The 115,343-nt window shown below is 48.3% G+C and carries 74 protein-coding genes (1 of these 74 cut by a window edge); 48 read left to right on the top strand and 26 right to left on the bottom strand.

The annotated features are described in order from the left end of the window. The 6 genes from JUB14_RS19390 to JUB14_RS19365 form a co-directional block, all read right to left on the bottom strand. Nucleotides 1–918: the 5' portion of a sodium:solute symporter family protein gene (locus JUB14_RS19390; protein ID WP_207508468.1), read on the bottom strand. The gene continues 825 nt to the left of window position 1, outside the view; only the first 918 of its 1,743 coding nucleotides appear in the window; its start codon is at nucleotides 916–918; its stop codon lies off the left edge, out of view. Between the two features lie 155 nt (nucleotides 919–1,073). Beyond that, nucleotides 1,074–3,581, bottom strand: a complete 2,508-nt coding sequence (locus tag JUB14_RS19385; RefSeq protein ID WP_207508467.1) for a glycerophosphoryl diester phosphodiesterase — start codon at nucleotides 3,579–3,581, stop codon at nucleotides 1,074–1,076. Between the two features lie 65 nt (nucleotides 3,582–3,646). Further along, complete coding sequence (locus JUB14_RS19380; protein WP_207508466.1) at nucleotides 3,647–5,578, bottom strand: FAD-dependent oxidoreductase; 1,932 nt, start codon at nucleotides 5,576–5,578, stop codon at nucleotides 3,647–3,649. A 58-nt stretch (nucleotides 5,579–5,636) separates the two neighbouring features. Continuing rightward, nucleotides 5,637–6,731 carry a hypothetical protein gene (locus JUB14_RS19375; protein WP_207508465.1) on the bottom strand — a complete coding sequence of 365 codons (1,095 nt, stop codon included), beginning with the start codon at nucleotides 6,729–6,731 and terminating at the stop codon, nucleotides 5,637–5,639. 115 nt (nucleotides 6,732–6,846) lie between these two features. After that, nucleotides 6,847–8,343 (bottom strand): RagB/SusD family nutrient uptake outer membrane protein, encoded by a 1,497-nt coding sequence (locus JUB14_RS19370; protein WP_207508464.1) that lies wholly within the window; start codon nucleotides 8,341–8,343, stop codon nucleotides 6,847–6,849. 27 nt (nucleotides 8,344–8,370) lie between these two features. Beyond that, nucleotides 8,371–11,361, bottom strand: a complete 2,991-nt coding sequence (locus JUB14_RS19365) for a SusC/RagA family TonB-linked outer membrane protein (RefSeq protein ID WP_229368029.1) — start codon at nucleotides 11,359–11,361, stop codon at nucleotides 8,371–8,373. 370 nt (nucleotides 11,362–11,731) lie between these two features. Here JUB14_RS19365 and JUB14_RS19360 point away from each other — a divergent pair, with 370 nt between their 5' ends. The 4 genes from JUB14_RS19360 to JUB14_RS19345 all read left to right on the top strand — a co-directional run bounded on the left by JUB14_RS19360 (nucleotide 11,732) and on the right by JUB14_RS19345 (nucleotide 22,391). Continuing rightward, nucleotides 11,732–12,919 carry a LacI family DNA-binding transcriptional regulator gene (locus JUB14_RS19360; RefSeq protein ID WP_207508462.1) on the top strand — a complete coding sequence of 396 codons (1,188 nt, stop codon included), beginning with the start codon at nucleotides 11,732–11,734 and terminating at the stop codon, nucleotides 12,917–12,919. A gap of 760 nt (nucleotides 12,920–13,679) precedes the next feature. Further along, nucleotides 13,680–20,456 carry a PKD domain-containing protein gene (locus JUB14_RS19355; protein ID WP_207508461.1) on the top strand — a complete coding sequence of 2,259 codons (6,777 nt, stop codon included), beginning with the start codon at nucleotides 13,680–13,682 and terminating at the stop codon, nucleotides 20,454–20,456. Between the two features lie 344 nt (nucleotides 20,457–20,800). After that, a complete protein-coding gene (locus JUB14_RS19350) occupies nucleotides 20,801–21,754 on the top strand; it encodes a site-specific integrase (RefSeq protein WP_207508460.1) in 954 nt (317 codons plus the stop codon). A gap of 208 nt (nucleotides 21,755–21,962) precedes the next feature. Beyond that, nucleotides 21,963–22,391, top strand: a complete 429-nt coding sequence (locus JUB14_RS19345) for a response regulator (protein ID WP_207508459.1) — start codon at nucleotides 21,963–21,965, stop codon at nucleotides 22,389–22,391. Nucleotides 22,392–22,536: 145 nt separating this feature from the next. On the opposite strand, the gene JUB14_RS19340 is transcribed toward JUB14_RS19345, so the two are convergent. Continuing rightward, nucleotides 22,537–25,338, bottom strand: coding sequence for a PAS domain-containing protein (locus JUB14_RS19340; RefSeq protein WP_207508458.1), 2,802 nt, complete (start codon nucleotides 25,336–25,338; stop codon nucleotides 22,537–22,539). A gap of 199 nt (nucleotides 25,339–25,537) precedes the next feature. Here JUB14_RS19340 and JUB14_RS19335 point away from each other — a divergent pair, with 199 nt between their 5' ends. After that, nucleotides 25,538–25,954, top strand: a complete 417-nt coding sequence (locus JUB14_RS19335) for a response regulator (RefSeq protein WP_310586166.1) — start codon at nucleotides 25,538–25,540, stop codon at nucleotides 25,952–25,954. A gap of 101 nt (nucleotides 25,955–26,055) precedes the next feature. On the opposite strand, the gene JUB14_RS19330 is transcribed toward JUB14_RS19335, so the two are convergent. Beyond that, nucleotides 26,056–27,672: a M81 family metallopeptidase gene (locus JUB14_RS19330; RefSeq protein WP_229368026.1), complete on the bottom strand. Its 1,617-nt coding sequence runs from the start codon at nucleotides 27,670–27,672 to the stop codon at nucleotides 26,056–26,058. Nucleotides 27,673–27,859: 187 nt separating this feature from the next. Continuing rightward, nucleotides 27,860–29,284: an ATP-binding protein gene (locus JUB14_RS19325; protein ID WP_207508457.1), complete on the bottom strand. Its 1,425-nt coding sequence runs from the start codon at nucleotides 29,282–29,284 to the stop codon at nucleotides 27,860–27,862. A 203-nt stretch (nucleotides 29,285–29,487) separates the two neighbouring features. On the opposite strand from JUB14_RS19325, the gene JUB14_RS19320 reads away from it, so the two are divergent. Continuing rightward, nucleotides 29,488–29,922 (top strand): hypothetical protein, encoded by a 435-nt coding sequence (locus JUB14_RS19320; protein WP_207508456.1) that lies wholly within the window; start codon nucleotides 29,488–29,490, stop codon nucleotides 29,920–29,922. A gap of 66 nt (nucleotides 29,923–29,988) precedes the next feature. On the opposite strand, the gene JUB14_RS19315 is transcribed toward JUB14_RS19320, so the two are convergent. Next, nucleotides 29,989–31,320, bottom strand: a complete 1,332-nt coding sequence (locus JUB14_RS19315; RefSeq protein ID WP_207508455.1) for an MFS transporter — start codon at nucleotides 31,318–31,320, stop codon at nucleotides 29,989–29,991. A 376-nt stretch (nucleotides 31,321–31,696) separates the two neighbouring features. Between JUB14_RS19315 and JUB14_RS19310 the strand changes: the two genes are divergently transcribed. The 5 genes from JUB14_RS19310 (at nucleotide 31,697) to JUB14_RS19290 (ending at nucleotide 40,085) form a co-directional block, all read left to right on the top strand. Further along, entirely contained in the window at nucleotides 31,697–32,683 is a 987-nt protein-coding gene (locus tag JUB14_RS19310; RefSeq protein WP_207508454.1) for an amidohydrolase family protein, read from the top strand. A gap of 198 nt (nucleotides 32,684–32,881) precedes the next feature. Beyond that, nucleotides 32,882–34,141, top strand: a complete 1,260-nt coding sequence (locus tag JUB14_RS19305; RefSeq protein WP_207508453.1) for a YdcF family protein — start codon at nucleotides 32,882–32,884, stop codon at nucleotides 34,139–34,141. Between the two features lie 4 nt (nucleotides 34,142–34,145). Then, a complete protein-coding gene (locus JUB14_RS19300) occupies nucleotides 34,146–35,024 on the top strand; it encodes a hypothetical protein (RefSeq protein WP_207508452.1) in 879 nt (292 codons plus the stop codon). A 168-nt stretch (nucleotides 35,025–35,192) separates the two neighbouring features. Further along, a complete protein-coding gene (locus JUB14_RS19295; protein WP_207508451.1) occupies nucleotides 35,193–38,531 on the top strand; it encodes a SusC/RagA family TonB-linked outer membrane protein in 3,339 nt (1,112 codons plus the stop codon). Between the two features lie 12 nt (nucleotides 38,532–38,543). Next, nucleotides 38,544–40,085 (top strand): RagB/SusD family nutrient uptake outer membrane protein, encoded by a 1,542-nt coding sequence (locus tag JUB14_RS19290; RefSeq protein ID WP_207508450.1) that lies wholly within the window; start codon nucleotides 38,544–38,546, stop codon nucleotides 40,083–40,085. 147 nt (nucleotides 40,086–40,232) lie between these two features. On the opposite strand, the gene JUB14_RS19285 is transcribed toward JUB14_RS19290, so the two are convergent. From JUB14_RS19285 to JUB14_RS19265, 5 genes are all read right to left on the bottom strand, one after another. Continuing rightward, nucleotides 40,233–41,048 (bottom strand): endonuclease/exonuclease/phosphatase family protein, encoded by an 816-nt coding sequence (locus tag JUB14_RS19285; protein ID WP_229368025.1) that lies wholly within the window; start codon nucleotides 41,046–41,048, stop codon nucleotides 40,233–40,235. Between the two features lie 46 nt (nucleotides 41,049–41,094). Then, on the bottom strand, nucleotides 41,095–42,330 hold the full coding sequence (locus JUB14_RS19280) for a purple acid phosphatase family protein (protein WP_207508449.1): 1,236 nt from the start codon (nucleotides 42,328–42,330) through the stop codon (nucleotides 41,095–41,097). Between the two features lie 91 nt (nucleotides 42,331–42,421). Then, on the bottom strand, nucleotides 42,422–44,152 hold the full coding sequence (locus JUB14_RS19275) for a RagB/SusD family nutrient uptake outer membrane protein (RefSeq protein WP_207508448.1): 1,731 nt from the start codon (nucleotides 44,150–44,152) through the stop codon (nucleotides 42,422–42,424). Between the two features lie 23 nt (nucleotides 44,153–44,175). Next, the gene (locus JUB14_RS19270; protein WP_229368024.1) at nucleotides 44,176–47,526 is read right to left on the bottom strand and encodes a SusC/RagA family TonB-linked outer membrane protein; all 3,351 of its coding nucleotides are present in this window, start codon (nucleotides 47,524–47,526) and stop codon (nucleotides 44,176–44,178) included. Between the two features lie 420 nt (nucleotides 47,527–47,946). Then, entirely contained in the window at nucleotides 47,947–50,448 is a 2,502-nt protein-coding gene (locus JUB14_RS19265) for a phosphocholine-specific phospholipase C (protein ID WP_207508447.1), read from the bottom strand. A 233-nt stretch (nucleotides 50,449–50,681) separates the two neighbouring features. Between JUB14_RS19265 and JUB14_RS19260 the strand changes: the two genes are divergently transcribed. The 5 genes from JUB14_RS19260 to JUB14_RS19240 all read left to right on the top strand — a co-directional run bounded on the left by JUB14_RS19260 (nucleotide 50,682) and on the right by JUB14_RS19240 (nucleotide 62,797). After that, the gene (locus tag JUB14_RS19260; protein ID WP_207508446.1) at nucleotides 50,682–53,036 is read left to right on the top strand and encodes a TonB-dependent receptor; all 2,355 of its coding nucleotides are present in this window, start codon (nucleotides 50,682–50,684) and stop codon (nucleotides 53,034–53,036) included. 718 nt (nucleotides 53,037–53,754) lie between these two features. Continuing rightward, the gene (locus JUB14_RS19255; RefSeq protein WP_229368023.1) at nucleotides 53,755–57,018 is read left to right on the top strand and encodes a SusC/RagA family TonB-linked outer membrane protein; all 3,264 of its coding nucleotides are present in this window, start codon (nucleotides 53,755–53,757) and stop codon (nucleotides 57,016–57,018) included. A gap of 79 nt (nucleotides 57,019–57,097) precedes the next feature. Next, complete coding sequence (locus tag JUB14_RS19250; protein WP_207508445.1) at nucleotides 57,098–58,876, top strand: RagB/SusD family nutrient uptake outer membrane protein; 1,779 nt, start codon at nucleotides 57,098–57,100, stop codon at nucleotides 58,874–58,876. A gap of 96 nt (nucleotides 58,877–58,972) precedes the next feature. Continuing rightward, entirely contained in the window at nucleotides 58,973–60,853 is a 1,881-nt protein-coding gene (locus JUB14_RS19245) for a heparinase II/III domain-containing protein (protein WP_207508444.1), read from the top strand. A 9-nt stretch (nucleotides 60,854–60,862) separates the two neighbouring features. Beyond that, nucleotides 60,863–62,797 (top strand): heparinase II/III domain-containing protein, encoded by a 1,935-nt coding sequence (locus tag JUB14_RS19240; RefSeq protein ID WP_207508443.1) that lies wholly within the window; start codon nucleotides 60,863–60,865, stop codon nucleotides 62,795–62,797. A 146-nt stretch (nucleotides 62,798–62,943) separates the two neighbouring features. On the opposite strand, the gene JUB14_RS19235 is transcribed toward JUB14_RS19240, so the two are convergent. After that, nucleotides 62,944–65,625: a S8 family serine peptidase gene (locus tag JUB14_RS19235; RefSeq protein ID WP_207508442.1), complete on the bottom strand. Its 2,682-nt coding sequence runs from the start codon at nucleotides 65,623–65,625 to the stop codon at nucleotides 62,944–62,946. A gap of 779 nt (nucleotides 65,626–66,404) precedes the next feature. Here JUB14_RS19235 and JUB14_RS19230 point away from each other — a divergent pair. The 6 genes from JUB14_RS19230 (at nucleotide 66,405) to JUB14_RS19205 (ending at nucleotide 73,751) form a co-directional block, all read left to right on the top strand. Further along, complete coding sequence (locus JUB14_RS19230; protein WP_207508441.1) at nucleotides 66,405–67,391, top strand: NAD(P)-dependent alcohol dehydrogenase; 987 nt, start codon at nucleotides 66,405–66,407, stop codon at nucleotides 67,389–67,391. Nucleotides 67,392–68,679: 1,288 nt separating this feature from the next. Then, nucleotides 68,680–69,228 (top strand): hypothetical protein, encoded by a 549-nt coding sequence (locus tag JUB14_RS19225; RefSeq protein ID WP_207508440.1) that lies wholly within the window; start codon nucleotides 68,680–68,682, stop codon nucleotides 69,226–69,228. 247 nt (nucleotides 69,229–69,475) lie between these two features. After that, nucleotides 69,476–70,378 (top strand): ABC transporter ATP-binding protein, encoded by a 903-nt coding sequence (locus JUB14_RS19220; RefSeq protein WP_207508439.1) that lies wholly within the window; start codon nucleotides 69,476–69,478, stop codon nucleotides 70,376–70,378. A gap of 1 nt (nucleotide 70,379) precedes the next feature. Beyond that, entirely contained in the window at nucleotides 70,380–71,165 is a 786-nt protein-coding gene (locus JUB14_RS19215) for an ABC transporter permease (protein WP_207508438.1), read from the top strand. Nucleotides 71,166–71,322: 157 nt separating this feature from the next. Then, nucleotides 71,323–73,044: a serine hydrolase gene (locus tag JUB14_RS19210; RefSeq protein WP_207508437.1), complete on the top strand. Its 1,722-nt coding sequence runs from the start codon at nucleotides 71,323–71,325 to the stop codon at nucleotides 73,042–73,044. A 65-nt stretch (nucleotides 73,045–73,109) separates the two neighbouring features. Next, nucleotides 73,110–73,751, top strand: coding sequence for a Crp/Fnr family transcriptional regulator (locus tag JUB14_RS19205; protein ID WP_207508436.1), 642 nt, complete (start codon nucleotides 73,110–73,112; stop codon nucleotides 73,749–73,751). On the opposite strand, the gene JUB14_RS19200 is transcribed toward JUB14_RS19205, so the two are convergent. Then, nucleotides 73,686–74,429: a DUF4386 domain-containing protein gene (locus JUB14_RS19200; RefSeq protein ID WP_207508435.1), complete on the bottom strand. Its 744-nt coding sequence runs from the start codon at nucleotides 74,427–74,429 to the stop codon at nucleotides 73,686–73,688. The genes JUB14_RS19205 and JUB14_RS19200 overlap by 66 nt on opposite strands. 81 nt (nucleotides 74,430–74,510) lie before the next feature. On the opposite strand from JUB14_RS19200, the gene JUB14_RS19195 reads away from it, so the two are divergent. After that, on the top strand, nucleotides 74,511–75,041 hold the full coding sequence (locus JUB14_RS19195; RefSeq protein ID WP_229368022.1) for a GNAT family N-acetyltransferase: 531 nt from the start codon (nucleotides 74,511–74,513) through the stop codon (nucleotides 75,039–75,041). Between the two features lie 28 nt (nucleotides 75,042–75,069). Here the strand turns inward: JUB14_RS19195 and JUB14_RS19190 are convergent, their stop codons facing one another. After that, nucleotides 75,070–75,498 (bottom strand): T9SS type A sorting domain-containing protein, encoded by a 429-nt coding sequence (locus JUB14_RS19190; RefSeq protein ID WP_207508434.1) that lies wholly within the window; start codon nucleotides 75,496–75,498, stop codon nucleotides 75,070–75,072. A gap of 286 nt (nucleotides 75,499–75,784) precedes the next feature. Between JUB14_RS19190 and JUB14_RS19185 the strand changes: the two genes are divergently transcribed. Continuing rightward, nucleotides 75,785–76,828 carry a sensor histidine kinase gene (locus JUB14_RS19185; RefSeq protein WP_207508433.1) on the top strand — a complete coding sequence of 348 codons (1,044 nt, stop codon included), beginning with the start codon at nucleotides 75,785–75,787 and terminating at the stop codon, nucleotides 76,826–76,828. Between the two features lie 283 nt (nucleotides 76,829–77,111). Here JUB14_RS19185 and JUB14_RS19180 read toward each other — a convergent pair whose 3' ends face one another. The 3 genes from JUB14_RS19180 to JUB14_RS19170 all read right to left on the bottom strand — a co-directional run bounded on the left by JUB14_RS19180 (nucleotide 77,112) and on the right by JUB14_RS19170 (nucleotide 79,940). Then, nucleotides 77,112–78,299 carry a serine hydrolase domain-containing protein gene (locus JUB14_RS19180; protein ID WP_207508432.1) on the bottom strand — a complete coding sequence of 396 codons (1,188 nt, stop codon included), beginning with the start codon at nucleotides 78,297–78,299 and terminating at the stop codon, nucleotides 77,112–77,114. Between the two features lie 19 nt (nucleotides 78,300–78,318). Continuing rightward, complete coding sequence (locus tag JUB14_RS19175; RefSeq protein ID WP_207508431.1) at nucleotides 78,319–78,930, bottom strand: hypothetical protein; 612 nt, start codon at nucleotides 78,928–78,930, stop codon at nucleotides 78,319–78,321. 164 nt (nucleotides 78,931–79,094) lie between these two features. Further along, nucleotides 79,095–79,940 carry a LytTR family DNA-binding domain-containing protein gene (locus JUB14_RS19170; protein ID WP_207508430.1) on the bottom strand — a complete coding sequence of 282 codons (846 nt, stop codon included), beginning with the start codon at nucleotides 79,938–79,940 and terminating at the stop codon, nucleotides 79,095–79,097. Nucleotides 79,941–80,172: 232 nt separating this feature from the next. Between JUB14_RS19170 and JUB14_RS19165 the strand changes: the two genes are divergently transcribed. Genes JUB14_RS19165 through JUB14_RS19150 form a run of 4 tightly spaced genes read left to right on the top strand, consistent with a single transcriptional unit; the run spans nucleotide 80,173 to nucleotide 84,623 of the window. Next, the gene (locus JUB14_RS19165; protein ID WP_207508429.1) at nucleotides 80,173–82,500 is read left to right on the top strand and encodes a TonB-dependent receptor; all 2,328 of its coding nucleotides are present in this window, start codon (nucleotides 80,173–80,175) and stop codon (nucleotides 82,498–82,500) included. 42 nt (nucleotides 82,501–82,542) lie between these two features. Next, on the top strand, nucleotides 82,543–83,358 hold the full coding sequence (locus JUB14_RS19160; protein WP_207508428.1) for a DUF4249 domain-containing protein: 816 nt from the start codon (nucleotides 82,543–82,545) through the stop codon (nucleotides 83,356–83,358). Nucleotides 83,359–83,373: 15 nt separating this feature from the next. Beyond that, nucleotides 83,374–83,910, top strand: coding sequence for a histidine phosphatase family protein (locus JUB14_RS19155; protein WP_207508427.1), 537 nt, complete (start codon nucleotides 83,374–83,376; stop codon nucleotides 83,908–83,910). 41 nt (nucleotides 83,911–83,951) lie between these two features. Beyond that, complete coding sequence (locus JUB14_RS19150; RefSeq protein WP_207508426.1) at nucleotides 83,952–84,623, top strand: hypothetical protein; 672 nt, start codon at nucleotides 83,952–83,954, stop codon at nucleotides 84,621–84,623. 200 nt (nucleotides 84,624–84,823) lie between these two features. Here JUB14_RS19150 and JUB14_RS19145 read toward each other — a convergent pair whose 3' ends face one another. Together JUB14_RS19145 and JUB14_RS19140 are read right to left on the bottom strand one after the other, a co-directional pair. Next, nucleotides 84,824–85,702, bottom strand: a complete 879-nt coding sequence (locus JUB14_RS19145; protein WP_207508425.1) for a universal stress protein — start codon at nucleotides 85,700–85,702, stop codon at nucleotides 84,824–84,826. Between the two features lie 80 nt (nucleotides 85,703–85,782). Beyond that, nucleotides 85,783–86,556 carry an LOG family protein gene (locus tag JUB14_RS19140; RefSeq protein WP_207508424.1) on the bottom strand — a complete coding sequence of 258 codons (774 nt, stop codon included), beginning with the start codon at nucleotides 86,554–86,556 and terminating at the stop codon, nucleotides 85,783–85,785. Here JUB14_RS19140 and JUB14_RS19135 point away from each other — a divergent pair. Further along, nucleotides 86,549–86,746 (top strand): hypothetical protein, encoded by a 198-nt coding sequence (locus JUB14_RS19135; RefSeq protein WP_207508423.1) that lies wholly within the window; start codon nucleotides 86,549–86,551, stop codon nucleotides 86,744–86,746. The genes JUB14_RS19140 and JUB14_RS19135 overlap by 8 nt on opposite strands. 161 nt (nucleotides 86,747–86,907) lie before the next feature. Here the strand turns inward: JUB14_RS19135 and JUB14_RS19130 are convergent, their stop codons facing one another. After that, nucleotides 86,908–87,651 carry a hypothetical protein gene (locus JUB14_RS19130; protein ID WP_207508422.1) on the bottom strand — a complete coding sequence of 248 codons (744 nt, stop codon included), beginning with the start codon at nucleotides 87,649–87,651 and terminating at the stop codon, nucleotides 86,908–86,910. Between the two features lie 233 nt (nucleotides 87,652–87,884). On the opposite strand from JUB14_RS19130, the gene JUB14_RS19125 reads away from it, so the two are divergent. The 19 genes from JUB14_RS19125 to JUB14_RS19035 all read left to right on the top strand — a co-directional run bounded on the left by JUB14_RS19125 (nucleotide 87,885) and on the right by JUB14_RS19035 (nucleotide 113,566). Continuing rightward, nucleotides 87,885–88,724: an AraC family transcriptional regulator gene (locus tag JUB14_RS19125; RefSeq protein ID WP_207508421.1), complete on the top strand. Its 840-nt coding sequence runs from the start codon at nucleotides 87,885–87,887 to the stop codon at nucleotides 88,722–88,724. A 927-nt stretch (nucleotides 88,725–89,651) separates the two neighbouring features. Further along, nucleotides 89,652–90,431 (top strand): polysaccharide biosynthesis/export family protein, encoded by a 780-nt coding sequence (locus JUB14_RS19120; protein ID WP_229368020.1) that lies wholly within the window; start codon nucleotides 89,652–89,654, stop codon nucleotides 90,429–90,431. Between the two features lie 73 nt (nucleotides 90,432–90,504). Then, nucleotides 90,505–92,874: a GumC family protein gene (locus tag JUB14_RS19115; RefSeq protein ID WP_207508419.1), complete on the top strand. Its 2,370-nt coding sequence runs from the start codon at nucleotides 90,505–90,507 to the stop codon at nucleotides 92,872–92,874. Nucleotides 92,875–93,347: 473 nt separating this feature from the next. Further along, nucleotides 93,348–94,493: a GDP-mannose 4,6-dehydratase gene (gene gmd, locus JUB14_RS19110; protein WP_207508418.1), complete on the top strand. Its 1,146-nt coding sequence runs from the start codon at nucleotides 93,348–93,350 to the stop codon at nucleotides 94,491–94,493. 86 nt (nucleotides 94,494–94,579) lie between these two features. Then, a complete protein-coding gene (locus tag JUB14_RS19105) occupies nucleotides 94,580–96,163 on the top strand; it encodes a lipopolysaccharide biosynthesis protein (protein WP_207508417.1) in 1,584 nt (527 codons plus the stop codon). A gap of 346 nt (nucleotides 96,164–96,509) precedes the next feature. Continuing rightward, nucleotides 96,510–97,949 carry a hypothetical protein gene (locus tag JUB14_RS19100; RefSeq protein WP_207508416.1) on the top strand — a complete coding sequence of 480 codons (1,440 nt, stop codon included), beginning with the start codon at nucleotides 96,510–96,512 and terminating at the stop codon, nucleotides 97,947–97,949. 131 nt (nucleotides 97,950–98,080) lie between these two features. Beyond that, nucleotides 98,081–99,055 carry a CgeB family protein gene (locus JUB14_RS19095; RefSeq protein ID WP_229368018.1) on the top strand — a complete coding sequence of 325 codons (975 nt, stop codon included), beginning with the start codon at nucleotides 98,081–98,083 and terminating at the stop codon, nucleotides 99,053–99,055. Between the two features lie 3 nt (nucleotides 99,056–99,058). Next, nucleotides 99,059–100,255, top strand: a complete 1,197-nt coding sequence (locus tag JUB14_RS19090; protein WP_207508414.1) for a glycosyltransferase family 4 protein — start codon at nucleotides 99,059–99,061, stop codon at nucleotides 100,253–100,255. 68 nt (nucleotides 100,256–100,323) lie between these two features. Next, nucleotides 100,324–101,337: a bifunctional heptose 7-phosphate kinase/heptose 1-phosphate adenyltransferase gene (locus JUB14_RS19085; protein WP_207508413.1), complete on the top strand. Its 1,014-nt coding sequence runs from the start codon at nucleotides 100,324–100,326 to the stop codon at nucleotides 101,335–101,337. 21 nt (nucleotides 101,338–101,358) lie between these two features. After that, on the top strand, nucleotides 101,359–102,438 hold the full coding sequence (locus JUB14_RS19080; RefSeq protein ID WP_207508412.1) for a glycosyltransferase family 9 protein: 1,080 nt from the start codon (nucleotides 101,359–101,361) through the stop codon (nucleotides 102,436–102,438). 73 nt (nucleotides 102,439–102,511) lie between these two features. Continuing rightward, nucleotides 102,512–103,759, top strand: a complete 1,248-nt coding sequence (locus JUB14_RS19075) for a glycosyltransferase (RefSeq protein ID WP_207508411.1) — start codon at nucleotides 102,512–102,514, stop codon at nucleotides 103,757–103,759. After that, nucleotides 103,704–104,771 carry a glycosyltransferase family 2 protein gene (locus tag JUB14_RS19070; RefSeq protein ID WP_510187064.1) on the top strand — a complete coding sequence of 356 codons (1,068 nt, stop codon included), beginning with the start codon at nucleotides 103,704–103,706 and terminating at the stop codon, nucleotides 104,769–104,771. Before JUB14_RS19075 ends, JUB14_RS19070 begins: the two co-directional genes overlap by 56 nt. Before the next feature lie 73 nt (nucleotides 104,772–104,844). Then, on the top strand, nucleotides 104,845–105,816 hold the full coding sequence (locus JUB14_RS19065) for a glycosyltransferase family 2 protein (protein WP_207508409.1): 972 nt from the start codon (nucleotides 104,845–104,847) through the stop codon (nucleotides 105,814–105,816). Nucleotides 105,817–106,014: 198 nt separating this feature from the next. Next, the gene (locus JUB14_RS19060; protein ID WP_207508408.1) at nucleotides 106,015–107,031 is read left to right on the top strand and encodes a glycosyltransferase family 2 protein; all 1,017 of its coding nucleotides are present in this window, start codon (nucleotides 106,015–106,017) and stop codon (nucleotides 107,029–107,031) included. 11 nt (nucleotides 107,032–107,042) lie between these two features. Further along, nucleotides 107,043–107,627: a WcaF family extracellular polysaccharide biosynthesis acetyltransferase gene (locus tag JUB14_RS19055; protein WP_207508407.1), complete on the top strand. Its 585-nt coding sequence runs from the start codon at nucleotides 107,043–107,045 to the stop codon at nucleotides 107,625–107,627. A gap of 227 nt (nucleotides 107,628–107,854) precedes the next feature. After that, nucleotides 107,855–108,703 carry a glycosyltransferase family 2 protein gene (locus tag JUB14_RS19050; protein ID WP_207508406.1) on the top strand — a complete coding sequence of 283 codons (849 nt, stop codon included), beginning with the start codon at nucleotides 107,855–107,857 and terminating at the stop codon, nucleotides 108,701–108,703. Nucleotides 108,704–109,134: 431 nt separating this feature from the next. Continuing rightward, nucleotides 109,135–110,361, top strand: a complete 1,227-nt coding sequence (locus JUB14_RS19045; protein WP_207508405.1) for a WcaI family glycosyltransferase — start codon at nucleotides 109,135–109,137, stop codon at nucleotides 110,359–110,361. A gap of 202 nt (nucleotides 110,362–110,563) precedes the next feature. After that, a complete protein-coding gene (locus JUB14_RS19040) occupies nucleotides 110,564–111,931 on the top strand; it encodes a sugar transferase (RefSeq protein WP_207508404.1) in 1,368 nt (455 codons plus the stop codon). Between the two features lie 147 nt (nucleotides 111,932–112,078). Continuing rightward, nucleotides 112,079–113,566 carry a capsule assembly Wzi family protein gene (locus JUB14_RS19035; RefSeq protein ID WP_229368016.1) on the top strand — a complete coding sequence of 496 codons (1,488 nt, stop codon included), beginning with the start codon at nucleotides 112,079–112,081 and terminating at the stop codon, nucleotides 113,564–113,566. A gap of 115 nt (nucleotides 113,567–113,681) precedes the next feature. Here JUB14_RS19035 and JUB14_RS19030 read toward each other — a convergent pair whose 3' ends face one another. Beyond that, a complete protein-coding gene (locus tag JUB14_RS19030; protein ID WP_207508403.1) occupies nucleotides 113,682–114,617 on the bottom strand; it encodes a ring-cleaving dioxygenase in 936 nt (311 codons plus the stop codon). 20 nt (nucleotides 114,618–114,637) lie between these two features. Beyond that, the gene (locus JUB14_RS19025; RefSeq protein ID WP_207508402.1) at nucleotides 114,638–115,174 is read right to left on the bottom strand and encodes a YceI family protein; all 537 of its coding nucleotides are present in this window, start codon (nucleotides 115,172–115,174) and stop codon (nucleotides 114,638–114,640) included. Nucleotides 115,175–115,343: the final 169 nt, after the last annotated feature.

Raw genomic sequence — 115,343 nt, 5'->3', positions numbered from 1 at the left:
TGGTAGTACCATTTGAGCCATCAGCATGTAGGCCCCCTCCGTTTCCAACCCTGACAAACCTGGATTCAGCGACTTATAAATCATAGGAGGGAGCATCCACAGAAATGGACTCACCGAATACAGTCCGGCAAAAAGATAGGCCACCTTGCGGGATTCACGGGGGGTACTTACGCTGGTGTACCGCTGTACAAAAGCCCAGCTTCCCCCGATGTAAATAATGTGGTACATGACGAAGGCCAGCGTAAAGCCCAGAGTGTATTCGCCATTAAAGACATTGAAAAAACTATCCGGGACTTTCTGGACAAAAGCACCAAAACCATCGGCACGATCAAGGGCCAGCGGAACGACCATCAGTACAGCCGCCAGCAGAATGACAAACTGGAGTACATCCGTAACCAGTACCGCCCAAAGCCCCCCCATAGCTGTGTACAGGATCACCATGAGCCCCAGTACGATGATACAGGTGTTGAGCGAGAAGGGTGTCGCCACGTACACCAGCTTACCCACCGGGTAGAGTACCCCGCCGATGGTGAATAAGGTGAACAGCGTGAGCAGGTAGGTAAATAACTGCTGGACCCGGGTCCCCAGCCGCCGCCCTATGTACTCGGCGGCGGTCATGGCGTGTGTCCGCTTCCAGCGATCCGCTATGAAGTAGGCCGTTACCAGACCACCAATACACATAGACAGCTGAATAGTAATGGCAACAAAGCCCAGATCATAAGCGATGGAGCCCCACACCACAAAGGTACCCGCCGAAAGAAAGCTCATAAACAGGGACAGGCCGCTTACCCACCAGGGTGCTGACTCTCCGGCGGCAAAGAATGATTTGGCGTCGGTACCCGTGCGGGAAAAGGCCAGCCCTACCAGCATCTGGAATACCGCAAACACGGCCATTACTATAAAATCAAGTTGTTGCATTACTAGCTATTAGGAGTTAGGTATTAGTTTGTTAGAGTTTGGATACTTTTTTATTATTTAATCAATGAAATTTATGGGAACCTCCTCACTCGACATTCTGCAATCGAAAATCGACAATTAATTCATCATTCGCTCTTAACGTGCAGCGGTGGCTGTTACATCTCAACGACTTCCATTCCCCAGGCGGGTAGTTGCTTTTGAACCGGACTTTTCTGTCCAACTACCAGGTTGAAATTTGTAGCCTGTGCCCGGTTGTTGAGCAGAATGACAAACCTTTTACTACCATCCACTGACTCGGCCAATACATAATCGACAACCGGCTGGTCTACCTTCACCCATTCTTCATTGATGATTAATCTGGCTTTTTCTCCGTTGATAGTACCGGGAGCAAAACCATACGTCTGGTGTGGTCCGACTTTGGGAGTAACAAAGCCGCGGGGGAAGGAAACTTTGCCCTGCGAGCGAAGCTCGGCTTCTGATAGCAGGTAGTCGGTGATCCAGCCAACCTGCCACCAGGCGTGATGCGGGTAAGGACCGGCACCCCTGTTCATGGCGTTCCAGTAGTAGGAAGCTACGCTGGTTTTAGGATCGACGAAGGCGTCGCGGCCAATGGCTGCGGCCCGGGCCATATCGGCAAAAAGTGGCTCGCCCGTAAGCTGATGCATCCGGATAAACATACCGGCGTGACTGGCTAGCTGGATGGGGCCATGGCGGGTGGCCGAGCCAAATATTCCTCCGTGCTCAAAGCTGAGTCCGGACTGAGCTATTTCCCAGTCCTTGCGCTCAATACCATTTACAGTCTTTATTTCCTGATCAGGTATAGGGTGGGTATAGATGGAACTGGTGTAGATTTTGGCCGCCTGAATGGCAGCGTCTTTATATACTTTGCTTTTAGTGACTTCGTACAGATCCAGCAGCGCCTGAGCTGACTGGCCCGTGGCGAAGTCAGGCGCGTAGCGGGCATCGCCGCATACACCCAGAAATGCCCCTGTCTCGATGGCGTTTTTAACAAACCAATCCGCTCCTTTCCGGGCGGCCTGCAGGTACTTGGGATCTTTCAGGATACGATGAGCTACCAGAAGACCATAAAAGGTAGGGCGGAGATCTTTGACATCTTTAAACAATTCTTCCTCAGTCTTGCGATCATAGGCTACCGCCCAACTGCCGTCTGGCTTCTGCCAGCGGAGTAGTTGCTCCGCACCCAGTTTGAGGCGTTCTTTCAGTTCTTTATTGTCAGGTTCAAAAAGCAGCATATTCCCTACATCCAGCATGATGTAGTAGGTTACGGCCATAGGCTCTACGACAGCCCCCCATTCCTCCACAAACTTCTTGGGTTTGGCCAGGTAGTACTGACCAATGGCCGCTCCCTTGAAAAACCCGGGCTCAGTCTGCTGTTGTGTTAGTTTGAAGTTCAGGGCGTAGGGCAGTACATTTTGGGTAAGGTCCGGGTCCTTTGTGGCATGAGCCAGCATCCACATGGCGCCGTAGTCAGAGTTTTTCATGGCATCCTTGTTGGAGCCTACCACCCCACCCAGGTACGACTGCGCTCCTATCTTCAATCCTTCAAATTCCTCTACATTCCACATGGAGGTTTTAGGATCGGTGAGGTAGTGGTGCATTTGCTCAATACGGCTTATCAGTGACTGCTTGCTTTGCCGAAGCTCTAACCCTTCTTTAAACTGGTAGATATCGTATATGGCATGCTTCAAGGTCTTGAACCAGTCACCATCCACCAGGCTGTAGCGGTAGTTATAGCTGAGTGTCTGCCCGGGTTCCCGGTTCGACTCGTACTCACCCAGAACCGGGTAGTACAGCGTGGGCGAAAGCTGTCCCTTACGATTCATATGGGATAGTCCGATGTGCCAGTCCGTCTGAGTGATCTTATCCTTTGCCCAGGGATCGCGGGCCAGGCCGGGATCGGGGATGATGGCCAGCGTTACACCACTCTTTGTACTTACCAGCGGAGCCAGGGTACTGGCGCAGCGCTCACGGTAGATGACCGGCAACTTCGGGACACCATGTCCGTAGGCGTAGGCTTTGGCAAAATTATCCTGCATGAAGTTTCCCTGGAAGTACCCCGGTACCGACGCCCAGGCCATCTTTGACTCGGGTAAGGTCGCTACCGAGGGGCTGGCCAGAGAGAAATAGCCTCCTTTTTTAGGAGTAATAGTTTGTTTAACCAATACATCTGTAGGGAATTGAGGATCAAGAGTCCACTCTGTTACGATGGTGGCTACATCGGTTTCGTGGCGGAAATGAACCTTATCCTTTCCCACCATTTTGCCGGTAGATGGGAAAAAGTGGTAGGCTTTGCCAGCGGTATTCAGCGCTACGGCCGTAGTACTTTCCTTCCACTGCTCCTGCTGGTAATGATAGCTATCTTCGGGGAATTTGCCGCCGGTACTTTTGTCAAAGGTACCGGCTGATTCTTTAGAAGGCTCCACTTCGGAGAATAGCAGCGTGTACTCCCCAGAAGGAGCAAGTTCGGTGTCCCACTTATTCCCTTTCTTAACAGCAACCTGCCGGATCATCCATCCCTCTGGACCGGCCTTCCACTCCACTCGCAGGTGATTGTTACTCAGCTGTAGAGTCTGCTGCGCCTGGGCCAGCAGACTCACTACTCCAAGACAGACAATCAGTAGTACCGTTCGTAATTTGTGCATTGTTTTCAGATTTGACAGGTGGACTTTCACCACCTGTGATTGCTTGTTTACCCTCAGTATCTATTTTACGACACCTGTATATCGTCCAGGTAGCAACGTACTTCGTATAGTTTAGCGAGTGGATCTCCATTGGTCCTGAGTACCTTGATTCGGATGGATTCAACCTCCGTAGGCGCAAAAATATGCTCTACTCGTCTGAGGTAGTTATTTTCAACCCGGGCCACTTCCTGGGTTCCTTTTTTGGTTTTTACCTCAATGGTATAATCCGCCACTGTTTCGGGTTGCGCCTTCCTCTCCTGGCTATGATATACCTTGTCGTCAGATGAAATAAGCAACCGGCGGTGCAGTCCCGTATCGAAAGTAAGCTGCACATTATTGATTTTTACCGGTTTGCTCCACGATAGTTCTATCCAGGGTTGTCCGGCTTTCATGTCGGCGCGCCACTGGTGGGTACTACCGTCCATGATATCGCGGTTGTAGCCATCCAGTACCTGAGCAGCGGCGCCTTCTTTGGTTTCCGAAGAGGCATTGACTTTTGCCAGTTTTGCCAGATCCTTCTGATCCTCATTTTTTACCCCTAACATCGCCTGATCCTGACGCAACAGCAACTGCTGGTAGCTGGTCAGGTGGGCTTTCTGTTGACTAAGTGTAACGGGCTTAATGTTATGCTTTGTACAGTAGGCCATGGCCGTACCTACGGCCTGCCCCATGGTAGCACAGGTAGCCATCACACGGGTTGAAGAAAGCGCTACGTGCGATACGCTTACATTGCGACCGGCCATGAACAGGTTCTTAATATTCTTGCTGTACAGGGACCGGAACGGAATAGAATATGGGGCCTTAAGCGGAATGGAAATATAGGGTACCATGTCTGTACTACTCATGCCTTCGGGTGGGTGGTCGTCAAGGGGCCATCCGCCGTAAGCTACCCGATCCGGGAATAGCTTGGCTGACTGCACGTCCTCCTGCTTCATGATGTAGTCACCCACCAAGCGGCGGCTTTCGCGCTTACCGGGTATCATGCCTACCCACGAAAGGGCCCAGTTTTCGGACTCGGGATGGTTGCCGGAGTTTTTGATGTAGTCCCACACGCCAAAGAGGATAGTCAGCAGATCGTGGCGGAGCTTTTGTCCGTCCTGAATAATATCTACCATACCTCCCAGTTCCAGCCACCAGTAGCCAAACTCGAAGGAATTGATCTTGCGGTGTACAAAATCCTTGGCTGTAAACTTCTTGGCCCAGGTCGGAGGCGTATAGGGCATAGGGCGATCGTGCTTACTGGACATAAACAACAGGCTGTTGCCCATAGACTTGTTATCGGCCTTGTCTATTGCCAGCGACTCTCCCCATTGCGACTTGGCTTCCCGTCCGCGCATAAATTCAGCTCCGGCTATGGCCCCGAGCGTGGCGTCTCCGGTACAGTCAGCATAGTACTTCGCCTTTATTTCGTAAATCTCTTCGGTCTGGGAGCAGATAGCTCTAATGAGTTTAATTTCGCTATTGGCGACTTCGGCATCGTACAGGACCGTGTCCAGCAGCAGCGTGATGTTCTTTTCTGAAATAACCTTATCGTACATCACAAAGTCCCACATCTCATAACAGCGCTGCTGGTTATCGACGGCTTCGGTCAGGAATAGCTCTTCCAGGATACCCGTCTCGCGCCACACCTGCCGTAGGGCCGTAGCACCCAGTACGTGCATCCGTATCTCGCTGCTGGCGTTGCCTCCCAGGCGCGAGCGGTCCTGTATCAGGATGACCTTAGATCCGTTACGGGCGGCAGCAATGGCAGCGCACACCCCGGCCATGCCTCCACCGGCTATGACTACATCCGTGGTATACTGTTTCTTCTGATATACCTCCTTATTGATATCTTTTGCCAGTTCTTCGGGACTTTTTCCAAACAGAGTCACGGGGCTATTGGTAAAAAAGCCTCCTGATCCGGCACCGAGCGTGGACACGCCCAACGCTTTCAAAAATCCTCTTCTTTTAGTTTCCATTCCTGATTAGGTTTAGACGTTGTACGTGTATCTCATTTGTGAAAAACAGAGCCTATACTCAGGAGCCCTTCTCACGTGTATTAAGTATTTTTTTTACATCCTTATACGAATCTGCTTTGGTCTGGAAGAGTTGATACGTTAGCGAAGCAACTTCCTTTACCGGGCTATCCAGTAACGGCGCTAGCCTCAGCAGCGACTCCTGGTTAAGCGAAGTGGCGTTGGCTTTGAGCAATCCAAGTACTCTTATGATCTGTTGCTCAGTCAGCTTATCTACCTGACCGGTTAGTACATCAAGTGTACCGGTATGGAGCGGGTACCCTTTCAGCTTATTTAAGAGCTCATTCTGCATTTCGAACTTGACCCGTCCTACCATACCTGCCAGTTCTTTCTGGTGGACTGACGAAGTCCATACTGCTTCGGGTAATTTTTCAATAGCAAAAAAGGGGACGTATGAGTCGCCGGTTGCTACAAGTCTGATCAGATGAGGCAGGTACTTGTTCGTAGCTCCGGCGGGTATCTTGTTTAAAGCATAAAACTGATACTGAAACTGGTCAGAACGTAACATATGCACGAGCAGTGAATCCGTGAACCTCCCTTCGGTATGCTGCAGTATTTTCTGGGCTACTGCACCGTTGGCAATGTGCCAGAGTGTGTGGGTGGTATAAAGGGCTCCCCCTACTACCTCGTCTTTGATTGTGTTGCTGGTAGCTCCAGTGGTGGCATCCACTACGCTGGAACTCCGTTTCACATTGTCATCGACCAGAGCCTTCATATCGTAGTCGCGCAGCAGGCTGGTCTTATTGGACAATATGGAGCTGAGCTTCTGGTGATCTTCCTCCGTAAAAGGGTCATGGTCAAATTTGGTAAGCGGCTTGTCGGGGGGGAGTTCGTATTTTTTGAAGTTCCCCAGCAGATCCCAGTACAGGTCAATGACCACCAGGTAGCAAAGGCTGTCTTTACACACCGGTGTCTGGACGTGGCTGGTATAGTAGTCGGGCTTTCCGGACTGACTATAGGCCAGTTCTACCTCGATCAGTACTGAATCTCCGAAATAGGTTTCAAAGGCTTTTTCCTTCCTGATGGTATCTCTACTACCGGGAAGGAAAGCCATGATGGCTACCAGAATGCCTATGACCAACAGGATTTTCTTCATCAGATTGGGGGTTACTCCTCAAGAGTACCTCACTCTTACATTAGCTTCATTTGAAAAGGTAGCTTTTCAAGCCTTCAACTTATTGCCGGAAAGTTTGAAAAGCTACCCACGTATTTTACTGCCAGGCAGGGTTCTGCTCTAACTCAGGATTAGCATTTACCTCATCCTGCGGAATGGGGAAGTACTTGTGCTTGGGCTGAACAGGGCGATTTGGATATACTGAGTTAGTTGCCTTTGGTATTACATCCAGAAACCGATCGGTACGGGTCAGGTCATACCAGCGGTCCCCTTCGGCAAAGAACTCCCACGAACGCTCCTGCAGAACCGCGTCAATAAAGGCTTCCTTACTTAGCCCAGCCTGCAGATCAGGTAGACCCGCACGAGTACGAACAGCATTAATATAACCGTAGGCCTTAGGAGTAGCTCCGTTGAGGCGCGCCTCTGCTTCAGCCGCGATGAGGTACATATCCGGCAGGCGCAGGATAGGGATATTCACGATGGTACTCGTCGTAGAAACCGGATCACGATACTTCTTGATCAGTACTCCTTCTGTTGTGATAGGAGTAATGCTTCGTTGAGGTACGACCTGACCGGCCCGGTTTACATAAGTTGTATCCAGCAGTTGACGGCGCTTATCAGTTGGATCGAAAGAATTAAAGAAAGACTGGTAGGCAAACATGGACCCGAACGATGTACGGGCATAGTCGACACCGGCACTACCGGATGGGCCGGTGAGGCCGACCAACTGGTGCCCAGTACCCGGCGAGATGGGATCGGTCTCAAAGGCCCAAATATTCTCGGCCCGGGCGGCGTCTTCGGTACGGTAGTCATATACATCCAGTACGTTAGGCAGTAGTTTATATTTACCCGAATTAATAACCGATTCGGCTTTCTCAAGGGCCGTTGCCCAGTCCTCGTTGTATAGAGCGGCTTTGGCGTAGAGAGCATTGACCGCCTCTTTGGAAGGACGACCTTTTTCTACCGCCGGGAAGGAAGGCAAACCTGCCGCCAGGGCCTGATCCAGATCACTGTATATCTGTTTATATACATCGGCTTTGGGACTTTTCCCTACATAGGCTTTCGCTTCCGAGGTACTTGGTTCTGTCTTTACGGGTACATCTCCGAAGTTTTTGGTCAGCATCCAGTGGTAAAAAGCGCGAAGAAAATAAGCTTCGCCCAGGATTTGCTTCTTGCGGGTTTCGTCCATGGTCGCGTCAGGTACCTTGGCAATGATCCAGTTGGCTTTCTCAATACCACTATAGGATGACGACCAGATCTGTTGGGGTGATTCGTTTGTCCGTCCGGCGCTCCGCTGGGTAGTATAGGTAGGCTCAACAGTAAAAAGGGTCAGGGTATTACGCCCTACTACCGCCCTTGGATACACTTGGTCAGCACTGTAAGCAGGTACCATAACGGCAGCCGGACCGCCGTACAAGCCAGTCAGGGCATCATAGACAGCTATTAATCCCTTTTCTGCATCGGTACCCGTTTTGTAAAAGTTGTCGGTAAAGATGGAAGAATATACCTGCTCTTCCAGTTCGCAGGAACTCATCCCCACGCCAAGGAGCAGCATGGGTAGTATTTTATAGATGGATTTAAAATTTCTTTTCATAACGATGTCTCTTTAGTAAGGGTCAGATTAGAATGTCACTTGAATACCACCCAGGAACGACTTGGCCTGTGGATACACCAGGTTATCAATACCAATTGCCGTGTTAGAACCGGCGTAGGTATTCACCTCCGGATCAAATCCACTGTACTTAGTCAGGGTCAGCAGGTTGTTAGCACTCACATAAATGCGCGCCCGGCTAATACCCTTAATAGCTGGTAGTGTATAGCCAAGAGTAATGTTTTTCAGACGTACGTATGAACCATCCTCCATGGGATAATCAGTGATGGGCAGACGCCCCGCTACCGAGGCACTAACGTATTGATTACTTGGATTAGTAGGCGTCCATCGGTCAACAACGCCCTTGAACAGGTTACGTTGTCCGAGCGGATTTTCAAACGATAAGCGACTCACATTATAAATATCATTGCCCTGTGAGCCCGACAGGAAGGCACTGAAATCAAAGTTTTTGTAGTTTACATTGGTAGATGCTCCAAAGATAAAGTTTGGATTGGGGTTGCCAGTGACAATCTGATCCTGCGAATTAATAGCCCCGTCGTTGTTCAGGTCTTTTACTTTATGACCGCCTACCCGGCCATCGTAACCCGGTATTATTGCTTCGCCAGTCTGGTTGATACCATCAAAAACGTATGTCTTGAATACCCCCAGTGGCTGCCCTACGCTCAGGATGGAGTAGTTGGTAATGAAGCGTTCCTGAGTAGTACCCCCGTCCAGATCCAGCAGCTTATTGCGGTTGGCCGTCAGGTTACCGGATACTGACCAGCGAACCGGACCATCCAGAATGATGGCATTGGTTGAAAATTCAAACCCTTTGTTTTCCAGTGAAGCGTAATTACCTGTAATGCTGGAATAACCCGATGAGAGTGGCAGCGTCTTTACGTACAGCAGGTCATTGGTCCTTTTGTGGTAGTAATCCATGATTACTGAAATACGGTTGTTGAACAGGCTTATATCCAAACCAATGTCTGACTGGGCTGATTTCTCCCAGCGCAAATCCGGGTTAGCAATGCCCGACGGACGAATGGCCGTCTGGTAGGTATTGTTAAGATTATAGCCCCCTCCTGAGCCCACCGTAGCCAGTGACTGGTAGGGAGAAATACCACCGGCGTTACCCGTGATGCCGTAGCTAGCCCGCAGCTTAAGGTCCGACAGCCAGTTTACATCCCGCAGGAAAGGCTCTTCGATTAGTCTCCAGGCGGCCGAGATAGCCGGGAAGAAACCATACTTGTGATTAGCCCCAAACTTACTGGATCCATCCGCACGGGCGGTCAGGTCCAGGAAGTACTTGTCACGGAAGCCGTAGTTGATACGACCCATGTAGGAGTCAAGGCGCTGCTGTGAACGGCCGCTGCTTACGTTGCGGTTCAGGCCCAATTGGAGGGCTTCATTGCGGGTAGCGTCATTCGGAAAACCAGTGACATTGATAGAATTGTCATTAAAGTTCTCCACCTGCGTAGCAAATACTCCGGTAAAGCGCAGGCTATGATCTTCGCCAATTTTGCGGTTATACGAAAGTATACTTTCGTGCAGCAGGCCCATGAAATTTGAATTGTATTTCGAAGCGGAGCCCGAGTTATCATTGATATCCGCCCGGTTAATAATAGAAATCGGAGAATAAAAGTCGTGCAGCCGGTCATCGATATCAGCGTTGAAAGAGGCCCGGTACGAAAGGCCGGTAAGTATCTGGTATTCGCCAAACAGGTTGATCAGCGTCCGTTTGATATTTCTCTGACGCAGGACTTCCGTAAAATTCAGGGGATTTACTACTTCGCGATACTGACCGTTGCCCTGTTCTCCGAAAGGAAAAATCGATCCGTCGGGACGATAGGGTTGTAGCGTCGGGGGCGCACCAATGGCGGCACCCAGTACACTACCGGTTACGACGCCGGCGTCTCCAATGGTAGTACTTCCGGCTTCTATACCATTATTGACCGTCATACTTCCCAGAATACTCGTCCCGACCTTGAAGCGGTCATTGATCTTATGATCTACATTCAGGCGGTAGGAGTAACGCTTAAAATTGGAATTGATAATGATACCATCCTGGTTAAAGTAGTTGGCTGATAGCGCCAGTTGCGTTTTTTCACTTCCCCCGTTGATCGTTAGCTGATGACTCTGTATGGGAGCCTGCTGGAAGATAAGATTCTGCCAGTTTACACCTTCACCCTGCGAAGCCGGATCAGGATAGGCGTTATTTTTGAAGGTTTCATTTTCGAGTTGAGCAAATTCAGAGGCATTCAGCACATCCAGCTTTTTGGCTGCCTGCTGTACGCCGTAGTAGCTGTCTAGGGATACCCGGGTTACACCCGCTTTACCGCGCTTGGTCGTAATAAGTATTACCCCGTTAGCCGCCCGTGCCCCGTAAATGGCCGAAGCCGAAGCATCTTTCAGTACTTCTACGGATTCAATGTCATTGGGGTTAATAGTTGAGAGTGGACTCACATCGTTAATTCCCCCTCCGTTTGAGATCTGAATCCCATCAATCACGTACAGCGGCTCTGAGTTGCCATTGATCGAGTTTGTACCCCTGATACGGACACTGATATTTCCTCCGGGCGCACCGGTATTCTGATTGATCTGCACACCGGAGACCCGCGCCTGAAGGCCCTGGGCTACGTTGGTAACGGGTAGCTGGGTCAGTTCATCAGACTTAACGGAAGCGATAGAGCCCGTTGTCTCTACCCGTCGTTGGGTACCGTAGCCTACCACAACCACCTCTTCGAGTGCTTTGGTATCGGTCTTAAGCGTTACCTCTATAGTAGAACGATTATTGACCGGCACCTCCTGGCTCATATAACCCAGAAAAGAAAACACCAGCGTTGCACCGGGCGCCGCATTGACCGAATAGCTTCCGTCTACGTTAGTGATCGTTCCCCGCTGCGTACCCTTCACCGTTACGCTTACACCAGGAATGGTTTCTCCCTTGTCGTCCGTAACTTTTCCTTTGATAGCTACGTCCTGCGCCTGAAGCTTTACCGCTACTCCTATATAGAGTAGCATCAGCAAAAAAGTTTTGAATAGATATTTATACATACATGTACTGATTAAGGATTTTATTAATAAAATACAATTAGTAGGTGGTTTAGAAATAGGCAGTCAATAGCTTCACAATACAGAAGGCAGGCTGATTTGCCTGACCTTTTATTGATATTGTAGTCGAATATAAGGATAGCTACCCACAGTGCAAGGCTAAAATAGCGCTACAAAATCTCAAATAAAGTCAAAAACTATCGGTAACGTTTGCGCAAACGTTACCGATATATAATTATAGGAGCTATAAATATGATAATTTAAAAAGTAGTACATTAGCAGGTATCTGAGGACACACCGACCATACTTCACCCCTATCTATTAAAATAATCCAATGTAGATGATACAGTGTATAAAATGTAAACAGGTAGATAAGATCATGAAAGCCGGCTACATCAGGGGCAGGCAGCGCTACCTGTGCAAAGAGTGTAATTACTACTTTACCATCCCCGTACCGAACCTATCAGCCTCCTCTTCCACCCGGCGCAGACGCCACCAGACAACTATTATTGATATAGCCCGTACTCTGGGGGTTTCAAACTCTACGGTATCGCGGGCGCTACACGGGCATCCTGATATTAGTCCCGAAACCCGCCAGCTGGTATTGGACACCGCCACGCAGCTCGACTACCAGCCCAATCAACTGGCGTACAGCCTCGTCAAAAGCCTGACCAATACCATTGGCATCATTGTACCCGAGTTTTTTACTCCTTTTTTCCCTAATGTGATCGTGGGGGTGCAGGAGGTACTTACACAGGCAGGCTATCACCTGATCATTATGCAGTCGAGTGAGTCCTACGACACGGAAGTGGGAAATACTAAAGCCATGCTGGCTAATCGGGTAGATGGTTTGATTGCCTCATTGAGCCTGCAGACCAATAACTACGAGCATTTTGAAGCACTGGACAAAAGAGGTATACCCATCGTGTTTTTTAATAGGGTTTGTCACGAACTAGATGGCCCTAAGGTAGTTGTCAATGATTTTGGTGGTGCCTTCAAAGCCGTAGAACACCTTATTCAGAATGGGTACCAGCGCATCGCTCACCTGGGAGGACCACCCAATCTGGTAATCAGTCAGGAGCGTCTCAGGGGCTATACGGCAGCCTTACAAAAGCATGGATTTGAGATCCGTCCCGAGCTGATCATACATAGCGATCTGACTCATCAGAAAGCACGAATCTACGGCCAGTACCTGCTGGATATGGCTCATCCACCGGACGCTGTTTTCGCCGTCAATGACCCTACTGCCATTGAAATCATGATTCTGGCTAAAAGCCGCGGATTACAAGTACCAGAAGACCTGGGGGTGGTAGGGTTTAGTGACGACCCCATTGCTGCGCACATCGGTAATGGCCTTACCACGGTCAGACAGCCTACCCATCAGATTGGCAGAATTACCGCCGAAATGATACTCAAACTTATTAGTGAAGAGGAAGAGCAATGGGTACCTGAGACAAGAGTACTGGAAACGGAGCTTATTATTCGAGGATCATCGGTCAGAGGCTTACGTGAATCTTTATTTAGTTAATAAATAGCAGTGCTATAAATTCATTAAACTTATATACGTGTACTTCAGCTGCAGAGAAAATCCATTCTTGTATCTAGCTGTTTACACTTTTCACTATATAGTAAACATGTATCCTGTAAGCTCATTCATTTTACTTATATAGATTGACGATGATAAATATAAACAACGAGATAGCCATACCAGCTAACAATCAACCTGTAATTACTTCAGTAGCTTCGGCACCTCCATACACCAGTATGTTGATAGCTGACCCAACATTGCCAGGCGGCAATTTGGCATTAAGCCAAGCAGGTATGTCAGCTAGTACTCCATCGCAGCATACAGAAAGTAGTTTAGTCACTTCAACTACCTATTATCAACTCAGTAGCACTTTATCTTATAAAGACAGTTAAAAAAAAAGGAGCCTATCTGGATGTCTGTATTCATGCCCAACTACTTTCTTTGACTTAACCTTTTCTAAATGTAACGTTGAGCCATGTACTTTAATTAATCGTTGAATCTTTTCACAACCGGCCTAAAGTATCTGCTTTTTACCTGGTGACTACTAGTCAAAATTACAGATACCACTAGATAATTTTTACTTTGAGTTAGATAGATGACACGGTAAGTTCGTGTCATACACGCAATTATATCTAACCTTATGTATAAACAGGTTTACTTCTTCAGAAGAACATTTATTCTAGTAAGCTATTTCCTGTTTTGCTTGTGCACTATTTCTACTTCATGGGGACAAAGTACGGGTCCCAATCGAGACCAGTACATGCACAAGCAAACGTTAAAGAAAAAAGAAGCGAAGCTCCCGAAGGAAAACTTAAAAGGTAAATTACTGGAAAACTCAAAGTTCAGCTTTAAAGCTAGCAAGCTTAATGGACTTAAAGATGAGAAAGAAAATAAAGGTGCCCGTGTAGGTATCTCCGCTTCTTTAAGTTTTCCAACTTCACTTCAATTTGGGCCCGACGGCAGGCTGTATGTATCAGAGCAGTACGGGCAGATCAAGGTCTTCACTATCGTCAGAAATTCTTCTAACAACTACACCATTACTAACGAAGAGGTAATTTCATTAATCAACGAGATTCCTAATCATAATGATGATGGTACGCTGGCCCCGCATATCAAAACCCGTCAGGTTACAGGTCTGGTTGTAACAGGCACACCCACAGTACCCGTATTGTATGTCAGTTCGAGCGATAGCCGGATAGGAGGTCCATCGGGTGATCAGAATCTGGATACAAATTCAGGTATTATTTCAAAACTGACCAAAACGGCTTCAGGCTGGGACAAAGTTGACCTGATAAGAGGCTTGCCCCGTTCGGAAGAGAACCATTCCAATAATGGTATGCAGCTGGATGGGAATACCCTGTATGTTATAGTGGGTGGGAATACCAATGCGGGGTCACCTTCTACGAATTTTGCCTATGCATCCGAGTATGCACTGACTACGGCAGTTTTGTCCATTGATCTGGCGGCTATTGAAGCACTACCTACCCAGGGTAGTGGTAACACTAAATATAAGTATGATCTACCTACGCTTGATGACCCCACCAGAGCGGGTAATCCGGATGCGGGTGATCCCTTTGGAGGAAACGATGGACTGAATCAGGCAAAGGTTATTCCGGGAGGACCCGTGAAAGTGTTTGCTACCGGATTTCGTAACGGATATGACCTGGTCATTACAAAAACACCGGGTAAATCGAGACGCATGTACGTGATCGATAACGGAGCCAATCAGGGCTGGGGCGGGCATCCGGCTAGTGAGGGCGTAGGTACTGCTACCAACAACTATGTGTCAGGTGAGCCAGGCTCTACCGGTTCGGGCCCTAACGATCCGCAGGTTAATAATCGGGACAATCTGCATTATATAGGAAATCTGGACACGTATGTACCGGGTAGTTTCTACGGAGGACACCCCAACCCTATACGAGCCAACCCTGCCGGAGCAGGCTTATACACGCATGATGGGAGTAGTGGTGTGTGGCGAACCACTAAATCGGGTAATAAACCCTTACCAGCCGACTGGCCACCAGTGCCTTTGGATATGGCCCATCCAATAGAAGGGGACTATCAGAACCCGGGTGAAACCGACAATGCTTTATTAACCTGGTTCAATTCTACCAACGGCATCGCCGAGTATACAGCCTCTAACTTCAATAGTGGACTGCAGGGACATTTGCTAGCCGCATCCTTCGATGGTACGATACAGAAAATCTCTCTTAATGAGTCAGGAACGGATGTTACCAACAGCCGGGGAGACAAAAAGCTTAACCAGGACCTGCCCTTTGCCTCCAACTTTGGTGGTCAACCCCTGGACATAACGACTCAGGGAGATAATGACATCTTTCCGGGTACAGTATGGGTCGTATGTTATCTTGAGAATTCCATTTTTGTTTTTGAACCAGAACCCGTTAGTACCGGATGCAGTGCTCAATATAACAGTGCCGATGACGATGGAGACGGCTTCACCAACGCCGACGAAATTGATAACGGCAGCAACCCCTGCTCGGCAGCTAGCAGACCACAGGACTTTGATGGAGACTTGATATCGGACCTTAACGACCCCGATGATGATAATGATGGTCTACCGGATGATAGTGATTATTTCTCTTTGGATGCTCAGAATGGTACCACCACCAACCTACCTATTGAGTATGACATGCTCAACAACCACCCGGGAACAGGTTTATTTGGGCTGGGCTTTACTGGCCTTATGTTACCCATGCAACAGAATATTAATTACCAGGATCTATTTCAGGTTGAAAACCTCATCGCCGGTGGGGCAGTCGGGGCACTCTCAATAATAAATGTAAGTACCGGCGACCCCTACCAAACTAACAATAACCAGGAAAACGGATTCCAGTTTGGGGTAAATGTCAATAGCAGTACGCCCCCTTTTACGGTACAAACCCGCCTGCTGGGACCTTTTTTCAATAATCAGACACCACAGTACTATCAGTCCCAGGGAATATTTATAGGTACTGGTGATCAGGAGAACTATTTCAAGATAGTATTAGGGGCAGATGGTGGCGCAGGAGGAATCGAGGTTCTTTATGAGAATAGCGGTATTGCCAGCAGCACCACATATCCACTACCAGGTGGCTTGCCAACAGGGACAATAGACCTGTACCTGTCGGTGAATCCAGCAACGGGAATGGTACAGGCCAGGTACGCAAAGGATGGCGGTCAGGTACTGAACCTGGGACCTGCCATTCAGGTAGGTGGCCCTTTACTGAATGCTATACAGGGAGCACCCGCTATGGCCGTAGGAATTATCTCCACTTCTTTCTGGTCCACTCCTTTCACAGCGAGCTGGGATTTTATAAATATCAAAACAGATAGCCCAACTACTACCAATACAGCACCAGTCCTGGCGGCCATTGGCAACAAGACAGCTACCGTTGGACAGCCTCTAACCTTTACTGCCAGTGCTATCGATAGCGATGTTCCCGCTCAAACCCTTACTTATAGCGTATCCGGTACAACTGGAGCTACTATCAATGCTCAGACGGGCGCATTTAGTTGGACTCCTTCGCAATCGGGCGATTTTACTTTTACTATCAAAGTAACGGACAGTGGTACACCGGCCTTATTCGACGAAGAGTCAATAACGGTAACCGTAAGTATAGCACCTACCAATAAACCACCGGTTGCCAACGCCGGACCGGATAAAATAGTCACATTTCCCGCCACCAGTGTAGTACTGGAAGGATCAGGTACAGACCAGGACGGTACGGTAGATCAATATGCCTGGGTTCAAACCAGTGGACCTACTACGGCTACATACAATAGTACCATAGCAAATCCGACAGTAAGCGGTCTGGTAGCAGGTACCTACGTATTTAGTTTAACCGTAAAAGATAATAAGGGCGCAGCCAGTAGTCCCGATCAGGTAACAGTAACGGTTACGAGTGGCGGAGGAACCACTACACTACGAGTCAATTCGGGAGGTGGAGCCTTCATGGCTTCCAACAATCGACAGTTTGCGGCTGATGGCAATTTCAGTGGGGGCAGTACGTACACGGAAAGTGGAAAAGCCATTGAAAATACCACGGATGATGCACTCTATCAGACCGAACGCTATGGAAGTTTCTCGTATAACGTACCGGTAAGCAGTGGTACTTATAATGTGGTCCTGCACTTCGCTGAAATCTATTTTGGAGTAAGCGGTACGGGTATACGTAGATTTAACGTAGATATCGAGGGAGCTAGAAAGCTGACCGAATATGATATCACAACCAAAGCCGGAGGTGCCTTAAAAGCTGTAAAAGAAACCTTTACGGTAAATGTAAGTGACGGCACCCTGAATATTGTATTCGGTATGGGTAGCGCCGATAACCCTAAGGTGTCGGCTATTGAGATAGTACCTGCATCGGCCACTACCAATCAGCCTCCTGTTGTGGCCAATGCCATCATGGATCAGAGTGCTACGGTAGGTGCGTCATTTAACTTTGCATTTGCCGAAAATACATTTACCGATCCGGATGCTGATGGACTTACCTATTCAGCTAGTCTGGCTGATGGTACGCCATTACCTGCCTGGTTAAGCTTCAACGGCTCAAACCTCACATTCAGCGGTACTCCTCCCGCGGGAAGTTCAGGCAATATAGCTATCACAGTCACGGCCAATGATGGAAAGGGAGGTACCGCCAGCGACAGCTTCCTGATTGCGTTCGTTACGCCTGCCAACATTGGGACCTGGCAAACGATTGCCCCCAGCTCGGGAGCTCCCAGTGCACGGCACGAAGGAGCCTACGTTCAGGCAGGGGATAAATTCTACCTGATGGGCGGGCGCGGAATTAAGCCGGTTCAAGTGTACGATCCCGTTACTAAAACCTGGACCAACGCGGCTTCAACCCCCATTGAACTGCACCACTTCCAGGCGGTTACACTGGATGGTCTTATCTATGTAGTAGGAGCATTTACCGGAGGGTATCCTGCCGAAACGCCCGTACCACAGGTCTACATTTATGATCCTAAAGCTAACCAATGGCTGGTTGGAGCCGACATACCAGCGGACAGACGACGCGGGGCCGCCGGAGTTATAGTCCGCAACAACAAAATATACATGGTGGGTGGGAATACGAAGGGACATAATAATGGCTATGTAGAATGGTTTGATGAGTTTGATCCTGCCACTAGTACGTGGAAAGTACTACCCAACGCGCCTCGTACCCGAGATCACTTCCATGCTGCTGCTATCGGTGATAAACTATACGCTGCCGGGGGCAGACGTTCCTCGGCTAATACAGGTCAAGTATTTTCACTTACAGTACCGGAAGTGGATGTTTACGATTTTGGATCAGGTCAATGGAGTACATTGTCCAGTCCGATTCCAACCCAACGCGGGGCCTCCACCGCGGCTGTCCTGGGAGGTGAATTAGTAGTTATTGGGGGTGAGAGTTCACAGCCACAGGCTCATAACGATACTGAGTCTTATAATCCGTCCACCAACGCCTGGCAACGCCTGGCCAACATGCAACAGGGAAGGCATGCTACGCAGGCTATTGTTAATAACGGGGCCATATATATCGTAGCTGGCTCCGGCGGGCAGGGAGGATCACCAGAGCTAAGTTCGCAGGAGGTTTTCTATAAAAATAGTCTCTCCACTCCAACCGGAACCGCTCTGATTCAAAGTCAGTTAAATTCACCTTCGGAGGTAGCATTTGGTCAGATTACTGCCTCCACAACAAGTAGTAAAACCCTCACCCTAACGAACAATAGTGGTAATCAGGCTATTTTAATATCCAGCATAGCGATTTCGGGTAGTAATGAGTTTACTTCACAGGCCCCCTTTACACTTCCGTTTGTAATTCCAGTTGGGGGAAGTGCAACCATTAACCTCCATTTTACACCACTTTCAGTAGGTAATAAATCTGCTACACTTACCATTTTTCATTCAGGGGCAGGCGGTACCAAGTCCGTATCTCTGACCGGAGGAGGAATAAGTGGCAGCAACGCTGCTCCCGTTGCCAATGCCGGGGCCGATCAGGCTATTACTTTACCTGTCAACAGCGTCACTCTGAATGGTACAGCCAGTGATACAGATGGCAGCATAGCTTCGTACCAGTGGAGCCAGCAGAGCGGCCCTAACACAGCTACTTTGACGGGAGCCAACCAGGCTACCATGTCAGCAAGTAATCTGGTAGCAGGTACCTACGTATTCCGCCTGACGGCAACGGATAATCTGGGAGCTACTGCCTTCGATGAAGCTACGGTCACGGTGAATCCGGCTCCTACAAATCAGCAGGCGGTCACCAGCTTCACCCTGATTGATGCCGATACGGATCAGCCAATCCGGGATCTGGTACCCAATGATGTACTGAATCTGACTACGCTGCCTACAAAGTACCTCAACATCCGGGCTAATACCAATCCAGCTACAGTAGGTAGTGTGAAGTTTGTACTGAGTGGCGCACAGAATCACACACAAACTGAAGGCGGAGCTCCCTATGCTTTGTTTGGTGATAATAGTGGCAACTACAACGCCTGGGTCTTAGTTTTAGGCGACCATACCCTGGTGGCTACACCCTATACAGGCACCGGTGCCAGTGGTACTGAAGGGACCCCTTTAACTATCACTTTTAAAGTAATCAATCAGACTTCGACAAATAAGGCTCCTACGGTGAATGCCGGGTCCGATCTGGCTATTACTTTGCCTGTCAACAGCGTCACCCTGAATGGTACAGCCAGTGATACAGATGGCAACATAGCTTCGTACCAGTGGAGCCAGCAGAGCGGCCCTAACACAGCTACTTTGACGGGAGCCAACCAGGCTACCATGTCAGCAAGTAATCTGGTAGCAGGTACCTACGTATTCCGCCTGACGGCAACGGATAATCTGGGGGCTACTGCCTACGACGAAGTTACTATAACGGTGAATCCGGCTCCTACAAATCAGCAGGCGGTGGCCAGCTTCACCCTAATCAATGCTGATACGGATCAGCCAATCCGGGATCTGGTACCCAATGACGTGCTGAACCTGGCTACACTATCTACGAAGAACCTCAACATCCGGGCCATCACCAGTCCTTCTACCGTAGGAAGTGTGAAGTTTGTATTGAGTGGCACCCAGAGCTGGACGCTCACAGAGAGCGTAGCACCTTACGCTATGACAGGAGATAACAGTGGGAACTATAATGCCTGGACACCAGCAGTTGGAGATTATAGTTTGACAGCTACTCCTTATACTGGAGCCAGTGCCGGTGGCACCACCGGAAATCAATTAACCATTGGTTTCACTGTTATCAATCAGGCGGTAGGTCCCCGTATGTCATTTGAAGGTACTGACGATAAGGAAGGTATTCAAGTCCAAATTTATCCTAATCCTTTCACTGATTCCTTCACACTGCATGTACTAGGAAAAGGAGAGCATAAACTACCAGCCAGCCTCAGCGATAAGTCCGGCCGCATAATCTTAACCTTAGATGATGTACAGCCCGAACAAACTATCCAATTAGGCAAGGAGATAGCACCGGGAATCTATTTCTTACAGATCGGCACTGGCAGAAAAGTAAGGCAATTTAAGCTACTAAAGATTTATTAATCTAGTATGGAAAAGGGGCCTGCTGTCGAAACAGCAGGCCCCTTTTTTTGATTCCTATTCCTCACCCCAGAAAGTATGTATCTAATGACCGTACCTGCTGGATATAGATACTCCTCCAGCTATACTCTTTACCGTCAGTACCCCTACCACCATTGATAATCTAATCCAGTTGATATACCCGGAGCTCCGCCTGCTGGAAGCTCCGGGTATGGTAAGATTAAAATACAACCCCGATTGCTGCTCCTATCGGGATACGATGTAGATAGAAGATACCAGGTACATGCTATTCAACAGTCCGAACAATTAAGTATATTGCCGTATCCATCTTTTTAGTCGGCAAGATTATGATTTCAGACCCAGGGAAAGAGCAGGCACTGGTCCGGTATAATGATAAGGTTACTGAATATGTACAGGCTGGTCTCGAAGGAGCGAAAAATACCCAGCGTGCCTACCAGTCTGATATCCGTCACTACGTAGAATGGTGCCAGGCCCAGGGAGTAAGTGCCTTTCCGGCCGAAGCGGATACCCTGTCGGCGTACCTGGCTCATCTGGCTGATGTATGCAAGTGGGCAACTATTCAGCGGCGCATGGCCGCCATCCGCAAGTGGCACGACCTCAAGGATCAGGAATTCCCATCCAAGCATAAACAGGTAGTGGCGGTACTGGAAGGAATCCGTCGTGTAAAAGGGGTTCGACAAAAGCAGGCTCCGGCCTTCGATCTGGATGAATTCAGGGGGTTGATCCAGTCACTGGAACATGATAATCCCACCGAACTCCGGGACAAGCTGGTACTACTGCTGGGCTTTACCGGCGCCTTTCGCCGATCCGAACTGGTAGCCCTTAATATAGAGGACCTCTCCTTCTCCCGGCAGGGACTCATTATTACCATGCGTCAGAGTAAGACCAATCAGTACGGTGAAATTGAGCAGAAAGCGTTTTTCTTTCACCCCGACCCGCTGCTATGCCCTATCCGCGCTCTGGAAGACTGGCTGGCCCTACGCCCTGCTCAGGGTCCCTTACTTGTCCGGTTTCGCAAAGGCAACCGACATGGCGAGGTGCGCCTGACGGAAGAGCGACTTTCCTGCAAAAGTGTAGATAATCTGGTCAAGCACTACCTGGGGACTGAGTACTCCGCCCACTCCCTGCGGGCATCCTTTGTAACGGCAGCCAAACTTAACGGTGCCGATGACATGGAAGTTATGCAGCAGACCAAGCATAAAACCTCTGCTATGATCCAGCGCTACACCCGTACGGATGATATCAGAAAGTACAATGCCGGGAAAAAGCTGGGGCTGTAAAGGAATCTTCAACAAAGATACCTATCACAATCTTAAAAAATCAATGAAACAGCTACTGGAGTAGACCTGGCAATAACGGTTGTAGAATCTTTCAATCTTTTAATTAAACATATTTCTTCAGAAGGAAGTTAAATGCTAAGTTTCTGTTAACTTCGATATATCATCCGCACATGACTCACTAAAAGTATTTACCTAAACAGATAGTGTTTTGATTAAGAACTGCTTGCTTATAGATGATGATATTGAAGATAACTTTCTCTTTGCCTCTGCACTACAGGAGGTAGCGCCTTCAATGGTACTTGATATAGAAGATAGTAGTGTAAGAGCTTTGAAAAGGTTACAACAGGATCATCAGTATTGCCCGGAACTGATATTTCTGGATCTGAATATGCCGGTTCTGGATGGCAAGGAGTGCCTTGTAGAACTGAGAAAGATAGAACGCTTCAAAAAAGTACCTATCATTATTTATTCTACCTCTTCCTATAAAAAGGATATTGTCGAAACGGAACAATTAGGCTCCAGCGGCTATATAATAAAGCCAAGTGGCTATAAAGAGATTGTAGCTAAACTCCGGGAGGCCTTATATTCTTTCTCGGGTACTGACACTAAAAATACAATGGATGCTGGTTCCATTTAAGCGTTTACTTTTCCAGTTACACTTCAACTACCACCCACTCCCTGGCGAATACTAGCTCCGTTTGGTTCATTTGTATGACCTTATGCTAGACTACTTTCTTCTACTGATTAAAGGATTCCAAAGTAGATAACGAACCTATAAGTATCTATTTCCTGATGGCAATGGTGAAGGTTGTACCTACCCCTACCTGACTTTCTACCTCGATCGTTCCACCCAGGGCTTCGATCTGCGACCTGACCAGGTACAGGCCCAGCCCCTTACTATCCGGCCGTTCGTGGAAACGCTGGTATAATCCAAACAGCCGGTCCTGGTACCGTGGCAAATCTATTCCGATGCCGTTGTCCCTGAATATCAGAAGCACCGAGTCATCAGTGAGCTTAGAAGTGATATTCACCCGCAGCCTCCTCTCGTAAGATCTGTACTTCAGGGCGTTGGTCAGTAGGTTCATGAATATACTTTCCAGATACGACTGGTCAAACAGTACCAGTGGGGCCGCACTATCATCAAATTCTACAGTGGCATTGGCTTCATACAAAGGAATCCTGATCTGACTATATATTTTATCAAAGATGTCCCTTAACCTGATCAGACTTTTCTCTTTTGAGGGATTTCCTTTTATAATCAATACATCAATCAGATCATTGACAGTGTCGTTAAGTGCGGAAGTGGATACTCTAAACCCATTGATCAGATCTTCGAGCATAGGGTCTTCTACTGGTATCTCGTCCATAAGCTTGAGTAATCCCATAAGATTGGATAGGGGCGCCCGGAAGTTATGCGACGTGATAAAGGAAAACTGACGGAGATCCTGGTTGGTCTGCGACAACTCCCATATAAGCTGTTCTCTTTCCTCTTCGATCTTTTTCTGTAGGCTTATATCCTGTATGGCACCAATCATCCTGACGGCAGTACCATCCTTGTCACGCATCAGGTAAGCTCTGTCCAGTACGGTAGCATAGGTACCATCGGCTTTGAGCATCCGATACTCTTCCTTCCATTGGGTTGCTTCTCCTGAATGGAGAGCTGTACTATGACTTTCCCACACCCGATCTACATCCTCGGGATGAATACTCGTTGCCCACGCCTCAAGCGAATCGATTGGATGGATCTCCTGCACACTTAGCATTGATTCCGAACTATTACCCCAATACACCCTATTACTCCTGATATCCCAGTCCCATATTATATCATTGGTTACTTTCGTTACCAGTTCGTATCGCTTATTACTTTCCCTCAGGGCCTCTTCGGTCCGGCTGCTCTCCAGAATAACCTGTAGGATATGGACCGTCCTCCTGATTGTATTTTCCTCCAGCTGCGATGGAGCTTTCGGTTCTCTATAGTAACAGGCAAAGGTGGCCATCACGTTTCCGGTTGAATCAAAGGCCGGCTGCGACCAGCAGGCCGCCAGACCGGCTTCTTCAGCAAGAGTTTTATAGTCAGCCCAACGGATATCACTCTGTATATCGGTTACAATCACTTTCTTTTTCTGGTAGGCCGCCGTACCGCAGGAGCCCGCCTTGTCTCCGATCTCTGCCCCTTCTATTGCCTGACGATAGTCCAGTGTCAATGAAGGGGAAGCCAGGTTATACAGCCGGTTATTCCGCAATGCAAGCACCGAACAGATCATACCCGGATGCAGTACCTCTATCTCCAGCATGTAGTGCCTGAGTATATCTGCCAGTGGTTTCTCCCCCATGGCATTCATCTGCAGTACATCCCTCTCCAGCTTTTCCAGCATCAGATAATAGTGGTTCTGAAAAATATCGCGAATGGCTCCTATCATCCGCATGGCTTTGCCTTCCACATCCCGAAGTACCTTCCCTCTATCCTTTACATAGGTATAACCACCGTTTTTTCGGAGTACCCGATAATCGAGCTCCCAATAGATTTCACTACCCGCTATGATTTGCTGGATCTTTTTTGAAGATTCTTCTATATCCTCAGGATGAATTACCGACAACCAGAAATCTTCGTTAGGTAAGATTTCAGAGTCATCCAGGCCAAGTATGTCTTTGAATCCCTCGCTGCGATATATTTCACCCGTTACAAGGTCCCAATCCCACACGGCATCGTTGGTTGCCTGAGTAGCTATATCATACCGCTCCAGAGCTGTACGAAGCTGCTCTTCTGCCTGCCGGCTCGCGGTGATATCTCTGACCAGAACCGAAAGCCCTCCCTCATATGGATAGGCGCTTACCTCCAGCCATTGGTTGTTAACCGGGTTAAATTCTTGACATTGCAGAGTGATCTGTTCGGCCAGTGCCCTTTGTAATGAAGAAAAAATAGATGAAAAATCAGTACCCGGAAGCAGATGCCAGAGCTCTTTTCCCAGCGCCTCTTCATTGGTGAATCCCAGTAAAGCTTCGGCTCCCCGATTCCAGTAGGTAACTATACACTGCTCATTTACGCTATACAAGCCATCACTGATCGCTTCCACTACCTTATACAACCGCTGATGGTCCTGGAGTTCTTGTGTTTCAGGTGAGGGTTGAGGTGTTACATGCTCCTTTCTTTTGCTTTCGGTTATATCCTGATGCGTGATTGTCAACGCCCGAATAACATCCTCCCTGATAACCGGTGTAAGCTGTGCCTTAAACCACCGCTCCTCAACAGATAGCGGACATCTAAATTCAAAGGCAAATTCTCTTAGCTCCCCTTTTAGTACCTGTATCATACCACTGGCAGCACTTTGCGCTTCTTCTTCATCAGCTAGCCTGCATACAGCCGGATAGTAGGTACCTATCCATTCCTTGTCCGTAGATCCGTTAGCTACTACGTACCGACGCCAGGTATCATTCATATACCTGATCATACCCTGATTGTCCACCATGCCGATGTGTGCAGGTAAGCTATCAATAAAAAGCCGATCGAAGCCACTGGGTCCGATGAGACCGTCTAAACTAAGGCCTTGTACCACAGGATTCGTAACAGGTATAGAGTCTTTCAATGTAGAGTGGATAGGATGGTGTAAAGCAGGTATCTTGTGCTATTTTATTGCAGAAATTTATATCATTATAAGTTTATAAATATCATTAAGCGGATAAATAATAACAAGAAGACAGGAAATTAGTATTGAATTGTAAGCTTTTGTACATTTGTAACCGATAGTATAAAAATATTCTATAAATACTAAGAACAGGCTTATTGTGAAATCTTTATGTTATCTGATTGATGATGATACTGAAGATCATTATCTTTTTGCTGCTGTACTGAAAGAGGTATGTCCCAACCTGGCTTTTGCCGGTGAGGCCGATAGTCGGCGGGCTTTGGAAATATTACAGGAGGATAGTGACTTTGTACCCTCCTACATCTTTCTGGACCTGAACATGCCCAACCTGAATGGCATGGAATGCCTGGCAGAGATCAAAAAAATTGACAGACTGAAAGAGGTACCTATTTTTATGTTTTCTACCTCTTCGTTCCAAAAAGATATTAATGAGGCCGCTGAGCTTGGTTCCGCCCGGTTCATCACCAAGCCCGGTTCTTACAATGAATTAATAGCTCTATTAAATACGGTTATTCCCACCCCTTTCTGCGAGCAACAACCTATACCTAATCATTAACTCCGTTTCGGAGGGTACTAGACAACCTTGTCTGCTTCCATAGAATTAACTAAAGATACCCTCCGGTATCGGAGGGTATCTTTAATAGCCAAAGCTAACCGCTACAATTGATCAGATGAAGGTACCAGTCTGGCTGAAAGATCAGGGGCCTTCATATCTTTATCAAAGGGATACATTGGGCGATTGATTCTTTTGTAAGGAAGTCGTTCGAGATTCTGATCCACGCCGCCGGGCGTTATGGCCAGCAACCAGTCGGCCCGCATGTTATACAGCTCCGGCTCCAGATATCCGATCTTTACTACTACTATATCAGCGGTGCGGGGGGTAAGACCCAGGCGGGTGAAATCTTTCTCTTTGTGGTAAGGCTTGCGCTTCTGCGTCACGATTACGTTCACGCTACCTACTTTTACCACCACCTCCACTTCGGCATTGATATCTCCTTTTTCAATGGCGGTAACGGTACCCACCAAACGTACCGGCGGCGCAAAACGGGCATCAACCTGAGCGCCCGCATAGGCATCGATTTTTCCACCAACCCCTACTTCCATGGCTTTCTTGACCAGCTCAGGACCGGGTATTGAAGCATAGATCAGGGAAGGTCCATCTTCCTTCCTGAACTCGGGACGGGCTAATATTTCGGTAAGCGTCCAGGTTACATCACCGGCTCCACCGGCGGTAGGGTTGTCACCCGAATCACTGATAAAGAAAGGATGCTTCTTACTGGCAATGGCTTTATCCAGGCTCTCCTGCAGAGTAGCCGTAGGGGCCACAAATACAAAGTCATGTCTGGCATCCCACAGGGTTTTGGCGAGTTGCTCGGCCGTGCGGGTTACCTTTGCTTTATCATCCCCCGTAACCATGACGACAGCGTGATTCCGCGGCTCGTCAGCCCAGGCATAGCCGATCCATATCGCCGCGTCGATGACACCCTCCTGGTTCGCTGCCGGTGCTACTTTGCTATATATGGTTTTTCCGGGTTCAATCCGGGTGCTGGTTTTCTCACCGGGGAGTAGAATAGGTACGGGTATCCAGGCTTTGTAGGCAGGCTTACCCTTACCGCTTTCTATACGGGTAAGCAGGTTTTCGACGGCTCTCTGCTTGGACTCCATGGCATCCTCATGAGGCGCCATCCGGTAGCAGGTAATCAAATCAGAGTTTTGAGCCAGCCGCCAGGATACATTGCCGTGTAAGTCCATGGAGGTGGAGATGATGGTTTTCTTTCCGATTACCTCCCGGATTCTGGAGATAAGATCTCCTTCGGGATCATCAAGTCCTACCACACTCATGGCTCCGTGAATATCAAAGAAAAGACCGTCGTACGGACCATATTTACGGAGCGAGTCGAGCGTCTTCCGGACGAGTGACTCGTAGGCTTCCCGGGTTACGGCACCACCCGGCAGCGACTTGCCTACCAGCGTTGGTACCCACTGAGCCCGTTTCCGCATGGGTGACCCATCCTTAAAAAACGGATACGAGGTATATATGTTAGTTCCGTATTTGGCATGAAAAGCTTCCTCATGGGTAAGGGCCGGAGAAAACGTACTAGACTCAATACCCAGACCGGCAATGGCTATACGTGGTAGTGCTTTGGCTGGTGGGGCCTTTTGCGTAGTTACAGGTTGGTGACTGTTGCTCTTGATTTCTCCCCCCGAACCCGAAGAAAATGCCTGCGAAGCCATCAGACAACAGGTGGCAAGCAGATAAAATGTACGTTTCATATAATATATTTAAAAATTAACTGAGTTTAGGTCCTATTGACATAGGATATTTTGCTGGTTTTAAATTTAATAAAATATTTTAAAAATAGACCTATATAAACTTTGCATAGACAGTGAATCAGTCACTACAGTATAGAGGTAGTGACTGAATAGGGTGTTTGATTAAAATTTAAAGCCGATAGCTAAGCTAGCTTACAAAAAGCGCATCCATGGCCAGATCATTCTGTACCAAGCCGGTCGAGTGAGGATTGGCTTTGAGTCCGAAGGTGGTGACCATCGTCAGAAATACCGATTTACGAGTACCGGTCTCGGCTTTAAAAGCGCCTATTTTATTACGTAGCTCAGCGCTGTACTTCTTGTCAATCGTAAACGGGCTGATGGAGAATTTCATCTCACAGAGGTTGATCACCTGGTCCCGCCGGTCGATCACCAGGTCGATCTGAGCGCCGTTTTCTGCCCCCTTACTTCTCCAGGACGAGGTGGTGGTTTGTACGCCGCTGATGCCCAGAGCTTGTTTGATCTGGGGGAGGTGCCATAAGCATACCTGCTCAAAAGCGTAGCCCGACCAGGCCCGGTACTTCGGTGTATCCAGCATGGACATCCAGTTGTACTGCTCGTTCAGTGAGGTATCCTGAATAAACCGGAGGTAGAACAGGGTATAAAAGTCCACCAGCTGGTACAGGCTGTTGCGCGACTTTTTACCGTAGGGGCTGTACTTTCTGATGAATCCGCTTTCCTCCAGCTCATCGAGTAAGCGGGTGGTACTTCCGGCACTGGTCAGCTTCGCTGCCTGAATGATCTCATCCCGCGTTAGTCCCTTGGCTTTCTGAGCCAGGGCTTTCACAATGCTGAGGTGCCGCTCGAAGTTCTTGAATAAGGACCGGTACAGGTTGGTAAACTCATTGCGGAGGAGCCCGTTTTCCGAAAAGGTAATGCGCTCTATGTTTTGCATGGCACTCTGTCCCGTATCCACCTCCTCCCAGTAATAGGGCACCCCACCCAGTACCATGTAGAGCTGAATGATCTGGTACCGATCCAGCACTGAGTGCCTAGACAGGAGCAGCTGCTCACATTCGTGCAGGGTGAAAGGAACTACCTTGATCCGCTTGGTAATTCGGTTGTGCAGGCCGCCCCTGCTGTTGATAAGCGTGTGCAGCATCCAGGAGGCCGCTGAGCCGCAGGTGACCAGCACCACATCGGTACGGGCCGAAGCCCAGCTGTTCCAGAAGTGCTCCAGGGCCTGCACGAAGCCCGAACCATGGGTATCAAACCAAGGAAGCTCATCTATGAATATTACTTTTCGGGACGTGTTCTGCCGCTCCAGGTAGGTGATCAGTTGCTGGAAGGCCTCCAGCCAGGAACCCGCCGGGGTGTAGGTAGTAGTACTGTCGGCTTTCTGAAGCGCAATACAAAAGTTAGTCAGCTGCTGGCTCAGGGTAGCATTGGCCAGTCCGGTAGCCTCAAAGGCAAACTTTCCCCTAAAGGCATGCCGGATGAGAAACGTCTTCCCAACCCGCCTTCGGCCATACACCGCCACAAATTCCGATTTGTCCGAATCAAACACGGCTTGTAAAGTAGATAACTCCTGCTGCCTACCAATCAGTTTTTTCATAAATTCGCCTTTATTTTGGCCATAAGTATAATCAAATTACCAGTTATGGCCAAAATCGTGCTTATACTTTGGCTTTTAGCTATCAGGAATTATAGTTAAAGCCAAAATCCAAGAGTAATGGATAATACCCTATTTAACAACAGCCTAATCGTAAAAACAAAGATCATTTTGTATATTAGGTGAGAGTAATAGTAAGAGCAGCTATGAAACAGATCCAACTCCTGATTTGCCTGATTGTATCGGGTAGTGTCTGGGCACAGACTTCATCCGTGATTGTTAATCCGGATGGTACGCATTCCATCGCTCACCACAATGGTAGCACATCGGTAGTAATCAACCCGAATGGTAAACACTCGACCATCAGCCACAGTGGTAATACATCCGTCATGGTCAACCCCAATGGTACCCACACGGTCATGTTTAACAATGGCAATACCTCAACGATGGTCAATCCGAACGGTACTCACTCGACGGTTTTTCATAATGGTACTACCTCCACGGTTGTCAATCCCGATGGCACCCACTCCATTGTTCACCACTCTGGTCATGATGAGACTGTCGATAGGGTCAACAGCACATGGAGCCGGTTGTACTGGCAATGGTCAAAAAAGGTAAAACAGCAACGGAGCGCTGAATAGCACGTACCCCTGACCATTCATTGAGTCAGCGATACGTGTCAACCCATTTTATATTGGATAAACTGTTCAGGCGGTTTCAAGTACTACGTCTTTCTTTTCTTCACTAGCTCTTCCCTTGTCAATATCTCCCACCAGAAATATATACGAGCAGGCTCCTACCAATCCCAGGGCTCCGATGAACAGGAGGGCTGGTTTGAAATCCCCGCCCTGTGCCAGAAAGCCAATCGCAATGGGTACGACGATGGAAGCCAGATTGCCCATGAAGTTAAAGACGCCTCCCGTAAGACCGATCAGGTGCTTGGGGGAAAGCAGGGATACAAAGATCCAGGATATCAGCGCCATACCGGCTCCAAAGAATGATAGGGCCATGAAGAAGATGATGAAAGCCGTATCATTGGTGTAGTTAGATCCCACAATACTTACCGAGATCAGCAAGCCAATGATGATGGGTACTTTGCGGGCCATACCGGCCGAGCGGCCCTTTTTGACAAGGTAGTCCGAAACAAAACCCGAAAGAAGCAGACCCGCGCAGGCCGCCAGAAAGGGTACCGAAGCCAGGTACCCTGATTTAATGAAATCGAGCCCCCGGTATTGCACCAGGTAGGTGGGAAACCACGTAAGAAAAAACCAGAGGGTGGCATTGACCGCAAACTGACCAATGTAGACGCCCCACAGGGTCCGACGGGAAAACACCTGCTTCAGATTGCTCCACTGCCACACCGAAGCCTGGCTCCCCCTACCCATTTCATTCCGGAAGTGTCCACCTCCCTCTTCAATGTAGTTTAGCTCAGCCTCGTTTACTTTTTTAGAGTCGAGAGGGTCCCGGTACAGGATGTACCAGACTACTCCCCATACCAGTCCCACAAGACCTGTAATTACAAACAACCCTTTCCATCCGAAATGGTACTGGATGGTCATCAGGATGGGAGTCAGAAAAGCCAGACCGATGAATTGCCCCGACACGTACATGGCAATGGCCGAGGCTCTTTCCTGCTGGGGAAACCAGCTGGTGACAATGCGGTTGTTGATGGGATAGGATGGTGCCTCAAAAGCACCCGTTGCCAGGCGCAGGGCAAATAGCCCGGCAAAGCTGCTGACAAATCCCTGAAACAGCGTAGCCAGTGACCAGGTAACCAAACAAAATCCGTACAGAACGCGGGGCCCGAACCGGTCAGCCACTAGTCCTCCCGGTATCTGCAGAAAGGCGTAGGTCCAGCCGAAGGCGGAGAAAATCAAGCCCAGCTGTACCGGCGACAGCTCCAGATCTGTCCCAAGCGCGGCTCCTGCCACGGATATATTACTGCGGTCGAGGTAGTTGATGACCACATTGATAAATACCAAAGCCAGCATACTGTACCGTACGCTGGTTCTTTTGTTACGGTTACTCGTTTGTTTCATAAAGGGTAAATGGGCTGAAGTGAAATGGTGATGTACTGGAGGTAAAGGCACTAATGTTGCACAGGAAGCTGCTCCTGATACCAGGGATCTTCTGTGGCGGCATTAGCCAAAAGCTCAGGTGGCCAGGTATTTACTATTCGGTTTGAAAGCTGAGGTTTAGGAGCTTTGCAAAGCCATTCCCATAGTGACTCAGCACAGGGTGTAGGCTTCTATTAGGGTAGATTAAGAAGCAGGCGCCTGCCGTGATACCCGGCTAAATAGAAGCCTTAGAATGTACCTGAAGGATAGAAATTATTTTTCTGGGAATAGTAAGAAATAATAATCGTGTACTTTTAACACAAAGACGTTTTTGTACCCAAATTCCATTACAATCTACATGAGAAACTACTACTTGCTATTGGTTTGCCTACTGACTCCATTTCTGATGCAGGCGCAAACGGCGCCAGCTAAAAAGCGGCTCCCAATCATTGATGTACACGTACACGCCATGAAGGTGAATCCGAACTTTGCCGCTGAAATGTGTCCCTGGTTCCTGAGGGATATGCCGGGGGGCGATCCCAACGGAGCTGCTCCTTCTTTCCTGAGCCAGGACTGTGTCGACCCTTTAAAGCCAGCTAAGACGGATCAGGAGATGCAGACGGCCCTGCTGAACACCATGGAGCGCCTCAACATGACCATCATAGCCTATGGTGACGCTGAGATCCTGCACAAGTGGAAAAAAGCGGCCCCCAATCGGGTGATTGCCGGTATCGGTGTCAGCTCTCCTAACGACATGACGGTGAAAGCCTTTACTGACTCGCTGTCTTCGGGCTTTTATCAGGTCATGGGTGAGGTAGCACCGCAGTACCAGGGCATGTCACCCAGTGATATGTCGCTGGATGCCTATTTTGCGGCTGCCGAAAAGCTCAATATCCCCGTAGGTATCCACATGGGAACCGGTGGGAACGGAATGGCTAACCTGACGCAGCCCAAGTACCGGGCTTCGCTGGGAAGACCCTTCCTGCTGGAGGATGTACTGGCGCGCCACCCTAAGATGAAGATCTGGGTTATGCACGCGGGCTACCCGATGGCCGATGAAATGATTGCCCTGATGGGGGCTAACGCGTATGTATACGTAGATCTGGCGGGTTTTATCTGGAGCTATCCGCAGGCGGAGATCCACGCGTACATCAAGCGCCTGGTGCAGGCGGGTTTTGGCAAGCGTATCCTGTACGGCACGGATCTGATGATCTGGCCTAAGCTCATCGAAACTTCCATTGGCATCATTGAGAATGCAGACTATCTCTCATTCGAACAGAAGCGTGATATCCTGTTCAACAACGCTGTTCGCTTCTTCCGTCTGGATGCCAGTAAATTTCAGTAACTAGTCAATACCTACCAAGCTCAACCGGAATAGCTCACATCAGCTATTCCGGTTGATTTGTTTAGGGCTAATAAGCCAGGAGCACCCGAACTCTTTCCTCCTCTGGTGACGCCTTACCACAATCTTCATCCAGCCGTAATACTGGGATAATACGCTGACTGTTCCTTTGGGGTTTTAGTTAACTATTATCCCATTCCAATGCATCTGATTGTAAGAGTACTCTTTCTCCTTTCAATTCCTTACCTCGCCTGTTCACAGGTCAAAGACCCTGATCCTAAGTACAAACTGCTCACGGGCAACTCTATCATCCAAAGTAAGAATGCGTACCTGCTCACCCTCATGGAGCAGCTACCGGAAGTCCGAAAACGGCTCGAACAGGATGAGGTACTAATAAAGCTGGCAGAAACTAAGAAGCAGCACCTGGCCCTCACCCTGAAAGAGTGCGGCAACGACACCCCCTGCTACATGGCTCCTCTAAAATTCTCAACAGAGGAGATTAGGCTAGTGAGCGAGCGCCTTACCTCGATGTATTCCTCTACCAACGAGCTGGGCAAACTTGTCGAGCAGCATCTGATCCCTTCGGGTACCTACATCCTGCACGCGAAGACGCTGCCTGCCCAAGAGTTACTGGTAAAGGCCTGGGAGCAGGAGGCCAGAGCCATTAACCATATCCTGGAAGTGTACGCGGAAGGGAAAAAGCCCAACTACCCGGCCATTGATTCCATTGCTTTCAAGGTACATTCCAGGAGCTTTAACACCCTGGTGTGGGACGTCACCGAGATGGTCAGGCAGGAGGAAAAGGGGGCGCTGTTTTTCCGACCTACTCTGTCATACGCCCTTCGCTTTCTGGAAGCCAATGACCGTAGCGAAGCAGCCGACTATGAGCCCATGGAAACAACGGTGAATGGGGCCGCTTTTACCAGGGCCAAAAAGGTCGACTGGAAAAACTACAAATACACACTCATTTTGATACCGGGAGCAGGGCCCTCCAATCCCAATGAAGCGCTGAGTGCCGGGGGTAAACTCCGGTGTCGCGTAGGCGCACTCCGGTACTTCGAGGGAGCAGCTCCGTTCATTGTTGTCTCGGGTGGACGTGTACATCCTTACAAGACCAAATACAGCGAGGCGTACGAAATGAAAAAGTACCTCATCAACGAACTGAAGGTACCTGAGCATGCCATTATCATGGATCCTCACGCCCGCCATACCACCACCAACCTGCGCAACTGTGTACGCCTGTTGTTCCGGGCGGGTATGCCCCTGGATAAGCCCTGCCTGGTATCTACCATGCGTTCCCAAAGCTACTACATTACCAGAGATACCTTTGAGCAGCGGTGCCTGAAAGAGATAGGTCATATCCCTTACCGCCTGGGCAACCGGCTGAGCGAAACCGACTTTGAATTTTATCCCGTGCTCGATGCCCTACAGATTGATAACGACGAACCTCTTGATCCTTAGCCCTATGAAACAACTATTCAAAGTAACACTGGTACCTGTCGTACTAGGCCTGCTGGCGGTTAGTTCGCAGCTTCCGTTCACAGCAACAATAAGTAAGTCTCTATCCGTAGATTCCCTGGGAGCCTGCCAGGGAGTGAGCTACTTCCAGAACCGGGTGTTCCTCTACGGAGACCGCGAAGTAGGCATGATCCGGGAGTATAACCTGGATACTGATTCGCTGAACTATACGGGGCAGGAGTACCGCCTGACTATGGAGGAGAAAGATGTGATCAATCATCCTACGGGTATTGCCTACCGGCCCGAAGGTCCCGTATTTATTGGCAACAGCGTACGCCTCAACAAGGAAGGTACCCTGTGGAAAGCCCTCATCTACCACGTGGACTGGGAGGGGCTGATGAAGAAAAAAACGCTGGATGGCAACCTGATCAGGACCATAGAGGATGACGCCTGCATACAGGGGACACGGCCGGAATACGTACAGTACGAGGGAAAATGGTACGTAGCCACCGCCGACTACGGCGACAAACGGAATGAGGTAAGGCTATACGATCCTGAAAAATTAAAGACCGCCGATAAGACCTCAGAACCCGGTGTACTGTACAAGAAATTCACCTGTGGCCCCTGGGTACAGAATCTCCACTGGATTCCGGAAAAGCGCATACTGGTACTTATCCAAAACCAGATAGAAGGTAGAAGATGGCGACTCACCTTTCTGGATATGAACCAATCCTTACGTACCGGTCAGCAGCACGTACTTGGCACGCAGGATTTTGACAAAACCGATGAACTGGAAGGTTTTACGCTGCTGGAAGGGGGACAAAAAGGAATGGCCGTGACCTCTTCCCGCAAAGAAAATGTCCACTTCCTGAACCTTCAACTCTAGCCTACTCTCTTTAAAACATCATATTCTGATAATAAACCCTACCTATTGGGGTAACATTGAGGAAATACATTTGTGGCTTGCCAGGGGCTTTTTGTTAAAGCACCAGAAGCAAGCTCAGATGTATTTTTTTATTGCTTCAGTACAATTTTTTAAAGACGTTCCGTCAGTATGAAAAAACAATTTTTACCAATTATTCCCATCGCGTTGGCAGGAGCACTCCTGGTAGGGTCAGCCGACCGGAGCTATGCTATGCCGATGAAGGGACACCCTCACATCGTAGGTAAGAGCACTCCGCAGGAGGCCGTCGTTAGAGTGACGGGCAAAGTAGTGGATGAAAGTGGAGAGCCGCTATTAGGAGTAACAGTTCTGGAAAAAGGAAGTACCAAAGGTACAGTTACGGATGTAGAGGGTACCTTTTCGCTGGAAACTCAAATCGGAGCCACGCTGGTATTCTCTTTCGTAGGTTTTACGGCTCAGGAAATACCCGTTACAGATACAAAGAATATCACCGTTACCCTGAGACAGGATGCTCTGATGCTCAATGAGGTGGTGGCCGTCGGTTACCAGACCCTCAGAAAAAGCGACCTGACCGGCGCAGTAGCCAGTGTGAAAGCCAAAGAACTCAACCTGACCGCCCCTACAGTAGGTCAGGCACTGGTCGGTAAGGTAGCCGGGGTACAGATATCGCAGGTGAGCGGGGCTCCCTACGTTTCTACCAAAATCAGGGTACGGGGTGTAGGTTCAGTCAACGCCAGTTCTGATCCCCTCTACGTAATTGATGGCTATCCGGCCGGAAATGATGTATTCATAAACCCCAATGATATTGAGTCCATTGATATTCTAAAAGACGCCGCGTCCGCGGCCATTTACGGTTCACGGGCCGCGGGAGGTGTGGTACTTATCACCACCAAGCGCGGTAAGGAAGGAAAGGGTCGCCTGGAGTATGACTACCAGTTTGGCGTAAATCAATTGAACAAAAAAGTTGACCTGCTCAATTCCACCGAGTTTACCCAACTCCTGATCGATGCCCGCAATGGTACCTACCGCGACCTGATGGTAAACTCGGGCAAATCATGGTCGGACCAGATGTACTCGCACGACAATGCCACCCGCATCCGGAACGTGGGCAATGCCGGTAGTGTCAGTATCCCCACGGATCTGTACGACCTGGCTACCCAATCCATGATTCAGCCGAAGTACAATACCGACTGGCAGGACGAACTGTACCAGAATGCTCTGGTTCAGCGGCATAATGTTTCCTTCACGGGCGGTAAGAACGGCGTTCGCTATGCCCTGAGCGGTGGGTACCTGGATCAGCCGGGTATTATTCTGAGTACGGGGCAGAAGCGGGTTAACTTCCGGTCCAACATGGATGCGGAACTTACCCGCAAGCTGAAAGTGGGAGCTAACATAGCCGTAACCTCTAACACCAACCGCGAGGTACAGGAGGGACGCTTCCACCAGGGACCTATTCTGGGTGCACTCATTTACATGCCTATATTCCGCGCTTACAACGAAGATGGTACCCTGGCCAAGAATGAAGCCGCGGCTTTGAGCTCGGGCTTTGGCTATCAGTCCATTGAAAATCCAGTGGCGCTGGCTACCGAAACCCACATCAACCGCCGGGGACTACGGGGTACCTATAATGGCTTCGCTACCTACGAGATCATCCGGGATCTGAACTTCAAGGTGAACCTGGGTATGCAGACCTACAACGAGAAGTACGAATTCTATAAGCCTACCAGCCTGAGTAGCGGTGCTAATCCTCCGGGCTCACCCCAGGCCATCGCGGCGGCCTTTGCCGAATCCCAGATGCTTACCCAGATGGACCAGCTGGCGGAATTTACCCTTAACTACCGGAAACAGTTTGGCAAACACAGCCTGGACGGTTTGGCCGGGTATACCGCACAGAAGAATATACGGGATATCGTAGCAGTACGGGGCAATGGATTCCAGAATGACCGGATCGAAGAGATTACCGCGAAGGGTGCCGACGCGACTAACTTTGCGATGCTATCGGGTACCGGCAAAACCGAGTGGTCGCTCCTGTCGTACCTGGCCCGGGCCGTGTATAACTACGACAACCGCTACTACCTGACGGCTTCCTTCCGTACCGATGGTTCCTCACGCTTCGGTCCTAACAACCGCTGGGGTAGCTTCCCATCCGTTTCGGCGGGCTGGAACATCTCCAATGAATCCTTCTACGGCGACTGGTTAGGTGCGGCTTCTACGCTGAAGCTGCGCGGTAGCTGGGGGTTGAGCGGAAATAACAACATTGGTAACTACAACTTCCTGCAGACCATGGCCACTCCGGGTGGAGTCGTGTTCGGGAATGGTACGGTTAATACCGCCATGTGGGCCGAAGGGATCAAGGACCTGAACCTGGGCTGGGAAACTACGTCACAGTTCAACATAGGGGCTGACCTGGGGCTATTCAACGACCGGCTTTCCATCATTGCTAACTACTACCACAGCCGCTCGTACAACCTGCTCTTCAACCAGCCTCTTTCGGCTATTTCCGGAACGTCTACCATTCTGACCAACCTGCGCAACTCCAAGGTGGAGAACAAAGGATTTGAGATCCAGGCTGACGCCCGGGTCGTTTCTACTCCTGACTTCAGCCTGAACCTGAGCGGGAATATTTCGGTAAACCGCAACAAGGTACTGGATATGGGTGGTGCCAGCACCATCATTACCAACGGGGCGGAGCGCTCGTACCTGACCCACATTACCCAGGAGGGACAACCCATCGGTATGTTCTACGGCTTTAAGGTAAAAGGCATGGTACGCCAGTCCGACATGGAAAACCTGGCTATCGATGATGCCAACTACAACGCCGCTACGCAGTCATTCCCCGAAGGATACGTACTGAAAGGACCGGCCCGTTCAACGGCTTCCAGTAATCCCCTGCGTCCCGGCGATCTGTACTTTGAGGATGTGAATGGAGACGGTGTAGTCAACGATGCCGACAAGGCCGTAATTGGAAACCCTCACCCCAAGTTTACTTTTGGCTTTAACCTCACAGCCAGCTACCGCAACTTTGATTTTACATCGTCATTCAACGGTACATATGGTAATAAGGTACTGGATGGTCAGGACTACTACCTGTTCAACATGGAGGCTTCCGGCAACCAGTACAGCAAGGTACTCAACCGCTACCGCTCCGAGACAGAACCCGGTGATGGTGTAGTGTACCGGGCTGCCCGCGGAGGTACCCAGAGCAACAGTACCCGTTTGTCTACCTTCTATGTGCGTGACGGGTCATTCCTCCGCTGTACCAACCTCACCTTGGGCTACAACTTCCCGGCCATATCGGCTCTTACCCACAATGCCATCAGCAACCTCCGTCTGTTTGTAAGCGCTGATAATGCCTTTACGCTTACCAACTACCTGGGTTACAACCCCGAAGTGGACTACAACAACGGATCCAACCTGACCCCTGGTGTAGACTATGGCAAGTATCCGCTGGCCAGGGCATATACAGTAGGAGCAAGAGTTACTTTTTAAGAATCAGCAATTATGAATTATACAACCCATACCCTACGTACCCTTGTAGTAGCCGTGAGCCTGGCTTTTTTGAGCTCCTGCTCTAATGACTTTATTGACGTGCAGGACCCTAACGCGGTGGCCGCCACCACCTACTACCGCACTGAAAATGATGTCCAGTTAGCGGTGAATGGCATCTACCAGTCGCTGCGGAGTGGTAACTCCATCGGCGAGTCCAGCGGAATTTTCAACGAAGAGCGGTCAGACAATACCGGCCGCAATGACAACCAGTCAAATGCCGGTGAGCCCTTCCAGTTCAATGATTTCTCCCTGCTGCCCAGCAACACCTACCTCAAAAGCCACTGGCTGGGCCTGTACCAGAGCATCTCCCGTTCCAATCAGGTACTCGAAGGCATTGAGAGGGTCACCTTTGCGAACAACGACCTTAAAGAACAGTACAAGGCAGAGGCTAAATTCGTGCGGGCGCTGATTTATTTCCATCTGGTACGCAAATGGGGCGATGTACCTCTGGTTACCAAGCAGCTAACTACCGCGGATGAGGTAAACGCCAGTACCTACCGGGAAAAAAAGGAGGTAGTGTACCAGCAGATCATTGCGGATCTGAAAGACGTAGTGGTCAGTCCGCTGCCCAATCTTCCTACTGCGGCCAATAAGGGCAGGGTTTCCAAGGCCGCAGGCAATGCCTTGCTGGGTCAGGTGTACCTGACCATGGCTACTACGCTGGATGCTGCCAATCGTACCACCAACCTGAACGAGGCCAAGAACTACTTGACGGCTGCCTACAACATGAGGACCTTCGGTGATCTGAAAGAGATTCCTTATGCGGATGTATTTGATGTGGCTAAGAAAACAACCAATCCGGAGTCTATATTCCAGATCGTTAACAAGCAGGGAGATATCAACTACTCCTCTTCCATCGCCCGTAACAACCAGGCCAGGGGCGAAAACGTTAACTCCCTGTTCACCTCCAACGGGGCAGGTGGAAACGTAAAGATGGATCTGGTGAAGGATTACGAAGAGGGAGACGCCAGAAAGGATTACTCCATCAAATATGCGAATGATCCTATTGTCAAGGACTACTTCATCACCAAGTTCCGCGACAACAGTGCCGCCGCTACCACCAATGGCTTCGGAGGTAATGACTGGATCCTGATTCGCTACGCGGATGTAATCCTGATGCTGGCCGAAGTACACATGCACCTGGGTGATGACGCTACAGCTATTGGCTTCCTGAACCAGGTTCGTGAAAGAGCTGGCTTACCTACCTACGAGGTGGCCAAGACCAATCCGGATTATGTCGCTAAGTACCCTACGCTGAAGCTGGCAATACTGCACGAGCGTCGCGTGGAGCTGGCTTTTGAAAACCACCGGTGGTACGACCTGCTCCGTTTCTTCAATACCCAGGAGCTGGTAGCCTACTTCAAATCCAAGCCCCAGGCGGATTACGGAATTGCGAAGCTCTCTAACTTCGGAACCAAGGACCGGTACTACCCCATTCCGTTCGACGAACACAAGCTCAACCCGGAGAAAATGTACCAGAACGCCGGGTACTAGGCCAACTGCCAAAGAATATCCCTTTTAGGTATATTTCTTTCCTAATGAAAAAAGTCCAACGCCTCAGAGAATATCATCTTCTGAGGCGTTGGACTTTTAGCTTTATTGGGTTGTATAACTACCTGTGAAGGATCATTACAGGTACACCTATTTTACTTCCAGCTCCGCTACCACCGGCAGGTGATCCGATGCATACTTCTCGCTGATTACCCGGGTGGACTGAGCCTTGAACCTACCGGCCGGATTGTACATGATAAAGTCGATTGTACGATTGGGCTTATCAACGGGTATGGTAGGCTCGCAGTTCTGCTGGCAGGTACGGGTGAAGTACTGATCAAAATAGTTGATCGTCGGACTACCAGGAAGAGCATTGAAGTCTCCGGCCAGGATCATGGGCAAACCAGCATCTTTGAAATACTTGACAATCTGTTCCGACTCCGTAACCCGATTGCCTTCTTTCAGATCGAGGTGAGTACTGGCAAAGATAACCCGGCCCTTACCGGGTACCTGTACCGTAACCGCGGCTACGGCCCGGTCTTCGCCTCCCAGCTCGGGGTTGCGAGGTAGTAGGTAACCCACCGAATCCACGATTGGCAGGCGGGAAAGTACGGCCACTCCATACTCGCCCCCCTGGTGGTCAAGGGCTTTCATAAAAAAAGACTTCATGCCCGTGAGGCGGGCCAGTTCGCGGGCCTGGTTCAATTCCTTGCCCGAGCGTTCGGTATAGTTATCCACTTCCTGCAGGGCTACCAGATCCGGCTTCTCCTGATTGATTACGCGCGCGATAGCCTCCACATCAATCTTCACCTTCTCAGAGGGCGGATTGCAGTGGTGGATATTATAGGCCATTACCTTAAGGTTGGCTTTGGCAGCTACTGGATCTTTCTCTCCTTTTGGTTGATTGGTAAAGCCCATGGAGAACATAGCGGAAATGATACTTAGAGTTAATAGTGATCTTTTCATTGGAAAAATTTATAATCTATTGGGTATAGGTATGATGGAGCGCAATTTAAACTACTTTTTTGCTAAGAGTGTACTTACCCACCAGCTCTCCATCGTCCCGGATCATTTTCAGATTAAGCTCTTTGGGGGTAGCGTGAAGTTTGATCAGGGTGCGCTTTCCTTCCAAAGGACCACCGCCAATGACAATGGGGAATGAATGGGTACTATCCGCATCGTGGGTAGCGTAGCGGTGGGTATGTCCTGAGATCTGAAGGTCAATTTTGGCTTTGTTCAAAATAGGACCGAACTGCTCCCGACAGTGCAGGGTACCGTGCCAGTCACCGGAGTGCCAGGGCGATATATGGATCAGTACCACCCGAAATGCAGCCTTCTTGAAAGCTTCCGTCTGGACTTCCTTTTCGAGCCACCGTTTCTGCACTTCCCGGTAGCGATCAAAGGCACTCAATCCGCCGTACTCGACGCTGTCGTCGGTTTTGTCTTCTCCCGAATCCAGTACCACAAAATGTACCGGTCCGCGGGTGAAGGAGTAGTAGTATTTATTGTCGGGATAGGCGTAGTACTGCGGGATGTGCCTTGAGAAGCTACCCCGGCACTCATGGTTACCCTGGGTGAGTAAGAAGGGTACTTCCGTCGCGAAGACATCCACCGATGGTTTAATAAGGTGGTCCACCATCTGCTTCTCTTCTGTCACCCAGTCAAAGCAGTCACCGTTGTAGACCACCATGTCGTAATCGCGGGTATTGCCGGTGTAGGCGTGGCGATAGAGGAGTTGCGGGATAATCTGGGGACGGTCGTGGATATCGTTCAGGATCACCATCTTCACCTCCTCATCGGTAGGAGCCGGTGTCTTGAACGTGAACATAGGACTCGTGATGGTTTCTCCGAATTCCACCTTAGACCCTTTGTAGCCCAGTACCTCCGTAGAGACTATCCTGTACTTATGTTCGGTACCTGGTTTAAGCTCGGTTAGCGTTATTTTATTGATCCGGTTATTGGCCTCAATCAAGCCATTGGTATAACCAAACTCCCGCTTGCTGGTATGGGTACCGGCTCCGTACTCAACCCAGCTGAAACAGTTTTTGTGATTGATCCACATCACGGTTGCCTCATCCGGACCTACGTTCTGCAGATAAGGACCCACAACAAAATGGTTCTTTTCTTCGGCATTAGGCTGGGGTGAAGGCTGAGGTGTACCATCAGCCAGGGCATGGGCGGCTGGTAACAGGCTTAATGCCCCCGCTGCGGCTATCTTTTCGAGAAAGACTCTTCTATTGGCTTGCATACAGGTTAGTGGCTATGTTATATAAGTAAGAAGCAAGCAAGTCACTAATCCTAGCGAACTGCTTGCTTCTTTTTTACAGGTTTTTAATAGATTATTTCCAATTGGGGTTTTGGGTCAGGTTTGGGTTCAAAAGGATTTCCTGAGTGGGTAGCGGGTAGAGATAATCCCTGGCCTCATTCCAGGATTTATTGATATGCCCGTTGATCACGATATTGCCTCCCTTGTTTCCGTTTTCCAGCGATATCTCGCTGCCCAGTTTCAGAATCTGAGCACCCGGAACGGTGGGCTTGGTACCCTCGTAGATGACCAGATCTACTTTTCCATCTTTGTCCAGATCAAAATTACCCGGGCCCGGGAAGTACATTCCTTTGAAGGGTCTGGTCAGGAGTTGACCTTCTTTCCACCGGATGATATCGTCCCAACGGAAGAAGTTTTCCATCACCAGTTCAACGCGTCTTTCCCGACGAATTTCCAGAAGAACACCTTTGTTGGCTCCTTTAAGCTGAGGGTACATCTCGGCCTGGTAAGGGTCTGGTTTGGCATTGGCGTCAGCCATGTGGATGGTAGGCATGCCCACCCGGTCACGGATCAGCTTGATGGAACGGTCCAGATCTGCCTGGGTCAGGGTGCCCCGCTCGGCTTTGGCTTCGGCAAAGTTCAGAAGTACTTCGGCGTAGCGGAAGATAGGCATATCCGTAATGTCCTTGTTGAAAGTATCCCACTTGGGCTCCGATACGAATTTGATCAACTGGTATCCGGTCACCGTAGCCCCGAATTCCGGAACCAGTCGGGTAGTTTCACCGATACGGGTATAGCCGGGTGTCCGGATGGTCTGGGACAGACGCGGGTCACGGTTCTGGACCTCTTCAAAGAACTGCATGGTATCGTAACCCTGAATATCCGTAAAACGCGAGCCGTCGGCCATCAGGTAGCTGTTGACCAGCCTCTTCTCCAGACCGGGACGTCCGTACGAAGCGGTCATGGTGTAGTAGTTCAGGTTATGATATACCTGTGACTCATCACTAAAGTCACGGGCCAGGATCACTTCCTCGGCAATCGCGTTATCCGACGCGAATAACTTCTGGTAGGCAGTCTGGGGCGTGGCCTTATAGATGGTATACCCGCTGTTTTTCATTAATTCATCGGAAGCAGCGATACACTCATCCAGGAACTTGTCAGCGTTGGGCAGGTTGTATTCGGGGTGGTACTTGCGGAAGGTGCCTTCGTACAGGGCTATCCGGGACTTCAGGGCCAGGGCTGTCCATTTGGTGACAGTATTTACCTGACGCGCGTTGCCCAGATTGGCAATGGCATAATCAAGGTCAGCCATAACGGAGTCCATCACCATCGCCCGCGGATCACGGGCTTTGGTTAACATCTCTTCATTATTGCTCTCAATAGGCTGTGAGTACCAGGGGACATCGCCAAAACGCTTTACCATGCCGAAGTAAAAGTAAGCCCGGAAGAAACGGGCCAGGCCATTATATTTAGCAACGGCTTTGGGGTCCGGACATTTGTTCGAATTGGCCAGGAAGTAGTTGATGTTTCGGAGGGTTCCCCAGCTCCATCCTCCTCCGCTGGTAGGTACCACCCGGGTACCTCTCAACTCGTCGCGGAGGCTGGTTTTTACTACGTTATCTACATCCTCATTGTACACATCCTCCGCGCCGGGCAGGGCATTGTAGAATGAATTGGTATATAGCTGTAGATCATTTTCGGTTTTGAAAAAGGTTTCAGGAGCAATGGCATCCTGAGGCAGCAGGTCCAGATTACAGGAAACCAGCCCCAAGGCTATGGCTAGGCAACTTATTGTTCTTTTCATAGGTACTACGTAATTAAGCCGGTTTAAAAATTGAGGGTAAGACCAGCGGAGAAAGTTTTAGACATGGGATACGTTCTTCCGTTGGTAGCATCGCCATCCAGTTGCTCCGGATCAATGTACTTGGTACGGAGAGGCGTATACGTCAGCAGGTTTTCTCCACTTACGTAGATACGGGCTCTGGGTACTCTGATCTTGCGGGTGAGGCTCTCAGGGAAGGTATACCCTAGTACTACGTTTTTCAGACGAAGGTACCCGACGTTCTGAATGTAGCGGTCATTGCGGGCATTCAGATCCCCCCCGCTGTTGAGCGCCGTATACCCCCGTAGCAGAGGGAAGTACGCATCGGGGTTCTCCGGTGTCCAGACATCATCATTAAAGTTCTCAGGGATGAACGAGTAGTAAGGACGTGAGTAAGGCCCCCAGAACTTGTCGGCGTTATTGCCCGGATACCAGTGCTTACGCCAGATACCCTGCGCCAGTACCGACAGATCAATCCCGTTCCAGCTGGCTCCGAAGTTCATACCATACCGATAGCGGGCCTGACTGTTACCAATGATCCTGAGGTCTCCGTGGTCTTCCAACGTATTGGCTCCCTGATCTATCTTACCATTTCCATCCAGGTCAATAAACTTAAGATCACCTGCCTGCAGCTTATTCCATTCACCGGGAGCATTGAGGCGCTGACGGTTCACGATTGTCTGGTCAACTTCGTAGGCCTGAGCCTCTTCGTTAGTCTGGAAGATTCCGCCAATCGAATACCCCCAGATCTCACCAATGGTCTGACCTACATAGCGGTTTGACAGTATCTTGTTTGGGTTATCATACTTCGTGATGACAGACTTAGAGTCTGAGAGAATAAATGAGGCATTATATGAAAAAGGCTTACCGGCCACATTCAGTTTATCGCGCCAGGAGATGGCCAGTTCAAAACCTTTAGTCTGTAAATCACCCGCATTTTCGGTAGGTACTGATGCGCCATACACGGCAGGAATTACCTTACCCGGTATCAACATATCAGTCGTATTGCGGATATAGGCATCGAATGAAAAGTTAAGTCGGTTATTAAGTACATCAGCATCAATACCCAGGTTAGAGGTAGTTGCTTTTTCCCAGGTCAGATTCGGCGATATAGGGTTGGGTGTGTTGACCTGGTAGAGCTTTTGTCCATTATCCAGCCAGCTTATCTGTGAAGTTGGCATAATAGAAACATAGGGGTAGAAGCTGGCCGAATTCGTGTTGGAAGGCAGCTGATTCCCCAGGGTACCATACGAAGCTCTCACCTTCAGGTTATTTACTACATTACGAACGGGTTCAAAGAAAGCTTCTTCGCTGATTCTCCATCCGGCAGATACCGAAGGAAAAAAACCATAACGACTGCCGGCTCCAAAACGGGAAGTACCATCGTAGCGACCATTCACCTCCAGTAGGTACTTACCACTGTAGTCGTAGTTTAGACGGAAGAAGGTACCAAACAGAGCATACTGGTACGAGCCACCCGAAGAAAGCTGCTCTCCCGTACCCAGGTTCAGATCGTTAAGGTTCTCAGAAAGCAGGTTCTTACGGGCACCGTACAGGCGCTGGTGTTTCTTGGTTTCGTAGTTCAGACCAGCCGTAGCCCCCACATAATGCTTTCCAAATGTCTGGTTGAAAGAGGAGTATACATTGGTAACGCTCATCGGGTCAAACCACAGGGTTCGGCTGTACTGATCCGTATTGTAGTTGGGAACCGTCGTCAGGATACCCGGCTGGATGGAGTACCTGGCCACCGCGGAACGATACCAGTCATCGGCTATATAAAATGAGTACGAATGATTGGCTACCAGGTTCCAGTTCTTAGTGAAGTCAATGGTCAGGGAATTAATAGTGGTCAGCTCATGCACTCGCTCTTCTCCCCCTGCTACTCCATTCAACAGATTAGCAAAAAGACCATCACCGATCGAGTAGTTGTTTTTCAACGTGTTGTACGTAGCGGTACCATCCGGGTTACGGGGAGCATAGGCCGGCATGGCGTGTACCGTAATGGCTACAAAGTTAGCATTGGCACCTCCCTCCCGACCCGGGTAGCTGTATTTTGAGTCAAAGTACTGGGTGTTGTTGCTTACTTTAAGCCAGGGGGTCAGCTGGGCGTTAATTTTACTCCGAAGGGTATAGGAGTTAAATTTATCAGTATTGATACGCATGATCCCCGCTTTCTGAAAGGCCGACCCCGACAGGTAATAGTTCACCTTATCGGTACCACCCGATAGATTCAGGTTATGCTGACTGGTAGGCTGTGTCATGTTAAAGAGCGTATTCCACCAGTCGTAGTTACCGTAGTAGTTGTAGATATCTTTACCATTTACGTTTTTGACTACCGTCCAAGGCCGGTCCGGGTGCTCGGTCTTGTCGTACCGGCGCGCCTCAAGCTCTTTATAATCTTCGTCGGAATACCGGGTGTAGGTGTTACCGGTAGCACGTTTGAAGGCCTCATCATTTAGCATCGTGTGCTCATAGCCGTTGGTCATGAAGCGGGTACTTATAGTCGGGGTAGACCAACCAAAGTTGTTGCTATATGATACACTGGTTTTGCCATTTTTGGCGGTTTTGGTAGTAACCAGGATAACCCCAAAGGCACCCCGCGCCCCATAGATTGCCGAGGCAGCCGCATCTTTCAGGACCGATACCGACTCCACGTCATTCGGGTTAATCCGGTTGATATCTCCGGGTACTCCGTCGATCAGTACCAGGGGACCTCCCCCGTTAATGGAAGTCTCGCCCCTGACATTCAGGTTACCTCCCTGACCCGGCTGTCCGGTGCTAAAGGTGATGTTCAGGTTAGGTACCATCCCCTGCAGGATCTGGGACATGTTATTAAGAGGCCGGTCTTCCAGTTCGCGGGCCTGTATCTGGCTGACTGCTCCCGTTAGGTTTACCCGCTTCTGGGTACCGTAGCCTACTACAACCAGCTCTTCAAGTACCTTATTATCAGCCGCCAGGGTCACATCCAGTACCCGGCGGTTGCCAACTATTACCTCCTGAGGGGTATAGCCCACAAAGCTAAAAACCAGCACCGACCCTTCTCCCGGAACGGTAAGCTCGTAGTTACCGTTTCCGTCGGTAGTAGTACCCTGGGAGGTACCTTTGACCACCACACTTACTCCCGGCAGAGCACCCTGTCCGTCAGAGGCTACTACAGTTCCTTTTACTCTAAATGCCTGAGGGGATACCTCTTTGATGGGAATCAGGTGTGTCGGGCTGAGGTGTTTCTCAACAGCCTTATGATTACCTGCACGATCTGTAACATGACCGCCAATGTTACTTTTCTCTGCGGAAACCGGCATCGTCAGGAACAAACCCAACGGCAGCGCAAGAGTGGCCAGTAAACTTGTTTTCATACTAGTACGATAGTTAAATAAGAAGAAGGCTAAAAGACCGTCCTGATCTTATTAGCTGCATCAGTAAAGGGAATAGACCACAAAAGTAGGCGTAGAGTTACAAGTAGATATTAAGCAGCAGTTAAGGAAATATTATCTAATTCCAGGAATAGTAATAAAAACTTTATAGCAAGAAATGGATGAATTGATAAGAGAAACAACAAAAGGCGAGATGGATAAAAATTGTATTTTTAACATAGAGAAAGTCTAAAACCATGGTGTAAAACCAATAGTTGGCATCCATCAAAGCGAGTACAGCTATGACCTGCCAATAATAGAAAGAAAAAAAAGCAGGCTACGAGGTAAACTAACTGCTGTTAGTACTACCTCATAGCCTGCATTAAATTTTCAGGCAATGCCGAACCTAAAGAATACTGCTTATTATATCAGGGCTGCGCCCATCTGGGGGTCACTCCACCCGCTTTTCCCGGTTTCTACGCGTCCGGCGTAGGTCTGCCGGAAGGCATTGTTACCAACTGCCTCTACGCTGAAATCGTACCAGCTGTGGCTTTTCTTCAGGTCAAGTTCTATCGTCTGTTCAGCACCCCTGGTCCCGGCTCTGGCCAGTTCAACCGTTTTTGGTCTGGACTGATAGGCATTGTCCGTAAGCTGTATCTGATAGGCGCGAGCCGGATCATTATTCACTAACTTAACCAGTACATCGCCGGTTAGCTGGCGGTTGGCTCCCTGCTTATACCGGCACGATACATGGATGGCTGGCTGCTGACTACCACCTACAAACTCCCGATAAAAACCATTAGGACCGTACACCCGCAGGTGATAATCACCCTTCCAGGTATCCACCAGGGTATCACCCGCCACTACGGCGTACGAGCGAACCCGTACATCGTTGTCAAGTAGCTGGTACACCTGAAAGGGAGCGCCCAGCGATTTCTTCCCGAAAACTTCTTTTTGGGCAGCGAGCCGCAGTTCCAGCTTCCCCTGCTGCCAGTGGCTGTCAGCATACAATTCATAGGGCAGGGCTGACGAAGGGCGTATCCCCTTTTCCTGCCGGGGCATATGGGGTGCGTTAGCCGGACTGGCATTGATCTGGGCAATTTCCTGAGGAGTAAGTACCTTAAAGCTAGTCGGTACTTCTTTGAACTGGGCTTTGTGTATACTCTCAATGAAAGGCTCTTTCTTCACAAAAGCGGGCAGAGCTATCTTCTCCCCCTGATACGGCCGAAACACCGACGTGAGATCGCCGCAGACGGTACGCCGCCAGCTGCTAATATTAGTCTCCTCTATAGGTGCTCCCTTTTTGTGGCTCAGGAAGTGCTCCAGGAACTGCAGTACTGAGGTGTGGTCAAATACTTCCGAACAAACATACCCTCCCCTACTCCAGGGTGATGCAACCACCAGCGGTACCCGGTAGCCCAGCCCGATGGGTCCGGTACGACCTCCGTTTTTCCGTTTGCTTTCCTGCTCCTGGGTCACAAATTCCAGCCGGGTATCAACCCCCTTACTCGTCAGTCCTGTTTCGGGTTGATCGGGATGGGGGGGAACAAAGGGCGGAACGTGATCGAAGTACCCATCATTCTCGTCGTAGGCCAGGATGAATATCGTTTTTTTCCATACTTCGGGATCTTTGGTCAGTATATCCATCACTTCGGACAGGTACCAGGCACCGTACCAGGGGGCGCCGGGATGGTCGGAGAAGTTTTCGGGCGCTACTACCCAGGACACCGTAGGTAGCTTTTTGTTCTCTACATCCGACCGGAACTGATGCAGCACATCCCCTTTGGGTACTTTCATATGCCGCTCAGTATCGCCATCCTTATAGATCAATGACTCCAGTTTACGATAATCCGGATCTCCGATATTGGTAGAAAACGCTTTGCGATGAATATTCTTTTCCCGCTCCGACAGAGCTTCAAACCTTTCAGGAGCATACTCCACCAGATCATTCTGAATAGTCTTCAGCCCGCTTTTCTGCCGTTCCAGATCTTTCTTTACTTTGGCATAGTCTTCGTCGCTTTCTTTCAGGCCAGCCAGCTTTTTCTCCAGCTGTACGATCTTGTCCGGTAGCACAGCTGACTGCTCTTTTATGTAGGCGTAGTAGGCCGGATGAAAGCGAACCCGGTACTGCGAAAACCATTCGATGGGGTTATCGGTGAAGTTAGCCAGCCAGCTATCCTCTTCACCAGTTAGACCTGTGTCAATACTGATTTCATTCTGGTAGATCTGCCACGAAATCCCCTGCTCTTCCAACCGCTCCGGAAAGGTCATCCAACTGGCTTCGGAGCTATAGGTCACATTTTCGTTTCGTACGTTGGCCATGGCCCCGGGTTCACGCGGGTCACGTACCGTACCCGACCACAGATACAAACGGTTGGGTGTGGTACCCGTCAGGGAAGAGCAGAAGTTTTGGTCACAAACTGTGAAAGCGTCCGCCAGGGCATAGTAAAAGGGTATGTCCTGGCGGTCGTAGTACCCCATGGTCAGGGGCATCTTGGCGTACTCCCGATTCCCGGACTTTTTAGCTTCCAGCCAGCCATCGTATTTCCCATCGTTACGGGCATCTACCTGATTCTCCCACGAATGCGGAAGTGCGCTCATCCAGGTAGCTTTGGTATCCTTGATGTTAAGCCGGAAGGGCGCATAGGTCTCCCCCTTCGCATTGGATTGTAGCCACACCTTATGGCGGTTAGGTAGCTCAATGGCCCGCGGATCATTAAAGCCCCGGACTCCCTGTAAAGACCCATAGGCATGATCGAAGGAGCGGTTTTCCTGCATCAGTATAACCACGTGCTCGGCATCCAGATAGGTAGTACCCGCAGGAGGATCAATGATATAGGCCCGCTGGATAGATTCAGGCAAGATGCCTGACAGTCCAGTAGACAAGAGGGCGGCTTTTTTGATAAAATCTCTTCTTGAATTCATTCTTGGTAAGGGCTTAGAAAAAATAGGTTCGTACAGAGACACCTGGTTGGGTGGCAAATTAAAAAGGATTCCTATTCATTACCGAACTTTCTATGTTAAGGCTTGATTATGCCTTTCTGCTTTGAACTTGTAGGACATAGTGATCTATCATTTTTCACTAATTATTTTAAATTATTCTAAATAAGGATTAGGTTTGCAGCTTCATCTTGTTCCCTCAATATCATTCAACCCATATGACAAGACTAGTACTCTTTCTTACTTTATTATCTGTTAGCATCTCGGTCTACGCCCAATCCGGGGCGGGTATCATAACCGGTACTATCAGGGATGCCCAGAGCAATGCCATTCCGTATGCTACCGTAGCCGTTGATAAGAAAAAAGGCGCCCTTACCGACGAAAGCGGTGGATTCAAACTAAACAACCTGCCTGCCGGCTCCTACTCGCTCCAGGTATCGGCCATTGGTTTTCAGACGCAGCAGTACTCTGTACAGCTTTCGGAAGGAGAGGTAGAAACAGTAACGCTAACCCTAACTGGAGGAACGCAGAACCTGGATGAGGTAATTATTACCTCGAGGAGCAAATCAGAATCAACAGCCAATCTTACCCAGTCGGTATCTGTGCTAGACGGCCGTACGCTGGAACAAACACAAATCGTTAGCAATAACCCAGGCGACATACTGGCGTTGACTATACCGGGACTGGGTACTTCATCGGGTACAACCAGTAACTGGGGACAGACCCTCCGGGGCCGGCAGCTGCTGGTCCTGGTGGATGGTATCCCCCAGTCTACCCCGCTGCGTAATGGCTCTATGGACCTCCGTACCATTGACCCCTATGCACTTGAACGGGTGGAAGTAATCCGCGGGGCGACGTCGATCTACGGTAATGGGGCCGCCGGAGGGATTATCAACTACATCACCCGCAGAAACGACTACGCCAAACCATTCTCGATGCGTACAGAGGTGGTAGGTACAGGTTCTCTAGTTAGCCCTGTAAATACGCTGGGAGGCCGCTTTTACCAGTCATTCTATGGCAAAGCCGGTAAAATAGACTATACCGTCAGTAGCAGTTACGAACGTAATGGAGTGATTAAGGACGCCGTGGGCGATCCACTGGGCTCCACCTACGGGCTCAGCAATGTAGCTACCTATAATGCCTTTGCCAAACTGGGTTATGATCTTACCCCTTCGCAACGCCTGCAACTGAGCTACAACTACTTCAGCAGCCAGGACAAAACCGACCTGATAGAAGTACTGGGCAACAGCCAGAAGGGAATTAAAACCACCTCAGCACCGGGTACACCCATCGGGTCGCCTCCGGGTACGCGCTGGAACCACAATGCTCAACTCAACTATACCTATGACAAGCTGATCGGCAACACCAGCCTGGGTGCCAGCGCCTACCTGCAGGATATCAGTACCGTTTTCTTTTACAGTACCACGTTTGAAGGTGGCGGACAGTCTACCATTCACTCCCAGAAGAAAGGAGCACGTCTGGACCTGAACTCGCCCTTTACAGTAGGTAGCTCCCTGCAGGGAAGTGTAGCCTACGGAGTAGATGTGCTAAATGATGTGACCTCGCAGCCCCTGCTGGACGGCCGCACCTGGGTACCCGAGATGAATATGTTAAGCCTGGCACCCTTCATGCAGCTGCAGACCACGCTCTTCGATCACCTCGTATATAATGGTGGCGTTCGGTACGAAAGCATGTCCATCGGTGTGGAGGATTATACCACGCTGAAGCCTTATAATAATCAGACGAAACAGTTTGGTACTTCTATCAACGTGAAAGGCGGTGACCTGTACTATAACTACTGGGTATTTAACAGCGGACTACGGTATAATAAGTGGTCATGGATACGACCCTATGTTAACTTTTCGCAGGGCTTCTCGGTCGCTGACCTCGGACTGGTACTGCGGGCGGCCCGGGTGAATGACATAGCTCAGGTCCAGACCTCGGCCGTGGTAGTCAATAACTATGAGGTAGGCTTCAACTCCCGCTATAAAGGCTTTACGCTGGAAGCATCCGCGTACCTGAGTCAGTCTAAACTAGGCTCAAGCTTCCGGGAGGTCAACGGTTTTTACGTAGTAGAGCGTATGCCCGAGCGGGTATATGGTTATGAGTTGGCCCTGACGGGTAAGCTTAGCAGTCAGGTACGTGTTGGTGCCACCTACTCCTACGTGGAAGGGAAACGGGATGGAAACGACAACCGTAAATTTGATGATCCGCAGGATTCGTATATCGGAGGCGAACGCATCACTCCTCCCAAGTATACGGCCTTCGTGACCTATACTCCTACATCCAGTCTGCTGTTCAGGCTTGACTTCCTGGGTTCGGGCAACCGCGATCGCTTTGCCAGGAACGAGACCGGCATCTATAAAACCTACGAGGGGCCGGTTAGTGCTTACCAGGTATTCAACCTGGCCTCCTCCTACCGCATCAATCACTCTCTTACGCTAAAAGCCGGTATTGAAAACCTGCTGAATGCGGATTATTTCCCCAGCCGTTCGCAGTTCCTGATGCTGGACCCTTACTACATTAAAGGAAAAGGGCGGAGCTTCAGTCTGGCCCTGACCCTGGATATCTGATTAAGCTAGGATTTATCGATTTCATACAAATGAGTCAGTACCTGTTGGTACTGACTCATTTGCTTTAGTGTCTTCGACGGCCTTCCCGCCTAATACCTATTTGTAAAAAAGAAAGAATTTACACTTAGAAACCACCTAATGTCTGGAAGGTATCAGACGATTATCATTCCACTCTACTAGTATATTAATCACCATTCTGTTGCCCTGATACCCGCAGACTACCAGTACACGCCCGACTTTTTATACTTTGAAATTTATAAATTATCATAGTTACCTCCTATTCCTAAGGTAGATGTAACTATATCCGGGCTTTGACTCACATAAGTCAATCAAGACACCATACTATCTTTCTAAAGTACGATCAATCTAACTAACTATACGCCTTGATTTAACCAGCCACTCCTGCCTTACCAGGTAGCCTGTTGTAAACCATTTCCTAGTAGAAGGATTAGAGGTACCTGGTAAGAAAACATGTTTCATTTCCTGGTCATTCGCATTTCTGTTTTTCGTCCCGGGCTCTTCCATCCAAAGAAGCCTTTTTATAAAAAATATCATCGGAAGTAACTCCGGTCTGACCTTATAAACCATCAGCCGGAGTACCATTGCAGCCGCTCCCACCTGGTCGTTTACCAGCCTCCAAGCCTGGTCTACCCCTCAAAGAGCCCCAATCAATAGAAGTTCCTGTACAGAATGCTTATAAAACCTAACCAGTAGAATCATGAAAAAACATGTACCGTACTGCCGCACGTACCTCCGCAGGAGTACGCGCTTAGTGGCTACTTCTCTGATGCTTTCTATGTTGCTTGCCGGCGGGGCTGCCGTAGCCGGTGGCGATAGCAACCATGCCCCTCGTGAAAGTATTTTCCGCACTCCCAAAAGACTTATTTCTGGCAAGGTCACCGACGATACGGGCGCTGGCCTACCCGGCGTGAGCGTGGTGATTAAAGGCACTACACGCGGTACTACCACCAATGGCGACGGTCAGTTTCAACTGGATGTACCGGAGAATAATACGGTCCTGGTTTTCAGCTTCGTGGGATATACCTCTCAGGAAGTAGTGGTAGGAAATCAAAGCACTATTAATCTGAGTCTGAATGTTGAAGACAAGGTACTGAATGAGGTGGTGGTAGTAGGTTACGGTACCCAGGAAAAAGTCAATCTGACCGGTGCGGTGGGTGTGGCTGATGCCAAGCGGCTTGAAAATCGTCCCATCGCCAACGCGGGTGAAGGCTTACAGGGTGTGATCCCCAACCTGAACGTAGGCGTACGCAATGGTGATCCCTCACAGGCTACTACATTTAATATCCGGGGGTACCAGTCCATCAACGGGGGTAGTCCTCTGATTCTGGTGGATAACGTCCCAATGGATATCAACCGGATTAACCCCAACGACATCCAGAGCATCAGCGTTCTCAAGGATGCCTCCGCGGCGGCCATTTACGGAGCACGGGCCGCTTTTGGTGTGGTACTTGTTACTACCAAGAGCGGAAAATCGGGCAAAGTACAGGTTAACTTTGGCGCGCAAACATCTCTGGCCAAGCCCATCTTCAACATGGATGTGGTGACGGACCCTTATCAGTTTGTACTGGCCCGGAACCGGGCTAACATGAGGACCAACGGTAACCCTTCGTACAACGAAGACTTTGTAGCGGCGGTTAAGAAGTACTCTGAAAACCCGATTCCGGCTAATGAATGGGGCGTGGTAAACGGGGCACTCCAGTACTATGGGTATAATCGGTACCAGGATAAAATAATGACTGATTACGCTCCCACCGATCAGCAGGATTTGTCCATCTCTGGTGGTTCGGATAATTCAAAATTCTTCTTTTCGCTGGGTCGTTTCAGCAAAGATGGCTACCTGCGCGAAAACAACGAGAAGTTCAAGCGCTACAACATCCTGATGAAGGCCGACTTCAAGGTAAACAACTGGTTGAGTTTTGATGAAAAGGTGATATTCAACTCGCAGAATAGTAATAAACCCCACTTCTACAACTGGGATGTAAACATTAATTCACTGGCTCGGGTGAACCCTATTCAGCCCATCCAGTTCCCGGACCTTGAGTATTACGTCACTCCCGGTGACCGCGACAAGTACGCTCCCTACATTGGCAAGTACTTCGGTGGCACCAACTTCTTCCCCTATCTGCTGGATGGTGGCCGAGAAACCTTCACCAGAAATGACATCTGGCTCACCCAGGGCGTTACCCTGACTCCGTTGAAAGGATTAAAATTGATTGGTAACTTCTCCTACAATATTTACAACAACATCCACCAGGATGTACAGAGTAAGGTAGAAATTGTCGATGCCAACCTGTTGGCGGCCAACCCCATCAGCAATGGTTTCAGCGGGGATGACTGGATCAGAAACAACAACAACTACAACCAGTATTACGTGTTGAATGCCTTTGCCGAATATACGGTGCAAAACCTGGGCAAAAATAATGTGACTGCCCTGGTAGGTTTCAACCAGGAGCGGGGCCAAAACCGGTACGTAGGCGCTATGGCCCGTGCTTTGATTACACCTCAGGTTACGGACATCAACGCGACAACGGGTGTACAGCAATCCTTCGGTGGCCAGTCGCACGTGGCCTTGCGGGGGATGTTCTACCGCCTGACCTACAACTACGACGATCGGTACCTGATCGAATTCAATGGTCGCTACGACGGAACTTCGCGTTTCCCCAAAGAAAGCCGCTTCGGTTTCTTCCCCTCCGTATCAGCGGGCTGGCGGATCAGCAACGAAAGCTTTATGGCAGGTACCACCAGCTGGCTGGATAACCTGAAGCTACGCGCCTCGTACGGAACATTAGGTAACCAGACTATTTCCAACAGAAACGGAGATCAGATTTTCTATCCGTATGTGTCAACAATGGGTACAGGACAGTCACCCTATATGTTACAGAATAGTACCATCCCCTATGTGTCGGCTGCCGGTCTGGTAAGCCCATCATTGACCTGGGAATCGGTAACCTCCAAAAACATTGGTTTAGACGTGACGGTACTGAAAAGTCGGCTCGATTTATCGTTTGACCTCTACACCCGCGACACCAAGGACATGCTCATGAACGTATCCTACCCCGACATTCTGGGTACCAGTGCGCCGCAATCTAATGCCGCCGACCTGCGCACCAAGGGTTGGGAACTGGCCCTGACCTGGCGCGATAGAATAAGAAGTAACTGGAGCTACGATGTAACGCTGGCGCTGGCGGATGCTACCTCAACCATCACCAAGTTCGAGAATCCATCAGGAGCATTGCCCAATAATAATACCATCTACTACGTAGGTCAGAAAATCGGGGAGATCTGGGGGTATGAGACAGTTGGTATTTTCCAGTCTCAGGAAGATGTCAAGAACGCTCCTGATCAGTCACGGATTGGTAACAACTGGCGGGCAGGAGACATCCAGTACGCCGATCTGAACGGGGATGGAATCATCAGTCCTGGTAAAAATACCCTGGCCGACCCCGGAGACCGCAAGATTATCGGCAACACAACCCCCCGATATAGCTTTGGTATTAATGCCAGCATTGCCTACAAAGACTTTAGACTTACGGCCTTCTTCCAGGGAATTGGCCAGGCAGACTATTCACCTGACAATGGTAACTGGACCTGGTTCTACCCCTTCAACGCTGGTCACGTAGAGAATTACTACATCACCGATACCTGGACTGAGGATAACCGCGATGCTTACTTCCCCGCTGCGCACATTTCAACCAGCGACAAGAAGAACGTCCAGACCCAATCGCGCTACCTGCAAAAAGCGGGATACCTTCGGGCCAAGAACATCACCTTCAGCTATAACCTGCCACAAAGCCTTATCAGCAAGATTGGCATGACTCAGGCGCAGGTGTTTGTAGCGGGAATGAACCTTTTTGAGTTCTCGAAGATTCGCAAGCCACTCGACCCTGAAACCATCCAGACTCAGGTCATTGAATACCCTATGCAACGAATAGGCACCCTGGGAATCAACGTATCATTTTAGTGGATAGGGATTAGAGAAAATGCTCCTGGTGAGCGACTTAAATCAACACCTCCACAATACAAAATCTAAACAATTTATCATGAAAAAGATATTTCTTAAACTTGGGTTAGGCTGCCTTACAGCGGTGGCGGTCACAGCCTGCAACGACGATTTCCTGGAAAGGTACCCTCTGGATCGGATCACGAACGAAACCTTCTGGAATACCGAAAACGACCTCGCCGTTTATAATAACAGCCTCTATGATCTGTTACGGGTGGAACCGAACGTTCCCATTCTGCAGGGCCATAACAACGGCTTCGACAGCCATTTTGGAAGCATCTGGAATCAGGATGAGCTTTCGGACAATCTGGCCCCCATCGAACCCCGGCATACCTTCTTTCAACAGATCAGAAGTGGCAAGTACACAGTACCCGCCAACCCCGACTGGTTTGGCTACCGGGGGTGGAACTTTGTCCGGGCTATCAACGTGGGTCTGGAAAACTATAACCGTGCTAAGGTATCACAGGCGGTTAAGGACAAATATATTGCCGAGGCGCGTCTATTCCGCGGCTGGTTTTATGCCGATAAAGTAGCTAAATATGGCGACGTACCTTATGTAGAAAAAGCCCTAAATATTGACTCAGAAGAGCTTTATGCCGCCCGTACTCCGCGGGAGGAGGCTATGGAAAAAGTGCTGGAAGACCTGAACTTCGCCTCCGAAAAGCTCCCCAACAGCTGGGGCGATGGCGGTGCCCCCGGTCGGGTGACCCGCTGGGTAGCCCTTCTGGCAAAAGCCCGGATTTGTCTCTTTGAAGGTACTTTCCGCAAGTACCACGGTGGCAGCAACGCCAACATGTGGCTGGAGGAAGCGGCTAAGGCTTCTAAAGAAATTATGGACAAAGGGCCTTTCCGCCTGTATTCGACGGGGAATCCCAAAACAGATTACAACGCCTACCACCGCGTATTTGATCTGACGGGTAATCCTGAAGTAATGTACTGGCGCAAATACAAGGTAGGTGTATATACCAATCACATCCAGTCCTATTTCAGCTACACGGGCGGTGCTACCAAGAGCCTTGTGGAGGACTACCTATGTATCGATGGGTTACCTATCTCGCTATCACCACTTTACAAAGGTGACGACAAGATCGAGGATGTTTTTGAGAACCGGGACCCCCGCCTGCGCCAAACGGTGCTGCATCCCGATGATACCAAACATTATAACTACCACTTGGGCGATGGACTGCCCTATCCCCGCATCAACGGAATGGCGGGCGGCTTTACTACCACCACCGGCTACCACATTATCAAGCATTACAATGCGGCCGATATGATTGGTAAGGCCTTCGACACAGGCGAGTCACCCGCGATTATTATGCGTTTTGCTGAAGTGCTACTCATTAATGCCGAGGCCAATGCTGAACTGGGTACCATCACCCAGACCGACCTGGATCTGACCATTAATAAGTTGCGTGACCGGGTGGGTATGCCGCATCTGGAGATAGGCAAAGTACCGGTAGACCCCCGCTACACAGCAGACGGTGTTTCGCCTTTGATCCAGGAAATCCGTAGAGAGCGCCGCATTGAACTGTTTATGGAAGGACATCGGTACCAGGACCTCATGCGCTGGAAGCAGGGTAAAAAACTAACAATTCCGACGATGGGAATGCGATGGAATGATGCCGCCATTGCCCGGTATCCCAAAGCCATCGTAAAATCGAAGGTAGATCCTGTCTCGGGCAAAACCTACATAGACGTATACCAGGGTACGGACTTCGCTACTCCGGTTTTTGACGAGAAAAAGCACTACCTGTGGCCTATTCCGTTGAATACGCTGGCTCAAAATCCCGCTATCAAGCAGAATCCAGGCTGGGACTAAAACTCTCCCTGCCCTATTATTAAGCTACCCGGAGGGCGTTAAAAAAGCTCTTCGGGTAGCTTTTTTTATTATGTACAATCCATTTTCCTAAACCCCATGAAATTACGAATCTATTCTATCACCCTGCTCCTTCTCTGGTTATGTTCCGGATTAGGCCAGGTAACAGCCCAGAACCTACCCGCACCGCCGGGGCATCCGCGCCTGCTGCTGCTGGCCGGAGAAGAAAAGCAGATCCAGAAAGCAATTGCGGCTGAACCTACCTGGCAGAAAATGCATCAGGCTATTCTTTCGGAGTCGGACCAGATCATTCAACTACCCCCCATCGAACGTATTCAGATTGGCAGACGGTTGCTTGACAAATCCCGGGAGGCACTACGGCGATTGTTTCACCTGTCGTACGCCTGGAGGATGACGCAGGACAGCAAGTATGCTCAGCGGGCTGAAAAAGAAATGCTGGCCATTGCCGGCTTCTCAGATTGGAATCCCACGCATTACCTGGACGTAGCCGAAATGACCATGGCCATGGCCATTGGCTATGACTGGCTGTACCCGGTACTTTCGCCCGAGTCAAAAAAAACCATAGCGCAGGCTATAACTGAAAAGGGGTTGAACACGTCCCTGGATGATCAGTACAATGCTTTTCTTCGGGTTTCTAATAACTGGAATCAGGTATGCAACGCGGGTATCAGCTTTGGTGCGTTGGCTTTATACGAGGATAATCCGGAACTGTCGAAGCAAATCATCCAACGGGCGCTGACCACGATCAAACTTCCCATGAAAGATTACGCACCCGATGGAGCTTATCCGGAAGGGTACAGCTACTGGGGTTATGGTACATCCTTCAATGTATTGTTCATCAGTGCTATGGAGAAGGCCTTCGGAACGGACTTTGGCCTGTCGCAGGAGCCGGGCTTTTTGAAAACCGCCCGGTACATGGAGTACATGACCGGCCCCTCGGGTCTTTCATTCAATTACAGTGATGCGGGTTCGGGAAAAGGAAGCCTTCACCCGGCTATGTTCTGGTTTGCGCAGAAAAGTAAAGATCCCTCACTGCTATGGGTTGAAAAGGAGTACTTGCAGCAGACCGACTACGCTGCTTTTACCAAAGACCGTCTGCTTCCGGCGGTCATGATCTGGGGTGTTTCCAATCCGCTTAGTAAGGTCACTCCTCCGGCCACTACCTCATGGACCGGACAGGGCAAGAATCCGGTCACCATGATGCGCAGCTCCTGGACCGACCCGAATTCTATCTATGTCGGATTTAAAACAGGTACCCCTTCGGCCAGTCATGGCCACATGGACGTGGGGTCTTTTGTGATGGAGTCGGATGGCGTACGGTGGGCGCAGGATTTGGGTATGCAGAACTATAATTCGCTCGAGTCAAAGGGGTTGAATATCTGGGGCGGGGAGCAGACGGCTCAACGCTGGCAAATCAAGCGCTACAACAACCTGATCCATAATACTCTTACTGTCAACGATCAGCACCAGCTGGTAAAAGGCAAAGCAAAGATCCAGGCTTCCGGAACAAACAGCGATATGAAGTATGCCGTTTCGGATCTGTCAGAAGTATACGAAGGTCAGCTGGCCAGCGCCCAACGTGGTATTGGCATCGTCAAAGATGGGTACGTAGTGGTTCGGGATGAAGTCAAAGCAACAGACAAGCCTGCCAAAGTCCGGTGGGTGATGCTTACCCCCGCGGAGGTGACCATAAATAAGGACAATACAGCTCAACTCACCCATAATGGTAAGAAGCTTACCCTCCGGGTTAACGCTCCGGCTTCCGTACAGATACAGACCTGGAGTACTGCCCCCACTACAGACTATGACGCCCCTAACGACGGTACCCAACTGGTGGGTTTTGAATACGAGGTACCAGCGGGAGAGTCACAGACTTTACAGGTAGAACTACTCCCTGAAAAAGTGACCGGCACCAGCAATACAAAAAATCTCCCACTTGCTCAATGGGGCAAAAAATAAAGTACAGCAATGAAAAAGGTATTAATTATAGTAATGACCCTGTGCGTTTCAACCCTGCACGCACAGGTAACGCCCCGACACATCCTGGCGAAGAAGTACTCGCAGGAACAGGTAAAAAAAGCATTGGTATCGCGCGAGCAGTACAAGCCTTACCCAACTACCCCCCAGGAATGGAAAGCCACCGTTCCGGATTCGGTGCTAACCAAACTCGTAAAAGCCGGCGAAGAACGGCTCGCCTATACCTTTGAACCCATCTCGGCCTCTACCTCCCTGGACTATGTTCGCTCCGGTGACCGTGAGCAGCACAGTGGCATCTCCTTTGGCAAGCGGAATGCTCTGATTGACCTGATGCTGGCCGAAAGCGTAGAAGGGAAAGGTCGATTTACGGAAGCTGTTCTGAATGGAGTATGGTCCATCTGCGAAGAAAGTTTCTGGGGAGTGCCTGCCCATATAAGCAACACAGGGCTGCCTGATGTGGAAAATCCGGTGGTGGATCTGTTTGCGGCCGAAACCGCCTCCGTTCTGGGCCTGGCCGACTACTTTGTGGGTGATCAGCTGGACAAAATTAACCCGCTGATACGTAAGCGCATCTACTTCGAAACCAACAGGCGTTTGTTCACCCCTATGCTTACCAAGGGCGATACTTACGGCTGGAATAGCCCAACCCGCCCCGTTAATAACTGGAACCCCTGGATCATGTCCAACTGGATATCAACGACCCTGATGCTTGAAAAAGATGAGGCTCGCCGGGCAGAAATGATCTACAAATCTATGACGGGTCTGGATCGCTACCTGAACAGCCTGGGGGATGACGGAGGTTGTGACGAAGGCCCCAGCTACTGGACCGCCGCCGGAGCCAGCGTGTACGATTGTCTGGAGCTACTCAGTGACGCTACCAACAGTACGGTGAATTTGTATGCTGAGCCTCTCATTAAGAACATGGGTGCCTACTTCTACAAAGTACACATTGATGATCATTATTTTGTCAACTTTGCCGATGCCGACCCCAAACTCATGCCGGACGGGTTACTCCTGTACCGGTTTGGAAAAGCGCTGATTGACGAGCGTATGGTGGAAATGGGACAGTGGGCTTTAGGTAAATATGCACAGTCATCCCTGGCACCGGGCCGGTTTCACCGCTTTCGCTTCATCAAAAATCTACTTTCGGCCCAGCATATAGAGTCAACAAAACCATCCTATAAAAAAGTAGAAGATGCCTGGCTTGCGGACATACAGGTACTAACGGCCCGGTCCAGTAACGGATTTTTCCTGGCGACCCACGGGGGCCACAATGCCGAAAGCCACAACCACAATGATGTGGGGGACTTTATGCTTTATGCCAATGGTGAACCCCTTATCATTGACGCCGGTCGGGGCAATTATACCGCCCGCACCTTTTCTAACAAGCGGTACGAGTTGTGGTTTACGCAGTCACAATACCATAACCTACCCATCATCAACGGATTAGGTCAACTGGCGGGACGCAATTTCGAAGCCCAAAACGTAAGTAGCCGTATCTCTGACAAGGACGCTTCCCTGACTATGAATATCGCACCGGCCTATCCACCCGAAGCCGGATTGACCAACTGGAATCGGAAGGTGACGCTGAACAGAGCAAAAAATCAGGTGGAGGTAACGGATGAGTTTACGATGCAGCAAAAGCCGTCGTCCCTACAGGAAGTATTCATGACTATCGCGGATGTGGATACCTCCAAACCCGGGCTGGTGAAGCTAACTACCCCCGGCAGGCAGACATTTGTACTACGCTACGATCCAAAAGCATGGAAGGTATCTACTGATTTTCCTTCCACCGATGGCATGGAGTACCGGAGCTTCAAAACCAAGTGGGACAACCGTCCGGTCCAGCGTATTCTGCTATCTAATATTTCCTTATCACAAAAAGGGAAGCATAGCTTTACCATTGCCCCCTATGCGGCAAATTAATCAAGGAGACTATTTATCCACAGCAATGCTCATTGCTTAGAAAGCTTATCAGTAGCTAATATACACAAAGTGCCGGAGGAATACCCCCGGCTCTTTGTGCAAATAACAGATTATAGACTTAGTTGACGTCTCAGTCGTCCCAGAGATTATACTGGTTTCAGATCCTGGGTATCCCTCACTACCTCTATAGGTATCAACAAGGTAGGAAGCATGTTGTGGAGCCCGTTTCTAAACCAGGCACCGGCGTTGCCAAAGCCTATGATATCGGCCCGGCTGTCGCCCGTGAGCTTCGCCAGGAAGCGGGGATGCTGATCTACCCTCCAGCCCTGAGCATAGCCGTAGTTAGCCACCACCATCTGCGGAGCCTTAAAGGTACCATCGCCATTATTGAAAGAAACCCATGTCCCGGCGGTCCCGAAGCCTACGATATCAGCCCGTCCATTCCCTGACATGTCAGCCATAAACCGAGGATGCTGATCGACCCGCCAGCCACCGGCATGGTAACCAAAGTTAGGTACTACCATCTGAGGTGCCTGGAAGCTGCCATCACCATTGTTGCGTGATACCCACGCCCCGGCGTTACCAAACCCTACAATATCAGCCCGACCATCTCCGGTTACATCGGCCATGAAGCGGGGGTGTTGATCCACTCGCCAGCCCCCGGCGTTATAGCCGAAGTTGGCCATAACCAATTGCGGAGCCTGGAAGGTACCATCACCGTTATTGCGTGATACCCATACCCCGGCGGTACCAAAGCCCACAATATCAGGACGACCATCACCGGTTGTATCTGCCAGCATACGAGGATGCTGGTCTACCCGCCAGCCCTGGTTGTACCCGAAGTTAGCTACTACCAGTTGCGGAGCCTGGAAGGTACCATTCCCGTTGTTGCGTGATACCCACACGCCGGCAGTACCGAAACCTACAATGTCGGCCCGACCATCACCGGTTACGTCCACCATGAAGCGGGGGTGCATGTCAACCCGCCAGCCCCCGGCACTGTAGCCAAAGTTAGCCACCACCATCTGTGGTGCCTGGAAGGTACCATTGCCGTTGTTGCGTGATACCCACACGCCGGCGTTGCCAAAGCCTACGATATCAGCCCGGCCATCACCCGTTACGTCGGCCATGAAACGGGGGTGCATATCTACCCGCCAGCCGCCAGCGTTGTAACCAAAGTTGTCTATTACCATCTGTGGTGCCTGGAAGGTACCATTGCCATTGTTGCGTGATACCCATACCCCGGCATTGCCGAAGCCCACAATATCATCACGGCCATCGCCGGTCACATCAGCCATGATCCGTGGGTGCTGGTCTACCCGCCAGCCCCCGGCGTTATAGCCGAAGTTGGCCATAACCAGTTGAGGTGGCCGGGCCCGCTGCACCGCCAGGGCCGCATTTATCCGACCATAGCCATACTGGTTACTCCGGCCGTGTACATCGTAAGCAGCAGCAGCAGGTGAAACTTTGGTGGCAGATCCCTGCAGGAGGTACCGGACTCCATCTGGTCTCAGCCCCGGATCAACACTCATCATCAGGGCCGCGACCCCGGCAGCCAATGGCGTAGCTGATGAAGTTCCCCCAAAGCCACTGGCATCTGCGGCCTGACAATAGTCTCCGTTGGGGGCAGTGTTATACCCGAAGGCTCCGCGTACATCAGTAGTTTCGATGCGTAGAGTACCTCCACTACTGGGTGCCACGAAATCAAGCCCCTCTCCGTACTGGCTGTATCCTGAACGTACATCCCGGTTTGTACTGGCTCCTACTCCGATGGTTTCGGGTAGACTGGCGGGGTAAGATACCGAATTAGTACCACCGTTACCCGTAGCACAGAACACAGTTACACCGTTGTTGACAGCCCGGCGTATGGCCGCTGTCAGCGTATTATTTGGCGTAATACTCCACGAACAGGAAATGATCTGCCCTCGCTGAGAGGCCCAATCAAAAGTCTGGGCCCAGGTATCCCAGGTATGAGCTCCCGCAGCCCGCAGGGGAACTATCCGGCAATTAGGCGCGATACCTACCACACCAATCCCATTTTCGGCGGCTGCGATAATACCGGCACAGGCCGTTCCGTGCGGACCCGTATTATTGGAAGCATCATTATCATTGTTATCAAAGTCCCGGCCCGGATCAATGTTAGCAACCAGATCAGGGTGATTGATGTCAACTCCTGAATCATGGACTACGACCCGAATATTGGGACTACCGGTAGTTATGGCCCAGGCTCCCAGAGCGTTAACGTCCGCCCCGGCCGTACCCCCTCCCTGCCCGGTATTGCGAAGATGCCATTGACTTCCAAAGCGGGGCGCATCCTGCGGGAAATGAAAGGTAGGCGCCTGCACGGAGTTAGGCTCAGCGTATTCTACAATGTCCTCGGCGGACAAGTCATTGGCAAGTAGTAGCGGAGCGTCCTCCTCCGGATCATTCACCCGAAACTTCCAGTAGTCGGGGCCCTTTTCAATAACTACACCATCCAGCTTTTCCAGCACTTTCTCCCGCTCCTCCTCAGATACCCCTTCCTTAAAACTAATCAGAATATCATTAGTCAGTACGAACACATTTCCTTCCGGATCCTGAAAAGCAGACCGCGTGTTTCGAATATCCGGGTACGATTTCATCTCCTGCAGCTTCTGCTTTTCTCCCCTGACAATAAGCAGTTCCGGCGGATAGGTGGGATCAATGGCTAAGCGGGTTGATCTGCCCAGACGTGATGCCACAGTGGCAGGATGCTCGTTCCTTGCTGGTGTGACAAGCCGTACATCTTCCACTTTTTTCAGGGGAATGGGGGTTCCTCCTACGGTGAGAGAATAGTTCTCGATACTCATGTTGGCCTCCTTTCGGTTTAGGTGTAGAATAAAATGAAACTAACAGAGATTTGATCTGGACCATGCCTACGGTATGGGATGACGAAGTCTCCGGATTATTAGTCGGAATGCGGATAGAAGAAGGAAACATCCGATGGTAAGTTTTTAAATAATGTCGGAAGCTTCCTCCAAATGAAGGCAGATTGCAGTGGAAAGACTCAGGTACTTACAGAGGGGGAGCTTTAGCAGATTCTGGCATGAAGCAGTGTCTGGTACTTTTGTGGCGTAGTGCCACCAGGCAATGGTTTCAAGCTCGGAAATAACAGATGGGGCACCTGGTTCTACCCAGGCTGTACTAAGATTTTATCATCAGTACAACCCTTGTTGTAGATCAGACATGAGCAGGAAAAAACGGTCGTAGCCAAATAAGGTATATCAATAACAGGATGTATTGATTACGAAGAGCCTCAGGGGTATTAAACTTAAAAGAGTTGTAAAGGCAGTGTAAACCAAGCCACCTTCGTGAAGAACAGTTTAGTAGGAGCAGTATATTTAACAATAATTAATATATCCTATATAGAGTACCATGGATACCAATCCCTCCTCTGTTGCTGACACTAATGTAGCCTAATTTTCAATAAGTTACCAGCATATACTACAATTTATATTACAAATGCAATTTGTCTGTACAGGTGGATGCTCACCTGATGACAAGCAGTAAAAAAATTATATTTCCTTTACATTTGAAGACTACTATTTAACCCGATGCAAACCTCCTCTAACCCACCAACAATTATCTAATGAAAGCAGCTATATTCACCCAATACGGCCCTCCGGAAGTGGTCAGTCTACAGGAGGTTGACAAACCTGTCCCCGGAATCAAAGAAGTACTGATCATGGTACATGCCACTACCGTAAACCGCACCGATAGCGCCATCCGAAATGCCGACAACCTGATAACCCGTCTGTTTAGCGGTCCGTTCAAACCAAGATTCAAGACCTTGGGAAATGAGTTTGCCGGAGAAGTTGAAGACGTAGGTACGGAGGTAACCACTCTCAGGATCGGGGACAAAGTTTTTGGGTATAATGACACCCGCTTTGGAGCCCATGCCGAGTACATGACGATGCGGGAAGATGGAGCCATAACTACGCTGCCGGCCGGACTATCCTATCGGGAAGCCGCTCCGATTACCGAAGGGGCGCACTATGCTTTATCGAATATCAGAGCCGCTAGGATCAAAAAGGGCCAAAGGGTACTGGTAAACGGCGCAACGGGGGCCATTGGCTCATCGGCCGTACAATTAATCAAGTACTTAGGCGCGGAAGTTACGGCGGTATGTAGTACCCCCAATATGGAATTGGTAAAATCCCTTGGAGCCGACGAAGTCATTGACTACACAACCACTGACTTCACTACCGTAGGCCAGACCTTTGATGTTGTATTTGATGCGGTTGGTAAGAGTTCATTTGACCAATGCGAAAAACTACTCACGGAAAGGGGGATATACGTGTCTACTGAATTGGGTCGCAACTCTGAGAATATTCTTCTTGCTATTACTACTCCTATACGCGGCGGTAAGAAAGTACTCTTCCCTATTCCCTCTATCAATCAGAAAGATGTAGTTTTCCTGAAAGAGCTGATCGAGCAGAAAAAATATATGCCCCTAATAGACCGCTCGTATCCGTTGGAACAGATCGTTGAGGCCTACCGCTACGTGGAAACGGGTCAAAAAATTGGCAATGTAGTTATTACCCTTACTGATCAGGCAGAAGAGAGTAACTTGTAAAAAGCAATAAACACGTCTCTCACCATTGATCCGGATAGTTGGGAGTGGAATGCCCCAGCTTGGTCCAGGGGCTTTCCACTCCCTACTAAACTTTCCTATGACATTTCAGCTCGAATCCACTCTAGTAAGGTCTTGGTAGCTCTAACTCCCTCGCTGCTGGACAAAGTATACGACCAACGATTAGCCGGTCAGACATACCTTCGTTACCAGGCGACATGACCTCTACGAATTTACCCCTTTACCATTCTAAGTAAGAGCCCTATAGTTGAGAGACATCTACCCTATAATCATATATGTCAATAGATTAGAATCTAAACAAACTGCCACCTGAAGAGAGGCTGATTAATACAACTCTCATCAGGTGGCATGAACTGTTAAGATGGATACTTACCACTATTTCGATTAACTACATATACCACAGGCGAGTATCTGATCCATTTACGCCTGATTGTTGGTTGTATGGTGAATCGAATAGTAATTAGTTAAGTGGGTAGTGTGTGTATAATAAATGGTAACAAAAAAGTGACTTTAAATTGCATGGCATGGATATAGGTCGGATCAATGATTCAAAGGTAGATCTATAGTTATAATTAGGTCAATACCGTGTTTACAGTATTTTTAGAGCTACTATTTTCTGGAACTGGATTTTGGTATAATTTTTATAAATAAGTTGCAAAACGACAAATGAAATAATTTGGACGTATAGTGTAAATAGTCAATGGTTTATAGGTTTTGTTACTTACATTACATACGTATTGCAATGCTTGGTCGCTGGTAGCCTGATGAGCCTTCATAACTGCCAATAGCATCCCCTGACGACCCGTATCCACCTCTTCGCTTACCTTTAATCGAGATAGAGGAGAGGTGGAAGTGCCTAAGCAGAGCTTTTACCAGGTTGAAAAAATATAAAAACGGCATGCAAGTATTTATGCAGGCCGTTTTGTAATATCCACCCTTATAACAACCCCTAACGCTATACATATAGGAGTTGCTATTTGAATTATTCAAGTATACGATCAAGTCGAATATGCTGCAAAGAAATACTATCAGACGGTAGTATTGCCTTTCACAAGATAGCCTTACCGTTGGATAACTTTATACCCTTATTTCTCTCAACATCTAGTAATATTGATCTAGGACCCGGCGTGAAGTAGTTGATTCTTATAAGTAAGATAGCCGGGTCCTAAATTATTTTTTCACTGGTAACTACATAATTCAATCTGTGGGTAGGTAATTAGTTACCCTATGTAACAAGGTTAATAGGTTGTCCAACTTTATTGAATACGGTATGAATCATTATTCTACTAAAAGCAAAAGTTTCCTGGTAATGGGAGTCCATGCAAATGAAATTGGACTGGCCTATGTGCAGGATGGTAAACTCTGTGATACAGTACAATTTAACTACTCACAGGACCTTGATAGCTCCAGTTATCCGAACATTACCCGGGTATGGCCACAGATCAAATCATACTTTGATAAAGTTGATGACATACTGGCTTATAATCTGGTGGTTCATAAGACAAATCTCAAAGAGATCCTGGCGTACCATGGACTCGAGCTACCTAAGAAAAAGTACGTATGTGTATACTACTGGGCACGGGCTGTACTAGGTACTACCTCACTCAAATCAATCTATGAGGCTATAAATACACCCGCTATTCCAAATCATGTCCTTAGCCCGCTCATCCTGACCGATTCAGAGCATCAGGCTGAACTGATAGCCCTGATAGCCCTTTACCTCCAGAACCTGCCGACGGGTACCTCCAGCCTTGAAGGGACAGTCAAAAGTATGGCACCAGAGTCCCTCGTGACTATGGAAAAACAGACCATTTATTAGGTATAAGGATGGCGCTTCCATACAGGACAGGTACTTGGTATTAAAGGAGGGAAGGCCACAACTACTCTGAATCCTGAACAGAGGCCTCAGGTAACCTTTCAGCGAATTCAGGGACCGCTCGAACTTTTAAGTTAGGCACAAAGATCTGCTCTGACTATACTTGTGCTATAAACAGGTACTTCCCTCTGCCCCCTATCAGTGGCATTTATATAACCATTGGGTGCCAGGGGGAAAACAAGTTCGCCACATGCCCATCATAAAAACCCATCAACTGACCAAACGCTTTGGGCAAAATGTTGCGATTGATGCACTTTCGCTGCATGTCAACCCCGGCGAGATCTATGGCTTTCTAGGTTTGAACGGAGCCGGCAAAACTACCCTGATCCGTATGCTTCTTGGCATGATCAAACCTGATGAAGGCAGCATAACGGTCATGGGCCAACCACTGCATCCGGGCTTTGACCAGTGGAATGAAGTTGGCTATCTGGTGGAGACTCCCTACTCCTATCCAAACCTTTCGGTTGAAGAGAATCTGCGGGTTTACTACAAATTAAGGCAGCTACGCGATCCCAACTCTATTGATACGATCATAGAGCAGCTAAAACTCAGCAAGTACCGTAATACTAAGGCCAAAGTACTGTCACTGGGTAATCAGCAGCGGCTTGGACTGGCCAAGGCACTTATGCACCAACCCAGGTTACTGATCCTTGACGAGCCAATCAATGGTCTGGATCCGGAAGGTATTGTCGAAGTAAGAGAACTGCTCATCCAGCTTGCGCAGCAGGGATCTACAATCTTTCTTTCCAGCCATATCCTCAGCGAAATCGCCCGGATAGCCCACAGAATTGGTATCATACACGAAGGCAGGCTGGTAAAGGAACTAACAACGGGCGAACTCACTGACAATCTGATCAGGAAACTAATCGTCCATACCCAAGATAATACGCTAGCCCTCTATTGTTTAACAGAAGCAGGCTACCCGGCTGTACTGACTGATAGGAACGAAATAGAGATCAACGACAGGAAAGCTTTTGACTGCCCGGAATCCATTTCCCGATTACTGGTTGAGAAGGGGCTTCCGCCCCGGCAAATGTATATGTTCACGGAGGATCTGGAAGCATATTTTTTGCGCAGCATCCGGCATACCTAATATGATACAGCTATCCACCCTACAGGCCGAGTTCATCAAGTTAAAGTATTCGACTATACTCGGGGTTACCTTTCTGGCTTTTGGCTTAGCTCCCCTAATGGGTGGAGTATTTGTACTACTGGTACAGGACGCCGAAGCCTTGGAGAAGGCAAGTGGTCTGGCGGCCAAGGCCAGGCTTATCCATTTTGAGGCCAACTGGAAGTCTTACTTAGATATACTGAATCAGGCCGTTGGAGTAGGTGGAGTATTGGTTTTCGGATTTGTTGCCAGTTGGCTTTTCGGTCGTGAGTACTCTGATGGTACCGCTAAAGACCTGCTGGCCTTACCTACTTCCCGTACCAGCATATTGAATGCCAAGTTCAGCTTGTACATACTATGGTGCCTGGCTCTTGCGGTTTCGAATCTACTGCTAGGCTTGGTCATAGGTTTACTTCTTCAGTTGCCCGAGCCGGTATCGGGTGACGTTTCGCAGTTTTTACTCGATTACTTTACAACTACCGGTCTGACCATCCTAGTGGGAGTACCCATTGCTTTTTTTGCAATCTGGGGTAAAGGGTATCTGGCACCGCTGGGCTTTGTAGCCCTGACTCTGGTATTTGCGCAGGTGATCGCCGCAACGGGTTATGGCTCCTATTTCCCCTGGTCCATACCCGGCCTTTACAGTGGGGCGGGTGGTGAATACAAGGATTTGCTTGATGTATACAGCTATTCTATTTTAGTGGTTGTAGCCCTGCTTGGCTATCTCTCAGCAGTATTATACTGGACTAAGGCTGACCAGACAAAATGAAGTCTGGATTGTATACCTCAACCATTCACCCACTTCTTCAACCGTCTGCCCTTTTCAGGTAGGTACTATCACGACCTACTCCTATCTTGTATAGAATAAGCCACTGCTATTCAGCAGCTAACTTCTTTCAATATTTACAATCAATACAGCTAAGCCTATGAAACCACTGGTCTACCCCCTTCTGCTGATTACCTTGCTTATATCTGGTATTCAGCTTGTACTGGCCCAATCATCCACACCCGTCGCCAAGATAGATTCGCTGTTTGCGGAGTGGAACAAGCCAGGCAAGCCAGGAGCCGCCGTGGGAGTAGTACACAAGGGCAAGCTTATCTTTGCCAAAGGCTTCGGAGAAGCTGACCTGGAAACAGGGGCGCCCATTACACCGGAAACGGTATTCCACGTAGCGTCGGTGTCCAAGCAATTTACGGCTTATGCCATTGTGTTGCTGGCACAGCAGGGCAAGCTATCGCTGGACGATGACATACGCAAGTACGTGCCCGAAGTACCTGACTTCGGCAAGACCATTACCCTCCGACACCTGCTCAACCACACCAGCGGTCTGCGCGACCAGTGGAACCTACTGGCCATGTCGGGTCGGGGGCTGGACGACGTCATTACTAAAGCCCATATTTTTAACCTCATCAAACGCCAGAAGGAGCTGAACTCCGAGCCGGGGTCGACCTTTAACTACTGTAATACCGGCTATACCCTGCTGGCCGAAACTGTCAGCCGCGTTACCAAACAAACTTTCCCGGATTGGATGCAGCAGAATGTGTTCAAGCCGCTGGGAATGAATAGTACCTTGTTTTATGACAATAACGAGCGTATGGTCAAGGGACGAGCTTATTCTTTCCATATCACACCGGGAGTAGGTACCTTCAGCAAGAGCCCGCTGAACTACGCCAACGTAGGCGCTACCAGCCTCTTTACTACAGTCAATGACCTGGCCCGCTGGATTGATAATTTCCGGGCAACGAAGGTAGGGGCTCCGGCCACCATGACACAGATGCTCGAGAAGGGGCGCCTTAACAAAGGGGATACGCTGAGCTATGCCCTCGGACTTTTCCACAGCCAGTACAAGGGCCTCTCCTACTACGGACACAACGGAGCCGACGCAGGCTTCCGGTCGTTCCTGACCTACTTCCCAAAGGAAGACTATGGGTTTATCGTACTAAGCAACCAGGCCGAGTTCAACCCTGACCGGAAGGGACAAGAGTTGGCCAGCCTGTATCTGGCCCCGCACCTGAAGGAGGAGAAAAAGGCAGAGACACCGGTAGCCAACGCCAGCTTCAAATTTGACTCTACGCTTTTCCGTAATTACGCTGGTTCGTTTGAACTTGCCGAAGCACCCGGCTTTATCCTCAAGTTCAGACGCGAGGGCGACCGGTACTTCACGCAGGCAACCGGACAGAGTGAGGTAGAGATGTTTCCTTCATCCGACTCTACCTTCTTCCTGAAAGTAGTAGACGCCTCCGTCGTGTTCCACCGACCGAAAGGGGGGCAGGTAAGTCGCATCACCCTCCGGCAAAATGGTAACCACCCCGGTACCCGCGTGCAGTCTGTAAAGGCACCGGAGATAAAACAGGAGCAATTTGTAGGTAAGTATTACAGCCCCGAACTGGAAACGATCTATACTATAACTCAGGATGGAGAATCGCTCAAGCTCATCCACGTGCAGCACGGCGAGGTACCCCTGAGAGTACTAACCAAAGATCGGCTGCAGGCCCCCTGGTGGTTTGTGCAAAATATTGAGCTAGTACGGGATGCGTCAGACAAGGTACTAGGACTCCGGATGAACAACGGTCGGGTACAAAACTTATGGTTTCAGCGGTTGAATGATGATTTTGCAGCGGTACAGCCGCCCCTGCCGGTTAAGTAGGGAGAACGCCTACCGGTACTTATCACTGGTAACAGACTACCTGTTTACAATTAACACCTGAAGAGATGGAACAGAAGATTCTGGATTACATAGCTAAGTATGTTCCCCTTACAGAAGAAGAAAAACGGTTAATCATAAAAGAACTGCCTTACAGGACCTTTAAAAAAGGGAGCCATATACTAAGGCAGGGGCAGATTTCCAGGGAATGCTACTTCAATATTCAGGGCCTGATCCGACAATATGAACTAGTGGATGGAGAGGAGAAAACGACCTACTTTTACTCCGAAGGAGATGCTCTGGTAGCCTTTGACAGTGCTGCCCGGCAGGAGCCCTGTGCCTTTAACTGGGTATGTGAGGAAGACACTACACTGGTCATTGGGCGGCTGGCTCAACTAGATGAGGCGTACGCTAAAAATCCCGTACTAGAAAAAATGTCAGGATTATTTATCCAACAGGAATTTGGTAAGTACCAGCGGCTGAGCTCTTCCCTGCTGACCTTAACCTCAGAACAACGCTACCTACAGCTGGTAGAGCAAAGGCCAGACTTACTACACCGAGTTCCCCAGTACCATCTGGCGAGCTACCTGGGTATAAAGCCGGAAACACTGAGCAGAATCAGGAGGAGGATTACCCAAAAGCAATCAGACGCTGCTACCCGGAACCATAGCACTACGCTTGTATCGGAGCCAAAGCCAAAGCCCAAATGACAATTCAGCAAAGGTCATGGGCATGATGAAGAGCGCAATGGTCCATGTACGTAACAGATCAAAATCGGCCGGAAGAAAACTTACCAGGCTGTTCATGATATACCCAATACCCGCCACTAACATCAAGCCGACCATCCAGTTGGTAACTCTATCCGCTTTATGTAAAAGGATGGCTAAAAGTATTAAATGGAACCCAAAGAAAATGAGGCCTATCCCAAAACCATAGTGATGCATTTTCAGAAACAACATGGCCTGAGTAGCGAGTGCCCCTGTCTGACTGGCTTCTAAACCTACCGCCGAAGCATAAACATCTGAGGCCACCAGCAGTCCGGCTACGGATACTCCTTTGACAGCCACATACACCAGCCGCAGGCTTGCCATCAGGATGGCCAAAGGAGCATGAACAGGCTGGAGCAAAACATAAAATGCAACCGCCAGGACAGCATCCAACAGTGTAATAATGATCCAGGCCAGTATCCCTAACTGAAACAGGACAGGCGTTCTTTGCACGTTAGCCAGGGTAAGCAAGGGCTCTTCCAGGTTGATGAGCTGGGCTCTGACTATTCCTTCGGCAAAAATCCCAAGGAAAAACATGATGATGAAGATAAAACCAATGAGTCTGGCTAATGTCTGTGCTTGCATTTCGGTATATGTAGGCTGGTAGGGACTGACTTTCATACTTTTCAGTAAAAGTGCCTGATAAAGCCTTCGTTGTCATTGACATAAATCAATAAAGAATCCATCTCATGATTTACATCTATGACTTCCTACTCCAATAATATGATTCTCCGCCCTGCCGCCCCGGCTGACTTGCCACTGCTCAGGTACTGGGACGAACAGCCACACACGGTTGCCTCTGACCCAAACGACGACTGGAACTGGGAGGTAGAGCTATACCGTCATCTGTCCTGGCGCCAGCAGCTTATTGCTGAGCTGGATGGGCGCCCAATTGGCTTTATTCAAATCATCGACCCAGCTACAGAAGATACCCACTACTGGGGCGAAGTACCGCCAAACCTTCGTGCCCTGGATATCTGGATCGGTGAAGCGGAGGATCTAGGTAGGGGATACGGAACCCGGATGATGCAACAAGCCATTACACTCTGCTTTTCCGACCCGCTAGTAGAAGCCATCCTGGTGGACCCTTTGGTATCAAACCACCGGGCCCACCAGTTCTACGAACGTCTGGGATTCCAGTACGTGGAAGACCAGACATTTGGCGAAGACTACTGCCGGGTCTACCGGCTCGACCGGGAAGTATGGGAGCAGCGGAAAAATAGAGGCAGATAACCCCACCAACTGTATATTTCCACCAGACTTAGTTCATGACGAGCAAGGTCCGGGTCGGCATTTCGTATAGAGCCTGAGAGAACAGATTAATTGATTTGGTAATCTGTCCGGTTTCGTTGGCAACTACCACCGTGTAAGTACCATCCGGTACTTCTGCGAAGTTCAGTTTCAGGCGATATTTTTGTTGACTCTTGTTCAGCATCTCATCAAAAAGTACATCCCCTCTTTTATTGAGGAGCTTTACTCGTACCCGGCAGCCCAAAGCTTTTTCTACCAGCACATTCATAGTCAGGGAATGGATAGATTGGTACATTCCTACCTGAAAGGCAGGTTGCCCGGACGAAGCTTTGGTAGAGTCAGTCTGTACAGTAGCTGACTGTACTGCTCCGGCAAATTCGGGCAGCGTAACAAGTCCAATGAGCAGGATAAACATCATGGTAGTAGAAAGCTTTTTCATTGGGATAGGTTTGTTAAATGGGGTGAGTACTTTACATGTAATTGGCTGAGCAAAGAACTTCTCTGCGATGGCTAATAGGGTCTTTTTCATAGGCTTGTATTTTTGTTCTACCCAAGATTAGGCAATAAAAAGGAGCTACCAATGCCGGTATCAACGGACAGCGGGGAAGGGTCTACCAATGACAGGAACATGCCTACAACTAGCATTCATTGACGTAAAATGACCTTATGTAGACGATGCGTGCAGCGAGTGATTGATATGTAAAAATATCCTCGTATTTAGCAGCATGAACCTTACAGTTGATAGAGAGCGCTTTCTGTTGTATCTGCGGATCGGTAGCCTGTTCCTGCTGTTATGGCTGTTCTCCGAACTAGTCAACAACCCGGATACATTTATCCCACGGGTCTGGAATAACCTATGGCGTTGGAGTTATGTAACGGTACTCAGCTTTATCCTCTTTGAATACACCATCCCCTTTCTTCGGCTAAGCTGGAAGCGGATCCTGGCAGGTTTGTTACTGCTGTGGGTACACCTGATGCTGTACTCTTACGGGCTGTACGCCTGGCGGCAGATAGGCATCTGGCTACACATCTACACCCCCCTGATTGACTTTCGCAGTGTCAGTAGAGGAGTAGAGTCCCAGATGTCATACAGCGCTGGTGCAATTTTCTTCTACGGAATCAGCCTCCATATCTTTGGGTACATGCAGTTACGACAGGCCGCCCAGCAACTACGCATCGAGAAGCAGCAGGCCGAGCTCAACTACCTCAAGTCCCAGACCAACCCACACTTTCTCTTCAACACCCTGAACAACATCTACTCTCTGGCCCGCGATAAATCCGATCAGGCACCCGAGTCCATTCTTCGTCTCTCCAAAATCCTGCGTTTCATGCTGTACGAAACGGGCGGCGACTACATCGCTATCGAGCAGGAGCTGAAAATCATCAGCGACTACATAGCCCTCGAGCAGCTGCGGTACGATGAGTCGCTGCGGGTTAACTTTAACTACGATGTGGAAGACCTGCGGCAAAGCTTACCGCCTCTGCTGCTGATACCACTGGTGGAAAATGCCTTTAAGCACGGCGTGTCCGAAACCCGTGGTGAACCCTACATCGACATCCGCCTATCGGTGAAGCAACGGCAGCTGGACTTTGTGGTCCGAAATTCATCCGAAGCCACTCCGGATGATCAGGGAGTGAAGGAAAACATCGGACTCTCGAACCTCCGCCGCCAACTGGAACTCCTCTACACAGACTATAAGTTATCTGTCGTACAGAGTACTGATGACTTTACTGCTACCCTTTACATTAATCTGGCCAGCCATGTCTAAACTCTGGTGTATACTAATCAAAGATAAGCCCCAGCCCGTTTAGGGAATGACGGGCTTCATGACCCGCGTCTCCTTCCTGGATCTGCGAGGTACAGGAAGAGTACATTCCCACTGGGCGAACCTGTAATGGCTGATCGCAATAGCTTCTTCCCTTTAATTTAATGATAGTACTTAGCAAGCCCTGACACGATCGTTTACATCACTATAAACAGCAGTTGGGGCGCCGGTACTACTATACCGATGCCCCAACTGCTCTTCCTTGGTAATAAATCAATCTAAGAATTTACTGCGTTACTACCCGCGCCAGTTCTTTATAATCAGCAAAGACCAACCGCAACGGATACGATGTTACATTCATGGCTCCCACTACGGTGATATCCTGCTCCGGAAAGTAGAACATAAAGGACGAAGCTCCGAATAAGTCACCTTCGTGCCCCATAGCTGCTCCATACGGGGTTGAGACAAAGCTCAATCCCAAACCATAACCGGGAAAGCCATCCCAGCCAATAAGTCCATCGGGTATGGGCACTGATTCTTTCATCAACGCTAGCGTTTCGGGCTTGAGCAGATTACCTTTGAATAGCGCTTCCGCAAACTTCATCAGGTCTTGGGCGTTGCTGATGCCTCCCCCACTGGTAAAATCCAGAGCTCCCTCTTTGGCGGCCCGGAAGGGTACTTTCAGCTCTATAATCTTTCCGTTGGCCTGCAGGTCCATGTACTTCTTGGGCAGGCCTTCCGGGCGGGTTCTGTCACTGAGGTAGGTGTTATTCAGCCCCAGCGGTATCAGTATCTCCTCCTCTATTACCCTGTAGGCCCTCTTACCCGTTACGCGCGCCATGATCAGCCCTACAAAGTCCAGTCCCGACGAATACTCCCAACTGGTACCCGGAGCGAAGCGAGGTTTCTTCAGGAGCTTCAGCCAATCGTCCAGCGACTTGGCCTCAGTGGGTGTATGATTGAAATAATCCAGCGTAGAAACGGTGAAGTTGTCGTTACCAATGCCACTGGTATGGTTCATCAGCTGACGAATCGTGATCTTGTCCCCGTAGGGTATGCCCGAAAACTCGGGCAGGTACTTGATGGCCGGTTCGTCGATATGAAACAAGCCCTTTTCGTGTAGTCGTAAGGCCGCCGCCGCGGTAAACGTCTTGGTGATGCTGGCCATATAGAACAGGTTACAGGGCTTCATCGCTACGTTACCGGCCAGGTCGGCCTTTCCGGCGGCATCCAGCCACAGACCATGCTTATCCCGCACGAGCAGTAAGGCCCCCGGCAGTCCTTTCCGCTTCCAGGATTGTAGAAACTCGTGGTACACCTGGTGCTTGGGATGGGCGGCTCCTAAACCGGCGTCAGTACTGGTACAATCGAAGGTAGCCGGAGCTACGTCAAGTTCTTTTTCGCAACTGGTCAGTGCTGCGGTTACTACACAGTACACCACGGCTACCATATGAGTTGTTTTAAAATATTTCATCGGATGTAAATAGGAAGTCTTAGTTGAAAGGATAGAATTTGGCTCCAACGTGGAACAGCGTATGCGGTAGGGCCGGGAAGGTGTTCTCGGGTGCGTAGGGCCACTCTACCAGTAGCTGGTACCGGGTGAATACGGTAACGGGATTGGGGGAATGGCGGAGGAAGGTATACCCCAGGTTCAGCTCAAACGAAGGAGCCAGCGCGGGTTTTCCCCAGTCTGTTGCTTTCTGGTACTCGCCCCCTTCCAGTTGATACACCTGAATCGGATAGATGGAATGGCTATATCCCAGTCCCAACGCAGTACCTGCATACAAGCCGCCTACTACCCGGTGCTGGTAGCCCAGAGTCGCCAGCAGATGGAGGTTGTTCTGGATGTTTTTGTGGTAGAAATAGCCAAGCGTGCCATTCAGGCTGAGGGTACTTTGGGTGGTTTCGCGCAGGGGATACGAGGTGCCCACACTCAATCCGGGATGGATGGGATTTTTGACCAGTTGCGTGGAAGGCAGCGCCCACGCCTCGCTGAATACAGAAACGACAAGTGGCCACCTGCGCGGCCTGGGCCCCTGTGCCTGGGCCTGTACTGCTACAGAGCAATGGCTAAGTAGCAGGCAAAGGATAATTGATTTTTTCATGGCTTGTTACTAGTTTAATTCAGGGGCAAAATTAGCCTCCCTACTTATAATCAACTAGTTATCAAAACACCATTCTGGAAAAACTGCCCCGAAATCAGGAGGTAAGCCTGCCGGATCAGGAGATTTCGGGTTGAAAAAACAGCCGTTACCCCCCCGAAAAAGCTTTAAAGCGTTACGAGTCTGTTCTTGAAGTCAACGCTGCGGTTCTGACTGACTATTATTTCCTCGGCATTATCCGAGTGCAGTCTCAGGATCAGCTTTCCACTTTTCTCCGCCTCGAACCCTTTTACTTCTCTGAGATTTACAATAGTGGTACGATTCACCCGAAAGAAGTAATCGGGTAACGTTTCATCGAGGGAATTAAGGGGTGTGTTCAGAACCGAGCTGGTACCATCTTTCAGATAAGCCACCGATACCCCGTTCTGTAACCTGATAAACTGCATTTCATCCCGGTCCAGGAGCGTATACCTGCTTCCATTGGCCACCAATAGTTTACTCGATGCCAGTGACGATGGTAGACTTGCCTCCGGTGCTTCCATTGGTTGCTCCAACGACTCTCTGACCGACGCCATCTGGTACTTATTGAAAAGAGTAGCGACGACGAAGACCAGATTCTGGATCAGGATCAGTAAAGCCGCTAACAGGAGGTCCACCTGAAAGATCAGGGACTTCTCCAACCGAAAGTTGTCTCCGTAGTAGAGCTCCATGTATCCTACATAGAGCGCCAGTAGCAGAAAGATGGTCAGAAATCCGGAGAGCAGGGACTGGTAAGCCAGACGCCTGGTGAAATGGGTTCCCCAGGAGAGCCTCCGGTCCAGAAGCTGATAACTATACTGTATATACGTCCAGACAATGTACCCGATGAGCAGCGCGAAGATCAGGTCAAAGTAGAAGTCACGCTGTCCCAGGTAGTCCCACAGCGGCAGGGGCCGCCCAACCTGTAGAAATACCAGCGCCTGTATGGGTACTACTATGTATTTTAGACGGTCTAGATAAATGGTCTTTTTCATAACCTCTGGCATAAGCCCGGGTAAATATAGTAAGCTTTCCCAGGAAAATATCTGTGCAGTCGTGGGCTTGGCTTTACAACTTGTCTGGTGATGTACCACCAAGCTCCATCACCAGATATGGCAGGTTCATCACGCCAACTATCGGGTTCGGCAAACATCATTTCCTATACTTGCGGCCGCGGTGCAACTTTGAAGCATCAATGATTCATTTACCAGTCCCATTAATAAAGCCATGAAAAAAATTTCCATTCTCCTCCTGCTGCTCATCCCCCTGGTCATGCAGGCGCAGCACCGCTTCACCATCAGCGGAAATCTCAAAGACGCTAAAAATGGGGAGGACCTGATCGGTGCTACCGTGGGCGTACAGGGAGGTACTCTGGGTACCTCTACCAACGCGTACGGCTTTTACTCCCTGACGTTACCAGCCGGCAAGTACACGCTGGTGTACTCCTACATCGGCTACACTACCCAGGCCCGCCAGATTGATCTTAAAGAAAACCTCAGCCTGAACCTCGAACTTGCCACAGCGGATGTGGCGCTTCAGGAGGTAGTTATTAAAACCAAAAAAGAGGACGCCAACATCCAGCAGAACCGGATGAGCACCGAGGTACTCCCCATGGAAACCATCAAGACCCTACCGGCCTTTATGGGAGAGGTGGATGTTATGAAAACCATCCAGCTACTACCGGGCGTACAGTCGGGTGGTGAAGGTACCTCAGGTTTCTATGTACGCGGGGGTAGCATTGATCAGAACCTTATCCAGCTGGATGAGGCGCCGGTGTACAACGCTTCCCACCTGCTGGGCTTCTTCTCGGTCTTTAATGCCGATGCCATCAAAGATGTAGAGATTTATAAAGGAGGTATTCCGGCCGAGTACGGAGGTCGTCTGGCCTCGCTGGTTGATATCCGGATGAAGGAAGGTAACAACAAGCGCTTCGGAGCTTCGGGGGGTATAGGTACCATCGCCAGCCGCCTTACGCTGGAAGGCCCCATCGTGAAAGACAAAGGCTCGTACATCATCTCGGGCCGCCGTACGTATGCGGATATGTTCCTCAAGCTGAGCTCCAACGAAAATATCAACAGCAACAAACTGTACTTCTACGACCTCAACACCAAGATCAACTACAAGTTCGGCGACAAGGACCGCCTGTTTATCTCAGGGTACTTTGGGCAGGATGTATTCAAGTACAAAGAATTGATGGGTATGGACTGGGGTAACGCTACCGCTACTGTTCGCTGGAACCACCTGTTCTCCGACAAGCTATTCTCTAACTTTACCGCCATCTACAGCAACTTCAACTATACGGTAGGGATGCCCAGCGGGAATACGTCATTCAGTTGGAAATCAAATATAGAAGACGTGAGTCTGAAAGCGGACTTCTCTTACTTCCCCAATAATGCCAACACCATCAAGTTCGGGATCAGCTCTACCTACCATACTTTTAAGCCAGGAGAAGTAAAGCCCGGATCGGCTAACTCGGTAGTGAAAGAGTTGCTGCTCGACCGGAAGTACGCGCTTGAAAACGCGGTATACCTAAGCAATGAACAGGAAATATCCCCCCGGCTATCACTGACCTACGGCCTGCGTTACTCCTTCTTCCAGAATATGGGCGGACGGGTATCCAACTACGACGAAACCGGACAACAGGTCATCGGAGTAGAAGACTATGAGCGTACCCGGATCTATAAGACACAGGGTGGGCTGGAACCACGCCTGGCCGCTCGTCTGGTACTGGATGGTAACAGCTCCCTGAAAGCCTCCTACAACCGTACCATGCAGTACCTGCACCTGGCCTCCAACTCAACCTCAGCGACTCCCCTGGATGTGTATGTACCCTCTGGTAAATACATCAAACCCCAATCGGCTAATCAGATGGCTCTGGGCTACTTCCGGAACTTCCGCAACAATACCCTGGAAGCCTCGGCCGAAGTATACTACAAGGGCATGAACAACCAGATTGATTTCCGTGATAACGCTGACCTGATGTTCAACAACAACATCGAAGCTGAAATACTGACGGGAACCGGAAAAGCCTACGGCCTGGAACTGATGGTGAAAAAGCAAACCGGCAACCTCACCGGCTGGGCTAGTTATACCCTGTCCCATACCGAGCGGACCATTGAGGGGATCAATAACAACCAGCCCTACCGCGTACGTCAGGATAAACCTCATAATCTGTCGGTGGTCGTTTCATATAAGTTATCCGAGCGCGTTACCCTCGGCGCCAACCAAGTGTACAGCAGCGGCAATGTAGTCACCATGCCTTCCGGCTCTTTCCGTAATGGTAACATCGTAGTACCCATCTACACAGAGCGCAACGGCTATCGCCTCCGCGACTACCACCGCCTGGACCTGTCACTTACGCTGAATGGAAAAAAACGTCCCGGACGGAAATACGAGTCAAGCTGGAACTTCTCCCTGTTCAATGCCTACGGTCGCAAGAATGTCTTCTCAATCCAGCTGGATCAAACCGAAGATGTACCGGCCGGCATCAACGCCAAAGAGATCTCCATCGTTGGAGCCCCGATTCCAGCCATTACCTACAATTTCAAGTTCTAATCACTTTCTCACTTATTTCAGCATATATAAATAAGCATAGCCATGAAAAATATTCTTGTTGCCCTGGCAGGTATCCTTACCTTCGCGCTCACCAGTTGTGAAACTCCGGTTGAACTGGACCTGGAACAAAGCGAACCCCGCCTGGCGGTAGAGGCAGTTGTCACTGACCAGCCGGATATGAACTTCGTGAAGCTACACCTGTCAGCTCCCTACGCCAAAAACATAGACCCACAGGCTGTAACGGATGCCCAGGTGAAGCTGGTGGATAATACCGGCATCAGTACTTCTCTTATCCACAAAGGCAATGGTACTTACAAACCAGCCTCCCCCTTTGCCGGAGAGATCGGTCGCACCTACACCCTGACCATACTCGCCAACGGTAAAACCTATACGGCCACCTCTACCCTGCATCCGGTAACTAAGCTAGATAAGGTAACCTATGAGTATGTGGATGGCAAGAATGATGATTTTGGTCGTGAGGAAGGCTATTACATCTCTACGGCCTTCCGGGATAGCGCCGGGGTTAAGAACTACTACAAGCTGAATATTGCCGTGAACGGCCAGCTAAGACAGGATGAAACCAAAGATATCATCATCACCGAAGATAAACTGTACGATGGCTCCTACCTGGATGATATACGGGTACCGGCTACCTTCGCCAAAAACGATGCACTGGATGTCAGTCTGTTATCGTTGACTAAGGAAGCCTTCGATTTTTATAACGCGCTGCAGGGGTTGTCGGGCCAGGGAGGACTTTTCGATCGCAATCCGGCCAACCTGCCTACCAACATCAGCAACGGGGGCGTGGGCTTTTTCTCCGCCAGTGCCATTTCTACCCGGTCCCTTACGATCGAGTAATAACTTAAAGAAAACATGAAAATTGGTCTGATCAGGCACTTTCCGGTCCAGCACAAGTACCTAACAGGGTGGGTAAGTCAGTCACAGGTCCTGCAGTGGTTTCAGGGGTATAATGAGGCTGACTTACAAACCTGGCCGGTAGATACAGGTACATCCTGGGACCAGTGTTATTCCAGCCAGTTGCCCAGAGCCAGGAAGACCGCTGAGGCCATTTATCAGGGGGAGATTATCACTACTCCCCTGTTGAATGAACCCAGCCCTGATCCGCTTTTTAAGCACGATATCCGGTTGCCCTTCCTGGCCTGGGGTATGCTGATCAGGCTGGCTCTCCTTTACAACCATCCTACTCAGTCGCACCGAAAAGAAGTACAGGAAAAACGGATCAGGACGTGGTTATCCGAGCTGCTCAGCCAACCCAATACTGACATATTGATTGTCAGCCACGCCTTTACCATGGAAGTCCTGAGTCGGTTACTCGTGCGAGAAGGCTTTACCGGAAAAGTCCTGAACCGACCTCCCAACGGAGTACTCTATACCTATACACGATCGTAGTCCCCTTCAACAATTCTGCTCCTATCCCCATACCTACTACCATGTTGTACTCATTCACACACCAAGATGCACTGCCTGAACTTCAACTACTAAAAGGCTTGGAAATTCGCCGGAACCGGGAGCCAGCCTTCATGGCCGAAATAGGTCAGACCTCCGTAGATGAAGCCCGGAAACGTTTCGCGGCCGGTCATAAAGCCTACGTAGCTTACCTACACGGCTTGCCGACGGCTTTCGGCTGGGTCGCTACCCATACCGCCCGGATCGGTGAGCTGAACCATGAATTTCAGCTTCCCGCCAGACACCGCTACCTTTGGAATTTCAGAACGTTGATTGACTTTCGTGGCTTAGGGATATACCCTCACCTGCTTCAGGCCATATTAAAAGATGAACTAACCAACTCGGAACAAATCTGGATTATGCATGCTCCAGAAAACACAGCCTCCGAGCGAGGTATCTTGAAAGCCGGATTTACCCTGACTGGCCAAGTGTCAGTAATCAATGAGAGCGAGGTGATATTTACTACCGGAAGCCAGGCGCAGCCACTGGAAGAAGTACTCTCTACCTTTGGCTTTATGAAATCTGAGGAGGAGCCCGCTTCCTGCTGGAACTGCAGTAGCCCTTACCTGAAGAACCGGATTCCCTCCTGCTGCTGCGCCCCAAGGGATATGGAGTGTACCCGCAACCTCTATGCGCAGGCGGAGCTAGTACTGTGAACATATGATCAGTAACAAAGAGTAGTATCTACATCGGGTACAGCGTATGTACCTATTACGCCCTGCTCTTTAAATAAACAGAGGCATCTGGATGATACTATCCAGATGCCTCTGTTTATTTCCCTCCTGGTTGCGGCCTTCTATTTAGTACATACTTACAAAGTAGCCCACTATGACCGGATGAGTTATACGAACTACGCTTACAGGGGGAGGAAAGGAACATTTTCCTCCTGTGTTGCTTCCTGTTGTACAGGCTCAACACCTCGATCGTAGAGCGTCAGCAAAGGTACCCGGGGATGGTAGGCTACAGAACGGGTCAAACTGTTACCTAGTAGTACATCCAGTATACTCTTGTGATGCGGAAGCATGACCAGCAGATCTGCCTTACTGGCATCAAGATAGTAATTCAGACCCTGTAACACCTCCTGGCCTATAACTGTAGCGGTCTCTACCTTTGTACCTGCGAAGTTGTTCAGGATGTACTGACGTACCACTTCCTCCGCCACCGGGGCAACCTGTTGGCCGGCCTCTATATGTAGAAGCGTCAGTTGCGCCCCCTTACGAGCTACGATATCTTTCAGTAAAGAAAAAGACTGAGCACTGGCAACCGGCTGGTAGTCAGTAGCCAGTACAGCCTGCTGGATCAGACCCGCCGTGGCGGTAGCAGGTACAACCAGAACATGGGTATTAGCATGACGAACTACGCCCGTCGCCACACTACCCAACCATTCACTTACGCCTGCCCCCGTAGCTCCAACTACCACCAGATCAAACGGCTCCCGCGAGAGCTGCAGTTCCAGGGCATTGATAGGTCCCCCCGGAAGTACCTCGGTTCGATAGGTGTGCAGCTCTGATACCGACTCCTGCTCCACTTCCTGACGCAACTCTATGATGGAGTCCTGAGCCAGTTGCCAGTAGTTAGTAGCCGCATATGATAGTCCGTAAGCTACTTCGGCTTCAACCGGAAAGGCATTCAACAGACAAAAGTCAACGGGTGTATCAGCAAAAAGCTGCTGAGCATAGGCAATCGCCTGACGCGAAGCATCAGAATAATCGGTCAAAAGCAGGATTTTATACATAGCTGTATGTAGGTTAGAGTAATCGTTAGATAATTAAGTTGATAATCTATTTTAGGAACCAGGTGCTTATATAGGGTACATTACACATGTTCGAGCAGCCACCAGAGGGGCTTGGGCCGGGGTACTACCTTGTAGTGCTGCCTGACGTAGGTCTGTATGTGATCCTGCGCTTCGTTGACATCATCTGTCAGGCACACCAATTTCAAATCCTTTTCGCTGATCGTGCCGGCCCTGAGCATCTCCTCCATATAATTGAGCAGGGGCTGGTAGTAGTCACGTCCCATGAGTACCACCGGAAACTGATGTACCATACCCGTCTGTACCAGAGTCAGCGTTTCAAACAATTCATCCATAGTACCCCAACCACCCGGCATGACCACAAATGCGTAGGAGTACTTTAGTAGCAGGACCTTACGGACAAAGAAGAGATTGAGGGTCACGCATGTATGAATATACGGGTTGGGCTGCTGCTCAAAGGGCAGACGGATGTTACACCCTACCGATTTGCCTCCCGTTTCATAAGCCCCGCGGTTAGCCGCTTCCATGAGTCCCGGTCCTCCGCCGGTCATGACGGTAAAGCCCAACTCCCGGATCGCGCTTCCCATCTGCCGGGCCATTTCGTAGTACGGATGTCCTTCCGTGAATCGGGCCGAACCAAATACCGTCACACAGGGACCTACGAAGTGCAGAGAACGTAGCCCTTTCAAAAACTGCCAGCCTACCTGAAATACATATCGTAGCTCCGACTGCCGGTCCTTCGGCCCTTGCAGCGACTCAGAAATGACATTATTAAATAAGGGCTCAATGGGAGGGCGTGGTATCGCCTCCGTATCGGTTGATTGCGTTGTGATCATAGAGTTAGAAGTCGAAAAGAACGGGAGAAAGACAGAAGAAGTACCTGAAATCAAGGCAAAAGTTGATTTCCTTCAGAATATCTCCGGCCAGCTGCTATCTGACTCGCTGTATGATAAACAGATGCTCCTGAAAGTACGGGATAGGCAGATCATCCCGGAACGATATGTTCCTGAACCGGAAAGGGAGTGACTACTACGAATAGTGATTTTCATGGGATAGGTATTAGGGTTTGATAATTCAAAATACCCCCAATTTTTTCCCACCTGGTATGACTCAAGTCATGCCTATACATGACTTTACTACCCGCTAGGGTTGCAGTAGCAGCACATCTGGTTAAGACACAGGATTACTTAAGGAAGTGGTCTTTTTGATATATAAACTACGCCCCTGCCACCTTTAAAGTTACAAAATGCAAAATCAAACCCACGACCACATACCGCATCGGAACCTGCTATGTAAAGCCGTTGCTTTGAGTCCAGGTACAGGCTACTTAACTGGTGGAGTTGGGGCAGGTCAATGCGGCGACCATCCGAAGTGACAACGCCTGGTGTTTCAAAAAGCCCGGTGGTTGCGGTAGGCCCATCCAGAAAAACCCGGTTGATCGTATACGTAGTACTATCTGTTGAAGTAACCGGATTGACCATAAACCTTATCTTGGGCGAAAGAGTGTGCAGGCTATCAAATACAGCATTTCGCTTTGCATAGCGCAGCCAGGTTATCCCATCGTCTACACTGTAATGGTCTGGATTCACCAGATCGCTGTATTGGTTTCCATTGGGTTTCTGCATGTTCCTGAGTCCATTCATGGTAAAGAGTGTGTCCCGAAGAGCAATGACACCAAACATACCGGTAGACTGCTGGTGCACCTTTTGCCAGGTTTTTCCCTGATCAGTCGTGCGAAACAACTCGTACATGGTTGAGATAATTAATGTCTTATCCCAATCCCCCCATACACTCTGGATCGGTTTATCGATGGGTGAGGTAATGGTGTACCAGTCAGGGTACTCAACGGGCACATCGGGTACGGGCTCCTGATCCATTCGGATACAGGATAGGGTCATCACAAGCAGGGACAGGGAAAGCAATTTTCTCATGGCAGGTGTGTAAATATATTCAGCGGACAAAGTAGCAGGATCAGATTAATTAATCAAGTAACTGCACATAGAATTAGTATCCAGTTAGCCTGACTATCCTATAAACTACGAACAATTCAAAAATTTATAGATATAATTCCCTAACTTATAGTGGAATAGAAACAGTAGACAATGGCTGCCTGAACACTCTATGAAGTAGCCCGTGTTATAGAAGAGAACGATCAAGCAATACAATGGTACATTTTAAACAATTTGCCTTTAAGAAGTTTGGGTACTTTGACTTTACCGACGCCCTTTCGGATAAACAGCTGAATGAAGATTTCAAAGAGTATATTAAGGTTATATTCGTAAAGGCAGGAGGGAAAGTAGTTATAGATTTCAAGGAGTTCCAGCTAGAAAAAGATGCCATGTTTTTCATCAGCGGTAGCCAGCACTATTGGTTTAATGAAATTTGCTGCGGTACACTACTCTTCTATAACCGTGATTTCTATTGCGTGGAGATTCACGATAAAGAAGTGTCCTGTGACGGTATTCTGTTCCATAACGTGTATGATATACCCGTTGTCCAACTTGATGACGAGCAGTCGGCCGCCATGCAAAAACTACTTCAGGAAGTACAGGTCGAGATTATGAGCGAAGACTCGACTACAGAAGAGATGCTGCGGATACTTCTTAAACAGATTATTATCAAATCTACCCGGCTCTGGAAGCAGGAACACCAGGTAAAAGACGAAGAAGCCCGTCAAGAGGTAGAATTTTCCCGCAAATTCAGCCAGATGGTAGAGTGGAACTACACCCGGCTCCATACCGTAGCAGACTATGCGGATATGCTGCATATTTCGCCCAAGGCATTGAACAAGCGAATCACCCGGTACAGCAGTACTACGCCCAACGATATTATCAAGAACCGGATCATCCTGGAGGCAAAAAGGCTGCTGGTACACACTACATTAAGTGTAAAAGAGGTCGGTTTTAAATTAGGCTACGAAGATACTTCCTACTTTATCCGCCTGTTCACCAAACAGTCCGATATGTCCCCTCAGAGCTTCCGTTCTCAGTACCAGGCTCATTAATTATTTCGCTCATTTTCAGAGAGAAAAGGCTGAAAGGGAAAAAAGTGCTGTTCGCGTCTACAATTGTGCATTGGATAGGCTGTCTGCACCGGGTACCTTTGTATTGTTCAATTAAACATAACAACTGAACGACCTAAAAGAACAATGCTCTAAGCAGAGTACTACCAACAGCTAGTGGCGATACAAGCCAGGATAAATGCTCTGGTATAGGAAGGTACGTAGCAGATTGATAGATCTAAAATAGAATTAAAAATATAAGTAAAACCTCCTCTATAATTCTGTAAGAAGGGCCCTTAAGTGGGCTCCTTTTTACTATCAACAACGATTAGTTTAATGGTGTGGATATATATATACACCCTACCGATAGTTTTCGGTAGGGTGTTTTGTTGTAGCATAGCCTGATACAAATTCTATAAAAAAAACTCTATCGGAGAGATACCTCAACCCGGTTGGCTGACGGTATGGTTTCTTCTACTTGTAGTGGTTGTTGCTGACCGGGATATAGCTGCAAGACACTACTCTGAAAGGTACTTATCCTGTGAGGCATCATTTATATAAAAGCCGCCGCGGCCTATCCCCTGTTAATGCCATTCTCGGCCGCCCGGTAACCGCTATTGGAATCCCGGGCCCGGATGGGAGATTACGCTTCTCTTATAGATTCACTTATGAATTAGCCTGAAATATTCACTTCATACTCCCACTTTTTTGATCTGAAAAATTAGCAAGTGGTAGTACTTATTAGCAAGTGGTAGAGCTTATTATCAAGTGGTATTTCATATTATCAAGTGGTATCACAATCAACCCATGCATTTGTTAAACTTGTGCATCTGCTAGCTAATTATAGCGCAGATTGATTCATATCCATCCTTAAAAATATCAACATTTATGAAGTGTACCCATTTCCCCCAGGCTCGTGTTTTAGCATACATGACTTTGGTGTTATCTATTTGCTTTGGAGGTCTTACAAGTTGTGTATCCCCTAAAAGTGTTGTTTATTTTCAGGGGAAGGATCTGCGCTACTCCTCTGATAACATCACTCAGAACTACGTTCCCACTATTCAGCCCAATGACCTTATCTCCGTCGTAGTAGGTAGCCTAAGCGCCGAATCCAACGAGATTTTCAACTTTGCTAACCTGTTTACCACCTCCAGTATGAATTACTCAACCACCGGTGGTGGCTCCCGTGCTCAATCGGTGGGTTATCTGGTGGATCATGAGGGAAACATCGAAATGCCGCTGGCGGGGAAAATCAATATCCTTGGGCTGGAGACTCAGGTTGCAGCCGAAAAAATCCGGAAGTGCCTCCAAACCTATCTGCGGGAACCTACAGTAAGTATACGTACGCTCAACTTCAAGGTATCGGTAATGGGTGAAGTCAATAACCCGGCCGTGTACGTCATCCCCGACGAAAAAATCACCCTACCTGAGCTGCTCAGTCTGGCTGGTGACATGACCATCTACGGCAGACGGGACAACATTCTGATTATTCGGGAAGAGAACGGCAAGCGGGAATATGCCCGCCTCGACTTTACTTCCAGAGACATCTTCCGCTCCCCTTACTACTACCTGCACAAGAATGATGTAATCTACGTTGAGCCCGTTAAGGCCCGCCTGACTAGTACTGACCGCACCATGCAGGTACTACCCCTCGTGCTTAGCTCGATCACCACCCTCACTGTGCTCGTCTTTAACTTCTTACGAATCTAACCCTGTAGCAAACCGATACTTTTTTTCCAGCCATTGATTTATCTAACTAAGAACACTGATAAACCCAATCACCATGCCAAATCATTCACGCATAGCTGTACCAGGACAGTACACCGAAACTGAGGAGCGAGAATTTAACCTGCGGGAATACCTGATGCGTTATCTGCGTTACTGGTACCTGTTCCCCCTATTCCTGTGTCTTTCTCTCACTGCGGCCTACTTCTACCTCCAGATAGCCGAGCCGGTCTACCGCGCTACGGCCACCTTACTGATCAAAGATGAAAAGAAAGGGGTAGGCTCTGCCCAGAACGATATACTCTCCGAACTCAACCAATTCAGCAGCAACAAGCTGGTGGAAAACGAGGTGGAGATCCTGCGGTCGCAGACCCTAATGAGCCAGGTAGTCAATGACCTGGGGCTACAGGTCAGCTACCAGACGAAGGATGGGTTAGGCATACTTGACCTTTATAAGCAAAGTCCGATACTCATTGTACCTAAGGTATTAACCAAACAAGCCTACCAGGAGCCGCTGATCATTCATATGGTGGATAAAGACTATTTCAGCATCAATGATGAAACGCAGCTGCTCCCGTATGGACGTACACTAGTCAATAAATTTGGTGAATTCGCTATCAACAGAGTAGCCAATGATACCATCATGGACGTTACAATCAAGTTCCATGACCCATTTTCGCTGATGATGGATATGACCAGAAAGCTGTCAATACAGCAACCCAATGTTAAAAGCACAGTACTGGGTCTGGCCTATAATGATGTATCTGTACAGCGTAGTAAGGACGTCCTGAACAAGCTGTTGGATGTGTACATACAGTCTTCGCTCAATGATAAAAACCGGGAGGCCAGTAACACCCTTAAATTTATTGAGGATCGCCTGAAACTGATTACCGGCGAGCTGGGCGACGTAGAGCGTGATGTAGAGTCCTATAAGCGTCAGCAGGGGCTGACCGACATCAGCGCCGAATCCCAGCTCTTCCTGGAAAACATTAAGGAGAACGATACCAAACTCAACGAAGTAAACGTCCAGCTGCGCATCCTTGAGAGCGTTGACAACTACATCCAGAAGAGTAGTGATGATGGTGCCGTAGCTCCTGCCACATACATGATCAGCGATCCGGTGCTGGTATCGCTTCTGACACGCTTCAACGACTTACTGATCCAGCGCGAGCGCTACGCCCGTACTACAACGGCTAATAACCCGCTCCTGGAAACGGTAAATACCCAAATGGCAAACGTCAAGCAGGCCATTCGTGAAAACATTCAAAACCTGAAGCGCGGTCTGGACCTGAGCCGACAGAATCTCGAGTCGGTCAACAACCGCTTCTCCGCCGGCCTGCGCAGCATTCCTCAGAAAGAGCGCGAGTATGTAGGTATCAAGCGCCAACAGACCATTAAGGAAGGCCTCTATCTGTACCTCTTACAGAAGCGTGAAGAAACAGCGCTGGCCTATGCCTCCACCGTCACTGACAGCCGCCTGGTAGATGCTCCTTCGGTTTCCCTACTGCCAATCGCTCCTAAGAGATCAGTCATCTGGATGGGAGCTCTGGGAGCTGGTGTGGCGATACCGCTGCTCCTGATCAACCTGTTGCTCATGCTCAACAATACGGTGCATACACGCGATGACATCGAGCAGATCAGCCGGGTATCTATACTGGGTGAGGTTGGAGTGATGAAAAAAAATGTTTATTCTGAATCAATCATCAAGATGACCAGCCGTTCGGCCGTAGCCGAACAGCTCCGCGCTCTACGAGCCAACCTACAGTACCTGGGTGACGGCAGCTGTCGTACGCTCATGTTTACTTCTTCGATAGGGGGCGAGGGCAAGAGCTTCATCAGCATCAATCTGGCAGCCAGTCTGGCCTATGCTGATAAGCGCGTCATCCTGCTCGGTATGGACCTGCGTAAACCTTCGATACAGGAGCGTCTGCAGCTACCCAACGACCAGGGGGTAACCAACTACCTGATCGGGCAGAGCGACATATGGGAGCTGATCCAGTCGTCAGGGGTACACCCTAAGTTTGATGTGATCACCAGCGGACCTATCCCGCCTAACCCTACTGAACTGTTGGGTAACGGCCGACTGCCGCAACTGATAAAGGAGCTACGTCAGCAATATGACTACGTACTCATTGACTGCCCGCCTTACGGACTGGTGACAGATGCGTCACTGATTGCCGAATATTCAGACGCAACCCTTTTCCTGGTGCGCTACAACTACACGCTACGTTCCCACCTGAACCACATTGGAGATCTTAACCGGGCCAAGCGGTTCAATAACCTTAGTGTCATCTTTAACGGTGTCAACTACGGAAGCGGCTATGGGTACGGCTACGGATACGGAGGCTACGGCTATGGGTACTACGAGGGAGAGAAGGGAAATAAGACACGGGACTGGCAGTATAGGCTCAAACAGCTCGTCAATTAATTGGATACTATATGTTTTCAATAACCCCTGGCTGCTATTTTTATCTACTCCCGAAGTAGTACTATTGGACCAGTAGGCAAGGGTTGAAAATGAATAAGGATAAATTATTTAATCAATTGAATTGGATAGAGATATAAAAGTGCAGAAGGAAGATAAAGAGATAAGCAAAGTATAGCTCTTGTTTCGACCTTCTGCACAAACCAGAACGATTGCATGTAGCATGACTGACAATTAGTAAGGTTAGCTACTGGGATATAAGATATGTTATACTACATCGACCACTAGATAATATTTTAGACGCACTATATCTGTAAAAGATTATATTTGGTTTATAAGTACAATGAAAGATATATGCATAATATTTCGAATAAAGTCAAAATCAGCATAGCTGATTTTGACAAAAAGGAAAAGCATGTTTTGCATACATGTTTTCTCTGAAGAAATTAACTATACACACACTATATTATATAAACATGAATAGCAAAGTAGCCCTTATTACCGGCGTAACCGGCCAGGACGGAGCCTATCTAAGCGAATTGCTACTCAGCAAAGGCTATACCGTACACGGCATCAAGCGGCGCACCTCTCTGTTCAACACCGACCGCATCGATCACCTCTACCAGGACCCCCACGTGCAGGACCCCCGCTTTATCCTCCACTACGGCGACCTGACCGATTCGATGAATCTTACCCGCATCATCCAGGAGGTACAGCCTGACGAGATCTACAACCTGGCCGCCATGAGCCACGTCAAGGTCAGCTTTGATGAACCCGAATATACTGCCAATGCCGATGGCATCGGCACCTTACGTATACTGGAAGCCGTTAGGCTGTTAGGCCTCACCCAAAAGACCCGCATCTACCAGGCTTCTACCTCTGAACTCTATGGGCTGGTACAGGCGGTACCCCAGTCGGAGACCACCCCTTTCTACCCCCGCTCCCCCTACGCCGTAGCTAAGCTGTACGCCTACTGGATTACGGTCAACTACCGCGAAGCCTACCATATGTACGCCTGCAACGGCATCCTCTTCAACCACGAATCACCACTTCGTGGCGAAACCTTTGTGACCCGTAAGATCACCCGAGCCGCGGCCAAGATCGTGCTGGGCTTACAGGACTGTTTGCACATGGGCAATATTGACGCTCAGCGGGACTGGGGACACGCCAAAGATTACCTAGAAGCGATGTACCTGATCCTGCAGCAGGACAAGCCGGAGGATTTTGTTATTGCGACCGGTGTGACCACCCGGGTTCGGGAGTTTATCCGCCAGACCTTCTCCTTCCTGGGAGTGACCGTTGAGTTTACCGGTAATGCTGAGAATGAAGTAGGTATCATAGTAGCCGTAGATAATGACCGGCTGGAAGAGTTGGGTATCCCCTACGGAAAGCACCTGGCAGCGGGTACAGTGGTACTGAGCATTGATCCCCGCTACTACCGCCCCACCGAAGTAGAGCTGCTGATTGGCGATCCTACAAAGTCACAAACGAAGCTGGGCTGGAATCCAAAGTACACCCTGCAGATGCTGATCGAAGACATGGCACTAGCTGATCTAAGACTGTTCCAGAGGGACAAGCTACTGCTCAATGAAGGCTTTGAAGTACTTAATTATTTTGAATAATGAGTTTTTTCAACGCAAAGGAGATATCAAAGCACTAGTTCTATAATAAAGCAAATAGAACATAACCTAAATTAAGATAGATATTAATGTCATCTGCTAAAAGGATTATTTCAGGCAGCTTTGCATCATGGACCAGAATTGGGATCACGCTTTTGACTCAGATAGCGATCGTTCCCATCTATCTTACCTACTGGAGCGTTGAAGAATATGGCATCTGGATCGGAATACTATCCTTAGTAAGTATTACAACCATACTAGACCAGGGGCATATCGAATATTTAGGTAATGAATTCTTAAAAATTGGAGCAAGCGATAAAAATAAAATAAGCGCATTACTTTCCTCAGGGCTACTATCGTGCCTTTGTATAGGTATTGCTGAATTTGCAGTTTTATCTATCATAATCTATAACATCACCTTATTTAGTCCCTATGTAAATGATCTGCTGGCAGAGAGCCTATCATTTAAATTTATCATGGTATTCATACTCCAATGGATAAGTTTAACATTTGTTACCAACTTCACGGGGCTACTGTACAGAGCGTTAATTCCATTTGGCTACTATCCAAGAACTGTATGGTGGGATGTTGTAACTACGTTGATTACAACGATTGTCCCTCTGATTGGTATTATCTACGGAGACGATATACTCGCTGCCACAGTAAAAGGCTTTATAGCATTAGTAATTATCCAGCTATTTAAGGTAAGAGATATAGTAACGCTTTTTAAAAGTACCCAACTTTCTATAAAAGGCGGATCGTATAAAACTGGATTTGACAACTACAAAAGATCCTTAATCCTGTCAGGCAGGTACCTACTGGATAACTTTAGACAACAGGGGATCCGGCTGATTTTGGCGCCAATACTTGGAGCCAGAGCAGTAGCGAACTTCTCCACGATCAGAACAGGAGCCAATGTAGCCCAGCAAGGTTTACTTACTATTACACAGCCACTTCTGCCCGAACTAATGAACTTTCTTAATGAGAAGGAACAGAATAAAAGTGAGGCTGCATTTAGTACAATATGGCTGGTGGTGGTGGTAATACTGGCACCGGGCATCGTCACCTTCCAACTAGTCGCTGAGCCTTTATACTCCATCTGGACAAAAGGTGCCATGCCATTTGATCCTATCTTATTTGCTCTCTTCTCCTTAGTTATTCTGGTATTCGCAGTAGCTCAGCCGGCAGTAGCAATCGCTATTGGAAATAACCTGATACGATCACAGATAATAATATCCGCTATTTGTACAGGTATAGTACTCATCACTACCTATATATTATATTCTCAACTATCAATACTCAGTGCAGGAATAGCTCTGCTACTTGCTGAGTTATTATCATTATATAGCTATAAAAAGCTCGCCAAGGAATGGCTATTACAAAATGGGCTAAGATGGCCGGATAAAGCATCTAAAACAGCAGAGCTATCGGTGTGGGTCGCTGGTGCTACGGTGATATCTATAAACTTATTTCCAAACGTGAAGTGGACACTACTTATAGTAGGTGTCTCCATTCTTGTTTGGAACATGTGGAGATATCAACAATGCATCCCAAAAGTTGCCAAGCTCAAAGTGTACTTGTTGGTGAATAACTTATCAATTATAAGGCACCTTAGGACTAGCAAGTTTGCATCAAATTACCTGGACCAGCTAAGCAATAAATACAATCAATAAAGTGAATAATCCCCAATTGAACTAGAAAATAGAAGACTGAATACATTCAAAAATTAGGTCAAATTACAATATGATTTTCGGCTGGGTAAGTCACTTTTTTTACTAGTAAGAAAGCAACGAAGGAAAGCGTATGAATACAATATCCACCTACATACCAGCAGAAGTAGCTTCCCACGAATCCAGGTTGACAAAAAGTAACAACCCGTTTCTTGGTCTATTCAAAAAGCTAATCTGGGTTTCAATCAGCATATCAGCCGCCATACAGGTAACTGTATTCTACAGCCAGGAGAATCTATTTGCCTGCTCCTCCGTGCTGGTAGCCTGGGCTATAACCGACCGATTCGTCTTGGATTCTAAAAACATTCAGGATTACCCACTATCAACGTTCATGATAATCGGGTACTCACTGACACAATACTATATTCCTATACTGTTTACATTACTGGAACTCAATCCGCTGATATTCAATCTGAATTATCCGATTGAAGTATTCATACACTCCCTAGCCTCCCTTCTAACACTAGTTGTTACCCATATAATTTACAGAAATAATTTTTTCATACAATCCATTCTCAAAAGAGGGTTACAGACCTCTCTCGTTTCTACAAATCTGTTTAGTCCCCCCCGAAACCTTGAAGTATGGATCATAGGCATGATAGGTATGACCTCCATGTTCTATCTGTATTTTGTCGCTGGCGTACACGAGAACAAAGAAAATGTCTCAACTTCCAGCCAGTTTATCAGGGGGTTTGTCGGCCTTTCCTACGCACCATTTATTCTGCCACTGAAGCGATTGTATAGTAAAGTTCATGAAAGCGAACAAGTACCCTATAAGATGTTAGGCCTTTATGCCCTGATACTACTGGCTATCAGTATTGGTACCAATAGCAGAGGAGCATTCATGTACGGTTTTACTTCCATAGGTCTTGCGTATTTTATGGGATTGCTACTAGGTAAGTACAGTCCTAATAAGCTGTTTAGCTATAAAAACCTATTGATATGTGTGCTATCCTTTTGGCTGATAACCGGTCCGCTGGCTGATCTGGGAACAGCAATGGTCGTGGTAAGAGGATTACGTACTGATGTTTCAAGTTCAGAGCTTCTTGCCAAGACGTTAGAAGTCTATCAAAACAAAGAAGAACTAAAGACCTACAAGAAGGTAGCGAAGGTGAACATGGATGCCTGGGATGAAGAATATTTCAGTAACATATACCTTGCCCGGTTTAGCAACCTGAAATTCAATGATCTCAGTCTGGAGCAAGCTATCAAGCTGGGTAGCGCCGATGAAAGAATGCGGGACTATTCGCTAAACAGGATATTGGCTATACTACCACAGCCGCTCTTAACTGTTCTGCAGGTTGAAATTGACAAGAACGATCTCATAAGCATTTCATTTGGCGACTATCTCTACTACTTAGCCGGGGGAGGTACAGCTGCATTAGGAGGTTTCAGAACCGGGCAATTCTCCGGAACCGGAATGGCATCATTTGGATGGTGGTACCTTTTATATCTGGCAGGGGGAATATTCATTGTCTATTTCCTGATAGATCTACTCGCTATCAAAGGCATTAATACCGACGAAACGTTTATCAGCCTTGCCGGCCTCATTTCTGTTACCAGCTTGTTTTCGTTTCTGTCCGTATCTACCGCATCAGAACATGTAGTCAACCTGTACACATTCGCCATGAGGGGCTGGATAGAACTTGTCTTTCTTTATCTGCTGGTCATTCATTTTACATTTTTGGTGAGTACCTATTTGTTGAGGGGAAGGTATACGTACAACTAAGATCTTTTTTAGAGATACACACACTTTATTAATCAGCAATGAAACGCATTATTTATATAGGGGATACACAATCACACGCAACCTCTTTTCATAGAGCCAATGCTCTTAAACGGCTGGGGTATAAAGTTACTATGTGTAATCCCTATAATGCCGTATCAGACCAAATAACGTCCCGATGGCTTGGCCACTTGCATCATAAAACCGGCTATCAACTGTTACAGCGGAGACTAAGCCAGTGGCTCATTCAAATCACTCAAACAATTGATGCACCTGATATGATTTGGGTAGACGGTGGTGAGCTTTTCGGACCTGCCTGTCTGAATCAACTCAAGACATTCAAATGCCCCATTGTATTATATAATGTTGACGATCCGACCGGAAAAAGGGACGGCTCCCGGTTTAAGTCTTTGCTACAGGCTCTGCCACTGTATGATATGGTAGTAGTAGTTCGCTCGGAGACCGAACAGGAGTGCTGGAAACTGGGAGCTACCAAGGTTTTGAGAGTGCTAAGAAGCTATGATGAGGTAGCTCATCACCCCTTCGAAAATAGGCTAGCTATACCTGCTCAATTCCGTTCAGAGGTTGCTTTTATCGGCACCTGGATGAAACATGAGAAACGGGATGAACTTCTGGTCACACTGGTGAAGCAGGGCATTCCGGTAAGCATATGGGGTAGCAGATGGCAAAAATCCCCCTACTGGCACCTCTTGAAAGATAGCTATCGTGGCGGTGCGTTGGGAGGAAGAGAATATGTAGCTGCTATTCAGGGTTCCAAGATTTGCCTGGGTATGCTTTCCAAAGGAAATAGAGATTTACATACCCAGCGTTCCCTGGAGGTTCCATTCGCGGGTGGTTTATTCTGTGCCGAACGCACCACTGAGCATCAGCAACTGTATAAGGAGGGAGTAGAAGCGATATTCTGGTCTGATGCTGATGAATGCGCACTACTTTGTAAGCAACTACTACAAGATGATACCAGCCGTGAACAGATCCGCCAGGCGGGTATGCGGAGAGTGAGAGAGTTGAGCGTTGGAAATGAGGATGTATGTAAAACTATTGTTTGGGCAGCGCTTAACCAGCACACTTACAGTAATCAAAAACTTTAGAAAATGGCAACAAGACTACTTGTTTTTGATACACATCCGGTTCAGTACCGGGTTCCTGTCTGGCAGGAAATTGAAGCTGTCTCGCCGGGTACAGTTCATGTAGTGTATGCTTCTGACTGCTCCGTTCGCGGACATCTGGATACGGGGTTCAATAAAACAATTGCCTGGGATGAGCCTCTGCTGGATGGCTACCAAAGTACTATCCTCAATTGCGAAAGGGGTACCCCTTTTGAAGGATGGGGCTCCCTTACCGGTGATGGAGTGGAGCAGGTATTTGAAACAGTAAGACCCGATAATATTCTACTTACCGGCTTCAACTATAAATACGATCTGGTTGCATTCTGGCATGCGTACAAAAGAAATATTCCTGTCTACCTGAGGTGCGAGACCCAGGATCAGGCAACGAACCGATCCAAGTTCAAACAACTTGTTCGCCACCAGCTATATTCATTCCTATACAAGTACGTCGATACTTTCTTTTATATAGGACAACTTAATAAACAGCACTATCTCGATCATGGAGTACAAGAGCATAAATTAAAGCCTGCTCACTACTTCACCATTGATCGTTTTAAATCATTATCTGTAAGCCAGAAAATTAGCTTACGAAATGAATATAGGGAAAGGGCAGGTATTCCCGAAGACGCATTGGTGGTTGGCTTTTCCGGAAAGTTCATACCAAAAAAGAATCCTGATATACTATTTGAAATCATAGAACATATGCCTGCTGAGTTAGCAAGCAAGGTTCATTTCTATTTTTTAGGCAGCGGCGAATTAGAAGAAAGCTTAAAGCAAAAAGCAGGAGAGCTATCTAATAAATATGGTGTAAAAACGTTTTTTGCCGGCTTCTCTAATCAGTCCCAACTCCCTGGGCATTATCTCAGTATGGACATCCTGGTACTCCCATCAAGAAGAATGGGTGAGACGTGGGGCCTTGTAACCAATGAAGCCATGCAGGCCGGATGTAGTGTAGTTGTTAGTAGTGCGGTTGGCTGCAAGGAAGATTTCAGATCGTTGGAACGCTTCAGAATTTTTGAAGAAGCCTCCTCATCTGATCTAGCTAGTCAGATCATTTCTTTAAGCTACTACCCACGTAGCTTCGATTGGGCGGCGAATAGCTTAGAAAAGTATAGTGTAGACTTTACGGCCAATGCTATAATCGAAACACTGAATAAGAAACAGGATCTTGTAACGGTCTGACACCTATCTGTACTACTACGTGAAGCTTGTTCACAACAGGCGATCTATAAATAAAAAACGAACCGAACATGAAATTCCTCTCACCTACAATACTTAGCCAACTATCCGGTGCAAGAGTTCTTGTTATAGGGGACATGATGCTGGACCATTACATCTGGGGCGATGCCTACCGCATCTCACCGGAGGCTCCCGTTCCGGTTGTTCATGCTGAGCGGGACACCTATGCCGCCGGAGGTGCGGCCAATGTATCTCTTAATCTGGCTAACCTTGGCGTATCTACCTCTATCTTGGGGTATTGCGGAGGTGACGAGGCCGGTAAGAAGTTACGTACTATTCTGGATCAACACCAGGTGGATGTAATCTGCGAAACGGATACTTTAGATATTCCAACGATCGTCAAAACAAGGGTTATTGTACGTAACCAGCAACTATGTCGCATTGATCGTGAGGCCAGTCTATCCTCCTACTCCACCAGGGCAACAGCGGAACTATATAGTAAGCTACACGCGGCCCTGCAAACAGTAGATGCCGTTATTGTATCAGATTATGCGAAGGGGGTGATTACTCAACCCCTGATTGATATGCTGCAGACGTACTCGCAGGAGAATCCCGAGTTATTGATCACCATTGACCCCAAGCCGACGCGCGAGCTTTCATACAGAGGCGCGGGACTACTTACACCTAACCGAAGCGAAGCCCTCATGCTGGCCGGTATTCCTGAACCCTATCCCGGACAAGACTACCCCCTCGAAGAAATAAGTAGCCGTATTCATAAAAAATACGCTCCTAAGATTCTGGTTGTTACCCTGGGCGCGGATGGTATGGCTGTATGTAAGGACGGTAAAGTAGTAAAGCATATACCTACCGAAGCAAAAGAAGTATACGACGTATCCGGAGCGGGTGATACGGTCATCGCCACGATTACCGCTGCGATGGCCGCCGGTGCCGATGTCATCGAAGCCGCCCAGTTAGCCAATGTTGCTGCCGCCTGTGTGGTATCCCATGTAGGAACCGTCCCGGTTGTACTCGGAGAGCTGGAAGAAAAGCTGATGAACCGGCTGGCCGAAAATTATGCTATTTGATCACCCTCAATACGCTACGCAGTGAAAAAACAGATACTTATCTATCGATTAGGCAGCCTGGGGGATACAGTGATCACTTTACCCTGTTTCCACCTGGTCAGGGAGAAATATCCTGATGCAGAAATAACGCTACTAACTAATAAACCCGTCGCCTCCAAAGCGGCTCCGGTTGAAGCGGTACTCGGTACCCAAAACAGCTTTTTTTACGACAGGATTATTCACTATCCTATTGGTACCCGCAATCCACTTATACTACTCAACATACTCCTACAAATCAGAAGGCTGGGGATACAGACTATTATTAATGTTACAGAAGCAAGGTCAAAAAGAGCAGCAACCCGAGATAAGCTTTTTTTCTGGCTGGCCGGAATCAGAGAAATGATCGGTTTTCCTGAAAAGGAAGAAGACTTCCAGGTAGCGCTTGATCCAGAAACAGGTCAGAATGAATGGGAAGCCAGGAGATTAAGCAGAAGGATCGAAAAGTTAGGAAAAATTGACCTGAATCATGACACCTACTGGGATTTGAGGATCACGGAGGAGGAAAAGTGCCAGGCCAGAGAACTCTTAAAGCCTTTTCCACTCAACTCCAATATAGTAGCGATAAGCGTAGGTACCAAGATGCAGTCAAAGGACTGGGGTATCGATAATTGGATCAGACTGATCAGGAAGCTTCATGCAGAAATGGAGGATTGGACACTACTCCTGCTGGGAGCTAAGGAAGAATACCAGCAGGCCGAATTGTGCTTACAGGCATGGAATGGGTCGGGGATAAACCTGTGTGGTAAAACCACTCCCAGAGTATCCGCGGCAATCCTCAAAAAGGCGAAAGTATTTATAGGCCACGATAGTGGACCTATGCACCTGGCAGCCAGTGTGGGTACCCCTTGTGTCGCGGTATTCTCGGCCAGAAGCATCCAACACCAGTGGTACCCGCGGGGCGAAAACAACAGGATTATCTACCACCAGGTAAGCTGCGCCGGGTGTGGCCTGGATGAATGTACCACCGAAGGAAAGAGATGTATACTATCAATCCGAGTTGACGAAGTGCACAAAGCAGTCAGGGAAGTGGTGCCATACAGGCAGGAACGTATTACCAGATAGATTTTCTCAGAGAGATCTAAAAATACCGCAGGTATATCAAAGACACACTATTAGACTTAAAACTACGATAGGAATGAATATCCTTCACATAATCACGAGCATGGATCCGAAGGGGGGAGGTACCAGTGAAAGTATACGTACCCTGATACCAACCTTGCAGAGGCGTGGCATCAACAACGAGGTTGTCTGTCTTGATTCTCCATCCGCTGATTATGTACACAAAGAAGCTTTCAAGGTACATGCTTTGGGCGAATGGAAAGGCGCCTGGGCTTACAATATAGAACTGCCAAAATGGTTGAACGTTAATCTGTATCGCTATGACTATGTTTTTGTGCATGGTCTATGGCAGTACCAAAGTTTTATAACGATCAGGACTATACTGAATTATCGCCGGAGCAACGGATTAGAATATCCAAAAGTATATATAATGCCACATGGTATGCTCGACCCCTACTTTCAGAAGGCATCAGGAAGAAGGTTGAAAGCAATAAGGAACTGGCTCTACTGGAAAGTGATAGAGTCCAAGACTGTCAATGAGGCTGATGGTATCGTATTCACCTGTGAAAAGGAACTACATCTTGCACGGCTGCCCTTTCGCCCGTACCAACCCAAACGGGAAATTAATATTGGTTTCGGAATCATTGAGCCTCCTGCCTATACCACTGCAATGAGTGAGGCTTTTGCCAGCAAATGTCCGGACTTGAATAACAGGCCTTACATACTATTCCTAAGCCGGATAAACGAAAAAAAAGGAGTTGATCTGTTTATTAACGCCTATGCAAAACTTATACAAGACCCAAAAAATAATCAGGCTGAATTACCAGTGCTGGTCATTGCCGGTCCTGGTATTGATACGCCTTATGGCCAGTATATACAGGACCTTGTTTACTCAAATGAGGGCATGAAGAACCGGGTCTTCTTTCCCGGTATGATAAACGGAGATGCCAAATGGGGTGCTCTCTACGGCTGTGACACGTTTATACTCCCAAGCCACCAGGAAAACTTTGGTATTGCCGTAGTAGAGGCTCTTGCCTGTGCTAAACCTGTGCTTATATCCAACCAGATCAATATTTGTGAAGAAATAGAGCGCTCCGGAAGCGGATTTGTAGCTGATAACACCACCGATGGTACCTATCAACTACTGGAAACCTGGCATAGGCTCACTGAAAGTAAAAGAGCTTCCATGGCGATGACAGCCAGAACCACATTCAATGACCTCTTCTATATAGAGCGATGTATTGACAGGCTTATGGAAAAAGTCATGGATGGAGCTAGCCTTAACCTTAATAAAGACGCTGTTTCTATCGCCACAAGCCTATAAGCTATTACGTAGTAGTCTGGTATGGGTCCTCTACATCACGATAAAACAAATGAACAAACATAAACATCAAATGGAACCACTCGTATCTGTTATACTACCTGTCTATAATCAGGAAAGGTATATAGCTGAAACCATAGAGAGTGTCCTTGCGCAAACGTACCAAAACTTTGAGCTGCTGATACTGGATGATGGTTCTACTGATAAGTCTGCACAAGTCATACGCGAGTACGCCCAAACGAATGACAGGATTACCGCGTACTACGAAGATAATTCAGGAAGATGTACCGCAACGAATAAACTGGTCGACCGGGCCAAGGGGGAATGGTGCGCCTTACTGGACGCCGATGATGTAATGCTCCCAAACCGGTTAGAACAGCAAGTCAATTTTCATTTGGAAAACAAAGATATTGACGCTTCCAGTTGCCATTGCTACTACATCAATAAGGATGGAAAAATCCTGGGTGTACAGCGACATCCATTTCTCAAGAATAAAGAGGAATGTGAGAGCACTTATAAAAGTAACAAGTTGATCCAGTGTGCCATGACTGGCCTTTTTATTTCAAGAAAGGCCTATACCGGGGCAGGAGGCTTAAAAAAAGAGTTCTGGCCTTGTGATGATTTTGAGTTCTTCAACCGATTGATTGAAAAGAAATATAACCTGGTTATTAAGCAGGATATACTCATGAAGTACCGGATCCATTCCTCTTCCATCACAGCCAAACAACCCCTGCATACATTTGACGTGATAGGTTATGTGATCGAATGTATCAACCTGAGACGAAATAATAAGCCGGTAATAAGCTACGAGGAATTCAAAGCCAAAAGGGATCAGGAGCCATTCTGGATTAAGCTAAACCGAAGAAGGTACAACTACGCACAGATCTACTTTAGAAATGCTGGGGTTAGCCTGATGTCAAAAGAATACATTCCTTTTTCCATACAAATCCTCCTATCACTGGTTCTGTCGCCGGCCCATGCTTTTACTAAACTGGTAAACCTTACAGGAAAGTAAAGCAGCAAGTTAGTACGACGAAGTTATAGCCACTGAATAAACACACCTTGATTAATTTGAAATCCAACTCGTTATGGAACCACTAGTATCCGTTATACTCCCTGTTTATAATCAGGAGAGCTATATAGCCGAAACCATAGAAAGTATCCTTGCGCAAACCTACCAGCACTTCGAGATCCTCATCCTCGATGACGGCTCTACGGATCAGTCTGCGCAGGTCATACGCGAGTACGAGAAGAAAGACGCGAGAATAAAAGCCTACTACGAGAAGAATGCAGGCAGATCAAAAGCCACCAACAAGCTGGTAGAAAAAGCCAGCGGCCTGCTCTGCGCCCTGATTGACGCGGATGACCTGATGCTGCCCGACCGGCTGGAAAAGCAGGTAGCCTTTCATGCGCAGCATCCTGAACTGGCCGCCAGCAGCTGCCACTGCTACTACATAGACCGCAAAGGTAAGACCATGGGTACCCAGGTATACACCTCCCTGCAGACCGTTGACGACTGCAGAAACGTCTTAGCCAAAGATCAGGTGGTACTTTGTGCCTACACGGGAATCATGATCGCTAAGAGTGCCTTCCTGGAGGTGGGCGGACTGGATCAGAAGTTCTGGCCCTGCGAGGACATGGAGTTTGTGAACCGGCTCATCAACAAGGGCCACCTGATAACCATCATCCAGGAGCCGCTCATGAAGTACCGGGTACACCCGGCTTCCGCCATGCAATCCAGCTCCTGGCTGGATACGGTCACCAAGATCGACTACGTGCACTACTGCATACACCAGCAGCGGAAGAATGAGCCTGACATAACGTTAGAGCAGTTCACCGATAACATACGGCTGCTGTCTTCCCTGGAAAAGCTCAACAAGAAGAGGCAGTACTACTCCATGCAGTTCAACCGGGAGGCAGGCTTCTACTTCTACAAGAGTAACTATGCCCGGTTTGGCCTGTACTTCTTCGTATCAGTCGTGCTGGATCCAGCTTTTGTACTCAAAAATATTCAGAAGAGGCTCCAGTTCAACCGGCAATTCAGAAGAAGTACTGCTTAGGTGATTATTGATTAGAAACTACTCCTGCACAACCATAAAGATTAACCCAGATTTATCCCAGACTAGATTACTGATTTTATCATCGGCACATGCTTTTGCTAAGCTAACGAACCTGATAACGAGAGAGAGAAAGCACACGGCTAGTACGATCCAACATAGCTCCTGATAAAATCACACCCGTTAGCAACTTGACTCGTTATGGAACCATTAGTATCCGTTATACTCCCTGTCTATAATCAGGAGAGCTATATAGCCGAAACCATAGAAAGTATCCTTGCGCAAACCTACCAGCACTTCGAGATCCTCATCCTCGATGACGGCTCTACGGATCAGTCTGCGCAGGTCATACGCGAGTACGAGAAGAAAGACGCGAGAATAAAAGCCTACTACGAGAAGAATGCAGGTAAGTCTGAAGCCACCAACAAGCTGGTAGAAAAAGCTAGCGGCCTGCTCTGCGCCCTGATTGACGCGGATGACCTGATGCTGCCCGACCGGCTGGAAAAGCAGGTAGCCTTTCATGCGCAGCATCCTGAACTGGCCGCCAGCAGCTGCCACTGCTACTACATAGACCGCAAAGGCAAGACCATGGGTACCCAGGTATACACCTCCCTGCAGACCGTTGACGACTGCAGAAACGTCTTAGCCAAAGATCAGGTGGTACTTTGTGCCTACACGGGAATCATGATCGCTAAGAGTGCCTTCCTGGAAGTGGGCGGACTGGATCAGAAGTTCTGGCCCTGCGAGGACATGGAGTTTGTGAACCGGCTCATCAACAAGGGCCACCTGATAACCATCATCCAGGAGCCGCTGATGAAGTACCGGGTACACCCGGCTTCCGCCATGCAATCCAGCTCCTGGCTGGACACGGTCACCAAGATCGACTATGTGCACTACTGCATACACCAGCAGCGGAAGAATGAGCCTGACATAACGTTAGAGCAGTTCACCGATAACATACGGCTGCTGTCTTCCCTGGAAAAGCTCAACAAGAAGAGGCAGTACTACTCCATGCAGTTCAACCGGGAGGCAGGCTTCTACTTCTACAAGAGTAACTATGCCCGGTTTGGCCTGTACTTCTTCGTATCAGTCGTGCTGGACCCTGTTTTTGTACTCAAAAATATTCAGAAAAAACTTCACTTCAGCAGACATATTAGAAGTAGCGCAGAGAACATCATGGCCTACAAGAATTATAACGCTGAACAATCAACTATCTAATACAAGTACCTATGCATAACGTTGATACTCTAAACGGACCGTCATTCTCTGTACGTAATCGTATAGGTAGAATGATCTGGGGATTTGTCTATACTTTATTTTTTGCCTTATCCCCTAAACCTTTTCACGGCTGGCGTTCCTTTCTGCTCAGGCTGTTCGGTGCAAAAGTAGGACGGGGAGTGCATGTGTACCCGGGTGTGAAAGTATGGGCTCCTTGGAATCTTGAGCTGGAAGATCAGTGTGGTATAGCCAGTGGAGCCATTCTATATTCTCAGGGAAAAATCAGGATTGGCTACCGTACCGTCATATCACAGGGCGCGCATTTGTGTACAGGATCTCATGATTATACCAGACCCGGCTTCCCCCTTACTACGATGCCTATTCATATTGGCAATCATGCCTGGATAGCAGCAGAGGCATTTATACATCCTGGTGTTTCGATCGGTGATGGCTGTGTGATAGGAGCCCGGTCAGTTGTGACCAAGGACATGCCTGGCTGGAAAGTATGTGCAGGTCATCCCTGTAAACCAATTAAAGAGCGATTACTGCTTACGGTAAAAGATAATTATCACGAAGATTTAGGCGTAGCCACTTAATGATTAGCTTCTATTTGAAATTATTGCTTATTAATACTAATAAAAATATCAATCTAATATTACCATCTGCTCATAAAGTAACCAGTTGCTAATATCAAATTGATTGAACAGAGGATTATTGATAATATTAGATTTATTACATGTCATGTTGCTATCTTATTAGGAATAATAGAGCAGATGACGCCAGGAAATAGAAGAATCTACCACACCTATATACTTATTTGGAAATGGTATCAGTAATAATATTAACAAAAAATGAAGAAAAGGATCTACCAATGTGCCTTTCATCGGTAACCTGGTCTGATGATATACATATACTAGATTCAGGAAGTACCGATAGTACCGTGGAAATAGGAAAAAGCTACGGTGCCAGCATTTGGTACAATAGATTTGAAAGCTTTGGAAAGCAAAGAAACTTCGCACTGGATAACATACCTACTAAGTACAACTGGATTTTATTTTTAGATGCAGATGAAGTAGTATCGGCTACTTTTCGTGATACGATCTTAGATAATATTGAGAGTGCAGATGGCCAGGTAGCGGGATATTATTGCTGCTGGAAGATGATGTTTGAAGATAAATGGTTAAAGAATTGCGATAATTTTCCAAAATGGCAGTTCAGGCTTCTTAGGGTGGGTATGGCCAGGTTTAAAGACTTCGGACACGGGCAAAAAGAAGATATACTTTATGGGAAAGTAGAGTACATACGTGAGCCCTATTTACACTATGGATTTTCTAAGGGCTGGTCTCACTGGTTGGAAAGACACAATAAGTACTCGACTCAGGAAGCATCCGCCAGGCTATCGAGCACACCACCATTGAAGGATATTTTCTCTAAACATGGAAGTATTCGTAATCCCGCCTTGAAATCCAGACTAAGTATGTTACCTGGATGGCCATTGCTCCGTTTCTTTCACGCCTACTTTATTAATTTAGGTTTTATGGAAGGAATACCAGGGCTTATCTATTGTATCAACATTGGGTACTATGAATTTTTGATACAGATAAAAATGAGAGAGATGATCAAGTCTACTCAAAGTACTATGCAACATTCAGAGGTTTCATTGATCGACTAATACAATTGAATCTAGCCTAATAGACATAAACGTTTTTCAAATAATCTTTTTAAGTAACTAACAAAATATAGAAGTACCACAACCTTATATTCCTGATGAAACATTACCAATATGGCTTATTAGTAAATGCTTATTAAAGAATTGGAAAGCTAAATTTTAATAATTTGTTATAATAGTGATAATGGCACCATTTGCTAATATTTCTTTCATTTAAGGCAAAGTTTACTTTAAGTTAGAGTTATTAAATTAATAAGTGTAATGATTAATGCCAGATCGCTTACAAGGGTTACTTAGTGTGATTTGGCACCTACTTTTACTATGAAAAAGCGTAAGCAATTTGATAATCCAGAACTATATATTATTTACATAAAAGCTTTACACAATTCTAAACCATAGTAGGTCTATACTAACAGTTGATATCCACAATCTATATGAGAGTACTGATCTATGGCATAAACTATGCACCTGAATTAACAGGAATTGGCAAATATACCGGTGAAATGGGAGCCTGGCTAGCACAGCAGGGCCACAGGGTTACCGTAATCACCGCTGTACCCTACTATCCTGAGTGGGTCATACACCCAACGCACAAAAATAAGGGGTGGCATACAGAGGTGATCGATGATGTAGAGGTACATCGTTGCCCCTTATACGTTCCAAATCAGGTAACATCTATAAAACGGATACTACACGAATTCTCGTTTGTACTGAGTTCGCTGGTATTCTGGATTCCTATTTTATTTGGAAAAAAATACGACAAGGTAATCGGTGTTTGTCCTCCTTTTCATTTAGGTTTTCTACCATTGATTTATTCCAAAATTCGTAAAGTACCTTTTGTGTGTCACATCCAGGACTTACAGGTAGATGCTGCCCGGGACCTTGGGATGATTAAGAACCAACGCTTTCTTAAACTGATGCTTGGTGCAGAACGATATATACTGATTAATGGTACCGCTGTATCTACCATCAGTTCAGGAATGCAGAAAAAAATTGAATACAAAGGTATATCGCCTTCCAAGATTATTATGTTCCCCAATTGGGTCGATGTTAACACTATACAACCAATGCCAAAGGAGATGTCCCTCCGCAAGGAATTCAAAATAAGTGATGAGGACAAAGTGGTTCTTTATTCAGGCAATTTGGGTGAAAAGCAAGGGTTAGATCTTTTAATTGAAGCAGCACGGTGGTTTAATTCCTCTAAGGTAAGTTTTGTAATAGTGGGGTCCGGAGGCGGCAAAGCTAAACTCCAGGAACTGGTAAAGCAGTATAACCTAAATAATGTTCATTTCTTCCCCTTACAACCACACGATAAGCTAGCCGCTTTGCTGGCAGCCGCTGATTTACACCTCGTTTTACAGAAGAAATCGGCTGCTGATCTGATGCTTCCTTCCAAGCTAACAAATATCATGGCTGCTGGCGGATGCTCGCTAGTTACAGCTCAGCCTAATACCACCTTATATGATACGATTACAAATCATGAGCTTGGAATTGTGGTTGAACCAGAATCAGTAGAAGCACTTATTTACGGTATTAAAAATGCTCTTGAAATGGATTTAAGTATATATCAAAGAAACGCTAAACTATACGCTCAAAACCATATAAGTAAAGTGTCGGTACTTAAAAACTTTGAAGAAAATTTAATGCGGTTGCAGGCCTAGTACTTCATGCTGTATATAGGGCCGATATAAATAGGAGATCTATTTAATCTAACTGAGATTTTTCTAATTTAAGGATAACTACAAAATGAAATTCAAGAGATTAATTAATATACAACAACTTGTGATAAGGTTGTGAAAATCTGATTTGATTAATAGCAAACATAAATCTAATACTAACGAAACACACTATACCACTTTTAGGATGAAAAGCCGATCAACCGACATATTACCCAAAGCACATCTTTGGACGGACATTCTGCTTTTGAATGCATCCTACTTAATTGCTGATGTGCTGCGTACCACGGATGAAGTGGCAGCCTTAGATGAACATGAAATTAATCTGCTACTAGTTGGAAACTTGCTGTGGGTACTATTAATCTATATTCTAAAAACCTATCAGTTTTCCCGGTTATCGTACAACTTTAATGATCAGACCGGTAATTTATTAAAGGCATCCCTGCTACATGCCTTCTGCACAATGACCTTTCTTTACTTAATAAAGCAAGGTGAGCTGCATTCCCGAATTCAGATGGGTATTACGTACGTTATATTTTTTATATCTGGTTCGGCAGTCCGAATAATCCTGCTGCTACTCATGCACTTTTACCGCCAGGCAGGATACAACTACCGCCGATACGCGGTAATTGGTAATGATGAGATTATCAAATTCATTATTGGCTTTTATGAACAGCGTCCTCATCTGGGGTATCGCTACAGCGGCGTATTTGAATTTACGGGTAGATATGATGATGAAGCAGCCCTGGAAGACTTTATGGGACAAGAAGGCCTTGACTATGTTTATTGTGGCTTATCAGCCCTTAAAAATGAGCAAATACGGAGTATAATTCAGGTGGCCGGCAGGCAGAAGACACAGGTACGACTTGTACCTGACTTCCGTGGCTTTGTATCAAATCTGGCCACCATTGAGTATCATGATGTCTATCCGGTAATAGACGTATATACTAAACCGTTCTCAAGTATACGGGAGCAAACGGTTAAAAGGGCATTTGATTTAGCATTCTCAATCACTGCGATTTTGGCAGGTATTCCTGTGTTTGCTCTCATTATTTTGATTGTAAAATTAACATCCCGCGGACCCGTATTCTTTCTGCAGGAGCGATCGGGGCAATGGGGTAAGATTTTTAAGATATATAAATTCAGGAGTATGTACGTAGATGCCGATAAGATGGGTTTACAACACTCACAGGGCGATCATGACCCACGCATTACTCCTATCGGCCGTATACTCAGGCGTAGTCGGCTCGATGAATTACCCCAATTTTTTAATGTAATTAAAGGCGATATGTCTATAGTAGGTCCACGTCCTCTCTATAAGTATGACGTAGATATGATAATGAAGGAAGCTCCTGACGAATTCAAGAAAATTCTAACGGTAAAGCCTGGTATTACATCGATCGGTCAGCTCAAGGTAGGTTATGCTACCAGTGTAACAGAAAACCTTAAACGGCTGCGCTACGATATGGAATATTTTGGCAAGTACAGCTTACGCCAGGATATCAGCCTTGTATTCAGGACCGTAGTAGTAATGATGCTGGGAAGAGGCAGATAACCTGATGTAGCAACTATCGGGCAATTGCAAACTCCTGTGTTTCAGAATTACATACAGGAGGGAGTGTACTCTGCTAATGAGCCATTACCTGCTCAACCTGGTACAGATTAAGGCCGCTTATAAAGATATACCATTACGTATACATCAATGAAATTAGCCTATCTTTTAGTATCGGTATTTATAGGGCTGCTCTCTACACCATCTATTGCTCAATCCGGCAGTACCTCTGATAGTACCACAAGTTATATTGAGTTGGCAGGTCTGGGAACCTCCATTGAGCGGACGCCTTTCTGGATGCATGCTAATCAGTACGGCATAGTACCTCGAACTGGATCCCTGCTGAGTGCCCGGACCGGTTTTGATAAATACTGGGCGTTGACCAGGAACAAAAATTCTAACTACCAGTGGCGTACAAGCCTCGGTGTTGAAGCGGTGGGTAATATTATGAATGTTACCACCGCTCCCAAACCTCAACTACTGCTCCCACAGGCGTATGGAAGCTTACACCTCAATAATTGGGAGTTATCAGTTGGCCGAAAAAGATACTTGGTAGGGCTAGCTGACAGTACTATTGGCATGGGATCGTACGCCTGGTCTGGCAATGCTCTCCCTATACCCGTTATCAGATTTGGGCTCAGCCAGTTTACCAACGTTCCTATGACCAGGGGTTGGGTAGCAGTTCAGGGTTTTTATGCAGATGGCTTATTCGAAAATAATCGTCCTAATACCAGTGAACTGAAGCTCCATCAGAAGAGCCTGTATATTCGACTGGGTACTACTCAAAGCCGGGTAAGGCTCTATGGTGGATTCAACCACCAGGTACAGTGGGGAGGAAAGAGTCGGTATAATACAGTAGATGGACAGATGCCTACGGGCTTTAAAAACTATATCTATGCAGTGACGGGCATGAAGCCATTCAACGCGAATCCGAATATGGATTTCTTCGACTATACCAACAGAGTAGGCAATCACTTAGGTACTGTAGACGCAGCAATAGAATGGATCGGAAAAAAATATAGTCTGTTTCTGTATCGTCAAAACATCTATGATGACGGGTCCCTCTTTCACCTCAACAATATCATGGATGGTTTGAACGGAATCAGGCTTAGAATTAAAAACAATGAATCACGGGCTGTGACAGTTCATGAAGTCGTAGCTGAACTACTTTATACCAAAAGTCAGGGAGGGACAGAATTCGGCTACATCAGAAGCAAACAGGGGAGGGATAACTACTTCAACAACAGTCAGGTGTGGGATGGATGGTCCTATTACAACAGAACCATTGGTACTCCATTCATACCTCCATCCACCGAAACAGCACCGCTATGGCCATCGTATAAGTTTACCAGCAACAACCGGGTAGCCGTAGTGCACCTGGGTCTCAAAGGTACTCTCCTGTACAATTACATATGGAGTACCCGATTTTCCTACTCAAGTAACTCTGGTACGTATGATGTACCCTTTGATACCCATCCAAGACAGTTTTCAGGTATGCTGACGTTACAGCGCCGAACGTCCTGGCTCGGGGGGAATACAATTCTTACAGGAACCGTGGCAACAGATATAGGAAATCTTTATAAAAATTCCACCGGCCTTATGCTGAGCATTCGCAAGGAGGGACTTTTTAATAACTAGTTGGAGCTTATTACTCAATAAGCCATCACTCATCATTGGACCCTTATTTCTCTTATAGGCAGAAACATGCAACATAAAAAGAGGGGAGACAACAGTTGTCTCCCCTCCCCTATTTTTAGTCTACCTTAGGTAGTATGCGTTCGATCTCTTTGCGGTGTTGCTCGTACTGCGGTGGCAGCAGCAGGCTTGAACCCAACTGATCCCAGGGCTCATCGATACCAAAGCCCGGATTATCGGTAGCTATCTCAAACAGGACTCCACCCGGCTCCCTGAAATACAGGGAGTAGAAATAGTTACGGTCTATTTTTTCGGTAATGGTAAGCCCGCTCCGTGATACCTTTTCGCGGAAGCGCATCAGTACATCCTCGTTCGGCACCCGGAAAGCAATATGGTGGTTGGTACCTGCCCCACCAACCCCACTGGGTTCGTTGGGCAGCTCCACCAGGTCAATGATAGCGGCCGACTCCACGGCATCCGTGATATACCGGTAGCGGTTCCCGCTTTTCTCCAGGAATTTGTAGCCGAATATATCCGTTAGAACGGCTGCCGTCGGTTGTATATCCTTTAATGTCAGAGTGACGCCATGAAAGCCTTTCGTGGCTACCTCGGCCTTTACTTCGTTAGTCACCCAGGGCGTTCTGCTGTCCTCATTTTTAGGTACAACCAGTTCCAGTTTCAAACCATCCGGATCCAGGAAGGTCAGGTAAGGCTCACCGAATTTTTGGGACGGCTTGTTATAGATAATATTATACTCCTCAAAACGATTGATCCAGAAGTCAAAGCTTCCTTCGGGTACCGAGTAGGCGATATTCGTCGCCATTCCGGTACCGGCACTCCCTCTTCCGGCTCCTTCGTAGGGGAAGAAGGTAAGGATGGTACCGGCACTCCCCTTCTCATCGCCATAGTAAAAATGGTAGGTACCCGGATCATCAAAATTAACCGTCTTTTTGAGCAGGCGAAGCCCCAGGACTTTTGTGTAAAAATCTACGTTGGTTTTGGCCATGCCGGCGATCGCCGTAATATGGTGCAGGCCCAGGATTTGATTTTCCATAATTATACCTCTCGAGGTTTTTAGTTTTGTTTTACCAACTGAATTTCGGCCAGTAGCTTGATTTCATCACTCACAACTACACTACCCGCTTCGGTTACCGCATTCCAGGTCAATCCAAATTCTTTACGGCTGATTTTACCATTAATAGTAAATCCGGCTTTGGTCTGACCATACGGATCAACCACTATACCACCAAACTCTACTTTTACGGTTACAGGTTTTGTAATACCCCGGATGGTCAGCTCCCCCTGCAACTCATACTCATCACCATGTACATTGGTATAGCCAGTACCTACAAAACGGACTTCGCCGTGGTTTTGGGCATCAAAGAAGTCAGCCGACTTGAGATGCGTATCACGCTGGTCGTTGTTGGTATTGACAGAGTTAACATCGGCGGTAAATAAGACTTTCTCTACGGATCCAAATTGTTCATCCGCAGTTTCTGCAACTACATTAAAATCCTTAAAGTATCCGGTTACAGTTGCAATCATCAGGTGCTTTACCTTGAACTGTACTTCGCTGTGGGTAGGGTCCAGAATCCATTTACTTGTTGCCATGATTGTAACTGTGTTATGATGATTATTAAATTGAATAAACAAATGTAATAACATTTAATGTTTATACATCTATTTAATCAAAAAAGTTTCCATGTGTTCATTTTTCATGCAGCTTTGGCTATAAAAGGTGGGGGTAGAAAGTGGGGAAAGGTATAGTACATAAACAATG

This window comes from Telluribacter humicola, assembly GCF_017355935.1.
Taxonomy (GTDB): Bacteria; Bacteroidota; Bacteroidia; order Cytophagales; family Spirosomataceae; genus Telluribacter; species Telluribacter humicola.
The sequence above is the reverse complement of the archived record's forward strand: the minus strand, read 5'-3'. Positions and strand labels throughout refer to the sequence as shown.

Excerpts from the sequence above, each read along its gene's own strand:
- JUB14_RS19385 (WP_207508467.1), bottom strand. The coding sequence starts at position 3,581 with ATGCACAAATTACGAACGGTACTACTGATTGTCTGTCTTGGAGTAGTG.
- JUB14_RS19380 (WP_207508466.1), bottom strand. The coding sequence starts at position 5,578 with ATGGAAACTAAAAGAAGAGGATTTTTGAAAGCGTTGGGCGTGTCCACG.
- JUB14_RS19375 (WP_207508465.1), bottom strand. The coding sequence starts at position 6,731 with ATGAAGAAAATCCTGTTGGTCATAGGCATTCTGGTAGCCATCATGGCT.
- JUB14_RS19370 (WP_207508464.1), bottom strand. The coding sequence starts at position 8,343 with ATGAAAAGAAATTTTAAATCCATCTATAAAATACTACCCATGCTGCTC.
- JUB14_RS19365 (WP_229368029.1), bottom strand. The coding sequence starts at position 11,361 with ATGCTACTCTATATAGGAGTAGCGGTAAAGCTTCAGGCGCAGGACGTA.
- JUB14_RS19360 (WP_207508462.1), top strand. The coding sequence starts at position 11,732 with ATGATACAGTGTATAAAATGTAAACAGGTAGATAAGATCATGAAAGCC.
- JUB14_RS19355 (WP_207508461.1), top strand. The coding sequence starts at position 13,680 with ATGCACAAGCAAACGTTAAAGAAAAAAGAAGCGAAGCTCCCGAAGGAA.
- JUB14_RS19350 (WP_207508460.1), top strand. The coding sequence starts at position 20,801 with ATGATTTCAGACCCAGGGAAAGAGCAGGCACTGGTCCGGTATAATGAT.
- JUB14_RS19330 (WP_229368026.1), bottom strand. The coding sequence starts at position 27,672 with ATGAAACGTACATTTTATCTGCTTGCCACCTGTTGTCTGATGGCTTCG.
- JUB14_RS19325 (WP_207508457.1), bottom strand. The coding sequence starts at position 29,284 with ATGAAAAAACTGATTGGTAGGCAGCAGGAGTTATCTACTTTACAAGCC.
- JUB14_RS19320 (WP_207508456.1), top strand. The coding sequence starts at position 29,488 with ATGAAACAGATCCAACTCCTGATTTGCCTGATTGTATCGGGTAGTGTC.
- JUB14_RS19315 (WP_207508455.1), bottom strand. The coding sequence starts at position 31,320 with ATGAAACAAACGAGTAACCGTAACAAAAGAACCAGCGTACGGTACAGT.
- JUB14_RS19310 (WP_207508454.1), top strand. The coding sequence starts at position 31,697 with ATGAGAAACTACTACTTGCTATTGGTTTGCCTACTGACTCCATTTCTG.
- JUB14_RS19305 (WP_207508453.1), top strand. The coding sequence starts at position 32,882 with ATGCATCTGATTGTAAGAGTACTCTTTCTCCTTTCAATTCCTTACCTC.
- JUB14_RS19300 (WP_207508452.1), top strand. The coding sequence starts at position 34,146 with ATGAAACAACTATTCAAAGTAACACTGGTACCTGTCGTACTAGGCCTG.
- JUB14_RS19295 (WP_207508451.1), top strand. The coding sequence starts at position 35,193 with ATGAAAAAACAATTTTTACCAATTATTCCCATCGCGTTGGCAGGAGCA.
- JUB14_RS19290 (WP_207508450.1), top strand. The coding sequence starts at position 38,544 with ATGAATTATACAACCCATACCCTACGTACCCTTGTAGTAGCCGTGAGC.
- JUB14_RS19285 (WP_229368025.1), bottom strand. The coding sequence starts at position 41,048 with ATGAAAAGATCACTATTAACTCTAAGTATCATTTCCGCTATGTTCTCC.
- JUB14_RS19280 (WP_207508449.1), bottom strand. The coding sequence starts at position 42,330 with ATGCAAGCCAATAGAAGAGTCTTTCTCGAAAAGATAGCCGCAGCGGGG.
- JUB14_RS19275 (WP_207508448.1), bottom strand. The coding sequence starts at position 44,152 with ATGAAAAGAACAATAAGTTGCCTAGCCATAGCCTTGGGGCTGGTTTCC.
- JUB14_RS19270 (WP_229368024.1), bottom strand. The coding sequence starts at position 47,526 with ATGAAAACAAGTTTACTGGCCACTCTTGCGCTGCCGTTGGGTTTGTTC.
- JUB14_RS19265 (WP_207508447.1), bottom strand. The coding sequence starts at position 50,448 with ATGAATTCAAGAAGAGATTTTATCAAAAAAGCCGCCCTCTTGTCTACT.
- JUB14_RS19260 (WP_207508446.1), top strand. The coding sequence starts at position 50,682 with ATGACAAGACTAGTACTCTTTCTTACTTTATTATCTGTTAGCATCTCG.
- JUB14_RS19255 (WP_229368023.1), top strand. The coding sequence starts at position 53,755 with ATGAAAAAACATGTACCGTACTGCCGCACGTACCTCCGCAGGAGTACG.
- JUB14_RS19250 (WP_207508445.1), top strand. The coding sequence starts at position 57,098 with ATGAAAAAGATATTTCTTAAACTTGGGTTAGGCTGCCTTACAGCGGTG.
- JUB14_RS19245 (WP_207508444.1), top strand. The coding sequence starts at position 58,973 with ATGAAATTACGAATCTATTCTATCACCCTGCTCCTTCTCTGGTTATGT.
- JUB14_RS19240 (WP_207508443.1), top strand. The coding sequence starts at position 60,863 with ATGAAAAAGGTATTAATTATAGTAATGACCCTGTGCGTTTCAACCCTG.
- JUB14_RS19235 (WP_207508442.1), bottom strand. The coding sequence starts at position 65,625 with ATGAGTATCGAGAACTATTCTCTCACCGTAGGAGGAACCCCCATTCCC.
- JUB14_RS19230 (WP_207508441.1), top strand. The coding sequence starts at position 66,405 with ATGAAAGCAGCTATATTCACCCAATACGGCCCTCCGGAAGTGGTCAGT.
- JUB14_RS19225 (WP_207508440.1), top strand. The coding sequence starts at position 68,680 with ATGAATCATTATTCTACTAAAAGCAAAAGTTTCCTGGTAATGGGAGTC.
- JUB14_RS19220 (WP_207508439.1), top strand. The coding sequence starts at position 69,476 with ATGCCCATCATAAAAACCCATCAACTGACCAAACGCTTTGGGCAAAAT.
- JUB14_RS19215 (WP_207508438.1), top strand. The coding sequence starts at position 70,380 with ATGATACAGCTATCCACCCTACAGGCCGAGTTCATCAAGTTAAAGTAT.
- JUB14_RS19210 (WP_207508437.1), top strand. The coding sequence starts at position 71,323 with ATGAAACCACTGGTCTACCCCCTTCTGCTGATTACCTTGCTTATATCT.
- JUB14_RS19205 (WP_207508436.1), top strand. The coding sequence starts at position 73,110 with ATGGAACAGAAGATTCTGGATTACATAGCTAAGTATGTTCCCCTTACA.
- JUB14_RS19200 (WP_207508435.1), bottom strand. The coding sequence starts at position 74,429 with ATGAAAGTCAGTCCCTACCAGCCTACATATACCGAAATGCAAGCACAG.
- JUB14_RS19195 (WP_229368022.1), top strand. The coding sequence starts at position 74,511 with ATGACTTCCTACTCCAATAATATGATTCTCCGCCCTGCCGCCCCGGCT.
- JUB14_RS19190 (WP_207508434.1), bottom strand. The coding sequence starts at position 75,498 with ATGAAAAAGCTTTCTACTACCATGATGTTTATCCTGCTCATTGGACTT.
- JUB14_RS19185 (WP_207508433.1), top strand. The coding sequence starts at position 75,785 with ATGAACCTTACAGTTGATAGAGAGCGCTTTCTGTTGTATCTGCGGATC.
- JUB14_RS19180 (WP_207508432.1), bottom strand. The coding sequence starts at position 78,299 with ATGAAATATTTTAAAACAACTCATATGGTAGCCGTGGTGTACTGTGTA.
- JUB14_RS19175 (WP_207508431.1), bottom strand. The coding sequence starts at position 78,930 with ATGAAAAAATCAATTATCCTTTGCCTGCTACTTAGCCATTGCTCTGTA.
- JUB14_RS19170 (WP_207508430.1), bottom strand. The coding sequence starts at position 79,940 with ATGAAAAAGACCATTTATCTAGACCGTCTAAAATACATAGTAGTACCC.
- JUB14_RS19165 (WP_207508429.1), top strand. The coding sequence starts at position 80,173 with ATGAAAAAAATTTCCATTCTCCTCCTGCTGCTCATCCCCCTGGTCATG.
- JUB14_RS19160 (WP_207508428.1), top strand. The coding sequence starts at position 82,543 with ATGAAAAATATTCTTGTTGCCCTGGCAGGTATCCTTACCTTCGCGCTC.
- JUB14_RS19155 (WP_207508427.1), top strand. The coding sequence starts at position 83,374 with ATGAAAATTGGTCTGATCAGGCACTTTCCGGTCCAGCACAAGTACCTA.
- JUB14_RS19150 (WP_207508426.1), top strand. The coding sequence starts at position 83,952 with ATGTTGTACTCATTCACACACCAAGATGCACTGCCTGAACTTCAACTA.
- JUB14_RS19145 (WP_207508425.1), bottom strand. The coding sequence starts at position 85,702 with ATGTATAAAATCCTGCTTTTGACCGATTATTCTGATGCTTCGCGTCAG.
- JUB14_RS19140 (WP_207508424.1), bottom strand. The coding sequence starts at position 86,556 with ATGATCACAACGCAATCAACCGATACGGAGGCGATACCACGCCCTCCC.
- JUB14_RS19130 (WP_207508422.1), bottom strand. The coding sequence starts at position 87,651 with ATGAGAAAATTGCTTTCCCTGTCCCTGCTTGTGATGACCCTATCCTGT.
- JUB14_RS19125 (WP_207508421.1), top strand. The coding sequence starts at position 87,885 with ATGGTACATTTTAAACAATTTGCCTTTAAGAAGTTTGGGTACTTTGAC.
- JUB14_RS19120 (WP_229368020.1), top strand. The coding sequence starts at position 89,652 with ATGACTTTGGTGTTATCTATTTGCTTTGGAGGTCTTACAAGTTGTGTA.
- JUB14_RS19115 (WP_207508419.1), top strand. The coding sequence starts at position 90,505 with ATGCCAAATCATTCACGCATAGCTGTACCAGGACAGTACACCGAAACT.
- gmd (WP_207508418.1), top strand. The coding sequence starts at position 93,348 with ATGAATAGCAAAGTAGCCCTTATTACCGGCGTAACCGGCCAGGACGGA.
- JUB14_RS19105 (WP_207508417.1), top strand. The coding sequence starts at position 94,580 with ATGTCATCTGCTAAAAGGATTATTTCAGGCAGCTTTGCATCATGGACC.
- JUB14_RS19095 (WP_229368018.1), top strand. The coding sequence starts at position 98,081 with ATGTGTAATCCCTATAATGCCGTATCAGACCAAATAACGTCCCGATGG.
- JUB14_RS19090 (WP_207508414.1), top strand. The coding sequence starts at position 99,059 with ATGGCAACAAGACTACTTGTTTTTGATACACATCCGGTTCAGTACCGG.
- JUB14_RS19085 (WP_207508413.1), top strand. The coding sequence starts at position 100,324 with ATGAAATTCCTCTCACCTACAATACTTAGCCAACTATCCGGTGCAAGA.
- JUB14_RS19075 (WP_207508411.1), top strand. The coding sequence starts at position 102,512 with ATGAATATCCTTCACATAATCACGAGCATGGATCCGAAGGGGGGAGGT.
- JUB14_RS19070 (WP_510187064.1), top strand. The coding sequence starts at position 103,704 with ATGGAGCTAGCCTTAACCTTAATAAAGACGCTGTTTCTATCGCCACAA.
- JUB14_RS19065 (WP_207508409.1), top strand. The coding sequence starts at position 104,845 with ATGGAACCACTAGTATCCGTTATACTCCCTGTTTATAATCAGGAGAGC.
- JUB14_RS19060 (WP_207508408.1), top strand. The coding sequence starts at position 106,015 with ATGGAACCATTAGTATCCGTTATACTCCCTGTCTATAATCAGGAGAGC.
- JUB14_RS19055 (WP_207508407.1), top strand. The coding sequence starts at position 107,043 with ATGCATAACGTTGATACTCTAAACGGACCGTCATTCTCTGTACGTAAT.
- JUB14_RS19050 (WP_207508406.1), top strand. The coding sequence starts at position 107,855 with ATGGTATCAGTAATAATATTAACAAAAAATGAAGAAAAGGATCTACCA.
- JUB14_RS19045 (WP_207508405.1), top strand. The coding sequence starts at position 109,135 with ATGAGAGTACTGATCTATGGCATAAACTATGCACCTGAATTAACAGGA.
- JUB14_RS19040 (WP_207508404.1), top strand. The coding sequence starts at position 110,564 with ATGAAAAGCCGATCAACCGACATATTACCCAAAGCACATCTTTGGACG.
- JUB14_RS19035 (WP_229368016.1), top strand. The coding sequence starts at position 112,079 with ATGAAATTAGCCTATCTTTTAGTATCGGTATTTATAGGGCTGCTCTCT.
- JUB14_RS19030 (WP_207508403.1), bottom strand. The coding sequence starts at position 114,617 with ATGGAAAATCAAATCCTGGGCCTGCACCATATTACGGCGATCGCCGGC.
- JUB14_RS19025 (WP_207508402.1), bottom strand. The coding sequence starts at position 115,174 with ATGGCAACAAGTAAATGGATTCTGGACCCTACCCACAGCGAAGTACAG.